This is a genomic window from Dulcicalothrix desertica PCC 7102 (assembly GCF_003991905.1).
GTDB classification, from domain to species: domain Bacteria; phylum Cyanobacteriota; class Cyanobacteriia; order Cyanobacteriales; family Nostocaceae; genus Dulcicalothrix; species Dulcicalothrix desertica.
In genome coordinates this window covers 1-81704 of record NZ_RSCL01000020.1, presented here as the reverse complement: position 1 = coordinate 81704, position 81704 = coordinate 1, and the positions used below count along the sequence as shown (strand labels likewise).

At 39.0% G+C, this 81704-nt stretch carries 69 protein-coding genes and 2 pseudogenes; 30 read left to right on the top strand and 41 right to left on the bottom strand.

Annotation, left to right across the window (positions count from 1 at the left end):
* Positions 1-107 precede the first annotated feature (107 nt).
* The 4 genes from DSM106972_RS34725 to DSM106972_RS34710 all read left to right on the top strand — a co-directional run bounded on the left by DSM106972_RS34725 (position 108) and on the right by DSM106972_RS34710 (position 5121).
* Positions 108-1619, top strand: coding sequence for a NarK family nitrate/nitrite MFS transporter (locus DSM106972_RS34725; RefSeq protein ID WP_127084971.1), 1512 nt, complete (start codon positions 108-110; stop codon positions 1617-1619).
* Between the two features lie 71 nt (positions 1620-1690).
* Complete coding sequence (locus tag DSM106972_RS34720) at positions 1691-3928, top strand: molybdopterin oxidoreductase family protein (protein ID WP_127084970.1); 2238 nt, start codon at positions 1691-1693, stop codon at positions 3926-3928.
* A 129-nt stretch (positions 3929-4057) separates the two neighbouring features.
* Positions 4058-4516, top strand: coding sequence for a phosphate-starvation-inducible PsiE family protein (locus DSM106972_RS34715; protein ID WP_127084969.1), 459 nt, complete (start codon positions 4058-4060; stop codon positions 4514-4516).
* A gap of 146 nt (positions 4517-4662) precedes the next feature.
* Positions 4663-5121, top strand: coding sequence for a nitrate reductase associated protein (locus DSM106972_RS34710; protein WP_127084968.1), 459 nt, complete (start codon positions 4663-4665; stop codon positions 5119-5121).
* A gap of 209 nt (positions 5122-5330) precedes the next feature.
* Here DSM106972_RS34710 and DSM106972_RS34705 read toward each other — a convergent pair whose 3' ends face one another.
* The 11 genes from DSM106972_RS34705 to DSM106972_RS34655 form a co-directional block, all read right to left on the bottom strand.
* Positions 5331-5603: a hypothetical protein gene (locus DSM106972_RS34705; RefSeq protein WP_127084967.1), complete on the bottom strand. Its 273-nt coding sequence runs from the start codon at positions 5601-5603 to the stop codon at positions 5331-5333.
* A 60-nt stretch (positions 5604-5663) separates the two neighbouring features.
* Complete coding sequence (locus DSM106972_RS34700) at positions 5664-6245, bottom strand: hypothetical protein (protein ID WP_127084966.1); 582 nt, start codon at positions 6243-6245, stop codon at positions 5664-5666.
* Between the two features lie 5 nt (positions 6246-6250).
* Positions 6251-7495 (bottom strand): AAA family ATPase, encoded by a 1245-nt coding sequence (locus tag DSM106972_RS34695; RefSeq protein WP_127084965.1) that lies wholly within the window; start codon positions 7493-7495, stop codon positions 6251-6253.
* Complete coding sequence (locus DSM106972_RS34690) at positions 7489-7977, bottom strand: hypothetical protein (RefSeq protein WP_127084964.1); 489 nt, start codon at positions 7975-7977, stop codon at positions 7489-7491. Before DSM106972_RS34690 ends, DSM106972_RS34695 begins: the two co-directional genes overlap by 7 nt.
* 27 nt (positions 7978-8004) lie before the next feature.
* On the bottom strand, positions 8005-8244 hold the full coding sequence (locus DSM106972_RS34685) for a hypothetical protein (protein ID WP_127084963.1): 240 nt from the start codon (positions 8242-8244) through the stop codon (positions 8005-8007).
* A complete protein-coding gene (locus DSM106972_RS34680) occupies positions 8241-8672 on the bottom strand; it encodes a putative toxin-antitoxin system toxin component, PIN family (RefSeq protein ID WP_127084962.1) in 432 nt (143 codons plus the stop codon). Before DSM106972_RS34680 ends, DSM106972_RS34685 begins: the two co-directional genes overlap by 4 nt.
* A 13-nt stretch (positions 8673-8685) precedes the next feature.
* Entirely contained in the window at positions 8686-8910 is a 225-nt protein-coding gene (locus tag DSM106972_RS34675; RefSeq protein WP_127084961.1) for a DUF2281 domain-containing protein, read from the bottom strand.
* A 281-nt stretch (positions 8911-9191) separates the two neighbouring features.
* Positions 9192-9374, bottom strand: coding sequence for a hypothetical protein (locus DSM106972_RS34670; protein WP_127084960.1), 183 nt, complete (start codon positions 9372-9374; stop codon positions 9192-9194).
* Positions 9322-11499 (bottom strand): BREX system P-loop protein BrxC, encoded by a 2178-nt coding sequence (brxC, locus tag DSM106972_RS34665; RefSeq protein ID WP_127084959.1) that lies wholly within the window; start codon positions 11497-11499, stop codon positions 9322-9324. The genes DSM106972_RS34670 and brxC overlap by 53 nt, the downstream gene beginning before the upstream one ends.
* A 12-nt stretch (positions 11500-11511) precedes the next feature.
* On the bottom strand, positions 11512-12093 hold the full coding sequence (locus DSM106972_RS34660) for a BREX protein BrxB domain-containing protein (RefSeq protein WP_127084958.1): 582 nt from the start codon (positions 12091-12093) through the stop codon (positions 11512-11514).
* The gene (locus tag DSM106972_RS34655) at positions 12077-12853 is read right to left on the bottom strand and encodes a BrxA family protein (RefSeq protein WP_127084957.1); all 777 of its coding nucleotides are present in this window, start codon (positions 12851-12853) and stop codon (positions 12077-12079) included. The genes DSM106972_RS34660 and DSM106972_RS34655 overlap by 17 nt, the downstream gene beginning before the upstream one ends.
* 119 nt (positions 12854-12972) lie before the next feature.
* Here DSM106972_RS34655 and DSM106972_RS34650 point away from each other — a divergent pair, with 119 nt between their 5' ends.
* The 5 genes and pseudogenes from DSM106972_RS34650 to DSM106972_RS34630 all read left to right on the top strand — a co-directional run bounded on the left by DSM106972_RS34650 (position 12973) and on the right by DSM106972_RS34630 (position 19044).
* The gene (locus DSM106972_RS34650) at positions 12973-14388 is read left to right on the top strand and encodes an ATP-binding protein (protein WP_127084956.1); all 1416 of its coding nucleotides are present in this window, start codon (positions 12973-12975) and stop codon (positions 14386-14388) included.
* A 624-nt stretch (positions 14389-15012) separates the two neighbouring features.
* On the top strand, positions 15013-16101 hold the full coding sequence (locus tag DSM106972_RS34645; protein ID WP_127084955.1) for an AAA family ATPase: 1089 nt from the start codon (positions 15013-15015) through the stop codon (positions 16099-16101).
* Positions 16098-16745, top strand: a complete 648-nt coding sequence (locus tag DSM106972_RS34640) for a DUF4276 family protein (protein ID WP_127084954.1) — start codon at positions 16098-16100, stop codon at positions 16743-16745. The genes DSM106972_RS34645 and DSM106972_RS34640 overlap by 4 nt, the downstream gene beginning before the upstream one ends.
* A 224-nt stretch (positions 16746-16969) precedes the next feature.
* A pseudogene (locus DSM106972_RS34635) lies at positions 16970-17428 on the top strand (DJ-1/PfpI family protein).
* Between the two features lie 239 nt (positions 17429-17667).
* Positions 17668-19044 carry a PrsW family glutamic-type intramembrane protease gene (locus DSM106972_RS34630; RefSeq protein WP_127084953.1) on the top strand — a complete coding sequence of 459 codons (1377 nt, stop codon included), beginning with the start codon at positions 17668-17670 and terminating at the stop codon, positions 19042-19044.
* A 214-nt stretch (positions 19045-19258) separates the two neighbouring features.
* Here the strand turns inward: DSM106972_RS34630 and DSM106972_RS34625 are convergent, their stop codons facing one another.
* The 5 genes from DSM106972_RS34625 to DSM106972_RS34605 form a co-directional block, all read right to left on the bottom strand.
* Positions 19259-19897, bottom strand: a complete 639-nt coding sequence (locus tag DSM106972_RS34625) for a hypothetical protein (RefSeq protein ID WP_127084952.1) — start codon at positions 19895-19897, stop codon at positions 19259-19261.
* 218 nt (positions 19898-20115) lie between these two features.
* Complete coding sequence (locus DSM106972_RS34620) at positions 20116-21696, bottom strand: CHAT domain-containing protein (protein WP_127084951.1); 1581 nt, start codon at positions 21694-21696, stop codon at positions 20116-20118.
* A gap of 100 nt (positions 21697-21796) precedes the next feature.
* The gene (locus DSM106972_RS34615; protein WP_127084950.1) at positions 21797-24097 is read right to left on the bottom strand and encodes a protein phosphatase 2C domain-containing protein; all 2301 of its coding nucleotides are present in this window, start codon (positions 24095-24097) and stop codon (positions 21797-21799) included.
* A gap of 248 nt (positions 24098-24345) precedes the next feature.
* Complete coding sequence (locus DSM106972_RS34610) at positions 24346-25710, bottom strand: esterase-like activity of phytase family protein (protein WP_127084949.1); 1365 nt, start codon at positions 25708-25710, stop codon at positions 24346-24348.
* A gap of 123 nt (positions 25711-25833) precedes the next feature.
* A complete protein-coding gene (locus DSM106972_RS34605; RefSeq protein WP_127084948.1) occupies positions 25834-26187 on the bottom strand; it encodes an NAD(P)H-quinone oxidoreductase subunit M in 354 nt (117 codons plus the stop codon).
* A gap of 828 nt (positions 26188-27015) precedes the next feature.
* On the opposite strand from DSM106972_RS34605, the gene DSM106972_RS34600 reads away from it, so the two are divergent.
* Positions 27016-27297 (top strand): Npun_R1517 family heterocyst differentiation transcriptional regulator, encoded by a 282-nt coding sequence (locus DSM106972_RS34600; protein ID WP_019494198.1) that lies wholly within the window; start codon positions 27016-27018, stop codon positions 27295-27297.
* A gap of 541 nt (positions 27298-27838) precedes the next feature.
* On the opposite strand, the gene DSM106972_RS34595 is transcribed toward DSM106972_RS34600, so the two are convergent.
* From DSM106972_RS34595 to ctpB, 3 genes are all read right to left on the bottom strand, one after another.
* On the bottom strand, positions 27839-28534 hold the full coding sequence (locus DSM106972_RS34595) for a response regulator transcription factor (RefSeq protein ID WP_019494197.1): 696 nt from the start codon (positions 28532-28534) through the stop codon (positions 27839-27841).
* A gap of 293 nt (positions 28535-28827) precedes the next feature.
* The gene (locus DSM106972_RS34590; RefSeq protein WP_127084947.1) at positions 28828-29802 is read right to left on the bottom strand and encodes a glycosyltransferase; all 975 of its coding nucleotides are present in this window, start codon (positions 29800-29802) and stop codon (positions 28828-28830) included.
* A gap of 123 nt (positions 29803-29925) precedes the next feature.
* A complete protein-coding gene (ctpB, locus tag DSM106972_RS34585; RefSeq protein ID WP_127084946.1) occupies positions 29926-31272 on the bottom strand; it encodes a carboxyl-terminal processing protease CtpB in 1347 nt (448 codons plus the stop codon).
* Positions 31273-31576: 304 nt separating this feature from the next.
* On the opposite strand from ctpB, the gene DSM106972_RS34580 reads away from it, so the two are divergent.
* Positions 31577-32299 (top strand): YdcF family protein, encoded by a 723-nt coding sequence (locus tag DSM106972_RS34580; protein WP_186538911.1) that lies wholly within the window; start codon positions 31577-31579, stop codon positions 32297-32299.
* Between the two features lie 140 nt (positions 32300-32439).
* Here DSM106972_RS34580 and DSM106972_RS34575 read toward each other — a convergent pair whose 3' ends face one another.
* The 10 genes from DSM106972_RS34575 to DSM106972_RS34530 all read right to left on the bottom strand — a co-directional run bounded on the left by DSM106972_RS34575 (position 32440) and on the right by DSM106972_RS34530 (position 44976).
* Complete coding sequence (locus DSM106972_RS34575) at positions 32440-35808, bottom strand: ATP-binding protein (RefSeq protein WP_127084945.1); 3369 nt, start codon at positions 35806-35808, stop codon at positions 32440-32442.
* An 85-nt stretch (positions 35809-35893) separates the two neighbouring features.
* Complete coding sequence (gene recJ / locus DSM106972_RS34570) at positions 35894-38221, bottom strand: single-stranded-DNA-specific exonuclease RecJ (RefSeq protein ID WP_127085071.1); 2328 nt, start codon at positions 38219-38221, stop codon at positions 35894-35896.
* A gap of 105 nt (positions 38222-38326) precedes the next feature.
* The gene (gene cpcF / locus DSM106972_RS34565; RefSeq protein WP_127084944.1) at positions 38327-39049 is read right to left on the bottom strand and encodes a C-phycocyanin alpha-cysteine-84 phycocyanobilin lyase subunit CpcF; all 723 of its coding nucleotides are present in this window, start codon (positions 39047-39049) and stop codon (positions 38327-38329) included.
* Positions 39050-39114: 65 nt separating this feature from the next.
* The gene (gene cpcE / locus DSM106972_RS34560) at positions 39115-39963 is read right to left on the bottom strand and encodes a C-phycocyanin alpha-cysteine-84 phycocyanobilin lyase subunit CpcE (RefSeq protein ID WP_127084943.1); all 849 of its coding nucleotides are present in this window, start codon (positions 39961-39963) and stop codon (positions 39115-39117) included.
* Positions 39950-40222, bottom strand: a complete 273-nt coding sequence (cpcD, locus tag DSM106972_RS34555; RefSeq protein ID WP_073617546.1) for a rod-capping linker protein CpcD — start codon at positions 40220-40222, stop codon at positions 39950-39952. Before cpcD ends, cpcE begins: the two co-directional genes overlap by 14 nt.
* Positions 40223-40311: 89 nt before the next feature.
* Positions 40312-41184, bottom strand: coding sequence for a phycobilisome linker polypeptide (locus DSM106972_RS34550; protein WP_127084942.1), 873 nt, complete (start codon positions 41182-41184; stop codon positions 40312-40314).
* Between the two features lie 63 nt (positions 41185-41247).
* On the bottom strand, positions 41248-42030 hold the full coding sequence (locus DSM106972_RS34545; protein WP_127084941.1) for a phycobilisome rod-core linker polypeptide: 783 nt from the start codon (positions 42028-42030) through the stop codon (positions 41248-41250).
* A 427-nt stretch (positions 42031-42457) separates the two neighbouring features.
* Positions 42458-42946: a C-phycocyanin subunit alpha gene (cpcA, locus tag DSM106972_RS34540; RefSeq protein WP_127084940.1), complete on the bottom strand. Its 489-nt coding sequence runs from the start codon at positions 42944-42946 to the stop codon at positions 42458-42460.
* Between the two features lie 99 nt (positions 42947-43045).
* On the bottom strand, positions 43046-43564 hold the full coding sequence (cpcB, locus tag DSM106972_RS34535) for a C-phycocyanin subunit beta (RefSeq protein WP_073617542.1): 519 nt from the start codon (positions 43562-43564) through the stop codon (positions 43046-43048).
* An 875-nt stretch (positions 43565-44439) separates the two neighbouring features.
* Positions 44440-44976: a phycobiliprotein lyase gene (locus DSM106972_RS34530; protein ID WP_127084939.1), complete on the bottom strand. Its 537-nt coding sequence runs from the start codon at positions 44974-44976 to the stop codon at positions 44440-44442.
* A 586-nt stretch (positions 44977-45562) separates the two neighbouring features.
* Between DSM106972_RS34530 and DSM106972_RS34525 the strand changes: the two genes are divergently transcribed.
* Both DSM106972_RS34525 and DSM106972_RS34520 read left to right on the top strand, forming a co-directional pair.
* Positions 45563-47029 (top strand): adenosine deaminase family protein, encoded by a 1467-nt coding sequence (locus DSM106972_RS34525; RefSeq protein ID WP_127084938.1) that lies wholly within the window; start codon positions 45563-45565, stop codon positions 47027-47029.
* A gap of 206 nt (positions 47030-47235) precedes the next feature.
* Positions 47236-48009, top strand: coding sequence for a hypothetical protein (locus DSM106972_RS34520; RefSeq protein WP_127084937.1), 774 nt, complete (start codon positions 47236-47238; stop codon positions 48007-48009).
* Between the two features lies 1 nt (position 48010).
* Here DSM106972_RS34520 and DSM106972_RS34515 read toward each other — a convergent pair whose 3' ends face one another.
* Together DSM106972_RS34515 and DSM106972_RS34510 are read right to left on the bottom strand one after the other, a co-directional pair.
* On the bottom strand, positions 48011-48421 hold the full coding sequence (locus DSM106972_RS34515; RefSeq protein WP_127084936.1) for a thiol-disulfide oxidoreductase DCC family protein: 411 nt from the start codon (positions 48419-48421) through the stop codon (positions 48011-48013).
* Positions 48422-48534: 113 nt separating this feature from the next.
* A complete protein-coding gene (locus DSM106972_RS34510; RefSeq protein ID WP_127084935.1) occupies positions 48535-48813 on the bottom strand; it encodes a GlsB/YeaQ/YmgE family stress response membrane protein in 279 nt (92 codons plus the stop codon).
* A gap of 654 nt (positions 48814-49467) precedes the next feature.
* Here DSM106972_RS34510 and DSM106972_RS34505 point away from each other — a divergent pair.
* Entirely contained in the window at positions 49468-49650 is a 183-nt protein-coding gene (locus tag DSM106972_RS34505; RefSeq protein WP_127084934.1) for a CsbD family protein, read from the top strand.
* A gap of 376 nt (positions 49651-50026) precedes the next feature.
* Positions 50027-50740 carry a response regulator gene (locus DSM106972_RS34500; protein WP_127084933.1) on the top strand — a complete coding sequence of 238 codons (714 nt, stop codon included), beginning with the start codon at positions 50027-50029 and terminating at the stop codon, positions 50738-50740.
* Here DSM106972_RS34500 and DSM106972_RS34495 read toward each other — a convergent pair.
* Complete coding sequence (locus DSM106972_RS34495; protein WP_127084932.1) at positions 50670-51398, bottom strand: hypothetical protein; 729 nt, start codon at positions 51396-51398, stop codon at positions 50670-50672. The two genes, DSM106972_RS34500 and DSM106972_RS34495, sit on opposite strands and share 71 nt — an antisense overlap.
* 57 nt (positions 51399-51455) lie before the next feature.
* Here DSM106972_RS34495 and DSM106972_RS34490 point away from each other — a divergent pair, with 57 nt between their 5' ends.
* Complete coding sequence (locus tag DSM106972_RS34490) at positions 51456-52643, top strand: tetratricopeptide repeat protein (RefSeq protein WP_127084931.1); 1188 nt, start codon at positions 51456-51458, stop codon at positions 52641-52643.
* A 99-nt stretch (positions 52644-52742) separates the two neighbouring features.
* Here DSM106972_RS34490 and DSM106972_RS34485 read toward each other — a convergent pair whose 3' ends face one another.
* The 4 genes from DSM106972_RS34485 to DSM106972_RS34470 form a co-directional block, all read right to left on the bottom strand.
* Positions 52743-53909 (bottom strand): pyridoxal phosphate-dependent aminotransferase, encoded by a 1167-nt coding sequence (locus tag DSM106972_RS34485; RefSeq protein WP_127084930.1) that lies wholly within the window; start codon positions 53907-53909, stop codon positions 52743-52745.
* Positions 53910-53972: 63 nt separating this feature from the next.
* Positions 53973-54638 (bottom strand): CAP domain-containing protein, encoded by a 666-nt coding sequence (locus DSM106972_RS34480; protein WP_127084929.1) that lies wholly within the window; start codon positions 54636-54638, stop codon positions 53973-53975.
* Positions 54639-54973: 335 nt separating this feature from the next.
* Positions 54974-56482 carry a hydroxysqualene dehydroxylase gene (locus tag DSM106972_RS34475; protein WP_127085070.1) on the bottom strand — a complete coding sequence of 503 codons (1509 nt, stop codon included), beginning with the start codon at positions 56480-56482 and terminating at the stop codon, positions 54974-54976.
* A gap of 32 nt (positions 56483-56514) precedes the next feature.
* Positions 56515-58662 (bottom strand): heavy metal translocating P-type ATPase, encoded by a 2148-nt coding sequence (locus DSM106972_RS34470; protein ID WP_127084928.1) that lies wholly within the window; start codon positions 58660-58662, stop codon positions 56515-56517.
* A gap of 772 nt (positions 58663-59434) precedes the next feature.
* Here DSM106972_RS34470 and DSM106972_RS34465 point away from each other — a divergent pair.
* Positions 59435-60334 carry a class I SAM-dependent methyltransferase gene (locus DSM106972_RS34465; protein WP_127084927.1) on the top strand — a complete coding sequence of 300 codons (900 nt, stop codon included), beginning with the start codon at positions 59435-59437 and terminating at the stop codon, positions 60332-60334.
* A gap of 204 nt (positions 60335-60538) precedes the next feature.
* On the opposite strand, the pseudogene DSM106972_RS34460 reads toward DSM106972_RS34465, so the two are convergent.
* A pseudogene (locus DSM106972_RS34460) lies at positions 60539-60739 on the bottom strand (hypothetical protein); the annotation flags it as partial.
* Positions 60740-61368: 629 nt separating this feature from the next.
* The gene (locus tag DSM106972_RS34455) at positions 61369-61593 is read right to left on the bottom strand and encodes a hypothetical protein (protein ID WP_127084926.1); all 225 of its coding nucleotides are present in this window, start codon (positions 61591-61593) and stop codon (positions 61369-61371) included.
* Positions 61594-61863: 270 nt separating this feature from the next.
* On the opposite strand from DSM106972_RS34455, the gene DSM106972_RS34450 reads away from it, so the two are divergent.
* The 11 genes from DSM106972_RS34450 to DSM106972_RS34400 all read left to right on the top strand — a co-directional run bounded on the left by DSM106972_RS34450 (position 61864) and on the right by DSM106972_RS34400 (position 74599).
* The gene (locus DSM106972_RS34450; protein ID WP_127084925.1) at positions 61864-62289 is read left to right on the top strand and encodes a hypothetical protein; all 426 of its coding nucleotides are present in this window, start codon (positions 61864-61866) and stop codon (positions 62287-62289) included.
* Between the two features lie 573 nt (positions 62290-62862).
* On the top strand, positions 62863-63045 hold the full coding sequence (locus DSM106972_RS34445; protein WP_127084924.1) for a hypothetical protein: 183 nt from the start codon (positions 62863-62865) through the stop codon (positions 63043-63045).
* A 358-nt stretch (positions 63046-63403) separates the two neighbouring features.
* A complete protein-coding gene (fusA, locus tag DSM106972_RS34440; RefSeq protein ID WP_127084923.1) occupies positions 63404-65410 on the top strand; it encodes an elongation factor G in 2007 nt (668 codons plus the stop codon).
* 187 nt (positions 65411-65597) lie between these two features.
* The gene (locus DSM106972_RS34435; protein ID WP_158632929.1) at positions 65598-66737 is read left to right on the top strand and encodes an acyltransferase family protein; all 1140 of its coding nucleotides are present in this window, start codon (positions 65598-65600) and stop codon (positions 66735-66737) included.
* Between the two features lie 1215 nt (positions 66738-67952).
* A complete protein-coding gene (locus DSM106972_RS34430) occupies positions 67953-68264 on the top strand; it encodes a hypothetical protein (RefSeq protein WP_127084921.1) in 312 nt (103 codons plus the stop codon).
* A gap of 70 nt (positions 68265-68334) precedes the next feature.
* Positions 68335-68997, top strand: coding sequence for an acyltransferase (locus DSM106972_RS34425; protein ID WP_127084920.1), 663 nt, complete (start codon positions 68335-68337; stop codon positions 68995-68997).
* Positions 68998-69051: 54 nt separating this feature from the next.
* Positions 69052-69795 (top strand): acyltransferase, encoded by a 744-nt coding sequence (locus tag DSM106972_RS34420; RefSeq protein ID WP_127084919.1) that lies wholly within the window; start codon positions 69052-69054, stop codon positions 69793-69795.
* A gap of 4 nt (positions 69796-69799) precedes the next feature.
* Positions 69800-70999, top strand: coding sequence for an acyltransferase family protein (locus tag DSM106972_RS34415; protein WP_127084918.1), 1200 nt, complete (start codon positions 69800-69802; stop codon positions 70997-70999).
* A 19-nt stretch (positions 71000-71018) separates the two neighbouring features.
* The gene (locus DSM106972_RS34410; protein WP_127084917.1) at positions 71019-72200 is read left to right on the top strand and encodes an acyltransferase family protein; all 1182 of its coding nucleotides are present in this window, start codon (positions 71019-71021) and stop codon (positions 72198-72200) included.
* Between the two features lie 31 nt (positions 72201-72231).
* Positions 72232-73098, top strand: a complete 867-nt coding sequence (locus DSM106972_RS34405; protein ID WP_127084916.1) for a glycosyltransferase family 2 protein — start codon at positions 72232-72234, stop codon at positions 73096-73098.
* Between the two features lie 31 nt (positions 73099-73129).
* Entirely contained in the window at positions 73130-74599 is a 1470-nt protein-coding gene (locus DSM106972_RS34400; RefSeq protein ID WP_127084915.1) for a VanZ family protein, read from the top strand.
* A gap of 158 nt (positions 74600-74757) precedes the next feature.
* On the opposite strand, the gene DSM106972_RS34395 is transcribed toward DSM106972_RS34400, so the two are convergent.
* Complete coding sequence (locus tag DSM106972_RS34395) at positions 74758-75564, bottom strand: COP23 domain-containing protein (RefSeq protein ID WP_127084914.1); 807 nt, start codon at positions 75562-75564, stop codon at positions 74758-74760.
* A 313-nt stretch (positions 75565-75877) separates the two neighbouring features.
* On the opposite strand from DSM106972_RS34395, the gene DSM106972_RS34390 reads away from it, so the two are divergent.
* A complete protein-coding gene (locus tag DSM106972_RS34390; RefSeq protein ID WP_127084913.1) occupies positions 75878-76465 on the top strand; it encodes a DUF1003 domain-containing protein in 588 nt (195 codons plus the stop codon).
* A 44-nt stretch (positions 76466-76509) separates the two neighbouring features.
* On the opposite strand, the gene DSM106972_RS34385 is transcribed toward DSM106972_RS34390, so the two are convergent.
* On the bottom strand, positions 76510-79338 hold the full coding sequence (locus tag DSM106972_RS34385) for a two-partner secretion domain-containing protein (RefSeq protein ID WP_127084912.1): 2829 nt from the start codon (positions 79336-79338) through the stop codon (positions 76510-76512).
* A gap of 58 nt (positions 79339-79396) precedes the next feature.
* Positions 79397-80875 carry an AAA family ATPase gene (locus DSM106972_RS34380; RefSeq protein WP_127084911.1) on the bottom strand — a complete coding sequence of 493 codons (1479 nt, stop codon included), beginning with the start codon at positions 80873-80875 and terminating at the stop codon, positions 79397-79399.
* A 174-nt stretch (positions 80876-81049) separates the two neighbouring features.
* Here DSM106972_RS34380 and ccmP point away from each other — a divergent pair, with 174 nt between their 5' ends.
* Positions 81050-81688: a beta-carboxysome protein CcmP gene (gene ccmP / locus DSM106972_RS34375; protein WP_127084910.1), complete on the top strand. Its 639-nt coding sequence runs from the start codon at positions 81050-81052 to the stop codon at positions 81686-81688.
* Positions 81689-81704: the final 16 nt, after the last annotated feature.

Here is an 81704-nt window from a genome sequence, read left to right as displayed (position 1 = left end):
TTTATTACTCTTACTCCCCCCTTATTAAGGGGGGCTGGGGGGGATTTAATTATTTGCAGCTTCACATTAAATTGGTATTACGTATTTTTTGTTCGAGAAAGGGTAATATGCTCAAGAAACTATTTACATTCAAGGGTCGCTATCGAATTTTGCACCAAACCTGGTTTGCATTTTTTCTCACGTTTGTGTGCTGGTTCAATTTTGCTCCTTTTGCTACCACAATTGGTAAAGAATTACATTTATTACCTGAACAAATTAAAACTTTGGGTATTTGTAATCTAGCCCTGACAATACCCGCACGCATTATTATTGGTATGCTCTTAGACCGTTTTGGTCCAAGAATTACATACTCAGTGCTGTTGATCTTTGCAGCAGTTCCTTGTTTGGCAACAGCACTGTCTCATAGCTTTAGTGAGTTAGTAATTAGTCGCTTGTTAATGGGTATTGTTGGTTCCGGATTCGTTGTTGGTATCCGGATGGTAGCTGAATGGTTTCCACCCAAAGATATTGGTATTGCCCAAGGTGTTTATGGCGGTTGGGGTAATTTCGGCGCCTTTGGTGCAGAGTTTGCTTTACCTATAATTGCACTTGCAACAGGATTTTTAGGTGGTGGTGGTTCTAACTGGCGCCTGACAATTGGACTAACAGGAATTATTGCTGCTGTATATGGCGTTATTTATTATAAATCTGTTGAAAATACTCCACCAGGAAAAGCTTACAAACGTCCCAAGAAAAACGGCGCCTTAGAAGTAACAAGTGTCAAAAGCTTCTGGGCAATGATTGTCTCGAACTTTGGTTTAATATTTGCCCTAGGTCTTCTCGCTTGGCGCCTAGAACAGAAAAATATTCATTTTTTGACCGAAAGTCAAATGTATATAGTTTGGGTGCTACTTTTAGGATTATTCGCTTTCCAAACTTACAAAGCTTATCAAGTTAACTCAGAACTTTTGGCTGGTCGAAAAACTTATTCCCCTTCTCAACGCTTTCAATTTGGTCAAGTTGCATTACTTGAGTTTACCTACGTTACAAATTTTGGTTCAGAACTAGCTGCTGTTTCCATGCTGCCTGCATTCTTTGAAAAGACTTTTGGTTTAGAACATGTAGTCGCTGGAATGATAGCTGCAACTTATCCCTTCTTAAACTTGGTTTCTCGTCCTAGCGGTGGCTTAATCTCTGATAAACTTGGCTCACGTAAATGGACAATGACTATTCTTAGCGTTGGTATTGGAATTGGTTATTTAACTATTCACTTCATCAATAAAAGCTGGCCTCTTCCACTCGCAATAGCTGCTACAATGTTTGCAGCTTACTTTGCTCAAGCTGGATGCGGCGCCACTTATGGAATTGTGCCTTTAATTAAGAAAGAAGCAACAGGACAAATTGCAGGAAACGTTGGCGCCTATGGTAACTTTGGTGGCGTGGTTTATTTAACAATCTACAGCTTAACTGACCCATCAACACTATTTAGCACAATGGGTATAACAGCAATAATTTGTGCCTTCATGTGTGGTTTCTTCCTCAAAGAACCAAAAGGTTCATTCGCTGAGAAGTACGAAGGAGAATCACCAGCAACCAATGAATCTGAACAAGTAACTTCTGGAGTTCTCGTAGAAGAGTAATTGTATGGTGGGCAGTGCCCACCTTACTACACGCAAATAAGGGTAGTACGCTGCAATGCAATTGAGGTTTTATGACTGAATCAACCAAAACTCTATGTCCATATTGTGGTGTTGGGTGTGGACTTGAAGTATCACCTCCAGCACAACATGGAAAAGCAACAAATCGTGATCATGAAGGAAATCCGATTTGGCGAGTTCGAGGAGATAAAACACATCCATCAAGCCAAGGTATGGTATGTGTCAAAGGCGCCACTATCGCCGAGTCATTAGATAAAAATAGATTGCATTTTCCAATGGTGCGGAACTCGTTGAATGAGAAATTTCGGCGCGCGACATGGGAAGAAGCATTTGATTTAATTACCAAGCGCATTCAACAAGTTCTGCAAACCCAAGGGTCAGAAGCAATATGCATGTACGGTTCAGGCCAATTTCAAACCGAAGATTACTATGTTGCCCAGAAACTAATGAAAGGGTGTATAGGAAGCAATAACTTTGACGCAAACTCACGTTTGTGTATGTCCAGTGCGGTATCTGGGTATATTCAAAGCTTTGGTTCAGATGGTCCACCCTGTTGTTACGACGACTTAGAATTAACCGACTGTGCATTTTTAATTGGTACAAATGCAGCAGAATGTCACCCTATTGCTTTTAACCGATTAGCCAAATACCACAAAAGGAACCGCAAAGTCAAAATGATTGTGGTTGACCCACGTCGAACACAAACTGCCGAAGCTGCCGATTTACACTTAGCGATTCGTCCTGGTACAGATATTGATTTAATGAATGGAATGGCGCATTTATTAATGCGCTGGGGTTGTCTTGATACAGGATTTATCGACGAATGTACAAGTAACTTCCCAGCTTTTGCAGAAGTAATTCGTCATTATTCCCCTGATGTCGTCGCGCGTACCTGTGGTATTACTATTCAAGATTTAGCAACCGCTGCACGCTATTGGGCTGATTCTAAAAACGTGCTGTCGTTATGGTCGATGGGAGTAAATCAATCTTCTGAAGGTACGGCAAAGGTACGAACCATTATTAACTTGCACTTAATGACTGGGCAAATTGGTAGACCAGGGAGTGGACCCTTCTCTTTAACAGGTCAACCAAACGCAATGGGAGGACGTGAAGCTGGTGGTTTATCGCACTTGCTTCCAGGTTATCGCTTAATTAAAAACCCCCAACACCGCGCGGAAGTTGAAGAATTTTGGGGAATAAAGCCAGGAAAAATATCACCATTACCTGGTTTGACTGCGTGGGATATGATAACAGGTTTAGAAACTGGCGATGTTGGCTTATTGTGGGTTGCCGCTACGAACCCAGCAGTAAGTATGCCAGATATTGAACGTACAAAAGCAGCTTTATTAAAATCACCTTTTACTATTTATCAAGACGCATATTATCCTACAGAAACAGCCGCTTATGCTCATGTGCTTTTACCTGCGGCACAGTGGGGTGAAAAAACTGGTGTAATGACAAATTCGGAACGTGTCGTAACTTTATGTCAATCATTTCGACCAGCACCCGGAGAAGCAAAAGCCGACTGGGAGATTTTTGCAGAAGTCGGGCGCCGTTTAGGTTACGTGGGTGAATTTGCTTTCGCCAACTCCGCCCATGTATATAACGAATTTACTCAATTAACTCTAGGACGTCCTTGTGATGTTACAGGTATTTCCCACGAAAAATTAAAACAGAGTCCAATACAGTGGCCCTATCCAGACAATAGTGATGAGTGTAAAGTGCTGAGTGCTGAGTTACGTTCTAACACTCAGCACTCAGCACTCAGCACTCGTTACTCAAAAAGATTATATACAGACTTACGTTTTGCTACACCAGATGGACGGGCAAAGTTTGGCGCCTATTATTCACGCGGTTTAGCAGAACCACCCGACCCAGATTATCCGTTTATATTAACAACAGGAAGACTTTACGGACATTGGCACACACAAACGCGAACTGGTCGCATAGAAAAAATTCGACAAATGCACCCCGAACCATTTATTGAAATTCATCCACGTGATGCTTCTAGCTTAAATATTACTGAAAATTCATATGTTGAAGTAGGTTCGCGTCGAGGAAGTGCTAGGTTTAAAGCCAAAATAACCCGTGCGATAGCTCCGGGTACAGTGTTTGTGCCTATGCATTGGGGCGCCTTATGGGCAGAAAACGCAGAAGCGAACGCGATGACACACCCAATATCATGCCCAGACTCATTACAACCAGAGCTAAAAGCCTGTGCAGTTAGCCTTGCACTTGTAAAAATTAATTTACCAATTACTCACTATCAATTGGAACCCTCGGAATGTTAAGCTGCTAACAAGTCAGAATTAAAAAATTATTACCGAGCTTCAGTAGTGCGTTAGAGGAAACTCTAGCGTACTGTTGTGTGTGTGTTTCTTGTTATACAAGCAATAGATATTTTTTAGGGGGTAAAGCAGATGAGAGGGTTAATTAAACGATTTCGTGAAATAACCAAAGACGAAAACTTTATGCATATCATCGAAAACCTAGAGGTGATTGTCGCTAAAGTTCTCTCTGTCTGTATGTTGCTTGTAATTGTAGTCGCAATCGCTGATTTAATCAGCTTTACATTCAGAGAATTAATCTCGCCAAAATCTGGTAGTTCTTACAAGACATTATTTCAAGTGTTTGGATTGTTTTTAAACGTTTTAATTGCCTTAGAAATATTAGAAAATATTACAGGCTATCTCAAAAAGCACGTATTACAAGTAGAATTAGTAATTGTAACATCTTTAATTGCGGTAGCCAGAAAAATCATTATTCTTGATTTAGATAAAGTTGAAGGCATAGACATTATCGGTTTAGGTTTGGCTGTTTTATCTTTAGCAATTAGTTATTTTATTATCCGCATTAGTAACTCTAAACCTCGACATTAAAACATTACTGGCAACGGATGTAACGGATGTAACGGATAAATTTGTTATAGATAATAATTTTTAAGAATTTTTTCGGCGCCTCCTTTAAACAAATCAACTATCCATAACATCCGTTGCATCTGTTGCTCATTAACCCACCTTTACATATGACACAATTTTTTGAATTTGAAACAGATTTCGTTGATTCCTTACGATGTATTCCCATGCAAGCAAGATACAATCTTGACACCTGTGGAATCAAATTAAAATTAGCTGATTGGAACCACTTAACTCAATCCGAGCGTCAAGCTTTAGTTGAGCTTCCCTGTACAAATGAGCAAGAAATAGAAACTTATCGAGTTTATTTACAAAATCTTATACACGAACGTACAGGTAGTTATCCTTCTGAACTACCTATCGAATCACACCCAGCGTGGATGGATGAAAATAATATACCCGAAAGCGTTCAAGAAAAAGCAACCGAATATAATGTAAATATAATGGCGCCGCAATGGGCAGCATTATCACCTTTAGAAAGATTTGCTTTAATTAAACTTAGTCGCTCAGGACACGAAAACAAGAACTTTCCTAAAGCTTTAGAGGAATTTAAATTAATTGATAATTAATCCCCCCAACCCCCCTTAATAAGGGGGCTAAAAATCCTTCTTTTTCCCCGTTATTAAAGAAAACTAAAAACCCTTCTTATTCCCCCCTTATTAAGGGGGGCTAGGGGGGATAAAAACCTGTACTCTTAGCCTTAATAAAGAGAGCTAATGACAGTTTTTGAATGATTTTAGAGCATATTAATTTATGCCTAATGCCTTCATTGCTGCAGTTAATGGGTCGCTATAAGGGCATTGTAGGTTTCGCTAGAGTCAAGGGGTACATAAATTAGTAAACGAGGCGGTTCTGTGGCGCCCATTAAAGATTCGATTTCGTGGCGCAGTTTAAAAAAACTATTAGAGTAACAAGCAACAGTTGTGTTAGGAATATTTAGGGTTGATACGATGTCAGAGAAGTGGAGTTCGCGGTCGTACCAAACAACGATGCCGTTATCGTCTATTTGCTTCGTAATTAATTTATATAAATAATTAGTAATAATACTCATTTTACAATCTTGTGGGGTGGCAAACTCGCCCGCTCATAATTTTAACCGTTTATAGTATAGTTATTGTCCAGAAGTATTTTGTTGTTTTCTAATTGCGCGTGCAATTAGTGGAGCAAATTGTTCTAATCCTTCTAAAGTTATTTTGCCTTCAAGATAAACTTGATACCATTGCTGACGCTGACGCAAAACTCTTTCATCATCTTGTAAATGTAACCGTTCCAATCTAAATTGTGCTTTTTGTCGTAGTTGCGGAGGGACTTTATCTGTTAAGACTAACTGTAGAGAAGGAAGCAGAATTTCAAACCAATCTTCTCCCAAATCAAAAGGGTCAAGTACCTGGTCATCAAGCGTACCTTTACAACTGTTAATCCAAGCAGAAGCATAGCGCAAATTGCTCCATTCATAAGCTAAATTGCGATAATTTTCACGACTTAGGTAATGCTCAACAGTGCCAACTGGTTCGTACATAGCACTATAGCCACAAAGATTATTAAAACCATTAGCTAAATAACTTTTGAATGGCGACCAATAATCCTTAGTTCCTTTTTTTGGGTCTGGATATTTTGCTAACCAAGCGTTTCCTGGTTGCCGCACTTTTTTATCAAAATCTGGTGGTTCTGGTGGAGGAGTAAACGGTATCATCTACGTTATACCCCAGATAAACCAGAATTTCTTTTTTGTGTTGTGACTATCCAGCGAGGCCAAAATGGGTCATGTCCTGGTAAAAGTCTTTGCAGTTCTTGATGAATTTGTTTATGGGTTCTCAAGTTTTCCGGAAATGCACTCAAATCATCATGACGCATTAATGTTTCTGCTGCTTCTATAGCAATTTCTGCTTCTTTAGAACGCGCTTGTTTAAGTCCAAAAATTTCTGATGTTAACCAACCAACTGTATCTCCTTGCTTTGCCCAAGGTACTTCATCTAAAGTCACGTCTTTCTCTTCTAATTTAAATAAAAACAATTTGTCCTCTTCTTCATCAAAACTTGGTTCTAAAGAAGCAAGAACAAGGGGAGAATGAGTAGTGACTAAAGCCTGTATTTTCATACTTTTTTGTAATTTTTCTACCACAGATAAAATAGCTGGTAAAATCACTCTTTGCCACTGTGGATGTAAATGAGATTCAACTTCATCAATTAGTAAAACTATTTGATTTACTGGTTTTTTTTGTCGTAATTCTGAAGCTTTTTTATGCTCATACCAAGTCCACACTAGTAAATAAGCAAGTCCCAAAATACGCTTCATTCCTGCCGAAGCGTGAATTACAGGAACATTACCGTAAGGAAGGTCAACTGTGGGAATATCACGCACGTCTTCTACAGAAACTCGTGTTGGTTCTCCTACTTTTATCCATTCTTCTGGATGAGGCGCCAGTTTTTTGATGACATTAGCGAAAAGTTCAAATGGATATTTATTTGGTTGATTTTGCCATGTAACCCAATCTTGAATTAAACCGTTACAAACAACTTTGCCTTTTGACTTCAAACCATTCCAAAGCGTATCAGGGGTAAAATTATAAGCATTATCCCGTTTGCGTGCGGGGTCATATACAGAGAAACCACCATCAACACGCGCGTAAATAACTACCTCTTGTAATAAGGGAGGCATTTGTAAACAGCGCCATTGTTGTTCTTCAAAATCAAAGTAACTTTGGTATTCTTTTATATTTTTTGAGGCGCCGAGTATAGCTGTAATTTTTGGAGTATCCTCTCTAGCTCGTCGTGGATATGCAGGTTGGTCTACCCACTTTCCAGTAAGTACCCACCAAGCAACATCGAGTAAAAAACTTTTACCCAAACCATTATCGCCTGTAAGTATATTAAGTCTATCGGCGAATTCAACATCAAAATGGGATGCTGGACCAACAAGCTTACAGTGAAGTTCCTTTAACATTTAACTATACCCTTTGCCCTTAGCTGCTTACCAATGGTAGACCACTCATACTTACCAGCAGTTAATTCCTGCCAATATTTCTTCGCTTCACTCCAAGGTACCAGTTCCCACAATGGCGCAATGTTGAGAACTACACCGTCGTTGAGGTCTGGTTCTAAATTAAGATTAGCAGCGCGCCGCAGTTTTTCTTCAAAGTCCTGTAGTTCGGAAATTAAAGCTTCTTGACGGTCAATTTGTTTTTCTAGTTGTTTGACAGCTTTGCCAGATGTACCTGCTGCTTGAATGTGCTGTAAATGAATTAATAACTGTTCGCGATATTCTAAATCATCACTTGAAAGATGCTCCATACGACTAGCATCTTCTAGTTTACCGGAGGTGTAAATACCAAATTGTCCTTCTAATACTTCTGCAACTGCTTCTTCTAGTATTTTACGGCATTGAGTAACTACGTTGCGGAGGGTGTTTCTCAGGGATTTATCCATGTTTATTTTATGTATTATAATTTGCTTTTACGATAATTTATCGTAATCTTCTGGTTCAACGTCGGGAACTTTGCTTAACACTTGTTTGAATTTATCCAAACTACCGCGCGCTTTTCTTGCTTCTACATAGTCTTTAGTTGCCCACGCTGATACTTGTGCTGATAATGCGATAGCAACTAGTTGGTCAATAGGTACATTTTCTTTAGCTGCTTTTGCTTCTATTTGTTTATATAGAGAATTTGGTATTTGTACGTTTAAATTAGTCATGGTATTTCTCCTACTTGTTGTAGAAATTCATTCGGTGTTACTACTTTAATGCCAAATAGAGAAGCTGCTTGTAAATCTTTCTGATTATAAGTAATAATAAAATCGGCACTTGCTTCAACAGCTAAATCTATCAGAAAATCATCGTCTGGGTCGCGAGAAGTTGGGCGCCATAGGTAAAAAATATCACATAAGTTAGCCAGAGAGCAAATTCCATCTGTAAAATCATCAATTTCCTCAAAGGTTAAGGTTAATTGGTCTTTTTCTCGTTTAAGAATTTCTTCATACTCAAGAACCAAAGCGGTAGAGATATTTAATTGCCAGCGCTCGTCCTCAAGTATTGTTAATAGTTTATAAGAGGCGCCACGTTTAGAGCGTAAACCAGAAAGTAACACGTTAGTGTCAACTACAATTTGTATTGGTCTGTTCATTCTTTCATCTTTACTAAATAATCTCCCTCGGAAAATTACCCCACATTTCTTTTCTTGCTTCAGCTATATCCTCCGCTGTTATATCTACTTTTAAATCAGCACATAAACCTTTAATACCGCGAAGGGGACGCTTGGGAGTGACTTTTTGATGTAAATAGTCAGTAAAATCCAATACTTCTTGTTGTTTTTCTGGGGGCAACTCTCGTAATTTTTCTAATACTGCTTGTTCAATATTCATAATTTATTCCTTTACAATTATGGTGTGTTGTGGTTCTGTTGTGGGATTAGCTCTCTAGCTTGTCTTGGGCGGTTCGGGATGCCTGCTCTACAAGAAGGTATTGCTCTCAATACTACCTAGGTTTTGAATTGGATCCCCCCAACCCCCCTTAATAAGGGGGGCTTTAACCCCTCTTTTCCCTCCTTATTAAGCGGGGCTTTAACCTGTCTTTTTCCCCCTTATTAAGGGAGGCTTTAACCTGTCTTTTTCCCCCCTTATTAAGGGGGGTTAGGGGGGATCAGCTACTCTAAAATAATTTTTACTCCTTTACTTACTAAGTTTAGCAAGTGTTCTTTTAAGCTTTCTACTACTTGTTCTACTGCTTCTTCTGAGTCGATGGGTTCTGAGGAGAAATCTCCTAACCGTACTCGTTCAATTATTACCTCTTTTTCCGCTGTCAGTGCTGTTAATTCCTGAATTCTCACTAAAACCTAATACTTCAGATTTCTCTGTTTGTAAACACGCTAACTCTTCATTTGTAGCTTTGTTATGCACTCGCATTTGGTCATACTTAGCAACCATCTGACGCGATTTATACAATTCAGCTACTAAGTTATCAATGTACTCATTTACAGAAAATACCCAGTAAATATCATTATTATGGCTTTCTTGGCGACTTTCATTACGAATATCTGTCACCTTTGCTGTAAATTCTTGTTCCGAAGCCGCAGTGCAAATACTAAGCGGTATTTGTCCATCATTAATTGTATTTCCATCAGCTTTAATTGCTACAGAGAAATTGCGTAAATTCTGGTAACGATAAGTTTTTAACCGTCCATCGCTAAATATATCCCTGAGAGACTCCCTAATTATCTTGGTTCTGTCTCTCGGTCTAGGAGAGTTGGAGCGTCGTTCAGTTTCCCAATTTTTCTCTTGTGCCGTTTGTAACTTATAACCTTCTTCTGTATTACGGATAAACTTGGCATCGTAGAGGAGTTTTAATGATTTTTCTACTGCTGCAACGGGTGCTGGTTGACCAACTTTATCGACTAAACAAGCTGCTATATTCGTTAGTGTGCGGGGTAAATCTCGGACGAACTCCAGTAAGCAAATTACTTTCGCGACTCTTGGCGCCATGCCATTGTCTTCTTGGTTATCTTTAAAACGTTGAGTTATTTCGTCGATATCGTTTCTTTTCTCAGTAGATAAATTACCTTCGACCAACTCAAAAATCTTATCTAATGTAACTAAAGTCCCAACAGGTTGTTTTGCAAAAGCAGTTCTTTCCGATACCAACATTTCATACGCTTGTTTAATAATAGTCCGGTTGCTGCCACCAAAGTGCTTCGGCGCCCCTGGCTGTAACCGAATACCCGACATAATCTCAATCGAAAGCTCGATAAAATGCGGTAGGTAGGGATAAAATTGTACAAAATCTGCTTCCGTAACTTCACTTTTACGTGTTGTTCTTTCCAATCTGCAAGCAGCGTTTAACTGTCCTTGCGACTCCTTGAATAACTGTTGCAAAATTGGCACTGCTGCATCTTTCTTACTTAAAACCCGTCGGGTAGCCACCTCTCGAATATCAGCAGGCGCCATATCAATCCGATTTTTAAAGCGGTCTTGCAGCTTGGCTAACTCTACCCGTTTATCGTCAATAGCAGCAACAACCTCATCCAGTTTTTCTTGTGAGGTAACAACTACCCATATTGGTGCTAATACTTTCTTTGCTTTTAATAAATTCTTACCAACTTTGCCGAACTGCTCTACCACTGCTCGTAAATCTTCAATTTTATCGGCACTGCGGGCAACATACTGTCCCACTTCATCAATGACAAAAGTTAAAGCTTTCCCCGGTCTACGTCGCGCACACAAATCAAAAGTTCGCTCTACAAACCTACCCACTGTAATATCAGCGCTTTTATTTCGCAGCGATAGCGCCCAACTATCAGCGCTAGGATAAGTTACAGAGTCTAAAGCATGGAGAATTGCACTAGCTCTAGCAATTTTCTGGGCGCCTTTACGGACAACTCGCCATTCAATACTATAAGTAGAGTAGCAACGGGCAATAAACTCATCTAATTTACCTTCCCGTTCGATTTCAATTTCTAACTCAGCAATATCATAGTCCTCTGCATAATCTAACTCTCGCAGCAAGACAGTGTACATAACTTCCGCAATCCGTTCGTTTGTACGCTTAACCGCTCGGTCTACCGAAACATCAAACATAATCACTTCGGTAGGAATCTTGGTGTTAATCAAATCTAAAAATTCACCCAAGCGACGGTCTTTAATTTGGTTTTTAAACAATTCGCTAGCTGCAACACCTTTAACATGACGATTAGAAAGGACATAGCCTAAATTTTTCGCAAAAGAAGATTTACCAGAACCAAAAAAACCAGAAATCCAAACGCCAATAGCTTCACTTGGCTCAGATGCTTCATCAGCAATAGCTTTAAGTAAACTGCGGTACTGTTCCAGAATGCGTTCCGTGGCGATATACTCAGTTATTTCGGTATAAACTGATTCCTCATCAATTTGGTTAACCTTGATAATTTCCTCGATAGGTTGTCCCAAATCCCTTGCCAAAAGTTCGCCAATCGTATTCATCCCTTCCCATCCTTATCCGTATATTTTTACTCTATAGTTCCCCATAGCTTCGCGGTCTTTTAATCCCATCATCCGCAAACCTGTTGTTCCTTCTAGTGTTCCCGGATAAAACAAAATAGTTGTTACTCGCGTTCGACCTTGCATTTCATCCAAAAGCTTGGACATTTGGTAAATTGCTGGCGCCATTGCCGCAGCGCGCGTCAAAAATACAATATGCTTTTGTGGGTCAAGGGACTGTAAGGAAGCAGTTAACAAATTTGTTAAAGGACACCAATCATAATCAGATAGATATATATTTACTTGTTCTTGCGCGTCATTAAAACCGCGTTCCCTCTCTAGGTCTACAATTGCTTCCAACCCTTCAGAGTTTTGAATTGCTTCCCATAACATTTCAGCCAACGAAATTATCCGTACTTCCTTACCGCATTCACCCATCCGAGTTGCTAACAGTTTTGCCTGTTGTCGCACCTCCCATTCCTCCTTTGGGTCATACCGCAAAATTGCAAATGGCAAGTCATGGTGAACGCTAATCCTTTGGGGGACTGCTTTTAAGTCATTTTCTAAAAGTGATATACGGTCAAGAAGCGATAACATGGGCGTACTCAGCTATAGATTCAGTGGGAAAATCAATCCGGATAATTGACCCTGCTGCACGATATTCCAGCAGTCCGTGCTGATGTGCTTCCATAAAGAAGCGTTCGACAGCTTTAGTTGACAAAAAGAACAGTTGCCACTCACTTGCATTAATTAGTTTTTCTCCCGATGGTTGATGTTGTTTTAAATACAAAGCAATATAAGCAAATGCCTCTACGGGTAAGTAGACAGGCGCCAGATGCTTTTTAACTGCTCCTTTCAGTATACCGAAATCTCTTAGTGTGCTTAAAATCTCTCTAGCACAGCGTGTTATCGTCGAGTCTGACCATGCACCGCTTGTTTTACCTTCAGCAATTTGTTTACTAATCCAATTTTTGACATCATTTACACTGATATCTTGCCTTCCCAAATGGTATAAATCAGCTAGTAAATCTGTAACAACGTCATGAAGCAAGCGGTCAGACTGAGTAGCATGGAAGTATAGAATACAGTTAAGTACTTCTGCTCTTAATCTGTGATTTACCAAAGTTACCAATGCTTTTGTTACAGGCGCCTCCATCAAGTATCGTTGACGAAAAATAGCTAAAATATCCTCTACCCTTGAGCGAGATGCTTTGCCGAAAATATTTTCAGAAAGGAACTTATCTAAATTCTCATCCACAGTGCGCGATAAATCCCAGTTTGCCAAAAGAGTTTTTGTGTCTGCTATGAGCGCTCCTGCTTTAATAATTTTGCTTGTATAAACATAAGATTGTGGCATTAGTCCCGATATTCCTGCTGCTATAATATATATCTCATAAATAAATTAATTAAACATAACTTAGAAGCTTATTAAGTACATAAGGTAAGGTTTTTAACTGCTCAAGAGATAGATGCTGCATGATTACCCTTGAAAACCTGGAAAAATGGCTGAATGCACCCGCAGAAACAGAATTCCTAGAATTCAAAGAAGCCAAGCAACAGTACGATACAACTAAATTGTTGCGTTACTGCGTGGCTCTAGCCAACGAAGGTGGTGGATATCTGGTTTTGGGCGTAACCGATAAGCCCCCGCGTCGGGTCGTAGGTTCACAAGCTTTTCCATCTGTAACTTCTCTCAACGACATTAAAGCTCGCATTGTCGATAAACTCAGATTTCGAGTAGACGTTACAGAATTGCAGCATCCTGATGGACGAGTGCTGGTTTTTGAAGTGCCAACTCGTCCTGTTGGGCAACCATTATCCTTTGATGGCGCCTACCTAATGAGAGCGGGAGAAGATTTGGTGCCAATGACACCAGATGTACTCAAGAGTATTTTTGCAGAAGACCAACAAGATTGGTTTTCTCGATCCGCCCGTGATGCCAGTGCTGAAGATGTAATCGCTCTCCTCGATACCCAAACCTACTTTGAACTACTAAAAATTCCCTATCCAACTAACCGTGATGCTGTGCTTGAAAGATTGCAGAGCCAACATTTAATCAAACAAACAGCACAGTATTGGACAATCACAAACCTGGCTGCCATCCTTTTGGCAAAAAAACTGGATGCTTTTTCCCCTACATTGGCTCGTAAAGCGCCCCGTGTAATTATATACGAGGGTGATAATAAGCTACGAACTCGTGATGAAAAGACAGGCAACCGAGGATATGCTGTTGGCTTTGACAGATTAGTAGATTTTGTTCACTCAGCAGCACCACAAAATCGCTTTATAGAGGAAGTTTTGAGGGAAGAAGTAAAGATGTTTCCGGCACAGGCTTTACGAGAACTTATTGCGAATGCTTTGGTACATCAGGATTTTCTTGCAACAGGTACTTCAGTCATGATCGAGATGTATCGCGACCGCATTGAAATATCTAATCCTGGCATTCCTCCAATTAAGGTTGAACGATTTATTGATGAAAATCGCTCTCGTAATGAACAACTCGCTAATTTAATGAGACGTTTCGGTATATGTGAAGAAAAAGGTAGTGGCATTGACAAAGTTGTAAGCGCAGCAGAAGATTTTCAGTTACCCGCGCCAGATTTTCGAGTAGGTGACACACGCACCACAGCAGTACTTTTTGCCCATCAAGATTTTACAGACATGAGCAAAGCAGACCGAACTAGGGCTTGTTACCAGCATTGCTGCCTGTTATACGTCAACAATAAACGAATGTCTAACCAAACCCTACGGGAGCGGTTTCGTCTGGGCGAGTCACAGGCAGCAACTGTTTCTCTAATTATTGGAACTGCCAAAGAAGCTGGCTTAATCAAGACAGATGAATCTGAATCAACATCTACCCGCTATGCTCGCTATCTTCCTTTTTGGGCATAAAAGTGTTTTAACGCAAATCGAGATTAAACCCTCTCAACTCCTAAAACCGTTGCAAAACCCATAGAAAAGTGCTTTAACGCAAATCGAGATTAAACCCTCTCAACTCCTAAAACCGTTGCAAAACCCATAGAAAAGTGCTTTAACGCAAACCGAGATTAGACCCTCTCAACTCCTGAAACCGTTGCAAAACCCATAGAAAAGTGCTTTAACGCAAACCGAGATTAGACCCTCTCAACTCCTGAAACCGCTGCAAAACCGATAAAAAAGTGTTTTAACGCAAATCGAGAACAGCCACCCTCAAATCCTCAAACCCTTGCAAAACCAATAAAAAAGTGTTTTAATGCAAATCTCGATCAGACCCTCTCAACTCCTAAAACCCCTGCAAAACCTTTAAAAAAGTGTTTTAACGCAAATCGAGAACAGCCACCCTCAAATCCTCAAACCCTCGTAAAATCAACAAAAAAGTGTTTTAACGCAAATCGACGCTAGCGAAATATAAACCAGAATACGCTTTAAAACTAAAATTAGATTAGCGCAATAAATACGCCTGCGACGAGAGCAGAAAAGCACCAAAGCTATATTTTACGCGATAAGAACGCATGGTATAAATTTTTCGGGGGTGATATGACGGAGATAAATAATGATAAAAATCTGTCAAGAATAGTCTTAAAAGGCTTTAAGTCTATCGTTAGTTGTGATATTGAACTGTATAAACTTAATGTTTTAATTGGGTGTAATGGCGCCGGAAAATCTAACTTTATTAGCTTTTTCCGTATGGTTCAGCAGTTGCTGGAACAGAACTTACAAGTTTTTGTCAGCCGACAGGGTGGTCCTGATGCACTATTACACTTTGGACGCAAAGTCACAGAGAAACTAGAATTTCAGTTATATCTTGGTAATAACAGGTATTTAGCCGAGCTTGAACCCACTCAGGATAATCGCTTGATGTTCTACAGAGAATCTTTTTGGCTTCCCACGCATAGTGAGTTAAACATGGGTAGGGGTCATTTTGAATCTCAAGCTGTAAGAACAATTGGAACAGTATTTGAAAGTTATGTATTGCCTGTTATTAAACAGTGGCGAGTTTATCATTTTCATGACACAAGCGATAGTGCTTATGTAAAACAGCCACATGGTATTAATGACAACGCTTATTTACGTCCAGATGCACGTAACCTTGCATCGTTCTTATACTTTTTGCGTGATAGCCATCCAGCATCGTATCAAAAAATTGTTAAAACAATTCGGCTTGTTGCTCCTTTCTTTGGCGACTTTAATTTACGTCCTTCTCCACAAAATAAAGATGTTATTGAACTGGAATGGTTTGAACGAGGCCAGGATATTCCGTTTAAAGCCCATCTTCTTTCGGATGGAACACTTCGTTTCATCTGTCTAGCAACCGTTTTTCTTCAACCTGATACCCTTCTGCCAGAGACAATTTTAGTTGATGAACCTGAATTAGGTCTTCATCCGTATGCAATTACCGTCCTAGCTTCGTTAATGCGTGCTTCATCTAAACAAGTAATTGTTTCAACGCAGTCAGTTGAATTGCTCAACGAGTTTGATGCAAATGATGTGATTGTTGTAGACCGTAACGAAGGGAAATCATCACTCCACAGACTCAAACAGCGTGATTTAGAAAGTTGGCTTGAAGATTACAGTTTAGGGGAACTTTGGAAGAAGAACATCGTAGGGGGAAGACCTTCACGATGATACGAATCAATGTTTTTGTCGAAGGACAAACCGAAGAAACTTTTGTCAGAGAGTTACTATACGGTTATTTTCAGGAAAAAAATATATTCCTCAATCCAATTCTTGTAAAAACTAGTTCTGTTAGTAAAGGTGGTGTCGTAAGTTACGCCAAAATCAAGCCACAATTAAATAAGAAATGCCTTGAAGACAGATCAGCCTTTGTCACAACAATGTTTGATTTATATACACTACCCAATGACTTTCCTGGTAAGAGTTCCTTGCCGCAAACAAGCGACCCGTTTCAAAAAGCTGAATATCTTGAGCAGGAATTGAGTAAAGACATTGGGCACAAAAATTTTATCCCGAATTTACTAGTTCACGAGTTTGAAGGGCTTTTGTACAGCAAGGCACAAGCGTTTTCTGAATGGTTTGACGCAAGTGTTGTCAATACCCTGGAAGCAGAACGTAACGCATTTCCTTCACCTGAACATATTAATGATGACCCTGCAACAGCACCATCGAAACGAATTCTTAGATGTTGTGATGGATATGAAAAACCCTTGCATGGCTCCTTAATTGCCATCGATATTGGTCTGGATACTATACGTCAACAGTGCCAACATTTTAACCAATGGTTACGGCGCCTTGAAAACCTAAGCTCATAGGCGATTGATTTTGAAAATACACTCTGGGTGAGTAATGTCTAGCAAAACCTGGATGTGGTGGGACGAAGCCCACCTTACTTGAGTAGATATTATACTTTCAAAAGTAGTGATAATCGCTCAAAAATCATTGGCAATATCTTTATCAAAATTAGGAGATGTTATTAATTTTGGCTAGCAAAAATATTTTAATGCTTGTGGGCGATTTTGTTGAAGATTAGGAGGTGATGGTTCCTTTCCAAGCTTTACAGATGGTTGGGCACAGTGTACACGCTGTTTGCCCGAATAAAAAGGCTGGTGAGAAAATATGTACTGCTGTGCATGATTTTGACGGAGACCAAACGTACAGCGAGAAACCTGGTCATAATTTTCAAGTGATAGAAGTTACCCGTAACTTTGCCTACGCTAATAAACCTATTGCTGCTATTTGCCACGTTTTAAAGTGACTTGCGGCAGCAGATGTACTAAAAGGCAAAACTTGTACTGCGTATGCTGCTTGTAGTCCAGATGTGAATGGGGCGGTGGAAAATACGTAGAAATTGCTGTTGATGAGGCTATTGTTGATGGTAACTTGGTGACGGCGCCGGCGAATGCCTGCTCATCCGCGTTGGTTGGCTGAGTTTCTTAAGTTGCTTGGTACTAGGGTTGAGCATGTTGAGCAAGATTTAGAACTGGCTGAAGTTTAGATGTGTAGGGGAGGGGGGCAGGCAAGGATGCCTGCTCCACAAGAAAAAGATTTGAAAAATACAGAATTAATATATTTACTTTGGTAAATTTTTGTGTAGGCACGTTTTGGTAATACTCAGTATGGTTTACTTAAAGGTGTTTTTATTTTTAATTTTTAATTTTTAATTCTGCTTATATAGAGTGAAGCTATATTGTATTTATCAATGAGTAAAATCGTTAATAACCACCTTGTAAATGAATGACGTTTCAAAACGCGCCGTTGACGAATGCTTTTCTGCGGCTAGTGTCTGGTAACGGAGTACCTAGTGGGTCTGAGTCGAATTATGCCCTACTCAAAAATCGAGAGGTGGTAATTGGACGCGACCCTGGTTGTCAAATTGCTCTGGATGCCATTAAGTTTCGGATGGTATCACGGCGCCATGCGGTTGTTCGTTCCATTTCTCCTTCCCCTGATGGTCGATGCAGTTGGGTGATTTGTGACCTTAGTAGTGCTAATGGTACTTACCTTAATGGTCAGCGTCTTGAGGGTTGTCAAGAGTTACATTCTGGAGACCGCATTTCTTTGGCACAGGATGGACCTATATTTCAGTTTGAATATGAAAATAATGCTCATCAACAAACTGCTATTAATTCCGCTGCCGCTACTTCACTTACCCCCGCAAGCAAATATGAGGCGCCTACACAAATAGATTCTGTAAGCTTTACACAGTTGTTCCCAATTATCTCAACCGGAAAGGATTTAACTAGCAAAGCTTTTTTAATCCCTGGTATCTTAACTGTTGTATTTGTAGTGTTAATGTTTGCTACGGTTGGTTCGCCGCAAGCTAATCAAGTTATTGTTGGTACTTATATTGCTTCTGCTGCATATTATTTTATTTATCGTTTGTGTGGCAAGCACAAACCTTGGTGGATATTACTCGCTTCTGCTTTGGGGACGGCAATACTTTTAAAAAGTCCTATTTTAGATTTATTTATTTATATATTCCGTGTTGTTCTACCAGGTAATTTACCCAGAGAAAATCAGGAAATTACCTTAACTGAATTACTTGTGCGGATGTTTTTTGGCGCCGGGTTAATGGAAGAATTGCTCAAAGCGTTGCCTGTTTTGGGTATATTTTTAATATCAAGAACGCTTCCTTCTCCTTGGCGTGAACGACTTGGTGTCTCTGAACCTCTTGATGGTATTCTACTTGGCACTGCTTCGGCGGTCGGTTTTACTCTGTTGGAAACACTAGGTCAATATGTGCCACAAATTACATTAAGTGTTGCACAACAATCGGGCGCCGATGCTGGGCAGTTGGTAGGGTTACAGCTTTTAATTCCCCGAATATTAGGATTAGTCGCTGGTCATATGGCTTATAGCGGTTATCTAGGATATTTCATTGGTTTGGCTGTTCTTAAACCAAGTAGGGGTGTGCGAATTTTAATTGTGGGTTACTTAACTGCGGCCGCGCTTCATGCTTTATGGAATGCTTCTGGAGCTATTAATGCTTTGTTATTAGTTGTTGTTGGTGTAATTTCATACGCCTTTTTGATGGCTGCTATTCTTAAAGCACGCGCTCTTTCTCCAAACCGTTCACAAAATTTTGCTACACGTTTTTTAGAACGAAAATAAAAAAGCAACTGGGTTTTCCCCGGTTACTTTTTATTTTGATATTCATATGACTCACTTATAACCTGAATTGCAGTACTTCACTGTTTTGCTTTCACTTTATTTCTATCTTTTGATAGATGGTTATTACACAACAAGAGCCTATAGTTAGATTTAAAATAGTGAAATGGTCTTTTGATACTAGAGTGCGTTTTATCACATCTTTTTTACCAAGCACTTAGTCTATTGCTTGAGAATTTTTGAGTTGTTGGAGTGCGTAGTAAGCTACTGCTACACTCACCCGTGCTTGCTCGATTTCTGATAAATTATTCCATTCGTGTCCACCCACTTTTTTAAGTGTTGATTCTAATGTAGTTGTTTCGCTACGCATTGCATACGCATATGGACGCGCTAGTACAGATAAATCATCAGCACCTAAAGCGGGCACTACAGATGCGGCAATTTCTACTAATTGGTCTGCTATTGACATTGGCGAATTAAATAAATCACTTGCTTTTTGTGCTATCTTTTCTATCCATTCGTGAGGAATCCGGGAAGAAATCGCTGATTGTAAACTTTCTTTAAGTTTTGATATTGATACTACAGGTGTGTTACATTGAGATTGCAAGGTTGGTGTGTTAGACCACAAAGTATCAAGATGGCTGTAAAAAGCTTCTTGGCGCCCGGAATCAACTTCGAGAAGTTCATCAATGGCAAAATGCGCGTCACATTGATGAAAGAAATCTTCTGATTCGGGAGATGCTGGGTTCCAGGGATATGTTGCTTCGTCGTCGAGTAATGCTTCGAGCAACTCTAGGTGAATTGCAGATGGTTGGAACTCTGAACTGTTAAGTGCGTCGTTTTTTGTGTGAGTCATTTCTAGGCTTTCCTTATTGGATGGTTTAATTTGTTTGTGTACCATGAGCTACAGCATAAGCGCTCTGGTTTCCGCAAAACGAATAAAATGATCGCGTATTGTTTTTGTGTGATACAAAATATTTAAGTGATACTCACAGAATAATACGTTGAAATAATATGTTTTAAATAAAAATCTAATTATGTCAAGAGTAATTTCATGGATTTTTGACAAATCGTCTATGAGTTTTCAATCATAAACTCCCAAATGTCACCACGGCTACTGCCAAATTTTAATTGCGTCCCTGACCTTAGTGGTACTTCTTCATGATGAATTCGTTGCCATGCTCCAGACTGATATATTAAAGTACCTGCTGTTGAATCATCACGTAAGTAGTAGCTTTGCTCTAACTTTGTGTCAATAAAACTATCTCGACAAATAATTTGAGCATGTTGCCTAGAAACTGATAAATCGGGAATGATGATGTTGTTGTCTGTGGTGCGACCAATACGGGTGATGGGAGTTGGAAGTAGTTGTTTTGTTCCATCTGTAAGTAGTCGCAGTGAAGCAGCAGGGAATGTTTTTCTAAATTCTGGTAGAGAAGTCGGTAATTCGGTAATGCTCTCGTCTAAGCTGCGAATTAATTGCCCGTCAAACTCTGGATGTAAATAAAGAACGGGTAGTGTCCAACCAGGTTGGTTAAATTTATATAAAGATAGTAGTTTTTGCCTAGCATCGGCTACTGCTTCATCAATAGCTCGACGTGAGCGCAGTGCTTCTGAGAAAGCTTGAATAAAGCTAAGACTTTCACGGTCGGCAATGACATCGCGCATTCCCAGTACTGCTGGTACGCCATGTCGTATTAATACTTCTGCCAAGCTACTGTAAGGTATTGGTTGATGATTAACTGCCAAAGGTTGGGCGCCCCAACACGAATTAAAAACAGCTAATTTTACACCTGTGCGCGTTAATACCTGAGCCAACTCAATGCCGTTGAGTGTGGCTTTGGGGTGGAGATTTAATATGCCGCCATCTGGTCCACGCAAGCCATGACCAGCATAAAAAAACACGTTATATGCCCGCGTTTCTAATGCCGCGATTAATTCTTCGGGGGTAGGGCGAATTAGTTTAGTAACGATACATGGAGCGTAACCACGTGAGTTGCTACCAATGGCAGTACCTTGTGTTAAGGTTCGCTTTAAAAGTTCAGCTTCAGCTTCGAGTTGAAGATTTTCGTCATCGCCAAGCACAAGCAATACATTTAACCCAGCATCGCTACGTAAAGATGGTAATTTGTCAACGTCGCTGGTGGTACGGCTAAATATGACGTTTTGACTGAGAGAAATTGCAGCTTGACCGGGACGCTGCATAATTTCCCAAGGTACCGATACCAAATAAGGATCGCGTATTTCTAGACGCAGACGGAGACTTTTTTCTTGTCCTGCTGCGATTCCTCGACTGTGTTCTAAGCTATTTAAAATTGGTCCATCGAATACCCATTGCCATAAACAGTTACCAAAGTACTGCATTAGGCGCCCAGCGTAGTTAGTTGGTTGTCCTGTGGCAGGTTGGGGTAATTCGATTGGTAAGGAGTAATTCGATTGAATTTTATCAGATTCGCTGGCGTTGGGAGATACATCGAGGTTGCTGTGAAGAGCAAACAATTGTTGCCATTCCTGCCATACTTGTGTCAGGTTGGGTGTCCAAACGCAATCGTGAAAAACGTGCCCACTAGAGTAAGGAGCGCGCACCACCCAAATAGCGAAATTGTTGGTGCCAGCATGAACTAGACGGGCTATCGCCAGGTTTAAGGATGGCATGGTTTCAAGGGGCATTCTTTAGGGACTATCTCTTTATAGTTTTAACCGAATTCGCCATAAAAATATTTTAGGTTTGCTACTAGTTTATATGACGGAGTGGTTATAAATTGCGTGGACGAGCACGTTCTGTCTTCGATGGAGATTTTTCTATATTGCCGCTTGTAGATTCCTTGAGTATTGCATTACATGGAGAATTAACGTTTTTCTCTGGTTGGGATATTGAGACGTTCTTGTTTGGTTGAAGTATTTCTTTTTGAACCCAAATTTCTTCACTTTGTATAATTGGCACTGTTTTTTGTGCAACTGGGGGTGCTTCTGCCTGTTGTTTGGGTACTTGACAAACCTGCAAATGCAGTAAGTCGCTTTGGTCGGCGCCTGTTGTTGATTTTGAGTCTATAACCACTAAAGTTGTATTCTGTGGAATACTACCAGCTACTTGATAAGAGCTATTGCGACTAAATGCAATTGGGGATATGACGCTAATTAACGAACCTTTGGTCGGCGCGACTCTTTCTACTGAAGTTGGAGATGTTGCAACTGGTGGTGATGTTGATATCGTCGTCCCAAGCTGAATTTGACGAGAAAGTATTTGTTGTATTAATAGCCCAATTAAACCTCCCACTGTCACCACAGCCAACAGTGCTATTAAATGTAAAGGTATCGGTTTCTTTGCCTGGGCTGTATCAGGTATTACTTGTGTTCTGTGTCCTGAAACCAAATTAGTCGGCGCACTAGTGGTAGAATAGCTGCCTGACTTATAATTCGTGGATAAATCAGCAATATTTGGAACCTGTATTTTTTCTGGTTCTGTGTATTTTATTTGATACTGAACCAGTGCAATTGTGACGTTATCGTGTCCATTTTGCTTATTAGCTATTTCGATTAAATTATTGACTGCTTCTGTAATGTCTACACCGTCGGTCAAAATCGGTAATATTTCTGTCTCCCAATATTGTTCAACTCTATCAAAGTCGCTCAAACCGTCCGAACATAACAAAAACACACAGTCTTCATCTAGCACAAACCTTTGAGCCGTTGGATGCAGCGAGTTACTGTTACCCATTCCCAAAGCTTGCACTAAAGAACCACTGGCGCCTTGCATAACGGCATCGCGGTAAACTGCATATCCGAGTCGTACTTCTCGTGATGCCACATCATCATCTAGGGTGACTTGGTAGCACCCTTTGCGTGTAATTAAGTACGCACGGCTATCACCTACATGAGTGATATACATTTCGTGGGCAATAGGTAATGCCATTACCAACGTCGTGCCCATCCGTTGGCGCCCTTGTCTACCCTCGCTATCATTTCGCACAGCTATTTTATCGTTTGCTGCCGCCGCCGCTTTTTCTAAGTCAGCTAATAAAACTGTCGGGTCGATACGGTCGCGAGGGACTGATGCTAACTGACTAACTTGCTGTTGAATTACATCTATGGCAATATTCGAGGCGACATTACCACCCTCATGTCCACCAATACCATCACAAACAATTGCTAAAGCTGTAGGTGATGGTGGCTTGCTAATTATGTTGCCTGCTGCTGGATAACATGCATCTTCATTTCTCTGACGGCTTGGCCCTGTATCAGTGTTTGTAACTATTTTTACCGAATACTGAGACATATCCCCACTTGCGGCGCCAAGTGAGATTAGTCCTTGGTCTAAAACAGCAACTAACTGCTCACCAGAATGAATTTCACCCGATATTAAAGCATCACAAACTTGGGTAAAAAATTCTTTGATGGCACTTTTTGTGTTTGGCAGTAAATTCACGCGCCAAAAATCACCTAATTGCGAGATAGAAGGAGCAACTTCAGGGTCTGAGCGTAATTTTAATACTTTTACTAAACCGCCTTCGGGTCGCAATAATAAAGGGTCTAACAAGCTAGTCGCGACTCCCTCACTTGCCAACGGTTGCCAAATATGTGCGATTTGCCACAACCAGTTTAACTGACGCATTGAGGTTGCCTCACCCCATGCTGAGTCCAACGATTGATGCAAATGCACTTCGAGTTCTGTGTTTATATGAAGCGGTGGTTTCTCTAAAAGCAAAATGTTTGAAGGCATGGACGAATCGCTTTTAGGAATAATTCCATACACTTGAGGAACGTGTAAGCGGTAAGGAAATAAGCGGAGATAGGGTCTTAACTTTTGTAGCGATTCAGTGTCTGGTACCTGTGGGACTAGTCCGGGTCTAGTATCTAGAACAACAAACTGGCTAATAATTAAATAGCGATCGGCGATGTGGTTGCCCAAGACTCCCAGACTTTTTCCTTCTGTGACTGCCCAAAGATAACGCTTCGGCAGAGGCGTTGAACACTGTTGGCAATAATTGTGCTTAAGCGGGTTGGCTGCCTGACAAAGTTCGTTTGGGCAGTGGAGCGTTGCCGCATCTTGTTCCATAGTTTTCTTCGACCGATCGGCTTACCTTAGCAATTTTAATCAAAACAACAAACAGCGGCACCCTATACCGCGCATGGTTTTTTTAATATATATCAACCATTGACTTTCGTTTACATGAATCTGGTTACAAATTATGTATAACACAGTCACAATCAGGTTTTTTGACGATTAGACAGTAAAAAATTAAGAAACTATTGTTATAGTCTATAAGAACACGAGCAAAATAACGCTTAATTTAAACCAAAAAATTATTTAGAATTGGAGTAGGCATTTTGTCTCATAGAGGCTGTGGCGCCACTAGTAACAGTTAAGTTCAAAGGTTTGTCTAGCCTGATTTTAATTAATTCGGTGTTATCAGCTTGTTTCGGTATTCGCCCAATGCTATCGGCATAGTTATTATCGTTAATTACCAGCAGCGTTCTAGCATCAAGTGGCAGCACACTCTCAATCGTTACAAAGGGAAATGTGAACACACCGTTTTTAGTGGCATTTGTACCAATACCCTTGGGGTCAGAAATATTCAGCAAATCTACTAATAATTCTTTTTCTACAAAACCTGCTTTATTTACTTTGTCAAGATTAATTTTGTAAAGACGCTTGAACGAGGCAGGTGTTTTAAAAGCCGGATTATTGGGGTCGCCTTGATTCTTATCCCGTTCAATCACAATATATTCGTTATCGTTAACCGCAGTTAATTCGCCAATGGCATGACTTGCATTTTCTAACTTGTATGCAAAAACCCTGCCTGTATATTTTTGACTTGCTATATCAAACTCATTAATCAACAAACGAGTAGGCACATCTTTTTTAAGCGCCCCTTCTAACATTGCGTACAGCTTGGTAAAACTAGTATTAATTGCTAAACCTTCAAAACCGCTAGAACCGCCCAAGTTAGCTTCACTTGCACGCTTCTGTTCTGGAAACGAAGCAAATTCTGGGTTATCAGGAGATTTCACAAATTCTTGGGCGCCTTTTTGTGAAAAATTTGGTAGTGGTATGGGAGGAGCCAGTAGTTCACCTGTTTTGTCAAAATGTAGTAAAAATGGGCCAAACTCATCTCCTATCCAAAAACTACCATCATCTAGGCGCCGAAAAGATTCTGGGTCAAAATCACCACCTGTGAGTAAGCGATTGGTTTTGATTATCTGCGACACAGCAATATTGCTGTTAGGATAATTTACTTGAAGAGCGACAATAGAAAAATTCGCTTTTTTGTTACGGTCGTTGAGTTCAATAAAGCTTTGACGACTAAACCACACAAGTCGCTCTCCCGTTTGAAAATCAACAGGATATACTTTGCCCGTAGAAAAATCTGGTTCAACCGCGTATATCCGCAGCACATAATCTAAAGAATTACGAGTGGCGCCGAACCCATTATCTGAAATCACGTAAAATGTACCCTCTTTCGGTCCAGGTTCAACACACGAAAATCCTTGTACTGGTTGAGCAAATAAAAAAGGGGTAGTACGTTGAGTCTTTTTAAACTGCCCACTAGTAGAGCCAGGAGCAAATGTATCAGCCGCTAAAATTGCCCGTCCAACAAGTTCGGCAGCTTGCACTTGCGAAACACTTAGTAGTGAAATAACAGCTAAGGTTAAGGTGAATTTAAGCATAGTTAAAGAGTTATGAGTGCTGAGTGCTGAGTGCTGAGTGTTGAGGAGCGAAGTTAAAACTTACTACGTGTACTCATAACTTAAAACTTACAACTCAGCACTCAGCACTCAGCACTTTCCACTCTATTGTGCCTCAACGCGGGGAAGACCCATGCTGTAGTTAGCAACACGGGCATTCAGGTTGTAGCTTATTTCACCTTTTTGTAGAAGTGAGCGGATTAAATGTTCTAAATCTGAGCCGATGCGACGGAGGTTATAGTCGGTGAGGTCACTACCTGCGTTCTGTTCGACATATTGGTCGAATTTGCGATAAACCTGTTGTAGGGCATCCTCGCTCCAATTAAATTCGTTATCGGGGTCAACATCCAGCGTTAAGACTTGACTGCTGGGTACCAATTCTCCAGATGCGTCTAATTCTGCCGCAAAAATACGGATGTGTCGGGTTGTTGACTTAAGCAGCATTGCGTTGTCTTCCATAGGGAGGATGTTTTCTCTTAAGGGTTAATTTCACTCTAAATAATTGTAGACTCTCTCACCCCAACTCTTTGCCCCTATATTTGTTGATGCAAAGCATTCGTGTTTGAGGCTACAGAATAGATTTGTGTTGATTTCTTTATTTTTTTGGGAACTAGAGTATTTTAGTTGTGGTCATTCGGCAATAGTATTTACTGCTAGAAACCTAAGAAACCGGGTTTCTATGTACAATCGTTGTTTTTATTACAAGATGTGGGTAAAGAAACCCGGTTTCTGACTACAAAAAGTTTCGTTCATACCGATGCAGTTATTTACTGTCAAAAACACTTAGTTTCTTTACCCAATTCTTATCAATTTTCGTTCCAATGAACAAATCATACATTTAGTATTTTTACGTAGTAATGATGCAGTTGGCTCTAGCGTGACATTATCAAAAAAAAATCAGCGTTATCACTTACGTATAAACACCACATTAAAGGTAAAAACAAAAACTGTTGTTGACGTTAATATCAAGTTGATGTAAAAACCTTTAAAAAGCACCAGCAAGTTCTTACAAAAACTTCATTGTATAGAATCATAAAAATTGAATAATAGTTATGGTTTACCTAAATTGCATAGGAGTGGGGGTAGCTGGGTAAATTGAGAGACAAAAAAGAGTATAAGTACAAAAAAAAGTAAACAAAGGAGCAACATGGGATACAAATTGCATTGACTAACAAGAATTCTTAATTCAAACTAGAGAGATTTAAAAAAGATATAGCTAATAGCAGCGATTTAAACTGCTGCTCCCCAGTAACGACTGACCCAACAACCGAAGGAATCCTGAAAATTATGAACTCGAAACCGTTACCACGTCCAATTAATAGCGTCGAAGTTGGCGTATACGAATGTGAAATCCATCTCAAGTTTCGTTTGGTTGAGGAAAAAAGTTTATTTTCCGACCGCGACCAACTACTACAAGTGCTTTTAGAAGCATTAGTAGATGGGTCAGATGATTTCATTCAGACTTTGCAAACGGCGGTTAAAGCTCATGAAGTTAGCGAGTTTAAGGCTTCTCCGCAAATGCGTCGTCAATTAATGCGTTTACGTAACTCTACTGAAACAAATCAATAATACTTAAATAATTTAATCTAAGTATAGCGTTCATAGAATAGATAAAAAGGTAAATTTTTTTAAGTTTGCCAGCAATACTCTATGTTCACAGTTTGTACACAACATGCACAAGTCGGCTTATGTAACGAAAACCCTACAACTTCTATTCCGATGCTGTATAGGCTTTCAAAGGCAGTCCTATAATTTTATTTGGCACGTCGATTGGTCAGCAGGAACAACCTTTAACTAAATGGATTTTTTTTTTAGGTGTTCTCTGGAGATAAACAAGCGGCCGATGCGCTTCACTTTGATTAAGTAACAGCCGGAAATTGTAGATTGCCTCACAAGCTCTTAACGGAAGAAAAGTCGTCACGTTTACAGTAGCCCTCACCCATTGCACTACACAAGATACTTGGGTGCCTACTAAACCAATCATTCCTTGCTTATAAACAAGGTCAGATTGACAACCAAATTATTCCAGGGTAATTTTTCGCTCCGCAATACATTTTCATAAATTTTTGTACTAGGAGACAGGGGGATTTTTAGACACCCCCCGTAACTCCTACTTTGCCAATCCGTGTTCGAGTGCAAAACGTACTAATTCAGTACGGCTATTTGTACCAGTTTTACTAAATAGACGACTAACGTATTTTTCGACGTTGCGAACGCTTGTTTCTAAACGACGAGCTATTTCTTTATTCATTAATCCTTCGGCAACCAGATTTAAAACACTTTGTTCTCTAGGTGTCAAATCGATGGTAAATGGTGCTGGTGATTGCGCTATTGCATTTTTCTGGGTTAAAAGTGCTTTTATTTGAGCAATTTGTTTCGCCAGTTCGGCAATATCTGGCGTTTCACCATCATCTCCTGATTGCTGCGTACTGGGAGTACGTCGTATCAATAAATTTTCGACAATAGCGACCAATTCATCGGGGTCAAACGGCTTGGGTAAATAAGCATCTACTCCTGCCTGATATCCTTGAATACGGTCGCCCGTCATCCCTTTCGCTGTTAAAAATACTACAGGTAATGATTTAAAACGGGCGTCTTCACGTACTTGCTTCAGAAATTGATAGCCATCTACTTGTGGCATCATAATATCCGAGATTAGCAAATCTGGTGTATTTTGTTGCATCAAATCCCACCCTTCACGGGCATTACTGGCAACTTGAACGCTGAAACCACTATCTTCTAAGTAATCTTTCACGGCTTCGCGCAATCCTGGTTCATCATCTACCAGTAACAATTGTGCTGACATTGACTCATCCTTGTCCCATACTTTTCTTAAATTTAACGCGATTTGATGGCGCCAGTGCAGAAACGCAATAGAAACCGGGTTTCTTTGTCAAGCTTGTAATCAAAACAGAGATTTCACGCTAGAAACCCGGTTTCTTTATCGGTATCTTGCAATAGAAACAAGGATTTCATATAGAAACCCGGTTTCTTTGTCAAGCTTGTAATCAAAACAGAGATTTCGCGCTAGAAACCCGGTTTCTTTATCGGTATCTTGCAATAGAAACAAGGATTTCATATAGAAACCCGGTTTCTTTATTACAACCAATCAATATCAGAGGCCTTTTCTGGCATAGTCGCTGACATTTGACCGTAATAGCGCGCTCTAGCAGTAAATAATCCAATAGGAGTACTTAATATATCAATCACACTTCCTTTACCTAAAGCAGCTTTTAAACTAAGTTTGGGCACTTCTTTAACAATCCAACGAACCAAACCGTAGCCACATTCAGAGAGCGTTATTGCCCGCATTAAATCAATACCGTACAATTCGTGCAGGTAGCGATTAGAACGTCCATAACGGCGCCATTGCGAGGCAAGTTCTTTTAAAGTAGTACGATGACGGTGTTGAACGATAGCAAGAGGCGCAAATTCTAATTTACCAATATACTCTTGTTGAATTCGCCAGCAAATATCGGCATCACCCCCTGTCGTTAAATAAGGACGGAATAATCCGACTTTTTGTAGCGCAATACGTCGAATCGCTAAATTAGCCGTTTGACCGTAAGGACGAAACTTATGTGCTAAAGTATGTTTCTGTGATAATGTCTCTTGACGGTCGGCGAATCTTTCTAATAATGTCTTGCCAGGGAGTGCAGCAACTTCACCCGCTACTATGGCAACATCAAGATTAACGAATGGTTGTACTAATAACTCTAACCATTGCGGTTGTGGACGACAGTCAGCATCTGTAAAAGCAACTATTTCTCCAGTTGCTGCACGAATTCCTGTATTTCTAGCTGCGTAAGAGCTTTGTATTTTATTTTCGCTGAATGGATGTATTGTAATCGGACACTGTTCTGCCGCTGTTTGTAGACATTTTAGGGTATTGTCGCTGCTGTTATTGTCTACAAGTAAATATTCTACGAGTTCTGATGGATAAGTTTGTGCCAGTAAGCAAGGTATTAGCTCGCGTAAATCTTCTTCACCATTATACACTGGAACAACTACAGAAACTTTGGGCAAATAATTTATGTGTTTGTTGTTTAATGTATCGTTTGATTTTGTAGTCATAAAATAAGGATTTTGAATAATGGGATTTACTACTTACTACTTACGTCCATAGTATTCCCAATCCAAAATCCTAAATTGATATTTTTGTTTGTAGAGACGTTACATGTAACGTCTCTACATTGTTTACAGTTTCAAATCAACTGCACGTCCGTTGACGGGTCTTTGTGAAGTTTGATTTGGTGGAGATGGTTTTGCAAAGTTATTGCTGGTTAGTACTGATAACGCGCGAGCGTACTGAGGGTCATTTTGTGTACCTAATAAATCTGGATTTGATGCTAGGTAGCGCTGCTGTGACTCACTCAGGTCAATTTTGACATCTGGGGTAATACCTTTGTGGTTAATATCGGTTCCTTGTGGTGTGTAGTAGTGGGCAATTGTAATTGCGACACCTGAACCATCTGCTAATTCGTGTACAGATTGTACAAGAGCTTTACCGAAACTTTGAGAACCAATTACAACCGCACGCTTATTATCTTTAAGGGCGCCTGTAAGAATTTCACTAGCACTGGCAGAATTCCCATCGATTAATACAGCAAGAGGTAAATTTGTCAATGCTGTACGGTTGGCTTTAAAGGTTTCGTCACTTACACCTTCACGGTCTACCGTGCGAACAATTGAACCATTGTCCATCCACATGCGCGCGATTTCAATACTCGCTTGTAGTAAACCACCTGGGTTGCCACGTAAATCTAATACGTAACTATCGGCGCCTTTTGTGTTAAGGTCACGAATAGCTTTTCGCATTTGGTCGCCAGCATGGGCACTAAATTCACGTAGACGAATATAACCAACACGCTTAGTACCTTCATTACGTAAAGCGTAGCGAACAGTTGGAACTTCGATAGTAGCTCGTGTTAAATTTAAATTAAAATCGCTTTTGCCGTCACGTAATAATCTTAAGGTGACTGGTGTTCCAGCTTTACCACGAATCAACTTCGAGGCATCGTCAACCTTCATGTTTTGCGTCAGTTTGCCGTCAATTGCGACAATTTGGTCACCAGGTTTAACACCTGCCCTCAAAGCTGGTGAGTTTTCGATGGCTTCAACTACCGTCAAGCGCTTAGTTTTACTATTAACCTCCATCCGGATACCAATCCCAGATACTTCACCCGAAGTCTGACTAGTCAGGGCTTCATATTGCTTTGGATCCAAGAATCGAGTGTAGGGGTCATTTAACTTCTGTAAAGCACCGCGAATGGCAACATATGCTTCGTCACGCGAAGAGTAGTTTTTGCTCAACAATTCTTGGCGAATAGCTACCCAATTTTGTTGATTAAATTTGCCATCTACATATTCACGGTTTACTAGCTGCCATACTTGGTCAACAATCGCTTTTGGACTATCTTGTAGCGCAGCTTTGACCGACCGACACCATGCCGGACCAAACACAGAAAGCATAGCTGTGGAGGCAATTGCTCCACCAATCAAAGCGACTTGCAGCGGCGAGTAACGTTTCGCAGATTGGTTCATGTATATTAGCTGAAATAATTATGTGTTGTTGACAGTTTAGCAATTAGCTTTTTAAAGAAGCGATTAAAGTCTTTATACTGTTTCTGCTTCCTCAAAGAAAGAAAATTTAACCGGAAATTTATTTTGGAAAACAGATGTAACTGTTGCTACATTCTTTCTTAATAGAGCCGATTCTCTCCCTACGCAACTTAGAATCAAATGACACCCTTATATACGTACCAAGCACCTAATCTTGTGTCTACTAAGATAGCACTTGAATCTTTTAAATGTGGGAATTTTTAGAAAGATTACTCCATTAAATTCTATGATAAACAATAAAACAAAAAGTTACACATTATCCACCCGCACAAACCGTAGACCTCGGTTGTTGAGGTGGCAATTTTTACAAAAACTTAAGCTAAGTTTATGCTTACTCCTTTGTATTTGGCTGGTTTTTAACACTATAACCTTAATTAATTCATCTTCCAAGCCAGTTAGTGCCACTTTTGTGTTAGGTGGAAGCATTGCACGCGAAGTCTATGCCGCAGATTTTGCATCTAAAAACGCTAAAATTCCGGTTCTCATCTCGCAAGGCTCGCAAGAACCATGTATTTTGTCGATTTTTAAGCGCAAACGAGCCATTTTGAGTAATATTTGGCTAGAAAAGTGTGCAAATTCAACTTTTGATAATTTTTTTTACAGTTTGCCTATTTTGGAGAGTTGGAAGGCTCGTAAAATCAAGTTGATTACCTCGCACAGTCATTTACCCCGGGCCAAATGGATGGCACAAATTATTTTTGGAGCGCATGGCATCTGGGTAGAGTTTGACGTTGTGCAAGAGCAAGGTGTTCCCGGAAACCAAGAATCACCCTTCAAAACTGCGTTAGATATTATTCGCAGCTTTGCTTGGGCACTATGGAGCCATTTTCAACATCCACAATGTGCAAATGTAATAAATCTTAAAGATGTAAATTTAGACGCTTGGCGCCAAACTGGCTATAAATGCGAACGAGAAGTGGGTATTGAGAGTATAGACGAGCAAAAGTAAAGTTTACACTACTCACTATACATAACTAGTGTTATTGAAAAATTGTGGCAAAAGTCATTTTGTTACCATGACTTTAGTCATGTTTTTTGACCACAGAGACTAGAAATTATGTTTTAATGATATGAAGTATTCAGTAAAATTTAATTTTTTACTATTGGTAATTTCACTGTAAAGGTGGCGCCTTGATTTTCTCCGGGACTTTCTGCCCAAATTATTCCCCCATGCAGTTCTACTAATTGACGCACAATTGCTAACCCAAGTCCTAACCCGCCAAAATTACGAGTAGTGGAACTGTCTTCTTGGCGAAAATATTCAAACATATACGGCAAAAAGTCTGGTTTTATTCCCTTACCTGTATCAATAATTTGAATTTGGGCATAATTACCAATGGTGCGTAAGGTGACAGTAACTTTTCCACCATTCGGTGTAAATTTTATGGCGTTTGTAAGCAGGTTCCAGACGATTTGTTGTAAACGGGCTGCATCACCTGAAACTGATTCAATAGAATTAAGGTGTAATACTAGTTGAATTTGTTTGGCTTCTGCTGCTAGCTTTACTGTTTCTGTTGCACTAATAATTATCGATTTTAAATTTGTTGGCGCCACAGTCATGGATAATTTCCCACGCATAATGCGAGAAATATCTAGCAAGTCTTCAACTAATCTTAATTGCAATTTTGCGTTACGTTCGATAGTTGCAAGGGCTTCAGTAGTTTTAGCGGAGTCTAATTTTTTGGTTTGTAGTAATCTCAGCCATCCCAAAATTGGGTTGAGTGGTGTTCTGAGTTCATGAGATAATACTGCTAAAAATTCATCTTTGACTCGATTTGCGGCTTCGGCTTGTTCGCGTGCAGCTTGTTCGCTCTTCAATAACTGTTCACGCTCGACTTCTGCTTGCTTTTTCTGGGTAATATCAAGAACCGTTCCCACAAATCTTACTACTTCTCCCTCACGATTAAAGTAGGCTTGCCCTTTTGCTGCTATCCACCGTTCAATGTCATCTTGAATGCCAATAGTACGATACTCAATATCATATTTACCGTTACCGTTGGGATTCATCGCTTGTTGTACTATTTTGTCAGTACGCTCCCGGTCTTCTGGATGCAAACCAGCTAAGAATATGTCGTAATTTACAAGAGCATCTGGCGCCAAACCAAACATTGCTTTACAACGCTCGTCCCAATTTAGAACGCCTGTTATTGGATAATAATCCCAAGTGCCTAACTCAGCAGACTCTAACGCTAACAACATGCGTGCTTCGCTAATTCGCCGCCCTTCAAGCCGAAGTTGTCCCAATTCTAAATTAGCTTTGACTCTTGCTAATAGTTCGCGTGCAGAAAAAGGTTTTACTAAATAATCATCGGCGCCTGCATTTAATCCCTCAATTCGAGACTCTTCCCCAGCTCTTGCCGATAAGAGAATAATCGGAATTTCACGGGTTGTCGGATTGTGTCGCAGCGCTTTAAGTAACCCAAAACCATCCAAATTTGGCATCATTACATCGGTAAGTACCAAATCTGGTGGGTATTTTAACGCCGCTAAGAATGCCGCATTTCCATCAGTTACTGTTTCAACTTCATATTCAGGTTCTAAAAGTCGTTGGATATACGCGCGCATATCAGCGTTATCATCCGCAAGCAAAATTCTCGGAATATTTGAAACTGACGAAACTAGATGTTGATTACTTTCTTCTTTAGTTGGTAGCCAGCGCAGTGCTTCTTTTACATAAGAGCTAGCATTGGTGGTAGAGTTAGCTGTACTTGTTTTAATTTGATTTTCGCTTATGTGAGCATTACTTGTAGGAATTGAGACAGTAAAACAAGTTCCTTTACACTCCACACTACTAACGTCAATTGTTCCACCATGCAAATGTACTAACTCTTGAACTAATGATAATCCAATCCCTGAGCCTTCGGTATTGCGTCCTTTTGCCCCTTGCACACGATAGAATTTTTCAAACAAGCGTGATAATTCTGACTCTTTAATGCCAATTCCGGTATCACGTACTTTTAACTCAACTTGTGTAGGCGCCCACAAGAGCGAAACTTCAATTTCTCCAGAGAATGTAAATTTGAAAGCGTTGGAGAGCAAATTTAAGACTATTTTTTCCCATGAGTCCCGGTCTACATATACAGGTTCTGGTAAAGTCGGACAGTTGACAATTAATCGTATTCCTGCATACTCAATTGTCGAGCGAAACAAGCTAGCAAGTTCAGCAGTAAGGGATGCTACATCTGTTGGTTCATAATTCATTTGAACGCGCTTGGCTTCAATGCGTGAAAAGTCTAATAATGTATTTACAAGCTTTAGTAAACGCTGCCCATTGCGCTGTACAGTTTCTAATTGTTGACGATGTTCGTTTCCAAGTTCGGGTGCTGTAGCCAGAGTTTGTGCTAACGGTCCTAATATTAAAGTCAGGGGAGTGCGAAATTCATGACTAATATTGCTAAAAAAATTGGTTTTCGCACGGTCTAGTTCTGCAAGTGCCTCGGCTCTTTGACGTTCTTCTTCTTTTGAGCGCGCGTTAATTATTGCTGTTGTAATGCTACTTGCTACTAGTTCCAAAAAGTCTTTATAAGCAGCATCAAGCTTTCGGAAGGGACTAATGCCAGTAATTAAAAATCCAAACGGACGCTGTTCTGAAGCGCGCGTTAACGGTAATACCATTGCAGTATTACAACGACTCGTTGCGTTACCTAATACTACATTTGGAATTGCATCATCTTTAGGCGTTTGCAAATCTGTGACAATTTGTGGTTGCCCAGTACTAAGCGCTTGGGCTAGTGACCACTGCATCCATACTGCATCATCAACGTTTATTATAGATGGGCTGCATTGCAAATCTGGTTCTATGCCAGTTACACCAACTCGCCGCGCGATACCGTCTGCATCTAATGAATAAAGTAGTGCAAAACTAATATCAAATGGATTTTGGCTCAACACAACTGCTGCTTGCTCACACGCAGCCTCGGCTGTATTAGTTTGTGCTGTTTGAATTGCTAAATCACGTAAAGTTTCCAACCGTCGGTCACCTAATACCCGCCCAGTATTTTCTCTCACTATACAGAAAACACCGCCTACACCACCGCTTTCATCACGTACAGGGTCGTAAGAAATATCAAAATAAGTTTCCTCAATATAGCCACTACGGTCGATTAAAAATAAATAATCTTGTGCCCAAAACGCTTCACCTGTTTCGACGACACCGTTTAACAAAGGTTCTAAAGTTTCCCAAATCTCGCTCCAGCATGAGCGCGCGGGTGTTCCCAATACATAAGGATGCTTGACACCTAACACCGAACTAAAAGCATCGTTATATAACTTAATAAAGTCTTGACCCCAGAACAGCCCAATCTGCGATTTAGAAGGCAGCAAAATACTGATGGCACTCCGCAAGCTTTGAGGAAAGTTTTTAACGTCACCAAGCGGAGTGGCTGCCCAATTAAATGAGCGTATCCGCTCCCCCATCTCGCCACCGCCATTCAGAAATTCTACTTCGTCACTTTTCATCACTAAAATATGCTCTGAAACTCAGAGTAAGCTATCGTACATCATAATCTTAATTTTTTATTAAGGTGAACACCTAAAGGCTGAATCATGAATCAAAAATTCTTCCTGCCATTGCATTTACCGCAGAAAGTGGAACTTCAGCAAAATACGCGCGTTGAAACTGTTCTTCTTGAACTGCGGCTAAAAATTGTTCGAGTGCAGATTGTGCTGATGATAAATTTGATTGAGGCTTAGAACTCTCGACAAATATTAAATTACGGTCACTGAAAGTACTTTTGATACCTAAATTTCGTAAAGCTTTTAACCCTAAATGTAAGGGTTGGTCTCCAATACCAAGTTTATCTCGTACTTGTATGCGTGTAACTGGTTGTTGAGTGCGTGCAAGGTACTTAGCTAGTCCGGCTAATTTATACCAAACTTCTTGTGGTGGTTCCCAATGTGGTTTTGACCAAGCGAGTGCTAAAGGTTGATTAACATGGTATGACTTTTTAATCCATGCGCGGATTTCATCCCAAGAAGCAGGACATTCTTCTAGTAAGAGTGTAGAGTGCTGAGTGCTGAGTGCTGAGTTTTTTAAAGAATGGCGCCAGTCTAATATAGGATTAGAGATTTTTTGAGTATTTGGTAGTGAATTAGTACTAGGGCGTACTGCGATGAGACGAATTTCGTAGCGTTTTTTAAAGCTGTTGTAGTCGAGTTCGGCAATACAATCGCATTTACCTTCAGGTAGTTCTTCTTTATAGTGTCCCCACCATATACCTGGGAATGGGTTGACTGTGGAGTTATCGAGAATATCAAACTCAGTTTTAATATATTGTATTTTTTTACCTTGCGTGTCTTGCTGGTTACGATGCCAAGCGTTTTTAAACCAGCAATTTTGAATCAACAGTTTGGGAACTGGGTTGCCCATTCCGCAGGGTTCTAGTAGTTTAAACTCTAAAAATAATTCTTTGCTTAAGTCTGCTACTTGAACTTTTATATCAGCTTGTATTGTTGGCGCCAATATTGCGGTACCTATGGTTTGTCGTAGTTGCTGATTTATGGCTTCGCTAAATAAGGGAATATTTTCTACAGGTAAACTTAACCCGGCAGCAAATGGATGTCCACCGAATTTATGTAATAGGTGTGCTTGGTCTTTAACGAGTTGATATAAGTCTACGGAATTTATCGAACGTGCAGAACCACGGGCAAGGTTGCTAGGAGAATGTTCTGTACTTAGTAGAATAGTTGGGCGCCCTGTTTCTTGTGCTACTTGCCCCGCTACGAGTCCTAATACTCCTGCTGACCACTGTGGGTCTGAAAGAACTATAACGTTTGTTGTCGATAAATCTGTTTGAGAAAGCTTTTGATTGACTTGTTGTGTAATATCTTTTTGGAGAGATTTACGACGCGCGTTTGCTAGTTCGGTTTCTTCTGCAAGTTGGCTGACGCGCGTTTGGTCGCGACTTGTTAGTAATTCTACGCAAAACCTCGCGTCACCTTGAATACGACTAACTGCGTTGATGCGTGGTCCCAAACCAAAGGATATATCTGTTGGTCTATCGCCACTTTTTTGACACAGTTCTAATAGTCTACCTACTCCTGGGCGCCGACGTTGTGCGGGTGGTTGTTGAAAATCGGTTTGTAAACGCTGAATTCCTCGCTGCGCTAAATAACGACAGTCTCCGCTAAGTTGTACTAAGTCAGCAATCAGTCCAACTGCGACTAAATCTAGTAAATCTTCGAGTGGTTGCTGTGCAATGTTAGGTAAAGCTGTATATAGTGCTTCGACTAATTTATAAGCTACTGCGACTCCAGATAAATTATATAACGGATGTAATGACGGTAAATAACGCGGGTTAATTATTGCTGTGACGTTTGGGCGTTCGGTTGGTAAAGTATGGTGGTCTGTAACTATGATATCTACACCATACTTGTTTGCGTAAGCAATTTCTTGGATGTTTGTGCTACCTGTGTCACAAGTAACTATCAGCTTACATCCTTGTTTGATAAGCGTTTCAATGCCTTTTATATTCAGTCCATGCGATTCGGTGATGCGATTGGGAATGTAATAAATTAATTTGGTGTCCTGGGTAAAAAATTGTCCTAACCCATCCCATAATACTGCTGTTGATGTAATACCATCGGCATCGAAGTCTCCCCAAATTGCGACTTTTTCACGGTTGGCACGCGCTCCAGTTAACCGTGCTATGGCTAACTGCATTTCTTGTCCAAATTCAAATGCACTTGCTGACTTATATATTTTTGGGTTAATAAATGCTTCTAGTTGTTCGACTTGATTAATTCCTCGCTGCCATAATAAGCTTGCGGCAAATTTACCGCTCGAATTTGGTGTGTAGCGTTTGACTGCTTCGGTGAACCACTGCGGTGGTTGTTCGGTTGTGATTAAATTCCAATGCGGTTGAGGTTGCATTGCAGGAGGGTTTTTTGGAATTTGATTGTTGGATTCAAACGTGGTGGAGAGACGTGACATGTCACGTCTCTACATTATTAATGATACACACGTTCTGAGAGAATTTTACGTTCTTCTGCCACTGCCGCGACTTGGTACTTCTTTTTCGTCGTCAGATTCTGCGAGCGTTTTCATGTTGGGCATTTCTATTTGACTATGGTGTTGATGTATTGCCATCCAAGCACGCGCTCTAATTGCGACTTCTTCGTCGTTGTTTGCCATTTCTAAAAGCGGCGCCGTAATTTGTGGTAATTTATCTGGTTGAGTTTCACTCGCAGCATTTGCAAGCGCTTCTAGTCCGGTGACTGCTGCATAACGCACTACCCATTCTGGGTCATGACAAACTTGAATTAAGGTTTCGAGAGCTTGCTGTTGGGAGGTTGAGCGTTGTTCAGATGGCATTTGCTGCCAGTGAATTGTTCCTAAACCCCGCGCTGCTGCTCGACGTACACTTAAAGCAAAGTCATTTTTTGCAGCATCGAGTAAAGTATTAAATCCTCTGGGGTCACCAATACCTGCTAATGCACGTACTGCCCAAGCACGCGCTCCATAGTTATAGTTATCAAGTAATTGCAATAAAGGTTTAACAGATTTTTCCCCTATTTCTATTAACCCATCAACTGCTGCAACTGCGGCGCCGGGATTGTTATATCCTAAAGCTGCAATCAATGTTGGTACGGCATCTTCTGAACCAAAAGATGCTAAATTTTGTACAGCTTCGACTAATTTCGCTGAGGAATCAGCTTCTTCTACTGCACTAATTAATTGTTGAACATTATTACTAGTCATATTTTTAAATAACTTATAAATTTATATAGACGTGATGAATCACGTCTCTACTGACTCATAACTAATTAAAGTAGAGAGTCCATTAATTTCATGACTTTTATAGCACCGTCAGATAAAGTGGGGGTGGGGGGTGTTAACTCTGTTACCTGATATTCCAGTAATCCTTTTAGTGCGATTAATTTTAAACTGTTTTCTGCAAGAGTTTGAGCAATTGCGTCTGCGGCTTCAAAGTATCCTATTGCACCTAAGTCTGCGAGTGCAGTGCGTCGTAGTTGTAGGTTATTTCCTGCTAAGGCTTTTACCAACCGTTCTCCATATGAAGAATTTTTTGTTAGTTGGTACATTGCACGTGCTGCTGAGTACTGCACCCGTTCGACTGGATGCTTTAAAAATAGTTCAATTTGTGGTACACATTCTTTGGCGCCAAGATTGCCTAAAGCTTCTAATATTGCATCATACGGGTGGCTTGGAGTAGATTCGATAACTAATTCTTCACCTGTTAATCCAGTAATTAATAAGTTATGTAAAGCAGGAATTGCGCTTGCATCTGATAACATCCCTAATGATTCGGCGGCTGCTTCGCGCACGTAATAATCAGAACATTCTAAACTTTTAACTAAAGCAGGTACTGCGCTTTTATCATTTAGTTTACCTAATGCGCGGGCTGCATTGCGTCGCAGTGGATAACCACCTTCGGGTGTTCTATCAAGCTCATCTGCGAGTGCTTCGATTAAAAGAGCAATAGCTCGTGGTTCATTAACTTTAAATCGACCTAACCACCAAGCAGCATAAAATCGCAAACCAGAATCTGTACCTTCTAGATTTGCGATTGCGGTTTCTATTGTTAATGATTCACCACCGCCAGGTGTTTCTGACGATGATGAGGGTTGAAAGTTATCCTTATTGGAATTCATTTTTAAAAGCGTCGGCATTAGTATCTGATTGGGCGCCTTCACTATATAAAGGCTCAATGTTTACTATTTTGCCACCCATACGGGTAATACGCTGCATTTCTGAATTCATTCGGTTATAAGGAACGGTTATAAAGGTGCTAGCACTTGAACGAATTTGATAATCGGTCTTATCAGTTTCTTCGTTTTGGCGTATTCCTGTTACTTCGTAGCGAAAGTAACGTGCTGCTGATTGTTTGTTGGGTGCGATTTGACCAAGCATATATTTTTGTTGGTGATAAATGATTTTTCTTGTTGATATAAGGGGGCGGGCAAGGATGCCCGCTCCACAAGATGATTACATTACAGAGATTAGAGGGGGGTTACGCTGGCGATTTTGCCGCCTTGTTTTAGAACTCTTTGGATGTAGGTAGATAATTCTTCGTAAGGAATTACTACTGCTTGGTTAACACGGCGAGTGCTGGGATAACCAGAACCAAATACTTTTGCGGCTTCAACGCGGAACATTCTACCTTCTTTTCCAAAGGTTCCGGCGCCACCAAATGTACTGCTAGGTGTGATGCCACGACCTGGTGCAACGTATGCAAATCCTTCGCTACCGTTACCGCTAGGAGGAACTACTGCACTAGCGCTATTGCGACCTAATTCAACTGCTAGGTGTGGAGTGGCGCCTCTGAGTTGTGCGCGGTCACTATTTGCATAACCACGATACAACTGGAACATGCGGTTGAAACCAACAGTTTTTTGACCGGTTTGGGTTTTGAAACCACGGTAGTAAGGAACGATGTTTTCACCGAAGTTTTCTTCGTATTCTTCTGAATCTATGAATGAATCGATGTCAGCATCGTAACCTTGGTTTTGATACATGTCTAAGTGAAAAACAACTTCGGACTCGTCGTAAGGTGCGCGTCCTAGGAGGTGTTTGTAATTTAACTCAATGGTACGAGTTTGGAAGTTGTTGTAAAAGAATTTTTCTTTGTATAGCTCGGATTTTGCAACTTGACGTACAAAGTCACGAACTGTAATTTTACCGTCACGTAAGAGTGATTCAGCACTAATTAGACGCTGTGACTTCATTAGGTAGTCGTTACCTAAAAGTTGACGGTAAACTGCTGAAATTGCGAATTCAATTTCATCTTTTGTTGGGCGTTGACGTATCTCAACTGGAGTTACATCAGTATAAGCTTCGGTTCCTAGACGTGATGCTGCGGTTGTGACTGCCATGTATTAGACCTTTTTAGACTTTATAGATTTTGAACAAGTTGAATTTGATTCAAAAAAAGCAATTTACGCTCTTGTTATGCTCATCACTTTATTGCCCTTGCGGTTCAACTGCTGCAATTTCGAGGAGAGTTGTTCTAGTGGTACTAATATTTCGGTGGTTACTTTACGTACTACCGTTGATTTGGGTGAAGCAGAACTCATTAAACGAATTCGGTAGACTTCACCTCTAGAACCACTTGCTGCTCCTGCTAATGCATTAGTTGATGCTGGGTGTATTGGTGAGGCAAGATTTTTTGCGACTTCCCAAGTTAACCGTCCATTCTTGTATCCTTGGGCGAGGTCACTAGAAGCATAGCCTCGATACAATTGGAACATTCGGCTATATCCAATGTTCTTTTGACCAACTTGGCTTTTAAAACCTCGATGGTATGGAACGATATTTTCGCCAAAGTTATTTTCGTACTCTGGTGAGTCGATGTATGAATCAATATCTGCTTCGTAGCCTTCTGCATTATATAGGTCTACGTGGTAAGCTATTTCTGATTCATATAAAGGCGCCCGTCCAAGTAAGTGTTTGTAGTTAAGTTCGATGAATCTGACTTGCGAGTTGCTATGGAAGTATTTATCGCGGTACAGTTCTGAAACTGCAACAGCACGTACAAATTCTTTGACTGTAATGCTACCGTTACGTAATAATGACTCAGAAGTGAGAAGACGGTCGCTATCCATCAAATAAGAATTACCCAATATTTGACGATAAACTGCCCGAATTACTATTTCGATATCGTCGTCGCTTCGGTCAGAACGTAACTCAATGATTGGAGTTTCTGCAACTATCGCGGTCATATTACCTAGCCTCCCTTACACTATAGTGTTGTATTCACCTATGTAAGTAACGACCGACTACATCAAATCAACACGCGCTTATATACGCCAAAGAATGCCTGAGAGTAGACACTATCGGCAAAGCTTTCTATAATATCGTATTCAATTTTATCAAAAACAAAAATTCAGAATCACTTGAGTGAAGTTAAGTGAATTAGAGTCTTGAATTTACTATTCATGGGAAAAAGCAAGATTTTTTTTCTTGAAATACCCTTCTTTTCTGTTTCCCATGAGCGCGAATATTATCTAGAAAGCTAACGCGCTCTTACTTGAAAGTCGTTTCGTTTTTACAAATCTTTTTAAAATTAAAACTGCCCGGAAAGCTAAACAACTCCTAGCTTTATGGCCAGTTGAGCCGCTCAACCTTCCGGGCAAAGAGTCCCGCGTCTTAGCTTAGGACGTTAATTGCGTAATCGATGTATGAATTAGCTTCTACAGCAGGGTCACCACTTAAACCGTGGTTGTTCTTGATGTACTTGAGAGCTTCTACGTACCAACTGGGAGATAAATCAAATGTTTTGTTGATTTCTGCCAAACCAGCGATGAGGTAGTCATCCATTGGACCAGTTCCACCAACAACTAAGCAGTAGGTAACCATTCGCAAGTAGTAACCGATGTCACGTACACACTTGTCTCTACCTGTTTGGGTAGAAGCGTAGTTTGGCCCTTGCATTTGAGTGGTGTAAGGAAACTTTTGGTATACAGCATTTGCTGCACCATCTGCCAAACGTTGTGCGTTGCTGGTCAATGCTTTAGCAGCTTCTAAGCTTGCTGTTGCTTGACGATAACGACCAAAAGCGGTTTGCATTTCGGTGCTGCTTAGGAAACGTCCTTGTGAGTCAGCAGATGCTACTGCTTCGGTAAGAGGAGTTTTCATCGGTCCAGTATCTCCCTTTTACAAAATTTTGTTTAAAGTAGTTTATGTCGAACTGACTATATATAGTCAGCGATTGCGGTGCGGTAGTTAAACTACAGCTTATGATACAGCAGATGCTGCACGGTCAAAGTAGCTAGATACTTCAGACATCAATGCGCTGCAATCACCTTTGGTGATATTGTTGGGGTCACCTGCAATTGCTAATGCTGCTTCTTTCATCTTTTGAACGCCAACTGCTACTGAAGCTCCGGGGGTTCCTAAAGCCAAGTAGGTTTCGCGTAAACCGTTCAAACAACGGTCATCGAGAACACTAGCGTCGCCAGAGAAAATTGCGTAGGTTACATAGCGCAAAATAATTTCCATGTCGCGTAAGCAAGCAGCCATACGACGGTTGGTGTAAGCGTTTCCACCAGGTGCGATTAGCTGAGGCTGTTCTGCAAACAATGCACGAGCCGCGTTAGCAACAATTGCTGAACCGTTGCTGGTGATGCGGTTTACAGTGTCCATGCGCTTGTTGCCATCACGAACCATGTTCATCAAAGCGTCTAATTGTGAGCCGCTTAGGTACTCACCGCGAGCATCAGCTTGGGATACTACTTTAGCAAACGCATCTAACATCGATTCAATCTCCTATCTGCTTGATTTTCGACTTTAACTTTGCTTCAAAACTGAAATAACTTAAGCACTCACTCTTGAGAAACTCAGTTTCTGGCTGATGTCAGGCTGCAATAGCAGCACGGAAAGGTAAAAAGGACATCTGTTATACAGTTTAGTAGTCCTTGTGCCAAAAGATTAAAACTTTTTAACAAAACTTTATCTTTGGCTGAAAAGCATAAAAGCACGAATAAGCAAGACTTTGGTCAACCTCGTTCTGCTTTTTACCCTCCCAAATTTAATTTATACAATGCCTTTGCCCTAAATTTCGTTACAAATTATTATGATGTCGAGTCAAACCGTTACATAACTTTACATAAATGCTCATAGTCAGTCTAGGCTTGGGTTTCAGCCTTATGGAATAGTCAGACCTACGCCCTAAGAGTTAGCGTTGCCAGTTTTCTATACAGGTCGAACAGAAAACCCCACGGCAGATGTTACGAAAAATCTCCACTCCTAACTCACCGGAATGCGCGCCTGCCCGGTTTCTTTAAGCTTATTGAGAATGCTGCATTCCGGTAAGTTAACTTATGGGGTGGGCATCCTTCACTCACACCCCTATATCTAGTTTGAACTATCGCAGTGCGAATTTGAGGCAGTTTATTAGTTTGAAAAGTTTATTAAAGAAAAATTTTTAATTTAAAAACAAAGAACACACTCGTCACGAATAAACAAAGGAAATAGTTATAATTTGCAATAAAAAATGATTAATATAAAGTTATTGATGCAATTTAAAAGGCGCCGCACAAAAGTTTAAATAGTTAAGAGCTAGGAATTACAATTCATAACTCCTAACTCCTGTACAGACCGAATTAATTTGGTCTCTACTCCTAACTTTTTTAAATTCTTCTTTCTAAATACTGCCCAATCATAATTTCTTCACCCGCACGCGAGATAATAGTTTGGCGGGTGCGATGGCTTGCACCAATAAGTTTAATTTCTTCCTCGAATGCAGAACCGTTGTACTCGGTTCGTAAATGAAGAGTTTTGGGGTCACGCATAGTGTATATAGCTGTGACTGGTTTGGGTGTAGCAAAACCACGGTCACGATACAAAATATTTCCTTGAATACCAAATATTGTTGAACCTGTGGTGGGTTTACGTCCTGGTTCTGAATAGTTACTTTCCCATGTAATTCTGCTGCCACAAATTATTGCATTCGGGTCTTCTAATTCGTGCATTTGGGCAAGCTCTAACAATTCTTCGTTGCCCCGTTCTAAATATTTAACTGTTATGTGACTAACGACTTCTTCTATTTGCCCGCTCTTTAGGGTGTAGTAACGACGCTCTGAGTGCCAGTTACCTTGTGATTGCTCAAAAAATTTGTCTGCTAATGCTTCTAACGTATACTGCGCTGTCTGTATGGAAGTTGTCATAGTTAATACCTCTTTCACGATTACACCATCATATCCTTGACATTTGGTCAAGCTCTTCTCAAACTCATTTACATATCTTAACATTAAAAAATGTTTAATTCTGTATATATTGCTAGTGAAGAACTATAGCTGTGTGGATGAATCAGCTTGATGTGGAACAGTCAAAACGCCAATGTTCTGCATTATTGTAACGAAGGTGCAAACTGCAATTGGTAGTACCAGGTACTTTCCAGGTTATTTGACCACTCAAATTGGTACTCATAAATGTCTCCAATGACTTAAAAACTGTAATATACACCTACAGTTTGTAAGTATATTTTTACGAATTTTGGCAGACTGACATAAAATTACTGTCAATTAGGATACTTTTGGCTTGATATTTAAATTAGAATTTACATAAGATTTGTGACTCGATAATCCTCTCCAAATGTAAATGTTAGAAGTATACTTGTTCGGCGCCACAGAAACATCGCCCGTGAGTAGAGACGTTATATTGCCTATGGGTAGAGACGTTACATATAAAATCTCTACAACTATGGTTATAATCACGTATTATTAATGTGGCAATTTTGAAGTGGTGCGTGGAATGAAAAAATTTTGCAGGCGCCTGATTGCTTTTGCAGTTGGGTTAGGGATATTTGGTAGTATTGCCTTTGGCGGAAGTTTATTGCAAACTGCCACGAGTAAACAACCCGTTCCAACTCAACATAGTAAACAGTTTGCCAATATAAAACGTAATCAAAACCAGCTACGTGCGTTCCTGCAAAAAATGCCCAAAGGTGGAGAGTTACACACGCACCTAAGTGGTAGCATAGCTCCCGAACGTTTACTTGAACTTGCTGCACAGTCAAAACAATATCGTTATTTTATTCGCGTACCAAAACAAAGCTGGAAGAGTGATGATGCAAACGCATATAAATTTATCGCTGTACCTTTAGAAAAAACTGCTCCAGACCCAGACAATAACGCGACTTTTGTAGCTGTTGCAAATCTTGTTAACCCTCGTACAGAAATTGAGCAAAAACAGCGCGCAATGTATCTAAGTTCTCAAATGATAGCGGTAAACGAGCCAAACCCGAATAATGTATTTTTCAATGCGGTGTTCGCTCGTGGTGATGCGCTAACGGGAAACCCAGAAATTATTCGTCAAATGTTAGCTGAAACAGTTAAGAATGCACAGCGCCACAATTTGAGTTACGTTGAAGTTATGTTATCACCGTTTCCCAATACTCCTGTTGGTGCAAGTAAAGCGGATGAATATAAAGTGTTAAACTTAACGGCAGCACGCGAGCATATGAGTAATTTACTTGCAGCAGTGCAAAGTACAAACCAACAGCTACCAGAAAACGAAAGGGTGGAATTACGGTTTATGCTGTCGTTTCGACGCACGAGTGCTAAATTATTTACTCAATTACCAATAGCTTTTGAACTAGCAGCAGCAAACGATGCTGTGGGAAATGCCATCGCTGGAATCAATTTAGTTGGTAACGAATATTCTGAAGATGTGCAAGTAGGTCAAGAAATAGCTGCACCATCAGCAGTTGAAGATTATATTTCAACTTTACGGCGCCTATATCCAGCTGTACGCTTATCAATACACTCAGGTGAACGTACAAAATGGGATTGGCATATTCGTGATTCTATATTAATGGGCGCCGAACGTATTGGACACGGTGTTAACTTAGAAGCTTCTCCTCAACCCAACGCTCCTGAAGTGACTTTAATGCGGCGCCGTAAAATATTGATAGAAGCTTGTCCTATTAGTAACTATTTACTATTGAAATTACCTTTAGAAAAACACCCATTTTTAAAATGGATGCGGATGGGAATTCCGGTTTCGTTAAATACAGATGATGCGGGGATATTTAGCAGTGATATAACAGAAGAATTTACACGCGCTGTGTTATCACATCCTGATATAACCTGGGATGAGGTCAAGCAGTTAGCGCGTAATAGTTTAGAATATGCTTTTGTTGATGAGACAACGAAAGCTAAGTTAATTCAAAATTGGCAAACCCAAATTGCTGCATTTGAAAAATCTAGAAATCTGTAAGGTAGGTGCCGTCTACCAAAACCTTTATATACATGTAAGTAACAGTATTTTGCCACAGTGCTTACACGTATATTCGCTTGTCAACTCATAAAAAATTACATTATATATCAGTATAAATTCTCTGGATGAGATAGTAAATATAAAGTTAAATTGATACAGTAATAAATTTTAAGTATAAACTTAGTTATTTGTAATAATATAAACTAATGAGTTCAATGACAATCGACTATTGCTTTTGTACGTTAGCACTCGGTAAAAAGTACCGAATTCTGACACAGCAACTAGCAACTGATTTAGCGAAATATTGCCCCAAAGCGTTTATATATGTGTACACAGATAATGTTAATGATTTTCGGTCGTACAATAATGTTTTAGCATTCAAACACCGTCAGCAGGGAACATTACTTTGCTACAATGACAAACGCTTAGTACTTGCAAAAGCTTTATCTAAATTTCGCGCAGCGATTTGTATTGATGCTGATACGCGAATTACTGCCGATATTCCTGATGATTTGCATTGGGAACCTGGTATTACAGTAGGACACTGCAAGAATTTAGTTGAACATGCCCAAAAATATAATCCCGAACGCTTAGAGTCGCTGCAAAAATTAGCATCTAAGTTAGATTTACCGCTTGAAAAAGTTAATTATGTTGGAGAATCGTTATTTGTCATTACGCGCGATAATGGTAAAGAAATCGAATTTTTCAACTACTGGGGTAAAGTCGGTAGGTTTTTGGAATTCCAAGGAATTCATGGTGGTGAAGGTAATGCAATGGGGTTAGCTGCTGCCAAGGTAGGTTGGGTAGTCCATTGCTCAGGTTGGGAAACAGTTAAGCAAGCAACTCACCATATCGATGCATCATATATATCAACACCATCAAGCTCTTGGGATACATGGAAATTACGGTTGACCTACCATTCTCGTCTTAATTTTGCACGCTTGAAAGCTTTGAATGATTTTGAATTTTTTTACAGATAATTTAATTTCCGCATTCTGTACAAAACTGAGATTTATACGTGCTGTCGCGTTTGCCAAAGATTGTATAGCGGTTATCGCGGATTTGTTCGTAAAATTTATCTCCTGCCCATTTCACACCAGGTAATGCGCGGTATGCATCTACGAATATACTGCCCATTGGCATAAGGCGCCCTATTTCTTCTGCTGCGTTGCTACCTTGCCAGCGTCGTGTGGGTGTATTTGCGTCTATTAAAATCATCCCCATTTCACAGTCTTGGGGTGTGATTCCCCATTGTGTAAGGGTTTGACTGTCTTGCATGGGGGTGTAAATAAATAGTTTTCCTTGGTCTAGGTTTTCTAATAGTTGTACTAGGGTGACGCACAGGTTGCAGTTGCCATCATAGATGACGTTGTATTTTGGGTCAGCAGTCATTGGGTTTTTGTATAAAATATTTGGTTATCTATATATATAATATTGTGAGATTGGGAGTGTGAGATTAGGACGGGCAAGGATGCCCATCCCACAAGACAGATACGAGCGCACTATTAGACAGTTCTACGAGTTAACAAACCCCAGATGAAAATTAATAACATTGCACCAATTACAGCAAAGATTATGCTTCCTATTGATAATGCTCCTACTGATGCTGCTGCTGCTCCACTACTTCCCAACAATATTTGACCTAAGTAACCACCAAGCATGGCGCCTAAAATACCTAATGCGATTGTAGAGAAAATACCGCCACCTTGATGTCCTGGATAAAAAGCTTTAGCTATGGCGCCTGCAATTAAACCTAATACTAACCATGCAATAATGTTACCCATTTGAATATCTCCTTTTTGATATAAACTTTTAACTGCTTTTGTTAATACTTATTAAAAACCAAATTGAAAATATGTTGTTCTATCTAACGAAATAATATCAAAAATCTTGCGATACTTTCTTGTGTTTAATCATTTACTTAGAGACGTATAACCTATGAGCATTTAATTCAAATGTAAAGAAATGTTAAATCTATTATTTATTTTCAAGCAACTTTAAAAGCGTTAGGAAAGTTAATCTGGATGAAGTCAAAAGAGATATGTCAAAAGATATAAAGTGTATAAGTGGTTACAAATTTTCTTAACATACCACATTGTTAAAATTAAAATTATCCACCATTGGATATAAAGAAATTAGCCGTGTGTAAGAAGAATTAACTTGAATTGCTATAACCAAAGATTCAGTAATAACATCTTAAAGTTGAGTTCATTATGACTAAATTATATACGATGGACAAAGGTTAAAAGTTTAATAATATCCGGAAGGTAGAAGTGCCACAACATAAAAACAATTAATCTAAATATATAAGTTTGGTTAACGTTAAATAAACCGGGTTTCTTTATTTAAATATGTAATATAAATGACGATTTGTCTGCGACAATGAAAGGGTAGAAACCCGGTTTCTAAAATTTAGTAATATTTAGTTGGAGAAAATTATGAGCATTGAAAATCGTGTAGAAGCAGTAGCTAAAAATATCGAAGGCAAAATTCAAGAAGTAGTCGGTGAAGTTACTGGCAACCCTAATGATAAAGCTGAAGGTAAAGCGAAACAAGCCGAAGCGCAAGTTCGTCACATCGCAGAAAACCTTAAGGATGAAGTAAAGAAAACTCTTAACTAATTCTCAAGCAAATTTTTAGTCTTTTAAGTTTTTCACCTCTAGTTGTCATAGGTTTTGTGAGGTAATATAGTCCCGGTATCTAAGTAGATATCGGGATTTTTTGTATTTGACTATCGGCATGGCGTATAATGAGACATTACAAATACTTATATGTAATAATCGATTTAGCTGCTATAATCTCTCTGCGGAAAGATGTAAAACTTAGGTTTATAGTGTGAGATGTGTATTCAGACCTCTCTCACGAAAATCGTATGCCAGCTTATATTGCAGCTTGCGATAGATGAAGTTATTTGTCACCTTTCTATTTACATAAGGATTTGATTAAAATAGCTAAATTAAATTACATTAGAAAAAGTTAGGTAAAGAAGAGACAGCCATGAGCGATGTCAAGGTTCTCATAATTGAAGACCACAACCTTACCAGAATGGGTTTGAGGGCAGCTTTAAAGGCTGATACCGAAATCGAGATAGTGGGTGAAGCTGCCAATGCAAAGCAGGGGTTACAGCTTCTGAAAACGCTCAAGCCAGATGTTGCGACCATTGATATCGGTTTGCCTGATATGGATGGTGTTGAGTTGACACGTCTATTTAGACATTTTCAAGCCGAAAACGACGATAATCATACAAAAGTACTGATGCTGACGATGCAGGACAGTGAGGATACTGTTTTGGCTGCTTTTGCAGCAGGAGCAGATTCTTACTGTATGAAGGATATTGAAAGCGAGAATTTAATCAAAGCAGTAAAAACTACAGCTAATGGTACTTCGTGGATAGACTCGGTAATAGCGGATATTGTGCTGCGTCAATTACGACAAGATGTAGATGGCAGTTCTGAGAGCGGTAAACGAGTTGTAATTCAGGGTATTGACCCAGATATTGAAAAAACAATAGTAGCTTACCCGTTAACTCAAAGGGAAAAAGAAGTACTAGAGTTGATTGTTGCGGGATGCGATAATGCAGAAATTGCTGGCAAGCTTTACCTAACCGTTGGTACCGTCAAAACTCACGTTCGCGGTATTCTTAGTAAACTTTGTGTTGCCGACCGTACTCAAGCTGCTGTACGTGCTTTGCGTGCGGGGTTGGTACAATAAAGGCGCCAACAAGAGTGGATTTAATTTTAAATGATTGTGCCATAAGCTCCACTGTCGGGAAATACTTTTTGTAATCAGCGACATTGGCGGCATAAGTTATTTTGTAAACTTTTTTATTATATAAAGTTGATTTTTTCCAGTACTTGGTGAGTTTACTTCTCTCTTTTGTAGTATATTCCAACTCGAATGCTTTATTGTCTGCAAGCGTACTATACCGATTAATAGTAATGCTTGCCGATTTAAGATAGAGCTTAATATCCTGAAGTTCTGATTGTGTATATTGTTTGAAAGTGCCAGAAAATTTCTCGACGCTTATTGTTACTGCTTCAAAGAAGCTATCACCTTCGATTTTTGGCGATATAAATTCCACCACATCACCAATAAAATTATTGTTAATTTTACGGACTTCCCAATCTAGAGGTCGTTGTATTTGTATACCATTGTTACTATCCGCGTAAGGTACTAACCTATGGCGTGAGGTTAGCAAGCTGAGTAAATACGATACTGCAAAAGGCGCCGAAGCAAAAATACTTCCTACCGTTAAGCCAATTATAATAACTTTCCAGGGAACTTGCGTCTCTAGTGATGGTATGCTATCAAGATTTTGTGCATCATTTAACTTGTTTGCACCATCATGGTGTTGTTCTGAGCCTACCATTCTGATTTTAGAAAATGCTTTAAAATTTTAGTCTATATTTTATTATACAAGTAAATTATGAAACTCAGTCTCTGCATAATTGCCAAAAACGAAGAGTCCACACTGGCTAAATGCATTAGAAGTGCCACAAGCATTGTTGATGAAGTTGTAGTATTAGATACAGGTTCTATAGATAAAACAGTAAGAATTGCTGAGGAATTAGGGGCAAAAGTTTATAGATATGAGTGGAATAATGATTTTAGTGCTGCACGTAATGAAGCATTAAGATATGTAACAGGTGATTGGGTATTAGTGTTAGACGCAGACGAGAGGTTGACACCGAAAATAAAATCGCATATTCAACAGACAATCTCCATGCAAGAATATATTATGGTAAACTTGCTCCGTCACGAAATAGGCGCCGCTCAATCACCATATTCAATGGTGTCAAGGTTATTCCGCAAGCATCCAGATATCAAATTTTCGCGTCCATATCATGCAATAATAGACGACAGCGTAATTGAGATATTACAAAAAGAGCCAGATTGGCAAATTGGACATTTGAGCGAAGTAGCAATATTACACGAAGGGTATACTTTATCAGCTATTAAGCAAGAAAACAAAGCAACAAAAGCACAAGCTGCAATGGAAGGGTTTATAGTACATCATCCCAATGACCCTTACGTATGTAGTAAGCTTGGGGGTTTATATATTGAAAATGGAAAACTCGAAGAAGGAATAGAATTATTGCAGCGTGGAATAGCATCGAAACAAGCCAATATAGACTTGATGTATGAATTGCACTACCATTTAGGTATTGGATATACCCGTGTTGGAGACATAAGAAAAGCAGTATCGCATTATCAAGCAGCCATTAAACAAGTCGTGATTCCGATATTAAAATTAGGCGCCTATAATAACTTAGGAAGCTTACTTAAAAGCTTAGGAGACTTACAAAGCGCTAAAAGTGCCTATGAGATGACAACTCGTATCGACCCAAATTTTGCTATCGGACACTACAACTTAGGAATGACGCTAAAAGCAATGGGTAAATTTACAGAAGCAATATCATCATACCAGCGCGCGGTTCAATTAGACCCAAAATACGCATCGGCATATCAAAATTTGGGTGTCGTATGGTTAAAAGTGGGAAATCAAAAAGCCAGTTTAGCAGCATTTAACAAAGCAATTTCCCTCCACGAACAAGATAACCCCATCGAAGCAGCGAGACTCCGACAAGGTTTACAAGAAATGGGATTAATTTAAAATTGTCATTCTGAATATAAAATTGTCATTCTGAGCGCAGCGAAGAATCTCTCAAAAACTTGAATGTTATTAGATGCTTCACTACGTTCAGCATGACAATTAGATTTTTGACCTGACGAACTTTTCTAATCTGTCCATTCCTTTTTCAATTGTTGCCATATCAGTAGCGTAAGATAAACGTACTGTATCATCGGCGCCAAATGCGATACCAGGAATAACAGCTACTTGATGTTGTTCAAGAAGTTTGTTACAAAAATCTAAGGATTTTAACCCGGTTTTTTTGATATCGGGTAATAAATAAAAGGCGCCATCGGGTTTGGGACAATTTAATCCTGGGATAGCATTGAGACGGTCGTACATGACTTCGCGTCGTTTTGCAAAAGCGAGACGCATTTCTTCAATACAATTTTGATCACCATCTAATGCTGCAATGGCGCCATATTGAGCGAAGGTACAAACGTTCGATGTGCTGTGGCTTTGAATGGTAATTGTAGCTTTGATTAAATCGTCGGGGCCAGCGAGATAACCAATACGCCAACCGGTCATTGAGTAACCCTTAGCAAAACCGTTACTAATAATGGTGCGCGCAAAAATTTCTGCTCCTAATGAACCGATGCTGACATGTTTGGCGCCGTCGTAGAGAATTTTTTCGTAAATTTCATCGGAGACAACTAAAATGTCTTTTTCGACGATGACATCAGCAATTGCTTTAATTTCTTCAGGAGTATATACCATCCCGGTAGGGTTGGATGGTGAATTGAGGATGAATAATTTAGTATTAGGGGTTATCGATGCGCGTAGCTGTTGGGGTGTTATTTTATAGTCGTTTGCAGCATCGGTATGTACAATAACTGATTTACCACCAGCTAAAGTGACCATTTCTGGATAACTTAACCAATATGGCGCCGGAATAATAACTTCATCACCTGGTTCAATCAAAGCAAGTATCAAGTTATATAGCGAATGCTTACCACCATTGGTAACGATGATGTTTTCGGGTTTAAAATCAAGATTATTTTCAAAGCTCAACTTACGAGCGATAGCATCACGCAAACCTGGCTCACCCGACGCGGCGCCATATTTAGTTTTACCATCTTCTAACGCTTTAACAGCTGCGGCTTTAATATGTGCTGGAGTATCAAAGTCCGGTTCGCCAGCGCTAAAACTACAAACGTCAATTCCTTCTGCCTTCATCGCCTTAGCTTTCGCTGCGATAGCCAAGGTAATCGAAGGCGTTACCTGACTAACTCTTTGTGCCAGTTTCATCGTTACTTTTTCTATTTGGCATATTTCCAATCATCTCCAGCATATCTCTTTTTCTCGCATCTACTAATCTGAAAACATTTGTACAGCATATACGCGCCCCGAAGGAGTAACTGCAATGCCATAGCCAAATTTTTTATATTCAGGAGTTAGAAGGTTTTCACGGTGTCCGTTGCTGTACATCCAACCACGCTGTAGTTCTTCTGCAACACCATAGGTTAAACCAAAACTGTTGCTTGTGGGTTGATAAGCGATATTTTCACCAACTCCGTTGTACTCACTACCACCAGCAGCAATAAAACGGTCGCGTGGAGTTTTTCCTTCGGGTGACTTGTGGTCAAAGTATCGACGCTGTGCCATATCTTCGGCGTGACGTTGTGCAGCATCATTTAATATTGGGTCGATAACTACTGAACCTAATGTATTAAGATTGCGGTCACGGTTGACTAATTCCAGAGCAAATTGTCGCACTTCGGGTAGCTTACGCAGTTCATCAGCATTCAAAATATTTGCTTTCGCTTCGCCTATTTTCCAATTGGTGCCACCTTTACCATTATATAAACGCCCACCGAACAAACCAAATGGCGACCACTCCGTCCAAAAATAGTTCGGGTCAACCGGATGTCCACGCAGCGCTTGAGCAGTAAAATACGTTGCTGGGCCTGCAAATATGATTATTGCCAGAAAAAGTATATATCTCCACCAGGTACCAGTTTTATTATCAGTAGTCATTTGAGATTCCCCGTTTATGCACAAAAAACCCGGAATATAGTAATTACACAACGAAAATCGCTGAAATTACGCAAAATTAACAATTAAATCAGTAACCTGCCACATCAGGCTACACTTACTTACTATTCCTGGTGGGGTAAAACTTATGCATTTTGCAAAATATTCGTCTGTCTGTAGCTTACATTTAACGCTACTGACAAGGACGTGATATTAAAAGGCGCCTATCCATAGTATTATTTATTAAAATTATTCAAATAAAAATTGGTGGCTAGTTTCTTTTCGTTTTATTTGATGATATTCATGTTCAGTGACGAAGAAACCGGGTTTCTGGGATTTTAAGGCAACCAAAAGTCGGGCAAAATAGATTTGCTGAACTGGCGCCAATTGCGATTAAGTTGTCTAAAGGTTTGGATATGCGCTTCATCTTGTTCGATAGGTAGTACATTTGCATATGTACCTTCACCTAGTTGTGAAATTACTAAGTTAGCTGCTTCTAAACCTGTTACGTATGCTTTTTCTTGTGACCATGAACCATGACGGGTAATTATCCAGTCACCACTCATAAATACGTTGGAAAAACTTGTAGTGGCTGGTAGCATGTGTCGATAACTACCTGGTGCAAAGTGTGACACGGCTTGTGGTAATCGTATTACGCTGCTATCAATTACTTTGGCGCCAGCAAATGCAGGTACACATGATTGTAAATACTGCTGCACGATTGGGATAATTTCTTTGTCCTGGAGGGGTATAAATTGATTAGCGTGATAAAAATCTACCTCTACAACGGTTCCTGGTCCGTCGCGGTATTCGTCATGTAAAGCGTTTAAATCAAAGAATGTCCATCCGGTTGTTTCGTCAAAACCAAAGCAAGCGTTAGAAGGAAGGGGTATATTAATTTTTCTATCAAACCATAAACGCACGGCAAGTACATCAACGGCGCCTAAGTTTGTCAAATTTCTAAATTCGCTACGACTTTGCAGAGTGGGACTATTTGCTACTATTTTTTTCATTCCCGTAATGCCAACTGAAAAAATTACAGCATCAGCATCGAATACCTCGTCACCACAAACAATACCTGTTGCTTTGTTATTTTCTGTAATTACATCAGTAACGCGACGATTTGCTAAGACTTTGGCGCCTAATTTTTCGATATGTTCTACCCAAGGACGGAAGATTTTTTCCCCTACAGTACCACGACACCAAACAACATCAAAATCAGGTTGATGAGCAAGAATAAAATAATATAGCATTCCCAATGTTGCAGCCGCAGAACATTGCTCACCTGGGGCAAATAATCCTACCAATAACATTGGTTCAAATGATTCGCGGTAAAGGCGCCCAGAAACACCAAATTGTTTAAATAACTCGCGCGCTGTCACTGAGTCGTAACGGCGCCAAGCTTCATCGGAGTTATCAAAGTCAACGACAGCATACAATAAAGGTAAAGCGCTAATGCGGTCAATTAATGGTAAACGTTTAAATTGGGTGTAAACAAATGTACCCAATGGGGTTGGTAGTCTGGGTAAATCTTGAAAAATTGGAGATTCAACCTCTAAACCGTTAGGAGAATACTGCGATGAACGTGTCCAATGAGTAAAAGGGTTTATTTCTAATTCGTTGGTGAGGGAGAATATATTGCGGTAAGGATACCAAAATCCGTGAATACCTGCTTCTACTGAACGTCCACCTGGAGTTTTCCAACCTGCTACTAACCCACCTGGATAGGCGCCTGCTTCTAACAGCGTCACATCATACCCTTGTTTGGCAAGATGATACGTGGCGCCTAACCCTGCCCAACCGGCGCCGACAACGACTACTTTTTTATGATGTGACGCAATTGACATAGTAGCTTTTGATTGTTCACGGTTCATCTATATTACATTACCACTGCTCGGTCTTTATGCATTAAAGGACGTAAACCGTTTAAACCTGCGGCAATTGCTGAACCGTTATGAACTGTGGTGGCAACTAAAGGATGTATACCAACTGTAGCGGCAAGTCCTAATGCAGCTAAATTAGGAATTACAGCTAAACCTATGTTTTGGTTGATTACTTGTTTTGTTTCTTGGGCAATGGCGATAGCTTCGAGTAGATTTTCTAAGTTGTTTTCCATTAGCACTACATCAGCAGTTTCACGCGCGACTTGAGAAGCGTTACCGAAAGATATTGATACATCTGCATATGCTAGTGCGGCAGAGTCGTTTATTCCGTCTCCCGTAAATGCTACTGTTTTTCCTTGCGAGTGTAGGTTACGAATAATTTCGGCTTTTTGTTCGGGGAACGCTTCCGCGTACACGTTTTGTAACGGTATCCCTAGGTTTGAGGCTACGGCAATTGCTCGATGTTTATTGTCTCCTGTAAGCAGGTGAACTGACATACCGTATTTATCTTGTAGTTTACGAATTACTTCTGAACTTTCTAAGCGTAATGGGTCGGTGTATACAATTGCTCCTTGGAATTCTCCGTTTACTGCTACATACATTCGTGAATCATATATAGAGCTTGAATTCACAGAAACATTAATATCATTACGTTCCATCCACCGTGCGCTTCCAACTAAAACATGTGTATGTTCTATGAATGCTTCAACTCCCAAACCAATTTCGTAGTTCCATTTACCACGCGGTAATATTCGCACGTCTTGTTGCGTCGCGTAACGCATTATAGCTTGAGCGACTGGATGTGTTAATCGCTGTTCTGCTGCTGCTGCTAGTTCTAATAATCTTTGAGGTGATATTCCGTTTGGTACTGTTTCTATTCCAATAACTTCAATATTACCTTGTGTTAGTGTTCCTGTTTTGTCAAAGACTAACGTATCTACTTGTGCTAATTTTTCTAATGCCCGACCGCTACGAATTAGTACACCATGTCGAGTTGCGTGTTTGAGAGCAGCTAAATAACATGTTGGTAAGGATACACGAATGCCCGTCATAAAATCGAGCGTTAAAATTGAGGCTGCACGTACTGGGTTACGGGTAGCAGCAAATACTATGCCCGCAAGTATTAATGCTGGAACAATCGTTTTATCAGCTATTTGGGCGGCATGATTTACCATGCGTGTATCATATACAGGCGCCTGTTGTATCAATCGAATACTGGCGCCTGCACGAGTATCACTTCCCACTCGTTCAGCATTAATCGAGATTGTACCTTCACGTACTAAAGTAGAAGCATATACATATTCGCCCACTGAACGTACAACAGGCATTGATTCACCTGTAAGTTTTTGTTGGTCAATTAATGCCTCACCAGACAATATTTTTCCATCAACAGGTATCTGTTCACCTGGGTAAACAACTACTTTATCTCCCGGTTGAACGGAAGTAGCAAGTACGCGCAATTTTTCGCCATTAACTTCTACCCAAGCAAAACTACCCAATGACTCTAATAAGTCAGATGTACCTTCATCTGAAACTTTAGCAGTCCGTTCACGAATTGTATCTCCAACTTCGTGTAACGTCATTAGTAAAGCTGGCGCCAGTAAGTTACCTTGAAATGAAGTCAAAACGATTGCCAAAAAATCTAAACAATCTATATTTAATTTACGTTGATGTGTAATACTTGCCATCGCGCGTTTGAAAACAGGCAATGCAGCAACTGCTACCGTTGAGGCAACCAAAGCTGTTGGAATTGGAAATGCTAACTTTAACAGTGCCATCAATGTCGCAAAAGCAGGAACTTTAAATCCATCCTCACCATGATGGTGATGGTGGTGTTCTATTGCGAGAGAGCAAGTTGCATCTTGAATCAGTTGCGGTAGTGAGGGTATTAGATTATTTTGTGTTGGTCGGTAATGAATAGCTATTGAACCTGCATTACGATTAATCCGAACTTTGGTTACATGAGTTTCGTTATTCAGCAAATTTTCCAAACGCAAAGCATAACTTTGGTCTAAAGCAAGTAGTGGAACACGAAATCGAATTCGTCCTGGAATTGCATGGACTATTTGATAGTTTACTTTGAAAGTTGTGTTTGGTATGTGCGGCACAACTTTTTGTTTTGCCCCTGATGTGATGGTGTACATAATCGTCACTAGCCTTACGCGCGAGATATGGAGAGTAAATAAAATTTAAATTTAAATTTCTCAGATATGAGTTGAGTTCCTTAGATAACATTAGCAATAATCTTTTAGTGTTTGCAATAGCTTGTAAAGGCGTAATGATAATAGGCTCAAATGTTTGTCAGATAAGGATTGTTTGTTTTTTAGCAAATGCAAAATTGCTTCAATAAGTGATTATTACCTAAATTTTAATAGATTTTATCTTTGTGTAATTTTAGTGTTGTTTTGAAGATAGTTAATGCAATAGTTTGTCATAATAATCCCCCTAACTTCCCTAACCCCCCTTGTTAAGAGGGGTTGGGAGGATCAATTCGTTTATTGCAAGTAAATACTAATATTTGAAATGCGGAATGTAGGTTATTAGTTTTACATCATTACTAAATTTGATTGACAATATAAAAATATATAAAGTTAATTAGTTGATTTTTGAGAATGAATCAAGCTAGAAGGGATTTTTGGGTGTATGACACGATAAATAATAACTTTTGTCATCAAACTTTTTTTGTGTGGCGCTTGGGTGTTAAGAACTGAAGTCCTTACAACGAGTCCTTACAACGAGTCCTTACAACGAGTCCTTATAACGAGTCCTTATAACGGGGAATTTCTATATGTTTCGGGAAAAATACTTATAAAATAAAGGGGAATGTCTTTATATACCCGCAAATCTAACAATTGCGGTTTACTATAGATTGCGCGTATAACCGAAAACATATAATACTCAAGAGCAATTACTTTTATGAGTCAAGCGATGAGCGTAAAACCCAACCTGAATGAGTATCAGCTTCGGGATGGTGTTTACTTGCCTAAAGATTATGAAAATTTAAATAGTACCGGACACAAGCAATTGTGGGATGAAATCGGTAAGACGTACTATGGTTCGCAAAAAATCGAACAAGCTGAAGCTGGCGCCGCTATCAAAAAAGATTATAAGCTTTTAACTGGGACGCCTTCGGGTGTTTGGAGCAAGTTTCCTAAAAATAAGACTGTTGACAGTATATTAGAGATTGGCTGCGGTTATGGACGCATTCCTTTATTTCTCTCATTAGATAAAAATCTTAACTGTCAAAAATATTACGGTCTAGATATATCTGAACCTTTATTACGGCGCCTACTCAAGTGTAAGCAAGAGTATAATTTCTTTCCAGGTGCCGAATTTAACGTGATTTGTAACTCAGCCGAAATTCTACCGTTAGAAGATAACTCAATAGATTTACTAATTTCCAACTGTGTATTCATGCACATCCCCGAAGCGCAACTGCGGAAACTGATGGCAGAAATGGCGCGCGTACTCAAACCAGGTGGAACATTTATATTCAACCACTCATTCCACAATAAAGTTTGTCCTTCCCACATCATCCACAACTGGATACGTCGATTAAACCCAGCAGGTAAAAACGAAATTTATTTGAGACAATTTACCGCAGCCGAAATAGACGAAATGCTAATAGAAGCGGGAATGAAAGCCAAATGTCCCCAATACAGCGTAGAACCAACAAACGAATATTCCATCGTACCAGAAACCATCAAAGGCATAAAAATACCATTTGCCCAATCCATCAACCGCAGCATCAAACCCGTAGAATCAATGCGCGAACCAATGGCATACGGATACAGCGCGTATACGACAAACCTGTAGGGGCGGGTTAACCCACAACCTCCATACAAACCAACAACATTGTAAACCCGCCCCATCACCAAAAAGCGGGTTTACCACAATTTATGTAATATAGGTACAGGCAGGGATGCCTGTTCCACAAGACAGCAATGTATGCACAATCAATCTAAAGCATCTGTATTATCCCAGCAAAAACAACAAGCAGCATCACAAGACACATTACCAGAGCAACTCCGCAAATCTTTTACCCTGTACTGCGTCATATGATATTGCCTGGAGTTCTTTATCCAAGAACACATGAGGAACTTGCCAGTCAATAAGTGCAGCAGTTTTGGGAAAGAAAAACTCCATTGCTTGCTGAAAGTATTTTTCTAAGATAGTTTTCCACGGACTATCGTAGTCTGCACACTGTGTGTCATCAGTCATAAATCAATACGTAGTTCTGATGTTCTTGAGTTTAGAACATTTAGTTCGTTTTAGGACGATGTTTATATTTTGATTTATAAATAATTTGAAGTATTATTAAATACGTGGTTCTTGAGTATTATTTCGCTTCGTTCATACCCGCATGGAATTGAAAATACCCATATAAATAGCCCAATTCTATTAAAATGAAAAATAAGAATATTTATCATTGTTACATCCAAAATACCTCCGGGGCGGGTTATATAACAATATCGTTATAAAACGAAAATTTTTGTAAACCCGCACCTAAAACATGAGTATCAACAAACAATCGTCCAAATAACATATATATTAAGTAATGAGCGCAGGCGCCAATCAACAAAAAGGCAAGCAAGAACTGGTACACACAGAAAATTAATAATTTCCAATATCCGAAAACGGATAAAAGTGTTATAATCAGCTTATAACTAAAAATCAAACTATGTTTTTAATACACATTGTATAGACAAAAATATATACAAATTTGTGATTTCTTGCGTAGATTATAAATAGACAAAAAATAACATCTACGTTCTATAGTAAATGTTATCTTTTAGGGTCTAATTCCATTACACGGTCACGCCATTGCCTAAGAGACGAGTTTTCTTCTCTCAGGCTGTTAACTCCCCCATAACTAACTGCTCCAGTTTTGCAAGCCTTTGTTTCATTTCAGCCATTTCATCTGATGATTGACTAGGCGCCAGTCCCAAGTACTCCTTCATAAAGTCAACTATCAAATGAGTGGCAGTTGTGCCGTTCTCCTTGGCTTTCGCAATAAATGCTTTCTTGAGTTCTGCGTCTACGCGCAAGTTTAACTGATCTTCTCTATAAGCCATGTTCTCTCAAATATATAAACACGTCTATACAATAGCTCATTAAAACGTTCGTATACATTATAGCTCGACGTTGACTATAAATTGTCTTGGCACATGTATAGTCAAATGACTATACTAAATATAGACCAGGAAAAACTCTTATTCCATCTGCCTTATGGAAAATGCGTGTGAGTGTCTTATTTATAGGGTCAAAGTGTCGTGTTTTTTGTAGGCTGGGCAAGGCGCCGACGCTATAAACCTATTAAATTATAGAAACAGGAGGTAAGTACCATGAATGAACGAGAACCAGATAGATTAGACCGGATTGAGGCGACCTTAGAGCTTGTGTCTCAACAAATGTCTGAAATGTCTCAAAAAATGTCTCAACAGTCTCAACAATTAGACAATCAAGTTGCTTTAAATGCCGATTTGCGTCTTAGAGATGCCGAACTGAGGGAAAGAACTGAGGCATTAACGGATGCAGTAAACTCCCTGTTTGACTCGATTACAATTATTGCTAACTCGGTTACAAGTGTTGCTAACTCGGTTAGAAACACAACTAGTTCGGTTAGAACCCTAGCTAACATAGTAGCTTCCCAGCAACAATCTATAGAAGCGAACCAAGCGGAACATGCGTTATTTAGGCAAACCATGCTCGCTTTACAAACTGAAAACCGCCATATTCTGCAACGCTTGGAAGGGCTAAGTAACCAGTAAACAAAACCACGATTACGAGAAGCGTGTAATCGTGGTTATGACTATTAAGCATTTTACTTTTGCTGGCGCCTATAAGTGGTCAAAGGACAAACTACGATTGGATTAACATCCGATGGGATAGTTTGTACAATCAGATTTATTTGTTTATTTAAAGTATTTGAAAATGGTATATATTTATAAAATAATAATATACAAAATGGATAAGATTTCTCTACGGCAGTTACAAGAACAAGACCCATTAACAACTTGCCAAACCCATATTAAAGATTCATGAGTATGTTTTAGTAAACTATCAAGATAAGACCTAGAACTTTCATTACTTATTTTTTCCATTTTATACCTAGTTAGCTATTTCTATGTTGATTGAAATGCACAATTACTTACCTTTCGCACTCATGAAACTGTTACTGAAGATTTTTGCAGAATAATTAAATTGGCGCTTATATTAACTAGTATAATTTTTCATTATTAATTACGTAGTAGTTTGTGCTACATGCTGGAAATTAAGTATTTAATATCACTTTTGATATAAGAATAACCATTAAATAAATACAGTAAAAACATCTCCTGTAAATGCTTACAGGTTATATAGACAAATATTTGCAAGAGAATAAAGTCAAAAATATAACTTGTAATACTTATGAAATAAAAGTACAAGTATTAGTGGCAAAACTAACAAATTACGCACGTTTAAATGTAGAGAGAGGTAGTATCGACCCGCGCAGCTACCAATTTTGGAAACATGCTGTTATGTAGAGGCACCCTTGCCAAAATACTCCTTGCTGTATTATGATTTGTAGCATATAATCAAAAAAGCTGCTCACGCAGAGGCGATATCATAGCTCTACGAGGAGTTCAAAGTCATGAGTTTAGTACGCGGGCATAAAAATTAAATAGAGAGTACGTGAAGAAAAGGAAGATTGTGAGGCACAATGCCCGTCCACAAATGAGAATTACATCCCCTCTCTATATAGCTATTACCCCAATTTAATAGCACCCTCTTGTGGGGTGGGCATCCTTGCCCGCCCTGAGAATATATAGAAACAGGCAGGGATGCCTGTTCCACAAGATTGTCAACAATGCGCGAAAATTAAAAAATTAAGGTCAAGTTGTTATGATTAAGAGAACCCGTGTCCGTAACATCGGTATTTCTGCACATATTGATTCTGGTAAAACAACAATTAGCGAGCGAATTTTGTATTACACGGGTAGAATTCACGCGATCGAAGAAGTACGTGGTGGTGGAAAAGGCGCCACTATGGATTACATGCCAGAAGAAAAATTACACGGTATCACAATTACATCTGCTGCAACTACTTGTACGTGGCACGATACCCAAATTAATCTGATAGATACACCTGGACACGTTGATTTTACTATTGAAGTTGAGCGTGCGCTGCGTGTATTAGATGGTGCGGTGATGGTGTTATGTGCGGTTGCCTCTGTGCAGTCGCAGTCAATAACGGTAGATAGGCAAATGAAGCGCTATCGTGTACCGAGAATTGCGTTTATTAACAAGATGGATAGAACGGGCGCCAATCCGTTTACAGTAGTGCAAGCGATACGCGATAAATTACAACTGAATCCGTTACTCGTTCAATATCCAATTGGTAAAGAAAACGAATTCCAGGGAGTTATTGACCTTGTAGAAATGATTGCAAATTTTTATGAAGGTGAAGCTGGTGAAAACTGGGTGAAAACAGAAATTCCTGAATCGCTTATGCACGAAGCGTTAGAAGCGCGTGAGAAAATGCTTGATGCATTGTCGCTGTTTTCTGAACCAATGACTGAAAAGCTTTTAGCTGGTGAAGAAGTTGAAAACGAATTGATTTGGGAGACTATTGGTAATGCTACAAAGAATCTGGAATTAGTTCCTGTACTACTTGGTTCTGCGTTTAAGAATAAAGGTGTGCAAAACTTGCTTGATGCTGTCGCACGTTATCTTCCGTCTCCTGTTGAGCGTGAGGTAGTAAAGACATCTGACAACATTAGTCTGTATGCTGAAGTTGAGGCGCCTTTAGTGGCGTTAGCATTTAAGCTGACACTAGAATCATTTGGGCAATTAACTTACACACGTATTTATTCTGGCACATTAAAACCTGGTGATATAGTATACAACGCTCGTACAAAACAGCGGGTGCAAATTGGTAGATTGCTACGAATGCACGCTAACAAACGTGAGGAAGTAAAGATTGCTGTAGCTGGGGATATTGTTGCACTTTTAGGAGTTGAGTGTGCAAGTGGTGATACTTTCTATACCGGGGAGACACTTATTTCTTTAGAAGCAATGTTCGTTCCAGAACCTGTAATATCGCTTTCGGTAGTACCCAAGAAACAAGAAGACAGCGATAAATTATCTAAAGCGCTCAACCGTTTCCAAAAAGAAGACCCGACTTTCCGCGTCAGTGTTGATGCAGAAACAGGTGAGACTTTAATATCAGGAATGGGTGAACTGCACTTAGAAATTTATATTGAGCGTATTAAGCGCGAGTATAATGCTGAAATGTATGTTGGTAAACCTGCCGTTGCTTATCGCGAAACGATTGGTAAAAAAGCTACCTTTGACTATCGATTAAAGAAACAATCAGGAGGGCCAGGTCAATATGCTCACGTTACTGGTTGGATTGAACCGTGCGATGAACCATTTGTATTTATTAATCGTGTAGTTGGTGGCGCCATTCCTAGTACATTTATTACAGCTTGTGAAAAAGGTTTTATCGAAGCTATGCAAGCTGGAAAAATAGATGGTTATCCTGTAGTTGGCGCCAAAATAGTGCTTAATGGTGGTTCATATCACCAAGTAGACTCAAACGAGTTTGCATTCCGAATGGCAGCAAAACAAGCGTTTGAAACAGCATTCACCCAAGCAGACCCTCACTTACTCGAACCTATCATGCACGTTGAGGTAGAAACACCCAACGAATATGTAGGAAGAGTACAAGGTGACTTGTCATCACGAAGAGGTTTGCTATTAGGGTCACAAACAATGCAGGGGTACTCAGTCATTCAAGCAGAAGTTCCACTCTTCAAAATGTTTGGCTACTCAACCGCACTTAGGTCAATCACCTCTGGTATGGCAACCTTCACAATGGAATTTGCCAGCTACCAAAGTAAAGTATAGATTGTGGCACAGGCATCCTGCCTGTGCAGCAATAATTTTAAGTAAAAAATATGAACAACAACCGTCTACCAAACATTCATCCTCGTGTCAACGCAAACGCCCTATGCTTGGGACGGGCAAGGATGCCCATTCCACAAGATGAAGTAACATATATATTGTTTATATATTGTTGCAGCAGGGTATAATTGTGTCTACGCTCAAAGAAGGTAAGGAAAGACGCTACTATTTAGACTGGCTAAGAATTTTAGCAACTTTACTACTGATTCCTTACCATAGCGCGCTTATTTTTAAACCTCATGTTATATATTCTTATTATCTTGAGAATAATACTACTCATCCCAGCTTTGAGTTTTTTATCAGATTTGTTAATCAGTGGTTTATGCCACTATTCTTTTTTATTGCAGGCGCCGCAGCAAAGTATTCTTTAGATAGTAGAAGTAAGCAAGAATATTGTTTTGAACGGTTAAAGCGATTATTGATTCCGTTTATCTTCGGTATTTTTGTATTACTTCCACCCATTGGTTATTTTACATTCCTTAATCACCATCAGAATGTCAAGATATCATTTTTGCAGTACTACCCACTTTTTTTCAAGATTGATTATAAACATATTAATGGTTTTACAGGTACATTTACACCTGGACACTTATGGTTTATTCTGTATCTGATTGGCTTTTCTTTGATTCTTCTACCTTTCTCTGGCTATTTAAAGACAAGCAACGGTCAGAATTTGATAAAAGCCATAACATCTTTATCACATCAATCGAAATTCATAATCTTTTTATATATAATCCCATTGACTTTAGCAAGAATTACTTGCTTAGTATATTACAATCCTCTTTACTATTTTCTATTTTTCATACTCGGCTATTTATTTATATTTAATCCGCAGGTTGAAATCATAATTGAGAAAAATAATACATTTGCATTAATTTGGGTTTTGACATTAACAATATTTTTATCATTTTTGGATATTAGCGAGTTTCACTTAGTTTATAAATTTACTTTTCTAAATGTGTTAATTCAACTAATTTTGAGCTTAAATAGTTTTTGTTGGCTAATTGTTTTATTAAATTTCGCTAAACAATACCTAAATTGGAGTAATCCATTTGTTGTTTATTTCAATCAAGCGTCTTATCCGGTTTATATAGTTCATATGAATTTTATTATCCCTATTGGTTTTTACGCGGTTCAATGGGATATAAATATAATATTTAAGTTTATGCTTGTTACTTTAGCTTCATTCTTGAGCATTTTGATTTTTTATGAATCAATCAAACGTTTTAATTTAATACGCTTCTTATTTGGGATGAAGTTTAAAATTTAATTCATCAATTTTTAACTAACGCTATTGAATTTATTAACCAAAGATTAAACTTTATAAACCTGGTTTTTTCGTTGATATCATGTAATACAAACAACGATTTGTCTGCGACAATGAATGCATAGAAGCCAGGTTTCATTCCGCGTAATTTGGCAAGTTGCAGCAGATGGAATTAAACCGGAAAATCAAAGATTGCCATAATCAATATAATGTTATAATGTAATTTCATACAAGCTTTATAAATATTTTGCATAATTCACACTTACTTTAAAAAGTCTGTGTTAGTGTAAGCTACAGGAATAAATGTAAAATCTTCAGATTAAAGGGCATAAAGGTAGCTCAAAGGTCTGACCCACCGTGATTGCTATGATTATACTAACAGCCTCTGAAAACTACATACAACTTTGGCGCCACCGAAATCGGGGGAGTGCTTACATATTCGCGCCGATGGTAAACTTCAATGAACTGGCTGAAGTAGGCGAGACTCCACCTTAGTAATTTCAAGATACGTAATCAAATCAGCATTTAAATGTAGCTTTTATGACTAGTAATGCTAATTTGAATATTTGACTTAATAATTAAGAAAGTTAGCACTTGGAAGTGAGTTGTAACTAAAGAATATGTGCCTAATGGGTCTAATTGACATACTTCTATTCAAATCTACAGCTTTCAATGTTACTGAGAACACTTTTGTGTAAGTTTGTTTTTCGCTAAAACCACACGAGTAACTAGTATTAACATTAGTACTATTAAGTATTAATAGATACTTGTTTCGTTATCAAGTTGTAAAAATAAAATCAGTATTTTTCTGTGTGTAACTAGCTTAATAACTAAGTTCAGTAAGCTTATGAGTGATTTTGTAACTACTACGCAATTAGTTTACTTCAAAATATACACGTATAGATACTAATTTTTTTATACAATTATTCAATATTGGTGTAATAATTTTGAACTTTATTCAGATTTGGCAAAAGTAGTAAAAATAAGTCAAATCATAATAATAATAATAGTTCTATATTTGCAAATAAGCTTTGAAGTTTAGCATGTCTAAGCTTATATCTTGAGAAATTATTATTGTGCTTTTTCAATGATATATAAGCTTTTAAATAACGTAAATTGTCTATGCCATGCTTTTTAATTAAAGCTTGTTTAATAATGAACTCACTGCCGTTCATTGATTCAAGCTAAAAACAGATAATTAATTTATAGGAAAAAGACATGTCAACAATTTGTAGTCAAGAAAAACATATGAACGTTTACTATCCGAAATCTAGCAATTTAAACGAGTGGACTGAGTGGCATTTAACTCCTAGAGGATGGGAGCAAGGCAGTCAAAAGCGAGAATTTTCTGCTCAACTTAAAAAACTTGAAGCACCTCATGACAGAGTATTAACTTGTAGGTATCACGAAAATGTCACAATCAATTCTGTTTGGATGCAAAAACATGTTAGCGAAGTTTGGAAAGATTCAAATCAGCAACAAATTGATAAGTTAATAGAACAATTTGGTGATTGTCCAGAAAGTCTTTAATATTGCTTTAATCACGCAAGAGGAATTGCATTCAAGTCTATTCTACTCAACAAATGGTCACTAAGTATTTATGATGTATCAAAATCAAACAGTGATTGAAAGATTGAAAGAATTATTTTTAATTACTTGTTTTGGTAACGTTCCAGTCGCTTGTTTAGGTTTAGAGCTTCGTAATTTTATTTACAAGAGTATTTTTAAACAAATCGATAACCATGTTTTTATCCAAGAAGGCGCCAAATTTTTCGGTACAAAATGTATTGAAATTAGTCAATTAGTACATATTCTTGAGGGAGTTTGTATTGATGCTAGAGATGTAAATAGCCATATTGTAATAAAAGATGGAGTTATCTTGAAAAAAAGAGTTACGATTAAGGCACTCTTATCTACTAATATTTATATTGGTGAACGTACATTAATTGATGATGATGTTTATATAATTGGATTAGGAAGTATCAAAATAGGTAAAGATTGTTTTATTGGAGATAATTCAGTAATTTTTGCTATGAATCATATTTTAAACAACGTTAGTACTAAATTTAATTCTGTAACTAAAAAAGAAATTATAATTGAAGACGAATGTTGGCTTGGACATGGAGTAACTGTTCTAAACGGAGTTACTATTGGTAAAGGTAGTGTGATTAGCCCCAACTCAGTCGTTACCGAAAATATACCACCTTATTCCAATGCAGAAGGTATACCAGCAAGAGTAATTAAAAGCAGACAAAAATATTGAAATTAATTTTCAAAAAATTAACCAGTTAAATAAATTTTAAGAGAGTAATGTACCATGAATACTTTACACAATAATTTGAAAAATAACTTCAAAAGCAAATTGCAGCATTATGTAGAGATTATAGTAACAACTTTACTGATGAGCGTTCCATTACGAATTATTGGCTCAAACCTTAGAACCTCAGTATATCGCTTAATTTTCGCTGAGATTGGTCAAAAAGTTTACATTCAAGACAGTGTTGAATTTATTGGAACACAAAATATAGATATAGGAAATTTTGTTCGTATACACAGGGGAACACATATCGATGCATCTGGACACGAGAACAATCGTATTTCTTTCGGTTCAGAAGTAGAAATTCAGCAAGGTGTAAATTTTCAGGCATTAAATGATACTCAGATTATTATTGATAATGATGTACTTCTCGGCCCTTATGTCTCTATCGCTGGACCAGGAAATATCAGAATTGGTAAATCTTGCATGATTGCCGCAAAGTCAGGTATATATGCAAACAATCATATTTTCTCAGACCTAACCATAGATATCGCATTACAAGGTGTTACTCGCAAAGGAATTGTCATTGAAGACGATTGCTGGCTTGGACATGGAGTGACTGTTTTAGATGGAGTCATTATCGGGAAGGGAAGTGTTATCGGCGCCGGTTCAGTTGTTACTAAGGATATTCCTCCATATTCAGTTGCAGTCGGTATACCAGCAAGAGTTATCAAAAATAGACGAGCAAATGCAGAACAAACTTTACAACCTGGAGTACTAGCTACCAATTTAGTTCGAGAATAAATCAATGAATAAGCCTATAGAAAAATCGTCTCGGTTGCGTCTTCATTATTTAGATGGTTTACGTGGACTTGCTGCTTTATATGTAGTACTTGTCCATATTGAGCCAAAACTGGGAGCAACATTACCTTTGTTCTGGTCACTGTTTGGAAAAACTCTGAAATACGGAGGATTTGCTGTAGCAATTTTTATAGCTCTATCTGGTTATGTTTTAATGCTTCCTGTATCGCGTTCTCAGAGTGGTTATATTTCAAGCACTTTGGTTGACTATATTAAACGTCGGTCTCGTCGAATTTTACCACCTTACTACGCTGCTTTATTGTTTAGTTTACTACTAGCTTTTGCAGTATTTTTACTGGAGAATGTGAGTGAATTTCGATGGAATGAGATTGCCGGAGAAGGGCCATTCTCTCCAAAATTTACGTTTATTGATGTATTATCTCACTTACTATTGGTTCATAATCTTAGTCCTGTCACTCACATGACTATAAACCCACCAATGTGGAGTGTTGCGACAGAGTGGCAAATTTACTTTATTTTCCCTTTAATATTACTACCAGTTTGGCGCCGTTTTGGTTTGCTTGCATCTGTAATCACAGCTTTTGTGATTAGTCTCTTACCTATATATCTATTTAATGGGTTATTTGAGTCAGCTTCACCTTGGTATCTTGGAGTGTTCGCTTTAGGAATGGCAGCGGCAGAAATTGGATTTTCGACTAAACCAAAATTAGTTGAAATGAGAAATTCTCTACCTTGGGGTGCCCTCAGTATTATGTTTAATCTTGTAGCTTTTATCACTGAGTGGAGGAAGCTAGGATTACATATATGGATAGGTCATAGCTTTTTTGGTATAGCAAGTGCTTGCCTATTTATTTACTGTACGAAGTTTATCACTGATGGTAAAAAGGCGCCTCTAATTTTAAAGATATTTGAGCATCCTTTAGCAGTGGACTTGGGAACCATTTCTTACAGTTTATATCTAACTCATGGGCCAATACTTTCGTTAGTCCGTTATGGTTTGTTCAACTTACAATTACCTGCTGGTGCATTTGCTACTGCATCTTACCTATTTGGTACAATTGCATCACTAATTTTTGCTTATCTTTTCTACCTATTGTTTGAAAAACCCTTTATGTCAAATTTCCTCCAAAAACGGAAATTACAAGATACCAATTTTCAACATCCCACTAATACAAAAAAACTATGATTTTTGAGGAGTGTAAATTATGACTGAAAATTATATTCAGACAAAAATTTCTGATGAACGAAAATTTCGTCTTCATTTTTTAGATGGAATGCGTGGTATCGCCGCTTTTTATGTGCTGCTTACCCATCTATGGTTATATCAAGGAGAAAATTTACCTCCGTGGATCACTATACCAACAAAGTTTGTAAGATATGGCTCTTTTTGCGTTGTAGTTTTTATTGTTCTCTCTGGATACTGCCTAATGCTACCAGTGGCAAGGTCTCAAGCAGGTTATATTTCTGGGACTCTTTTAGATTATTTTAAGCGTAGAGCTAGAAGAATTATACCAGCTTATTACGCAGTAATTTTATTTTGCTGCTTGCTTAGTTTAGGCATATTAGCTTTGGAGAGATTTACACCTTTTCAATGGCAGACAATAGATAAAGATATGTTTTATCCTCACTTTTCTATAGTAGACGTATTTATACATAGCCTTTTGATTCAAAACTTCGCTACTAATACCCAAACGTACATGCTTAACATTCCATTATGGAGTGTGTCGCTAGAATGGCAAATTTACTTTTTGTTTCCTCTGTTATTTTTACCAATTAGGCGCCGCTATGGTTGGATATCAACTATAGCAATTGCTTTTTTTCTGGGACTGATACCTCACTATTTTTTCAATGGTTATATGGATGTAAGCCATCCTTGGTTAATGGGTTCATTTACTTTCGGAATGCTGGCAGCAGAAATCACATTCTCACAGGCGCCTTTTTTAATTAAGTTAAAAAACTCTTTACCTTGGGGCCAGCTAAGTATTGTTTTTGCAGCTATTGCAATTGTAACTGAGTGGAATAAGCTAGGAATAGCAGCTTGGATATATGAGTCTATTGCTGGTATTGCTGCCGCTTGTTTAATAATTGATTGTACTAAAATTATTGTGAGTGAGCGAAAAAAACATATTATTTTGCAAATACTTGAGAACACCTGGGTAATAAAATTAAGTGCTTTTTCTTACAGTTGGTACCTGACTCACGCTCCAGTAATCACATTATTACGGCAATTACTCACCAATCTCAATATGTCTCCGACTGCATTCGCAATCACCCTTTATGCAGTAGGTATAATAGTATCGTTAGCTTTCGCATATGTATTTTATTTGACAATCGAGCAAGCTAGTTATCAAAAATCTAAAAATTGGCTAACACGTACTAATCATTAATTAATGTAAACATCACCAATTCCCTCCAATTATGAAATTAAGTGTAATTATTCCCTGCTACAATGCAGCAAGTACAATCGCTATCCAACTCGAAGCCCTTGCAAATCAGAAATGGTCACAACCTTGGGAAGTAATAGTTGCCGACAACGGGTCAACAGATAATACTGTTGCGATTGCTGAATTATTCAAACAGACAATACCTTCTTTGCGAATAGTTGATGCATCTGCTAAAAAAGGTGCTGCGTATGCTCGTAACGTAGGTGCCAGTGTTGCTTATGCTGAGGCACTGGCATTTTGCGATGCGGACGACGAAGTGGCGCCATTCTGGGTTGCAGCAATGGGTGAAGCACTGACTAAATATGATTTTGTTACTGGTCGTAGTTTATACAATAAATTAAATGAGCCTTGGGTAATTGCAAATCATGGCTCATCAGACGGTTTTTGTATTATTGAAAACCCATATTTACCCTTTGCGATTAGCTGTAATATCGGTGTTAAGCGTGCAGTTCATCAAGCAGTTGGTGGATTTGACGAAACTTTTGCAATGATTGAAGATATTGACTATTCTTGGTGTATTCAAGAACAAGGAATTAAGATACAGCAAGTGTCGGAAGCTGTAGTTCATTACAGACTGCGAAAAAACTTCAAGATGGTTTGCCAGCGTGCATGGGGTGTAGGTGTATACGAAGCATTGCTGTATAAAAAACATAAAAATTACGGTATACCCAAAATGCTTATGTCATGGAAAAGCTTTATTAAGGCGCCGCTTGAGTTCATGCTAGAAGTAATATCTTTTAAAGTGCGTGATAAAGACGCAATCGCCAAATGGATGCTTACATTGGCTTGGCGCGCAGGACAATTAATCGGATGTGTCAAATTTGGCTACCTACCTATATAACATACAACTAATTAATACTTATGAAAAACTTATGAAAAATTTAACTTTGGTAATTCTCAGCGTTTCAGTAGTATTAATAGCTACACTTTATCCCTTTAATTTTTCTTTTACTGATACTTTTTCTCTACAATATATTATTGCTAGTTTTGACAACAGTAGTTCTTTTGTAGATTTTGTGAACAATATCTTATTGTTTATACCTTTAGGCTTTAGTTGTACTGCTATTTTGCAAAGAAAAAGTATCAATTTTTTTCTCAAACTATTAATAGTAGCATCTATTAGTACTGGATTATCATTGCTAGTTGAAACTTTACAAATATTTTTATCTTCTAGAACCCCAACACCTGCTGATATTATAAACAATACGATTGGTGGGATTGTTGGTATAATTTGCTTTTATTTGTGGCATTCAAAAAGCTTCATATACATATTAGAATGTATAGAAAATGGTAAATTTGGTAATTCTATCAAACAAATCAAGTTATTTTTCATTGGATATTTATTTATTTCATTTTTAATTTCGATATTATGGCAAAGTACAACTACTCTAAATAATTGGAGTCTAAATCATCCGCTGATGCTTGGTAATGAAAATACAGGCGATAGACCTTGGTATGGATATATCTCAAAAATTCAACTGTCTGATAGAGCATTTTCTAGAAGCGAGATTTCACAGTTATTAGACATTAAAAGTATTTTAGATAATACCAAACAATCTTTGTTAGCTGATTATAAGTTGACTGATAAAAAAGGTTACCAAGACCTCACTGGTCAAATGCCTGAACTATTACCACAGGGAAATTCATCAAATATTAGCGATATTAGAGATGACAAAGGAGTTATTTTAAGTCCTAGCTATTGGCTAAAAACAAGAGTTCCTCCAACTTTGTTAAATAAAAGGATACGTGAAACATCTGAATTGACAGTATTAACGACTGTCGCTACTGCTGATACAAATCAAACTGGCCCTGCACGTATAATTACACTTTCAAGAAGTACCTTAAACCGCAATTTTACTTTAGGACAGCAAAAGACTAATTTAAATTTGCGGATACGAACATCAATTACTGGAGAAAACGCTGCTCATATAGAACTAAAAGTTCCTAATATTTTTGCGGATACAAATATTCATAATATAATTATTACTTATTCTAAAGCAACAATCCAAGTGTACGTAGATAAATTACAAAATTATTACTATTTTAATTTACTAGAACTAATTCCAAGAGAACAAAAAATAATTTACTATGGGCTAACTTTTACACCTCTAGGATTTTATTTAGGTTTCCTAAGTATTTTGGCAAAAAAAAGATTAATTTTTAATAGATTATTGCTATTAATTGCAATTTTATTACCTTCTCTTCTATTAGAAACAATGTTGGTAATTCATAGCGGTAAAAGTTTTAGTTTAGAAAACTTAATAATTGGTGCATTATTTACAGGAGTAACTATGTTGATGTTGAAATTACGTGCTTCCAAATTATTTAAACAGCAAGTTTAAACGAAACTCGGTTGCAGTAGATGTTCCTGCGCGTGTAATTAAAAAGCGCGGCTGTTGAAAAATGTAGAGACGCAATTAATGTAACCGTTCACAAGGCGCCTCTACAATTTATATTTGAGCAGAAGACAAAAGTTTCTTCTCTCAATTGTTTATTGAGCCTATCTTTTGAATCTACTTGGGTTAAGACGGGCGCCTGGTTGCTGTCTCGTGTTTGGTTGACGCCCAATTTTGGCGCCGTTTTTCAATCCTTGTCCAGTACCACCATCTGCTCTGTCTAAAAATGGTTTTAAAGCAATTGGAGATTTTGCAGAACGATTATTACTAATACTTCTACCGTTATTTCCACCCACGATAGTACGATAAATCTGGTCAATTTGATTACCATTTCTATCACGGTATGTATTGATAGCGGTTGTTTGCTGTCCGTCGTCGGCAGATGCTAAGTTTTCAAATACACTGTTACGAACAATATAGGGGTCTTTGTCACGTGGTACGGTGAAAACAATACGGCAAGATGGGTTTGCTTCAGTAGTAACACATACAACATTCTCTCCATTCATTACACTTGTTTGGAGTTCGAGCAGACCGTCACCACGGTATGATTCTAAACGTTGAGCTATAGCTTGGCAGCGACGTGCAGTATCCCAACCACCACCCAAAGTGCGAGGAGTTGCCCAGGCAAAATATTGTCCTGGTTGGCTTTGCGGTTGATACATCACAGTATTTTGACCATTAAACTGTTGACAAACAAACCGTGCGCTCGTGTTTACAGAACCTCCGGATGGATATCTATCACCAGAGTAAACAGAGGAATCAGTCGAACCACCAACACTACCACCACTACCTGTTGTGGGTACTACGACATCACCATTGCCATTATACTGAGCTAATGCAGGTAAACTTCCTGCAAACAAAGATAAACCAAAAGCTCCAAACACCAAAAATTTAATAGGATGCTTAGACATAAGTCACCTTATAAAGGGAATATTACTAGATTGATAAATTAACTGACGCATGATTTCTGATTTTGATTCTGAAAAGTGTCAAATTTTCATGAAGGAACCTGAAACCCCCTAAAACGTCTATTTTACGCTCAGAAGTTAATTTATTTCTATCGTGCGGTATAGGTACATTTGCAGCATTGCGTTCAATAATGTTAATGAAACAATAGAATCCTAGAAACCGGGTTTCTTTGAGCGAATATATAAATTTATTATTATTGCTAACTGTATTTGCTTAGTTTGAATGACGACTTGAATTAAAATACACTTTTAGAATATGAAGATTAAAACTAAACAACAAACTGATTTGAGCATTCAAGATACGGAAGCACCAGAACATGTATTAAAAAATATAGAGGCAATTATCGCTCTCCATGCTAATTACGAAGAAAGTGTTCCAACTCATCAACGTATTTTAGAAAAAATCGCTGCTACCTTTGGTAAAGCATGGTTTCTATATGCCGAAATTCTTTTTTTTACTGCTTGGGGCATTTGTAGTCATCTGGCAGATATAGGTGTTTTAACGTGGGAATTTCCTAGATTCGATTTACACGAACAAGGAATTGATGTTGCTTCACTCTTAATTTCCACAGGTGTACTGATATATCAAGCTCGTCAAGAAGAAATGAGTACTAAAAACTCTCATTTAATGTTACAACTTAATCTACTTACAGAGCAAAAAGTTGCTAAACTAATTGCATTAGTAGAAGAATTACGAAGTGACTTACCCAACGTGCAAGATCGTCACGACCCCGAAGCTGAGGTAATGCAGCAAAGAACCGACCCCCAAGTTGTTTTAGATATTTTGCAAGAAAACCTCAAACAAGTTGTTGTTACTGAACCTGAAGTTGTTGAGGTGGAATAGACAGTAAAGAAACCAAGAAACCAGGTTTCTCGGATTTTCAACATTTATGAACACGTTAGGTCTTGAGTACTATTAATTTGCCCCTTTGGATAAGCTGTTAGCAGTAATCTGCCATCTTCTGTTGTAATTAATTGTGTGGCTTCTCTAATTTCAGCGCCTCTACTCCAAGCAACATTAGTATTAGAGGGTTGTATTGCTAGCTTACCGATAGCACGTACTGAAATTACTGCATAATCTAAGTCAAAATTATCACTTGGTGAATCTTGTAAACCACCTGTACCTGTGATGACGAAGGAACCTTGGTTCACATTTCTACGCGCGATACAGCTACTTGCAATTACCTGTTCTGCATTGACAAATTCACTTGATTGCGGCGCAAGAGAATTGTCTTGTTTAATATCAGGGGTGGTAATATTAACGACTCCATCAATACCAAGTTGAGAAGATGCTTGGATGTCACTATCTAACGAACGAAATATACCTTGAGTATTAATATCAATTCTGCCACCATTACCTTCAAAAGCGTTTGCTGTAATGTCGCTATTGGCAAGTTGGACAATTGTATCAGCGTTGATGGTGATATTACCCCCATCACCTGGTTTGTTTTCAGTTCCTGCTGTTGCACTAATTTGGCTATTACCCAACAATTGTAAATTTTGTGCTTGTAACCTGATATTACCTCCTTGACCGTTTGCACTTGTAGCAGTTACGCTACCCTTTGTATTAAGTTGCAAGTTTTGTACATTTATCAAAAGCTCTCCTGCTTTTCCAGTTCCTTGATTACTAACGCTAACTTGAGCGTTATCGCTAATAAATAGTTGCCCACCGTTAATGCGTAAATCTCCCCCCTGACCTGTCGCATATTTTAATGTATTTGCAAATATGCCACTATTTAGACCAGCAGTAATAGCTACATTTTCATCAATTGGTTTAGAGTTTGTGTAACTACCAGCAAGATTAATACTGTCAGCGATATTGAGAGTTATATCACCTGCACGACCACTACTCGCGCTTGTCGATAAAATTTGTCCACCACCAAGAACGTTTAAGGTGTCGGCATTAACATTAATATTACCTCCTTTTCCTTGTTGCGCGGTTATTGTAGTGATACGGGCGCCATTTGTAATTGAAAGTACACTAGCGGAAACATTAACCTCACCACCATTACCCGTTGCTTTTGGGTTTACTGCGCTAGTTACAAAGCTAGGAGTGCCATTACTCGCAACTCCATCAAGAGTAACTGTATTTGCGTTGATGTTTACATTTCCCGCATTCCCTTTACCAAGAGTAGAGGCAGATACAAATGCACCATTCGTCACAGAAACCGAATCAGACGTGATATTAACGTTGCCCGCATTCCCCTGCGCTGTTTCTGTTACCGCGCTAGATATAAAAGTCGAGTATCCATTTTTGCCAACTCCATCAATATTGACAGTATTAGCTTTGATATTCACATCTCCCGCGTTTCCTGTTGCCAACGTGCTAGCAGAAAAGTAGGCGCCATTTCTTAGCGAAAGTGAATCTGTAGAAATGTTAAAATTGCCAGCGTTACCCGCTCCTCCTGGATTCTTGGCAGTAGATGCAAAAGACGCACTACCACTAGGTGTAAATCCATCAAATAATATTGAATTAGCTTTAATATCTATATTTCCGCTATTGCCACGTGTAAGACTGGCAACAGACAAAAAACCACCATTAGTAACTGAAAGCGACCCAGTAGTAATGTTTATATTACCAGCATTGCCAACAGCAGAACCAATCACAACAGTAGATGCAAGACTAGGATTACCTATCTTATCTACTCCATCGAAAGAGACAGCGTTGGTAGCGTTAATATTAATACTGCCTGCATTTCCATTCCCTCTAGACACAGTAGATAAATAAGAGCCATTTGTCAACGAAAGCGACCCAGTATTAATGTTGATATTACCTGTATTACCTGTAGAACCTGCTGTTACTGGGTTACTAATACCACCTGTATTTAGATTAACAGTCCCAGGTGCATTGATTTCAATATTTCCTGCTTGCAAGCTAGAAGAACCTGCACCGGATATTCCACCTTGCAGAACTCCTTGTGTTAAATTCAGATTTTGAGCATTGACCACAATAGTACCGCCCTTTGGAGCTATGACACTAGCTAATGCTCCATTACTAAGCGATACATTTGCTTTTTGTGCTGTATTGGGAACGCTCAACTGCAAGTTGCTGCCATCTACTTTCAAACCTAAATCGAATTGCGAAGTTAATCCAGCTAATTCAATTCGACCTCCAAAAGCTTGTAATTTACCTCCTTCTAAAGAAATATCACCACCCACTAGTAATAAGCTACGATTATTTGGTACTGTAAGTCCAACTGTTGAACGATTAACAATGCCGCCAACTTTGCTCCCAAATCCTAAACCAACAGGAACGCTCACCGTCAACAATGATGTATTTTGAGGAGTTCCCACACTAAATTGCTTACCATCAGTAAAATTAATACTGCTTGCAGTAGTTCCTAAAAATGAACCTTTCACATCTAATTTGGCGCCAGTACCAAATACAATACCATTTGGGTTCATTAAAAACAGATTCGCATTTCCTAATACCCCTAATGTACCGTTAATGTTCGTTGGATTGGCGCCTGTGACTCGCGTAAAGATATTTGTTATATCTGTTGGATTTGTAAAATATACTCCACGAACAGCGTCAATGTTGAATTCACTGAAACTATGAAATAAATTGTTACCATGTATGGCGCCGCCATTTATGATATCGTTTATCCCAGAAGGCGCCACAATAGTTCCCACGCTGCTATCGGGTACAGTTTGCGCGTTTACTGGGTTAGCCAAGGCTAATAGCATTAAAGGAAGTAGGTGTAAATAGGCTTTCATAAATTCTAAATTTAAATTCTTGAACTTATGATTCCCACTTTGGCACCAAAAGTCACAATCAATTGAATTGGTGCGTGAAACGTAAATCTTCTCCTGTAATTATACAAATCTCCTTATCATCTAGTTCTTCTAAATTACTAACAATGCGGTTTGCTTGCTGCTCTATACTACGCTCAAATATTGTACGCACAAAGCGCCCGTTGCCAAAGTTATTGCTACGTTGATTGTAAGCTATTTCAAATGTTCTTTGCAAAACTATACATGCAGATAAATCAATTGAGTAACCGTTATCAATACAAAATTTCTTGAAAATTGACAGTAACTCGTTTGGCATATAGTGGTCAATATAAAACAAACGGTTAATACGCGATTTTAAACCTGGGTTGGACTCGATAAATTTTTCCATTTCACTTGGATAACCCGCAACTACTACGGCAAATCGCGCACGCTGGTCTTCCATTCGTTTGAGTAATACTTGCAAGGCTTCTTTACCGTAATCATTTGCTGTATCTTCTTGCACTAAAGCATGAGCTTCATCTATAAATAAGACTCCATCTAATGCATGTTGTACTGCATTTTCTACACGTAGTGCTGTTTGACCGATGTATCCACCTATTATTCCTGCACGGTCGGTTTCAATGACATGTCCACGTTCTAAAAATCCAAGCTGTTTGTATAAACGTCCTACTAATCTGGCAATTGTGGTTTTACCTGTTCCTGGTGGGCCATACAACATTAGGTGAAGTGAGGTGTCTACTGTTTTCATTCCTCGTTGTTTACGTTCGGTTTGCACTTTCAAGAAATTTGCAAGCGAAAATAGCTCTTGTTTAGTTCTTGAGTGTCCTACTAACTCATTCAAGTCGGTGATTATTTTTAAGAGCGTATCTCCAACAGGCGCCTCATGTTCAATAAAAGCTGCTCTGGTTTCGGGTTTTGAATCTTTTACATCTATATTATAGTTGGTTGTTTCTTTCTCATCCTCAACCCCAGTAATAATCAAGCTATGAACTTTAATATTAATCTGGTCATGAATCACAAACCCAAAACTCTTTCCTAACACATCCATCACTTGCTCAGTTGCAAACGTCTCAACCAGCGTACTGTTTATATAAAACTCAACATTATCTTCAATGCGTCGAACCTCAAGCAGGTTTACTGTATTACCCGACTGTATGGAACTACAGAGTTCCCAGTTAGTAAAATATTCAAATGTACCATTTTTACATTGAGCGATACGATACAACCCGTTTCCCGAAATAATAAACTCGAAGAAATTGCTGCTGTCTAAGAGTCCCCAGCTAAAACCATACCCGAAACTATCAACTCCGCTAACTTTCTCGAAAACGATAGAAATGTGAAAATTACTTAACTCGTAAAAAAAGTCACAAGAATTCCAACTTAGCCAATATATATCATCCCCTGTGCGCTTGTGGTCAAACGAATAGTGACTCGCTTTAATCTCAAGACTACAATCAACACCGGAGCGTGTAACCCAGTTACGGCAGTTATCTTGAAAGTGTTCTTCAAAAATCAGCATACTAGTATACCTACAAGCACAGCATCGCACAATATATATATAGACATATACATACACGATTGAAGTAATATTTTTCGGAAAAGAACCCAAAGAAGGAATTTCAAGGTCCCGCGCTTATGATACGTTGGATTTACGCACGCACTTTTTGATTAACATTACGACTGGAGAACATCCTTGGGTATCGAACTACGCAGTTTTGTATTTCTCGACAACTTACAACCGCAACATGCAGCATACATAGGAACTGTTGCCCAAGGTTTCTTACCATTACCAGGGGACACATCGCTATGGATTGAAATTTCTCCTGGCATAGAAATTAATCGCATTACCGATGTCGCATTAAAATCTGCTTCAGTGCGTCCAGGGGTGCAAGTTGTTGAGAGATTATATGGTTTACTCGAAGTTCATTCGGGTTCGCAGGGTGAAACACGCGCTGCGGGTCAAGCTATTTTAGCCTTTTTAGGAGTTAAGCGCGAAGAATGCATTAAACCGCGTGTAGTCTCCAGCCAAATTATTCGTAACATCGATGCTTACCAAACCCAGCTTATCAACCGTACCCGCAGAGGACAATTACTATTAGCAGGGGAAACACTGTATGTTCTCGAAGTCGAACCAGCAGCTTACGCAGCATTAGCAGCAAACGAAGCAGAGAAAGCAGCATCCATCAATATTTTAGAAGTCCAAGCAGTAGGTAGTTTTGGGCGCCTATACCTAGGAGGGCAAGAACGCGATATTTTAGCAGGAGCAGCAGGCGCCAAATCCGCCATCGAAAGCGTAGCAGGTAGAACCCAAACCATTGGTCGCCAAGAATGATACCGTAGGGGCGGTT

Coding starts and splice junctions, on each gene's coding strand:
- DSM106972_RS34725 (WP_127084971.1), top strand. CDS start 108: ATGCTCAAGAAACTATTTACATTCAAGGGTCGCTATCGAATTTTGCAC.
- DSM106972_RS34720 (WP_127084970.1), top strand. CDS start 1,691: ATGACTGAATCAACCAAAACTCTATGTCCATATTGTGGTGTTGGGTGT.
- DSM106972_RS34715 (WP_127084969.1), top strand. CDS start 4,058: ATGAGAGGGTTAATTAAACGATTTCGTGAAATAACCAAAGACGAAAAC.
- DSM106972_RS34710 (WP_127084968.1), top strand. CDS start 4,663: ATGACACAATTTTTTGAATTTGAAACAGATTTCGTTGATTCCTTACGA.
- DSM106972_RS34705 (WP_127084967.1), bottom strand. CDS start 5,603: ATGAGTATTATTACTAATTATTTATATAAATTAATTACGAAGCAAATA.
- DSM106972_RS34700 (WP_127084966.1), bottom strand. CDS start 6,245: ATGATACCGTTTACTCCTCCACCAGAACCACCAGATTTTGATAAAAAA.
- DSM106972_RS34695 (WP_127084965.1), bottom strand. CDS start 7,495: ATGTTAAAGGAACTTCACTGTAAGCTTGTTGGTCCAGCATCCCATTTT.
- DSM106972_RS34690 (WP_127084964.1), bottom strand. CDS start 7,977: ATGGATAAATCCCTGAGAAACACCCTCCGCAACGTAGTTACTCAATGC.
- DSM106972_RS34685 (WP_127084963.1), bottom strand. CDS start 8,244: ATGACTAATTTAAACGTACAAATACCAAATTCTCTATATAAACAAATA.
- DSM106972_RS34680 (WP_127084962.1), bottom strand. CDS start 8,672: ATGAACAGACCAATACAAATTGTAGTTGACACTAACGTGTTACTTTCT.
- DSM106972_RS34675 (WP_127084961.1), bottom strand. CDS start 8,910: ATGAATATTGAACAAGCAGTATTAGAAAAATTACGAGAGTTGCCCCCA.
- brxC (WP_127084959.1), bottom strand. CDS start 11,499: ATGAATACGATTGGCGAACTTTTGGCAAGGGATTTGGGACAACCTATC.
- DSM106972_RS34660 (WP_127084958.1), bottom strand. CDS start 12,093: ATGTTATCGCTTCTTGACCGTATATCACTTTTAGAAAATGACTTAAAA.
- DSM106972_RS34655 (WP_127084957.1), bottom strand. CDS start 12,853: ATGCCACAATCTTATGTTTATACAAGCAAAATTATTAAAGCAGGAGCG.
- DSM106972_RS34650 (WP_127084956.1), top strand. CDS start 12,973: ATGATTACCCTTGAAAACCTGGAAAAATGGCTGAATGCACCCGCAGAA.
- DSM106972_RS34645 (WP_127084955.1), top strand. CDS start 15,013: ATGACGGAGATAAATAATGATAAAAATCTGTCAAGAATAGTCTTAAAA.
- DSM106972_RS34640 (WP_127084954.1), top strand. CDS start 16,098: ATGATACGAATCAATGTTTTTGTCGAAGGACAAACCGAAGAAACTTTT.
- DSM106972_RS34630 (WP_127084953.1), top strand. CDS start 17,668: ATGACGTTTCAAAACGCGCCGTTGACGAATGCTTTTCTGCGGCTAGTG.
- DSM106972_RS34625 (WP_127084952.1), bottom strand. CDS start 19,897: ATGACTCACACAAAAAACGACGCACTTAACAGTTCAGAGTTCCAACCA.
- DSM106972_RS34620 (WP_127084951.1), bottom strand. CDS start 21,696: ATGCCATCCTTAAACCTGGCGATAGCCCGTCTAGTTCATGCTGGCACC.
- DSM106972_RS34615 (WP_127084950.1), bottom strand. CDS start 24,097: ATGGAACAAGATGCGGCAACGCTCCACTGCCCAAACGAACTTTGTCAG.
- DSM106972_RS34610 (WP_127084949.1), bottom strand. CDS start 25,710: ATGCTTAAATTCACCTTAACCTTAGCTGTTATTTCACTACTAAGTGTT.
- DSM106972_RS34605 (WP_127084948.1), bottom strand. CDS start 26,187: ATGGAAGACAACGCAATGCTGCTTAAGTCAACAACCCGACACATCCGT.
- DSM106972_RS34600 (WP_019494198.1), top strand. CDS start 27,016: ATGAACTCGAAACCGTTACCACGTCCAATTAATAGCGTCGAAGTTGGC.
- DSM106972_RS34595 (WP_019494197.1), bottom strand. CDS start 28,534: ATGTCAGCACAATTGTTACTGGTAGATGATGAACCAGGATTGCGCGAA.
- DSM106972_RS34590 (WP_127084947.1), bottom strand. CDS start 29,802: ATGACTACAAAATCAAACGATACATTAAACAACAAACACATAAATTAT.
- ctpB (WP_127084946.1), bottom strand. CDS start 31,272: ATGAACCAATCTGCGAAACGTTACTCGCCGCTGCAAGTCGCTTTGATT.
- DSM106972_RS34580 (WP_186538911.1), top strand. CDS start 31,577: ATGATAAACAATAAAACAAAAAGTTACACATTATCCACCCGCACAAAC.
- DSM106972_RS34575 (WP_127084945.1), bottom strand. CDS start 35,808: ATGAAAAGTGACGAAGTAGAATTTCTGAATGGCGGTGGCGAGATGGGG.
- recJ (WP_127085071.1), bottom strand. CDS start 38,221: ATGCAACCTCAACCGCATTGGAATTTAATCACAACCGAACAACCACCG.
- cpcF (WP_127084944.1), bottom strand. CDS start 39,049: ATGACTAGTAATAATGTTCAACAATTAATTAGTGCAGTAGAAGAAGCT.
- cpcE (WP_127084943.1), bottom strand. CDS start 39,963: ATGAATTCCAATAAGGATAACTTTCAACCCTCATCATCGTCAGAAACA.
- cpcD (WP_073617546.1), bottom strand. CDS start 40,222: ATGCTTGGTCAAATCGCACCCAACAAACAATCAGCAGCACGTTACTTT.
- DSM106972_RS34550 (WP_127084942.1), bottom strand. CDS start 41,184: ATGGCAGTCACAACCGCAGCATCACGTCTAGGAACCGAAGCTTATACT.
- DSM106972_RS34545 (WP_127084941.1), bottom strand. CDS start 42,030: ATGACCGCGATAGTTGCAGAAACTCCAATCATTGAGTTACGTTCTGAC.
- cpcA (WP_127084940.1), bottom strand. CDS start 42,946: ATGAAAACTCCTCTTACCGAAGCAGTAGCATCTGCTGACTCACAAGGA.
- cpcB (WP_073617542.1), bottom strand. CDS start 43,564: ATGTTAGATGCGTTTGCTAAAGTAGTATCCCAAGCTGATGCTCGCGGT.
- DSM106972_RS34530 (WP_127084939.1), bottom strand. CDS start 44,976: ATGACAACTTCCATACAGACAGCGCAGTATACGTTAGAAGCATTAGCA.
- DSM106972_RS34525 (WP_127084938.1), top strand. CDS start 45,563: ATGAAAAAATTTTGCAGGCGCCTGATTGCTTTTGCAGTTGGGTTAGGG.
- DSM106972_RS34520 (WP_127084937.1), top strand. CDS start 47,236: ATGAGTTCAATGACAATCGACTATTGCTTTTGTACGTTAGCACTCGGT.
- DSM106972_RS34515 (WP_127084936.1), bottom strand. CDS start 48,421: ATGACTGCTGACCCAAAATACAACGTCATCTATGATGGCAACTGCAAC.
- DSM106972_RS34510 (WP_127084935.1), bottom strand. CDS start 48,813: ATGGGTAACATTATTGCATGGTTAGTATTAGGTTTAATTGCAGGCGCC.
- DSM106972_RS34505 (WP_127084934.1), top strand. CDS start 49,468: ATGAGCATTGAAAATCGTGTAGAAGCAGTAGCTAAAAATATCGAAGGC.
- DSM106972_RS34500 (WP_127084933.1), top strand. CDS start 50,027: ATGAGCGATGTCAAGGTTCTCATAATTGAAGACCACAACCTTACCAGA.
- DSM106972_RS34495 (WP_127084932.1), bottom strand. CDS start 51,398: ATGGTAGGCTCAGAACAACACCATGATGGTGCAAACAAGTTAAATGAT.
- DSM106972_RS34490 (WP_127084931.1), top strand. CDS start 51,456: ATGAAACTCAGTCTCTGCATAATTGCCAAAAACGAAGAGTCCACACTG.
- DSM106972_RS34485 (WP_127084930.1), bottom strand. CDS start 53,909: ATGAAACTGGCACAAAGAGTTAGTCAGGTAACGCCTTCGATTACCTTG.
- DSM106972_RS34480 (WP_127084929.1), bottom strand. CDS start 54,638: ATGACTACTGATAATAAAACTGGTACCTGGTGGAGATATATACTTTTT.
- DSM106972_RS34475 (WP_127085070.1), bottom strand. CDS start 56,482: ATGTCAATTGCGTCACATCATAAAAAAGTAGTCGTTGTCGGCGCCGGT.
- DSM106972_RS34470 (WP_127084928.1), bottom strand. CDS start 58,662: ATGTACACCATCACATCAGGGGCAAAACAAAAAGTTGTGCCGCACATA.
- DSM106972_RS34465 (WP_127084927.1), top strand. CDS start 59,435: ATGAGTCAAGCGATGAGCGTAAAACCCAACCTGAATGAGTATCAGCTT.
- DSM106972_RS34455 (WP_127084926.1), bottom strand. CDS start 61,593: ATGGCTTATAGAGAAGATCAGTTAAACTTGCGCGTAGACGCAGAACTC.
- DSM106972_RS34450 (WP_127084925.1), top strand. CDS start 61,864: ATGAATGAACGAGAACCAGATAGATTAGACCGGATTGAGGCGACCTTA.
- DSM106972_RS34445 (WP_127084924.1), top strand. CDS start 62,863: ATGCTTACAGGTTATATAGACAAATATTTGCAAGAGAATAAAGTCAAA.
- fusA (WP_127084923.1), top strand. CDS start 63,404: ATGATTAAGAGAACCCGTGTCCGTAACATCGGTATTTCTGCACATATT.
- DSM106972_RS34430 (WP_127084921.1), top strand. CDS start 67,953: ATGTCAACAATTTGTAGTCAAGAAAAACATATGAACGTTTACTATCCG.
- DSM106972_RS34425 (WP_127084920.1), top strand. CDS start 68,335: ATGATGTATCAAAATCAAACAGTGATTGAAAGATTGAAAGAATTATTT.
- DSM106972_RS34420 (WP_127084919.1), top strand. CDS start 69,052: ATGAATACTTTACACAATAATTTGAAAAATAACTTCAAAAGCAAATTG.
- DSM106972_RS34415 (WP_127084918.1), top strand. CDS start 69,800: ATGAATAAGCCTATAGAAAAATCGTCTCGGTTGCGTCTTCATTATTTA.
- DSM106972_RS34410 (WP_127084917.1), top strand. CDS start 71,019: ATGACTGAAAATTATATTCAGACAAAAATTTCTGATGAACGAAAATTT.
- DSM106972_RS34405 (WP_127084916.1), top strand. CDS start 72,232: ATGAAATTAAGTGTAATTATTCCCTGCTACAATGCAGCAAGTACAATC.
- DSM106972_RS34400 (WP_127084915.1), top strand. CDS start 73,130: ATGAAAAATTTAACTTTGGTAATTCTCAGCGTTTCAGTAGTATTAATA.
- DSM106972_RS34395 (WP_127084914.1), bottom strand. CDS start 75,564: ATGTCTAAGCATCCTATTAAATTTTTGGTGTTTGGAGCTTTTGGTTTA.
- DSM106972_RS34390 (WP_127084913.1), top strand. CDS start 75,878: ATGAAGATTAAAACTAAACAACAAACTGATTTGAGCATTCAAGATACG.
- DSM106972_RS34385 (WP_127084912.1), bottom strand. CDS start 79,338: ATGAAAGCCTATTTACACCTACTTCCTTTAATGCTATTAGCCTTGGCT.
- DSM106972_RS34380 (WP_127084911.1), bottom strand. CDS start 80,875: ATGCTGATTTTTGAAGAACACTTTCAAGATAACTGCCGTAACTGGGTT.